Source organism: Arthrobacter sp. ES3-54 (assembly GCF_029504395.1).
Lineage (GTDB): Bacteria > Actinomycetota > Actinomycetes > Actinomycetales > Micrococcaceae > Arthrobacter.
The window spans coordinates 56818-172160 of sequence record NZ_JAQFIF010000004.1 but is presented as its reverse complement, the minus strand read 5'-3'; the positions used below and the strand labels follow the sequence as shown (position 1 = coordinate 172160).

Below are 115343 nucleotides of genomic sequence, written 5' to 3'. Positions count from 1 at the left end.
GGAATCAGCGCGACACCGGTCATGGCATTTCTAGATAAACGCAGAAACAAGGCCGCCGCAGAGCCTACCGGCGACGAGGGCAACGCACCCACGATCGCGGTCTAAACCTAGCCCTCTTCCCGGTCTTCTGAACAGAGCCGCGGCTACTCACGAACTAGACGAAGGCATCACCATCCTGCTCACAGGACTCGCCGCCCGACTCTCACCTCAGGCGTGACCAGCAACCCACTTTGAAAGGCACACCCCAAGCTCCTCCTCTTCGGCCTCAAAACTGCTCTGAAAAACCTGACCGGGCGGGCGGCAACCTGCCAGTACTGCGGCCAGCTCGTCCATCACCACCTGCAGGAACGCGCCACAAAGTTCACGCTGTTCTTCATCCCGGTGTTCACCACATCCAGGACCTACCGCATCACCTGCTCGAACTGCGGCCAGACCTCGTCCATCAAACCGCGGCAGGCAAAGACCCTGGCCTGGTGAGCAGCAAGAGAACAGAGCCAGCGAGAAGCAGGAGCATGCTTACTAGAAGTAGCCCATTGGTTGTGGTTTCCTGCGGCTTCCTCCGGCACTAATGTGTGGCTATGGCTACTCCGAACCCCCGGCCAACCGACGCTCAAATGCAGCCCACACGGCTTGCGGGCATCCTCTACGGGCTGGGCCTGGGCGGCTTCTTCGATGGAATCGTCCTGCACCAGATCCTCCAGTGGCACCACATGCTCAGCCACACCCCGGAGCACCCCGTCACCACAGTGGCCGGCCTTGAAGTGAACACACTCGCGGACGGGTTCTTCCACCTGGCGATGTGGTTAGTGCTACTGGCCGCGTCGATAACCACGATTGCCGCGTGGCGACGGGGGCGCCTGGCACCGAACTGGAGCTTCCACTTCGGTCTCGTTCTCGTGGGCTGGGGAATATTCAATGTCATCGAAGGCCTGATCGACCACCACCTTCTCCAGGTGCACCATGTCAGGGATGACCTCGGAGGACCTCTTTCCTGGGACATCGGCTTTTTGATCGCCAGCGCACTGCTCATCGCCGCAGGCTGGCTTCTCCACCAACACGGCGTACGCACCCTCGAGCGGCAAACGGCGCCCCAACGTTCGCCGGCCCCCTGACCTCCGCCGGCACCCCAGCGCGTTCGACCGGAAACCGACAGACCGCCTGCGAAACCCCGGCCGCCAAAAGCCGATACCGGCGCATCCTCCTCGTCGCCCGAGGACTGTTTGGACAGGCGATGGGCGCCCCGAAAGGCGCCGCAGGCGGCTCAGAGATGCTTTACTGGGTGCGTCAAGTAACTGGCGCCCGACCCGCGAAGGACGTCGCATGAAAGCATCTGTCAGCGGTACAGCCGGCCTGGCATTCGCCGCGGTGTTTAAAGCCCTCAAAGTCGTGCGCCCCGACCGACCCATACACCCCGCCGGCGTGGCTCTCACCGGAGTGATTGAACGACGACCCGGCAGCACCCGGAGCGGGATCTCGTGGATCGATTCCCCCGGCAGCGACCCGGTAAGCGCCCGGTTCTCCCGATCTCTCGGCCTGCCCCCAGGCTGGCCCGACATCCTCGGCCTGGCACTTCGCATACCGACAGAAACAGGTCCCGCCGACGTCCTGCTGGCGTCCACCGCCGTGTCACGGCCCGGCCGACTGATACTCACCGCCCACCGCTACGCCAGCAACGGAAAGCTGACCTCGCTCATGCCCTACAAGGGATCCAAGGGCCCCGTACTGCTGGCAGCAGTCCCCCAAGCCACCGGCCAGGGCCTGCCCGCCACACCTGACGCTTTCCGCCAAGCATTGGCCACCGCCACCTGGACCCTGGGCCTCTACCACGCCCGCCTTACCGGACCCTGGAACCGTTTCGGCACCCTCGTACTGACCCTCGACCCCGGAAACGCGGACGTCCGAACCAGGTTCGACCCGCTCAGCAATCCGCTGCCCGGGGCAGGCACCTACGAGTGGACGCGCAGACTACGCCGCCCCTCCTACCAAGCCGCCCGCCAACGGTCCCCCTAACCGCCGACACTCGCCTCGACCCCTCCCCCAATCCACTTGCCCGGTTCCGGGAAGCCCCCGTACAAAATCCCCTTGATCAAGTTTCATCCGTACCCGCAGGCCTCGACGACGAGGTACCTCCTTCTGTCGCCGGGCACTGATACGGCCTGCCCATGGCTGAACTAGTGCAAGCCCAGCTCACAGTGAATGCCGACGATCTTTCCGACCGCCCCGGGTTCGATGAACAGTTCCTGGGTGCCCGGGTTGGCATTCCGGCCCTCGAGGGCATCGAGTCGGTCCTGCTCCCCTACACCCACTTTTCCGTCCTCATGCGGCTGGACAAGCGTCTGGCCGCGGTCACTGCGCTCGGAATGGACGGCACCAAGTTGATCGATCTGGACCAGTCGGGGATCCAGTGGAGACTGGATCCGCGGCTGCGCGGGGACCAGCAGACGGGCGAGGCGGTCTACGCCCGCAACGACATCGACCGCGGCCACCTCGTCCGCCGGGCATCAGCAGTCTGCGGCGACACCCGGGCGGAAGCCGCCCGGGCCAACGCGGATACCTTCCACTACACGAACGCTGCCCCGCAGGCGGCGAAGTTTAACCAGGGAATGGACCTCTGGCTCGGTCTGGAGTCTTACCTGCAGGACAACGCAGCCGACAAAGGCCGGCGGCTCGTCGTTTTCACGGGTCCGATCTTCAGTGACACCGACCCCGTCTACCGCGGCGTGCAGATTCCGCTGAAGTTTTTCAAAGTTGCCGCATTCATGCACCAGGGCTCCCTCGCCGCCACCGGATACGTCGTGGACCAGACACCCCAGCTGGCGGACCTCCCGGATGTACCCCGCCCGGGAGCACTCGACGAGGCTCCCCCGTTGGGTCCGTTCCGAACATTCCAGGTACCCATCAGAGACATCGCGGCGCTGACCGGGCTCGACCTGAAACAACTGACCGCCGTGGACCGGATGCCCATTGCATCAACCCTGCCCACCGCCCGGGTCACTTCAACCTGGCGGCGACTGAGAACACCCCAGGATCTCGATCTCGACTTCGATCTAAACGACTGAGAACAGAACCCGTAGCCCGCTTGCCTCACCTGCGTTTGCGCGGCAAATGGGCTGGTCACTTCATCCGCGGAAATCGGGGCCGAGGTTCGACAACCAGGAATTGTCATTCCATCTGAGTGAAAATTGAACGTCCACAGGGTTTCCGGACGGGTCCGTGGTGCTTACTCGCACGCCCGGTCCAGAACCCGGCCGCCGGCTCGCGGTCTGGGCCGGCGGCCGCCGGCCGGTGCCGGGTGCCTGGCCGGCTACTTCACCGCGCTCCTGCTGCTGGGCTGACGTGACCAGGCAGCAGCTGCTCGTGAAGGAACTCTTCGGCCGTCCAGTAGACGAGCTCCGGCGCCTTCGCCGGTTTGCCGTCTTGGCTCCAGATCCCGCCGTACGAAGGGTCCATTATCGGCTCTTTCACGGTGCTGGGGTGATCTGTCCGTGATCGATCCGGCAGCCCCGAGGGCGCGCTAGTCCAGCAATCCCACGATGTAACCGACAAAGTACAGCATCGACAACAGGACCACTGCTGCGATGCCGGCCATCCAAAGAATCTGGGTGCCCATATTCGTGCCGTTTTCATCGTGACCCTGCGGTCCGCCCGTCGAGGCTTCGGCAGGAGGGGTCTCGCCTGGCGGCACTCCGCCTCCCGGCTCCAAGCCGGTGATCTTGTCCTCATACGGGTCGGGATTGCTTCCTGACACGTTCACTCCCTGGGTCGCAGTGCTGATACTTTGATCCGTATTTCACCATGCACTCACCGAGTGCGTTGGAAAGAATGCCACGTTCCCCGCGTGCTGATTCCGAGACGAGGGTGCCAGCTGCATTCTCTGGTTCGACAATGTCTGACGGATGGAACTGGACCAGCTCCGGATCGCGGACGCGGCGGCTCGTCGCAGTCGTCCCTCTCGCATCGATATTCTGCGGAGTAGGGAGCAGGGCGGCTTTCGACGTCTCCTCGAAGCAGACACGGCTTTGTCGACTACTGCTGTTGCAACCACTCCTCGAAGCGGTTGTTGTAGATGGTCGCTTCATCACGGGGGAGCAATTCGCGTTCCTCCAGCAGCACGTCGAAGTAGCGTGCGGTGGGATCGGCGACCACCTCGCGGGGGTCTCCCTTGAAGCTGAGTCCCTTGCGGATGAGATCGTCGAGCCGGAACTGTTCGGGACCGGCGATCTCGACGGTGGCGTTCAGCGGAGTACCCACAGCGGTGCGGCCGACTGCGGTGGCTACGTCCTCAGCGGCTATCGGTTGGATCAGGGCGGGTGGCAGACGAACCGTGTTTCCCTGGGTCGCAGCCTGAGCGATGCTCGTGACGAACTCGAAAAATTGCGTCGCATGAACAATCGAGTACGGCAGGCCTGATTCTTTGATGAGCTTCTCCTGCTCCATCTTCGCTCGAAAGTAGCCGCTTTCGGCCAGACGCTCAGTCCCGACCACTGACAGGGCAACGTGGTGGCCGACGGCCGCTCCCTGCTCCGCCGCGAGCAGGTTGCGGGTGGAGGTACTAAAGAAGTCCATCACCGCCGCGCCTTCGAACGAGGGCGAATTCGACACGTCGACAACAACGTCTGCTCCTTGGAGTACATCCGCGAGGCCTTGGCCGGTAATCGTGTTCACCCCCGATTTGGGGGAAGCGGCAACCGCTTCGTGGCCGTGTTCGCCGAGCTTGCTGACGAGTTTTGAACCGACGAGTCCGGTTCCGCCGATAGTTACGATCTTCATACATCAACCGGAAACAGAACGAGACCTACGTCACTCATCTGCAACGTCAACTATATGACCCGCCGAACGACCGGAGCAAGGTACAAATACCTCAATGAATGCGTGACGAATGATCTGGTGACGCATTTTCAACAGGCGACCGGCATGGTCATTCAGAACATGACAGGGCGGCGTTCGGTGTGGCCTTCCGCGTGCGACGCCCCGCGAGTAGCATTCAGTAATCCTCGTATGCGCTGATGCCGCCACGAGGCTTGTCTCGTCATCCGATGACGTTCGTCAGCATCCCGGATGGTTCACGGAAGTCTGGGATTGCTGTGGTCGACGGCACATGAGAGCTGGTCAACGCCTCGACCTCCCTCACATCATCCGATACCGCAGGGGAAACATCCGATGATCAAACGAGCCGTCGACCCGGCCGACGTCGCTGCTGGTGACGATCAATCTCACGACCAGTACGGCAAGTGGCGGAATGTTCGAGACCGGTGGCGGCAACAACTCGTCGAATACGGGCCGTGGCGCCCGTGAACAGTGCCACGCTGCGAGGCGACGGAGCAAGTTCGGCGCGTGTGAATGCGACCGCGCCTGGGAGAAGAGAGAAGAGACGAGGAGACCATGACCGACACGACAAGTAGTCCGACCGATCAGAGCTCGATCCGACCCTTCCGCAGTGACTTCCCACAGGAGGCATTGGAGGACATGCGTCGCCGAATCGCCGCGACGCGCTGGCCGGAGCGTGAGACGGTGACGGACGACTCGCAGGGCGTGCCACTCGCGACGATGCAAGCCCTCGCCCGCCACTGGGCCACCGATTACGAATGGCGCGCATGCGAGGCGACCCTCAACGCGCTCCCGAACTTCACCACCGAGATCGACGGGTTGGACATTCACTTCATCCACGTCCGCTCTCAGCATGATGATGCGCTGCCGCTCATCATCACGCATGGGTGGCCGGGCTCGATCATCGAACAGCTGAAGATCATCGAGCCACTCACGAACCCGACAGCATATGGTGCGAGTGCGGACGACGCGTTCGATCTAGTGATCCCGTCATTGCCCGGCCACGGGTTTTCCGCCAAACCGACCAACACCGGGTGGGATCCGTCCCGCATCGCCCGCGCCTGGGTCGTACTGATGAAACGGCTCGGTTACGACCGGTTCGTGGCGCAGGGCGGCGACTGGGGGGCAGCAGTCACGCAGCAGATGGGCCAGCAAGCCGCCCCGGAACTGCTCGGAATCCACTCGAACATGCCTGGCACCGCCCCGGCAGACCTCGACGGCTACTTGCGCGGCGAGCCGGCGCCCGCCGGCCTCTCGGACGAGGAGCAACGTGCCTACGATCAGTTGAGCGCGTTCTACGCCAAGCATGTCGCGTACGCCCTCATCATGGGCACGCGCCCGCAGACGCTGTACGGGTTCGCGGACTCTCCGATCGACCTTGCGGCGTTCGCGATCGACCACGGCGACGGAACCGGCCAGCCTGGATTGATTGGGGAGATCCTGGACGGGCGCTTGGCCGGAGACCTGACGCGGGACGACATTCTCGACAACATCACGCTCTACTGGCTGACGAACACTGGCGTCTCGGCCGCCCGGCTGTACTGGGAGAACACGGCGTCGTTCTTCGACGCGAAGCCCATTACGATCCCATTCGCCATCAGCGTGTTCCCCGACGAGCTCTACCAAGCCCCAAGGAGCTGGGCCGAGCGCGCCTACCCGGACAACCTCATCTACTACAACCGGGTCGACCGAGGCGGCCACTTCGCCGCATGGGAACAACCGCAATTGTTCTCATCCGAGCTTCGCGCAGCGTTCAGATCCCTGCGGTGAGGGCCCAAAGTGTTTCGGCACCGCAACGATCTGCCAGTCGAAGGGTTACTGCCCCCGTTCGACGGAGCCACCACATGGCTCAACTCACAGCCCCTGGCGCCGGCGGACCTCCGCGGCCAAGTCGTTCTCATTAGCTTCGGCACCTACACCTGCATCAACTGGATTCGCTCGCTGCCCTGGATACGCGCATGGGCCGACGCCTACGCCGACCATGGGCTGACGGTCGTCGGTGTGCAGACGCCCGAGTTCGACTTCGAGGGCGACCTCGCCAACGTGGCCCGCGCCATCAATGAGATGGACGTCCGCTACCCGGTCGCGGTCGACAACGGCTACGCCCTCTGGCAGGCGTTCGACAACCACTACTGGCCGGCCCTGTACTTCGCTGACGCCAAGGGCCAGATCCGGCATCACCACTTCGGTGAAGGAGAATATGAACAATCCGAGATGGTCCTCCAGATGCTCCTGCGCGAGGCCGGCACCGAAATCGAACAGGGCTTGGTGACCGTTGAGCCCCAAGGCGTCGAGGCGGCGGCCGACTGGTCCAGCCTGGGGTCACCGGAAACGTATCTCGGCTACGGACGTGCAGTCGGACTCGCCTCGCCAGAACCGGTCGTCCCCGACGATCGTCAGCCCTACTCCGCGCCGGCCGCCTTGCGGCGCAATCACTGGTCGCTGTCAGGCGACTGGCGGATCGGCTCCGAAGCTGTCCGGCTCACCCAGCCCGATGGTTCGATCTCATATAGGTTCTTCGCCCGCGACCTCAACCTCGTGATGGGCCCGCCGGCGACAGACAAACCAGTGCCCTTCACCGTCCTCCTCGACGGCGAGCCGCCGGGGCCCGCCCACGGGGTCGACATCGACGGTCACGGCAAAGGTACCGCCGAGTATCAGCGGATGTACCAACTGATACGTCAGCCCGGGCCGATCCGCGACCGGAAATTCACGATCACCTTCCCCGACCCCGGGGTCGAAGCCTTCGTATTCACATTCGGATAGCCCAGGAGGAAAAACGATGTCCCAACCAGCAGCCACTCAACCGCTCACAGTTGTGCTCGTCCACGGCGCCTTCGCCGACAGTTCCAGCTGGAACGGGGTGATCGAGCTTCTTCAAGCCGACGGAATCCAAGTGTTCGCCGTCGCAGTCCCACTTCGCGGCATCTCTTTCGACAGCGCCTACCTCGCAAGCGTGTTCGCCCAGATCCCCGGGCCTGTCCTCGCAGTCGCCCACTCCTACGGCGGCGCAGTCATCAGCAACGCCGCGACGCAGAGCCAGAACGTCGCCGGCCTCGTCTTCGTGGCCGCCTTCGCCCCCGACGAAGGCGAGAAGCTGAGCGACATCACCGCCGCCTCCAAGGACAGCGTCCTCGGCGCGGCGTTAGTGCCACGCCAGTACCCGACAGGCAGCGGAACCGGAACCGAGTTCTTCATCGACCCGGCGATGGCCCGTCACGCATTCGCAGGAGACCTGACCGACGTGCAGGCCGCATTGATCGGCACCGTCCAACGGCCGGTCACCGACATCGCGTTCGGGGAACCGTCCGGTGCACCGGCGTGGAAGACCCTGCCCTCATGGGCGGTAGTGGCCACCGCCGATCGTGCCGCCGGGACAGACGTCACCAGAGCCCACGCCGAGCGCGCCGGCGCCGCCATCACCGAACTGGACGGCTCACACGTCATCATGATGTCCCAGCCCCAAGCCGTGGCCGACGTGATCCGATCGGCAATCGCAGAGGTCAGCTAAATGGACGCGCTCACGTTAGGGCCAGTCGACCAGATCGACGCCGGCGTGCTGAACGTCGGATTCGTGGACATCGGACCCGCCGACGGTCAACCCGTCGTTCTGCTGCACGGATGGCCCTACGACATCCATAGCTACGCCGACGTCGCACCGGCGCTCGGCGCTGCCGGCTACCGCGTGATCGTGCCGCACCTCCGCGGATTCGGCACAACCCGCTTCCTCTCCGACACCGCGACGCGCAACGGCCAGCAGTCCGCCTTGGCCGTCGACACGATCGAACTCATGGATGCACTCGGCATCGAGTCGGCAATCATCGCCGGATTCGACTGGGGCGCACGGTCCGCGAACGTCGTCGCAGCGCTCTGGCCCCTCCGATGCACGGCCCTGGTGTCCGTCAGTGGCTACCTGATCGGCAACCCGGCAGCGAACGCGCAACCGTTGCCACCATCGACAGAGCTTTCGTGGTGGTATCAGTTCTACTTCGCGACCGAACGGGGCAGGGCCGGCTACGACAAGTACCGCGACGACTTCGCAAAGCTGATCTGGCACACCGCCTCACCCAGATGGAACTTCGACGATGCGACGTTCGACCGCAGCGCGGCGTCCTTCGCCAACGCCGACCACGTCGACATCGTGATCCACAACTACCGGTGGCGACTCGGGCTGGCGCCAGGCGAACCCCGTTACGACGGCTTGGAACAACAACTCGCGACCAGTCCACCCATCACGGTGCCGACGATCACCCTCGAAGGTGATGCCAATGGCGCACCCCACCCGGACCCGAGCGCCTACACGACGAAGTTCACGGGACAGTACACGCACCGAACCCTCTCCGGAGGGGTCGGGCACAACCTGCCGCAAGAAGCGCCCGAAGCCTTCGTCGAGGCCATCATCGAAGCCGGACACGAGTGCCCTTGAAGGCGAATGGTGAATTGCGATGACCGAACTCCAGGCACTGGCCCCCGTACCGATGACAGCAGCACAAGCAAAAGTCATCGGGAGTCTGGCGGCGCAGCTGCGGGTGGATTCCATCCGGTGCAGCACGCAGGCCGGCTCCGGCCACCCCACCTCATCGTTGTCGGCCGCGGACCTCATGGCGGTCCTGCTCGAACGCCACCTCCACTATGACTGGGACGAGCCCTCGCTGGCGACCAATGACCACCTCATCTTCTCCAAGGGCCACGCCTCCCCGCTGCTGTACTCCATGTACCGGGCCGTCGGTGTGGTCGAGGAGGACGAACTGATCCACACTTACCGGCAGTTCGGGGCCCGGCTGCAGGGGCACCCGACCCCGGTCTTGCCTTGGGTTGACGTGGCGACAGGTTCATTGGGCCAGGGCCTGCCGGACGCGGTCGGGGTGGCACTGGCCGGACGATACCTGGACCGGCTGCCGTACCGGACCTGGGTTCTGTGCGGGGACAGCGAACTGGCCGAAGGCTCCATCTGGGAGGCCCTGGACAAGGCCGCCTACTACAAGCTGGGCAACCTGACCGCCATCGTGGACGTCAACCGCCTCGGCCAGGACGGACCCACCGAACTCGAATGGGATATGGACCGCTACGCCCGGCGCGTCGAGGCGTTCGGCGCCCACCCTCTCGTCATCGACGGCCATAACATTGCCGCGATCGACGACGCCTTCACCCGTGCGAGATCCGATCCCGACCAGCCAACCGTCATTCTCGCCAAAACCATCAAAGGCAAAGGCGTTCCCGAGATCGAGGACCAGGACGGCTGGCACGGTAAAGCACTTCCAAAAGACATGGCCGAGCGCGCCGCCGCGGCCCTGGGTGGGCCCGGCAACCTGCGGATCACCACCGCCCTCCCCGGTCCCGGCAGGCCAGCGATCACGCGCAACCCGCAGGCAGCTGTCAGCCTGCCCCGTTGGGAGGTGGGTGAGGAGGTCGCAACACGGGCCGCCTTTGGCGCCGCCGTGTCCGCTCTGGCTGCCCGCCCGGAAATCGTCGTGCTGGACGGCGAAGTGGGGAACTCGACCCATGCCGGCGAATTCAAAGACGCCGCCCCGGAACGCTACTTCCAAATGTTCATCGCTGAACAGCAACTCATCGCCTCCGCGGTCGGGATCTCGGTCCGCGGCTACATCGCGTTCGCCGCGAGCTTCGCCGCTTTCCTGGTCTCCCGGCCCTTCGACTTCATCCGGATGGCAGGCGTCTCCCAAGCCAGCATCCGGCTCGTTGGCACGCACGCCGGAGTCGAAATCGGCCAGGACGGCCCGTCGCAAATGGCTCTAGAGGACATTGCCGCCATGCGGGCCGTGCACACCTCGAGCGTGCTCTACCCGGCAGATGCCCCCTCCACCGCCCAACTCGTCCAGACCATGGCCGACACGCCCGGCATCTCCTACCTTCGCGCCACCCGCGGCGCCTACCCGGTCATCTACGGGCCGGACGAAAAATTCCCGCTCGGCGGCTGCAAAGTCCACCACGCCGGCCCCAATGACGCCGTGACACTCATCGGTGCAGGGGTGACCCTGCACGAATGCCTCACCGCCGCCGGTCGGCTCGCCGAAGACGGGATCAACGCCCGCGTCATCGACCTCTACTCCATCAAACCCATCGACGCGGACACCCTGCGCAGGACCTGCCAGGCGACCCGGGGCAGGATCGTCGTTGCCGAAGACCACTACCCCGAAGGCGGCATCGGCTCAGCCGTCCTCGAAGCCCTCGCCGGCACGGACACCCACGAACTCCACGCCGTCCTCCTCGCCGTCAACGCACTGCCCACCTCCGGCAAACCCCAGGAACTGCTCGACGCCGCCGGCATCTCCGCCCGCCACATCACCGCGGCCGCCCGCAGGCTCCTGGACACCGCATGACTGCCGCTCCGATCACAGCCGGTCCAGGGCTGAGGAATGCTGTGAGGCGGCACGGAGAAGCAGCCTCGGCCGATACCTGAAATGTGTCAAGCTGGGTGACGGAATATCCGTTATCGGTAGTTAGCTATCACTTATGGACGACAACGCCAGCCCCGAGCCATCGGGTTTCGGGCGCGGGAAGTCGCCCACAAACGTGTGGAGAGCAACTAACTCACCCTCGTCGGCGTGCGTGCCCACAACATGCTGGAACCCGACGGCGGTGCGCCAGATCGATCCGTTGTTCGGGTTGATGCGAATGCCAATGCGCTTGTTGACGAGCCTACGGAATGCCGATTCGGTGATCAGCTTGCTGGGATCCAAGCCTTGCTTCTTGAGGTCCTCCTCTAAGTTCGTTTGGAATCTCCTCGGGTTTGAGAGGATGCCCTCACGCCGGACACGCACCGCATGGAGCACGGTGGGGTCCACATCGTCGGATGTGAACAGGTGATACCCGTATGTCGGGGCGTTCTCGAGTTCCGAAGCGTCTACCCAGGCAACGTAGCAGTCGTACGAGGGTGCGGGCGCGTCGTTTGAGATACCTCCCGACAGCTGAATCTGGGTCGCTCCCATCAGCTGCGTCACCATGCGCCCGACCGCGATGTCCCCGGAAATCTCGCTGACTACGTTCAGCCCAAGTGCTTTGAGACGGTTGGGTAACGCATCGCGGCATTCTGGATCGAATTCCGTGCGGTCGACAACAATCGTTTTCACCCCCTCGGGGCAGTAACTCATCAATTCCACGGACACACGGTCCTCCGGCGGCAGTGAGTAGCCCACGAAGGTCACTCGTGTGGCGACGGACATTGCATCCCGGGCGGTTTTCCACAGCGTCGGTACCACATACGCGCCGTAGTGCTGTGACTTTTCTGAGACGGGCGGGATGATGAAGCGGTCCATGTGCGCGATGAACTCCGGATTTCCTCGCGGCAGATTGGCAGTCTCGCCGTTGAACTTCCCGTAGTCGAAAGTCTGGAACAGCGTAGACCCGAACCCATCCCCGTCCGCCCGATACCAGTTCAACGATCCGTGGAGCTTTACGAGAGTCATCGATTCGAACGCCAAATTCGAGTTCCCGTCGCCCCAATAGACGGTCTCTTGACGAGGCGGCGCGGGGCTCACTACATCCATACCTCGGAGCACCTCTGCTGACTCTCGTGAGTATCCGACTGGGATGAGGGCGGTGTTGATGGCGCGCTCGACGAGGCAGTCGTAGTTGAACGTGATGACGACTGCACGCTCGGCGTGCCACAGGCGGACCAGCTGAAGCAGCCAATCCGGCGCGGGATCGGCGATGGCCTTGGCCTGGGCCTCGTCCAGGATGTCCGCGATCGTCTGGGTCACCAGTGCAGCGGCTGACCTGCGGGCCAGCACTTCAGCTTGGCTGAGGAACGGCATCGGGTCTAGCATCGCCGTCAGCCAATTCTCGAACGTCTGCCGGGCGCGCAGGTCGATGGTCACTTGGCCCGCCAATCGTCGCTGGAGCTCGACACCCAGCGCGTTGGTAATAGGCATGGCTTTGTGGACGGCCTTGGAGAACCCTGCACCGAGGATGTAGACGGGTCGGGGGGTGCGGGGTGAAGCGGGCATGGAGGGCCTTCCGTCAGGGCAAGAGGGGGCTACTGGCCGACGGACGGGTCGACACGTCGCAGCAGATTGGCGACAATGATGGAGGAGTCCGGCCGCGAGTCCAGCCGTACCCCAGTCGCAGTCCTGCCGATGCTTGACCTTGTGGCCGAATGCGATGGCCCCGCGTGTAAGCGAGCGTAGTTCAGCCTCGGCCGGGCCGACGAGAGACGTTGCAATGTAGGCGTCGAGTCGCGCCTTGGACTTGTCGACGGACGATTCGGGGCTGCCTGGCCTGCCGTGAACGTCGCGGTCGTAGAGGTGCCCAGATAGGTTCGCCAGCTATTCGGCGAACCGCCTGTCCTCATGGTTGCCAGGTAGTTGGCCACCTGCCTGAAACAGCTGGCCAACTACCCTGGAACAGGGCCATCTAAGTTGGAAAATGACCATGTACCGTGGAACCTCACAATAGCTTGTCCATCTACAGGAGATGTGAGACCCGAGGGTACTTGGCGAAAAGCGCCAGATGCGGACCACCGCGACTCCGCGGTTTTGGTGGACTACTGCCCATGTCGGCTGACTGACCTAGATGGCGAAACTGATAGGCAATGTGAAGTATCACGCTGTCAATAGCTGAAAGCTACACATCTTCGTGGCCACCTCATATAAGCGAGGAGGCTTGTACCGACGCGCCTTGCTTCACGAACTCGCCCAGTCTTCAGCGGGTATTCACTGTAGCTTTCGAGCCGGTTGGTCAGAAGGTCAGGGTTGGGCGTCGATCCTCTTGTTGCGTGCACGGATGAAATCCCTGCTGCGTTGTAAATACTCAAGGTATTCGTCGGGGTTCTTTGGAAGTGCCGGTGTCCTGAAGTTGTCGAACGGATGGAAGAACCGGATGGTGCAATCCTCAGTGATGAGGTCTTGCAGTACGAAGAATTCAACGTACCCATCAAAGTCCTTGAACAGGGCGAAGTAGTCTGAATACCTGTCCAGGACTTCTCCGAATTTGTTCGACGGCTCGCCCGAATAATGGCGGCGGATACATTCCAATGCCCCGCGGCAACGTCGAAGGCGACGGGCAGCATGGTGAGCTTCATCGACACTCTGTCGTTGGCGCCCCGGATTGTGTAGGCTCCTGCCATGGCTCGGCGCAGTTTTCTTCAGTGGCCGGTCGTCCGGCAGTTCAGTACGGGCGACCTGCTGGGCCGCGGCCCTGCGGTAACCTCCCCGCGGACGAGGGAGATCACGCCGCGGACGGCCACCGCAGACCGAGTCGTGCAGAGCGTGTGCCCGTATTGTGCCGTGGGCTGTGGACAGCGGGTCTACGTCAAGGACGAAAAGGTCGTTCAGATCGAAGGCGATCCCGATTCGCCTATTTCCCGTGGCCGGTTGTGCCCCAAGGGCTCTGCGAGCGAGCAGTTGGTCAACTCGCCGGGCCGGCAGACCGAAGTGCTCTACCGTGCGCCACGCTCCACCCAGTGGCAGCATTTGGATCTCGAAACTGCCATCGACATGGTGGCGGACCGCTTCATCGAAACCCGCCGCAGGACGTGGCAGCAGGAAGACGAAGAAGGCCGGCTGCTTCGCCGCACGATGGGCATAGCCTCACTGGGCGGGGCAACCCTGGACAACGAAGAGAACTACCTGATCAAGAAACTCTTCACGGCTGCCGGAGCAGTGCAGATCGAGAACCAAGCACGTATTTGACACTCTTCCACGGTTCCCAGTTTGGGAGCCTCGTTTGGACGCGGTGGTGCAACGCAATCACTGCAAGACATGGCCAACGCCGACTGCATCATTATTCAGGGTTCCAATATGGCCGAATGCCATCCTGTGGGATATCAGTGGGTTGCGGAGGCCAAGGCCCGCGGAGCGAAGGTCATCCACATCGATCCCAGGTTCACGCGCACCTCGGCCGTCGCGGACAAGCACATTCCCATCCGGGCCGGCTCTGACGTCGTCCTTTTGGGCGCGCTGATTAACTACGTCGTCACGCACGACCTGTGGTTCAAGGAGTACGTGAGCGCGTACACCAACGCGGCCACGCTGGTTCATGCCGATTACCGCGACGCCGAGGATCTGGGCGGACTGTTCTCCGGCTACGATCCGGAGACGGGAGCGTACGATACGGCGTCATGGTCGTACGCGGAACAGGGCGGAGGCACCATCGACGACGCTGGGGCTGGCATCGAGCACGGCTCCCATGCGTCGGATCGTGCCGCGGGAGACCAGTTCGGCAGCGGCGGTCCTGCCCTGGAACACGCCCAAGTGCAGCGTGACGATACCCTGCAGGACCCCCGGACCGTTTTCCAGATCTTGAAGCGGCACTACGCCCGTTACACCCCGGAGATGGTCCAGGACATGTGTGGCATCGACGTCGCGGACTTTGAGTATCTGGCCCACGCCATCACGGAAAACTCGGGGCGCGAACGGACAACGTGCTTTGCCTACGCTGTCGGCTGGACCCAGCACTCGCTCGGAGCGCAGTTCATCCGGGCCGCCGCCATCCTGCAACTTCTGCTCGGCAACGTGGGCCGCCCGGGCAGCGGAATCATGGCCCTGCGCGGGCATGCAAGCATCCAAGGTTCCACGGACATTCCGACCTTGTTCAACCTGCTGCCCGGGTACCTGCCAATGCCCAGCGCCGGGCGCCATGACACCTTCAGCGAATACCTGGATGCGATCGCGTCGAAGAAGCAGAAGGGCTTCTGGGCGGACGCCGACTCCTACACCATCAGCCTGCTGAAGGCCTGGTGGGGCGAGGCCGCGACCGCGGAGAACGACTGGGCCTACGATTACCTTCCCAGGCTGACCGGAGCGCACGGCACGTACCAGACGGTGATGGACATGCTCGAGGACAAGGTGGAGGGCTACTTCCTGCTCGGACAGAACCCCGCCGTGGGCTCGTCTAACGGCCGCATGCAACGCCTGGGCATGTCGCACTTGAAGTGGCTGGTGGTGCGCGACTTGAATCTCATCGAGTCGGCGACCTGGTGGAAGGACGGCCCGGAGATCGAATCGGGGGAACTGCGCACCGAAGACATCGAGACCGAAGTGTTCTTCCTGCCTGCAGCAACCCACGTGGAAAAGGCTGGTTCGTTCACGCAGACCCAACGGCTGCTGCAGTGGCGGCACCAGGCGGTGGCACCGCCTGGTGAGTGCCAAAGTGAATTGCAGTTCTTCTTCGAACTGGGCCAGCGGATCCGCGAAAAACTGGCGGGTTCGGAGGACGAACGCGACCGTCCGCTGCTCGACCTCACCTGGGATTACCCCACCGACGAGCACGGCGAGCCCGACGGCGAGGCGGTGCTAGCCGAAATCAACGGCCGCCACCTCAGTGGCCCGGACGCGGGCAAACCGCTCTCCGCGTATACGGAGCTGCGCCCCGACGGTTCCACGTCGGCGGGCTGCTGGATCTACACCGGCGTCTACGCCGACGGTATCAACCATGCCGCCAACCGGAAACCGGGCCAGGAGCAAGGACCTACCGCCTCGGAATGGGGCTGGGCGTGGCCGGCCAACCGCCGGATCCTCTACAACCGGGCGTCGGCCGACCCGGCCGGTAAACCGTGGAGCGAGCGGAAGAAATACATCTGGTGGGACCAGGAAGAGGGACGGTGGGTCGGAGACGACGTGCCCGACTTCCCGGTTGACCGTGCTCCGGGCAGCCAGCCCGACCCCGATCTCGGTGGTCCGGCCGCCTTGACCGGAGATGACCCCTTCATCATGCAGGCAGACGGCAAGGGCTGGTTGTTCGCGCCGACGGGCGTCGTCGACGGTCCTCTTCCCACCCACTACGAACCGCAGGAATCGCCGGTGGCCAACGCGCTTTACCCGCAGCAGCAAAATCCGGCCCGGCTGGTGTACCCCCGCGCGGACAACCTCAGTGCACCAAGCGCCGGTACCAGTGGCGCGGACGTCTATCCCTACGTCTTCACCACGTACCGGCTCACCGAACACCACACTGCCGGCGGAATGAGCCGCTGGTTGCCGTACCTCTCGGAGCTGCAGCCGGAAATGTTCTGCGAGGTCTCTCCCGAGCTGGCCGCTGAGCGCGGACTCGAGCCCTACGGGTGGGCCACGATCATTTCGGCCCGCTCCGCCATCGAGGCGAAGGTGCTCGTCACCCAGCGGATGAAACCCCTGGCCGTTGGCGGCCACACCGTCCATCAGATCGGGTTGCCCTACCACTGGGGCGTCGGAGCGGATGCTGTCGTCAGCGGTGACGCAGCCAATGACCTGTTGGGCGTGACGCTGGACCCCAACGTTCAGATCCAGGAATCCAAGGCCGCCACCTGTGACATCCGCCCGGGCCGCCGTCCGCGCGGGGCGGAGCTGCTTGCCCTGGTTGCTGAGTACCAGGCCCGGGCCGGAGCGACGACCGAGACCGGGAACCGACTCGTTACCCATCCGGGCGCGGAAAGCCTTGACCCGGGCCGCCGAGAGGACGGCCGCACCGACGGCCGGCCAGGATGATGGGCATCTTCACCGCCGGTCCGGCGGGGCCACACCATGCACCGCCTGCTCCGCCTGCACAACCGGTGCGCTCTGGTAGCGTTCCGGATACCGACTCGACGTTGGAGGATTAGATGGGCCAGCTGTCCGGACCGACCGACCCCGCCGCCGATGCCCGGTGGGAGGATCAGCAGCCCCGCAAGGGGTTCTTCACAGACACCTCCATCTGCATCGGCTGCAAGGCGTGCGAAGTGGCCTGCAAGGAGTGGAACCATAACCCCCAAGACGGGAACCTGGAGCTGCTGGAATCCTCCTATGACAACACCGGAGGGCTCGGCGCCAGCACCTGGCGGCATGTCGCCTTCGTTGAACAGGGCCAGGAACGCATTACCGAGGCGCGGGAGTCCGGGCGCGCGCTGGTCAATCTGGGCATGCCCCGCATCGGCCCTCCCCCGACGGCAGCGTCCGCCGGTCCGGACCTGGCGAACGTGGATACGACGCCCCCGGACACGGCAGACTTCCGTTGGTTGATGTCCTCTGATGTCTGCAAGCACTGCACGCACGCCGGGTGCCTGGATGTCTGCCCGACCGGAGCGCTTTTCCGCACGGAGTTCGGCACTGTGGTGGTCCAGGACGACGTGTGCAACGGCTGCGGAACCTGCGTCGCCGGGTGTCCGTTCGGCGTGATTGAGCGCCGCAGCGACGGCATGGTGGCGGTGGCAGCCCAGCGGGAGGAGCAGCACGCCAAGCATCCCGCCGTCCCCAACGTCGGCGTCGCCCAGAAGTGCACGCTGTGCTACGACCGCCTGGTCAACGATGAGACGCCCGCTTGCGCTAAAGCCTGTCCGACGACATCCATCAAATTCGGCAACCACGACGACATGGTGGAGACGGCCCGGGAACGGGTGGTCTCGCTGCACCAGCAGGGACTCACGGAAGCCAGGCTCTATGGTGCGAACGAACTCGACGGCGTCGGCGGAACCGGAGCGGTCTTCCTCCTGCTCGACGAACCGGAAGTGTATGGACTTCCGCCGGATCCGAGAGTGCCCACAGCCGATCTGCCGCAGATGTACCGGCGGGCCGGTATGGCCGTCGCCGGCATGGTCGCCGCTGCGGCGCTGGCTTTCCTGGGAGGGCGCGCGTGACCCACTCTGAGTTCGACAGCTTTCGGCCGCCCGAGCCTGCCCGCCGTCGTCGGGCTGGCGGCAAGCGCGGCACCGGACGCCGCGACGTCGGTGACGGTTCCCGTGAAATGCCTATGGTCCCGGAGCCGGAATTCACCTCGTACTACGGCCGTCCGGTGGTCAAGCCGGCACCCTGGACCGAAGATGTGGCCGCCTACCTGTTCCTTGGCGGTGTCGCAGCCGGTTCCGCGCTGCTTGGTCTCGGCGGGCAGCTGACCGGGCGGCCGACGCTGCGCCGGAATGCCCGGCTGAGTGCCTTGACGGCGGTGAGCTTCGGTGCTGTTGCCCTGGTGAAGGATCTCGGCAGGCCGGAGCGCTTCCTGAACATGCTGCGGACCATCAAGCTGACCTCACCGATGAGTGTGGGCTCGTGGATCCTGAGCGCGTTCAGCGTCGGCACGGCCGTCTCGGCGGCAGCGGAAGTCGATCGGATGACCGGGGCGCGGTTGCCGCTGGGTCCGTTGCGGAACTTGCTGCAAGCGGTCGAGGGACCGGCGGGCTTCGAGGCCGCGCTTTTCGCCGGACCGCTGGCGGCGTACACGGCGGTCCTGCTCGGTGACACGGCCACACCCACCTGGAACGCGGCGCACGAGGAATTGCCATTCGTTTTCGTGAGTTCCGCGGCCCTCGCTTCTGCCGGGCTCGCGATGATCACGACTCCGGTCCAAGAGGCGGGTCCGGCCCGAAAACTTGCTGTGCTGGGCGTGATGGGTGACGTGGTTGCTATGCGGGTGATGGGGCACCGGATGGACCCGGTGGTGGCCGAGCCCCTGCACCAGGGCAAGGCAGGTGTCATGCTGAAATGGAGCGAGCGGTTGGCGGCTGCCGGCGGACTGGGGACACTGCTGGGCGGACGCAACCGGGCGGTGGCCGCGGCTTCGGGACTGGCATTGCTGGCCGCCTCGGCGCTGACGCGGTTCGGCGTGTTCGAGGCCGGCCTTTCCTCGGCCAGGGACCCGCGTTACACGATCGAACCGCAGAAGAACCGTCTCGCCGCCCGCCGCGCCGCCGGCATCACCGGCGATTCGATCACTACTGCCGGCTGACGGGTCTGCCGTGGTTTAGGTGATCTTGGCTTCAGCGGATCTCGATGCCCTGGCCGACGACGGTATGCCCGATCACTGGATAGCCGGGCACCTCGCCGACGACGAGCAGGCCGCCGGAGGTCTGTGCATCGGCCAGCAGCAGCAGATCGTCTTCGGTGACGCCCGCGGCGGGCCGTAGGTGCGGTCGAACCCAATCGAGGTTGCGCCGCGTCCCGCCGGAGACAAAGCCCTCCCGCAACGCCTCCCGGGCGCCCTCGACGAGTGGCACCGCCGTCCGGTCGATCACTGCCCCCACTCCGGAGGCGCGGCACATCTTGTACAAATGTCCAAGCAGGCCGAAGCCCGTCACGTCCGTGGCCGCACGCACGCCGGCCGCCACCGCGGACTCGGCGGCGTCGCGGTTGAGACGCGACATCGTCGCTACCGCTTCCGCGAACACTTCACCGGTCTGCTTGTGCCGGTTATTGAGCAGTCCGACGCCGATCGGCTTGGTGAGCGTGAGCGGCAGCCCGGGCTGGGCGGCGTCGTTGCGCAGCAACCGGTCGGGATGGGCGACGCCCGTGACCGCCATGCCGTACTTCGGCTCCGGATCGTCAATCGAATGCCCGCCAATCACCGGGCACGCCGCCTCGGAGGCGACGCTCAGGCCGCCGCGGAGTACTTCAGTCATCAACTCCAGCGGTAGCACGCCGCGGGGCCAGCCGACGAGATTGATCGCCATGATCGGGCGGCCGCCCATCGCGTAAATGTCCGAGAGCGCGTTGGCGGCAGCGATCCGGCCCCAGTCAAAGGCATCGTCGACCACAGGAGTGAAGAAATCGGCGGTGGACAGTACCGCCAGGTCGCCGCGCACCAGGACGGCTGCTGCGTCGTCGCCGCTGTCAAGACCGACCAGCACGTCCGCGCCTGGCTGGCCGGTAAGGCCGCGCACCGCTTCTTCGAGCTCGCCGGGCGGAATCTTGCACGCGCACCCACCACCGTGGGCATAGCCGGTGAGCCGGACTGCGCCGACGCCGTCGTTGTTAAGTTGCGGAATAGACATCTCGGTCTCTTTCACTCCCCTAGGTTACCCCCGTGGGCGATCTGCTAGATTGATCCCGGAGGCGTCCGGGTCCTGGTGGGCCCCCCGGTCTTCAAAACCGGTGAGGCTGAGTATCTCGGCCTGGCGGGTTCGATTCCCGTCCGCCTCCGCCAACCACCGGCATGCAATGCCGCGGAAGGAAGAGGGACTGTGGACCAGGTCGATCCCCGCCGCCTGATTCCGCGCACCGACGATCTGCTGGCACTGCCGGCCGTCCGCGCGGCCCGGAAACGCCTGAGTGCACGGCTCATCCGCGAACTCGTCCGGCAAACCCAGGAGCAGGCGCGGCGCGGTGAACTCGATCCCGGCCAGGTGGAACCGGCCCTGCTGGCCGCCGTCGCTGCCCGCACGGCGACCACCCTGCGCCCGGTGCTCAACGCAACCGGCGTAGTCGTCCACACCAACCTCGGCCGCGCCCCGCTGTCTGCGGCCGCGGTTGAAGCACTTGTCGCAGCCAGCGGCTACGTCGACGTGGAGCTCGACCTGGCAACCGGCAGCCGTGCCCGCCGCGGCGCCGGTGCCCGGGCTGCATTGCTCGCCGCCTGTCCCGCTGCCGAGGACGCGCTGGTGGTCAACAACGGGGCTGCGGCGCTGGTGCTGGCCACCACGGCCCTCGCCGCCGGCCGGGAGGTGGTGGTGAGCCGCGGCGAACTGGTTGAGATCGGTGCCGGCTTCCGGTTGCCGGACCTGATCGAATCAACGGGCGCGACGCTGCGCGAGGTGGGCATGACCAACCGGACGCACCTGCGGGACTACGCCGACGCCCTCGGACCGGCCACCGGCTGCGTACTCAAGGTCCACCCGAGCAACTTCCGGGTGGACGGATTCACCTCCGCTGTTCCATTGGACGAACTGAGCCCGCTGGCAGCCGCGCACGGGGTTGCCCTCGTGGCCGATCTCGGCAGTGGACTGCTGGCGCCCGATCCGCACCTTCCCGAAGAACCGGACGCTGCCACCGCGCTGGCCAGCGGGGCCGACGTCGTCATCGCCAGCGGCGACAAACTGCTGGGCGGACCCCAGGCCGGTTTGCTGCTCGGCCGGACGGAGATCATCTCCCGGCTGGCACGCCACCCGCTCGCCCGAGCGGTACGTGCCGACAAACTTGCCCTCGCGGCGCTGGAGGCGACGGTCGCGGGCGAAGCACCGCCGGTTGTCCGGGCCCTGCACGCGGACCCGGAGTGGTTGCGGAACCGTACCGACCGGCTCGCCGCGGCCCTCGGGGTACCGGTCGTCGCCCACGACGGCCGGGTCGGCGGCGGCGGAGCACCCGGTGTCGCCCTGCAGGGGTGGGCGCTCCGGCTCCCCGAAGCGCTCGCGGGCCACTTGCGTACCGGCGACCCGGCCGTGCTCCCGCGCGTCCACGACGGCTCCTGCCTCCTCGATCTGCGCTGCGTGCCCGAAGAGGACGATGACCGGATACTCGACGCGGTGCGCCAGGCGCTGGCGACCCTCACGGGTTCGGATGCAGGCAGGGCGGGCTGAACCGTGCATGTCGTTGCCACCGCCGGACACGTCGATTGCGGCAAAAGCACGCTCGTGCGCGCGCTTACCGGCATGGAGCCGGACCGCTGGGAGGAAGAGCGGCGCCGTGGGCTGACCATTGACCTGGGCTACGCCTGGACCACGTTGCCTTCCGGGCAGGATGTTGCCTTCGTGGACGTACCGGGCCACGAACGATTCCTCGGGAACATGCTCGCCGGAATCGGACCCGCTCCCGTCGTCTGCTTCGTCGTCGCTGCCGATGAAGGCTGGCAGGCGCAGTCAAGCGACCACCGGGACGCCGTCGCGGCGCTGGGCATCGAGTACGGCGTCATAGTCGTAAGCCGGACCGACCGGGCGCCCGGGCAGATTGGTGAAGTGCTCGCCCGGACCCGCAGAGAGCTGGCCGGGACAGGCCTGGCGAATGCGCCCGCAGTGGCTGTGTCTGCCGTCGAGGGCACCGGCCTGGCCGAACTGCGTGCCACGCTCGACGGCGTTCTGGCCGGGGTGCCCGCCCCCGCCACCACAGGGCGGCTCCGGCTGTGGGTGGACCGCTCGTTTACCATCAAGGGTGCCGGAACCGTCGTGACCGGAACATTGGCAGCGGGAACGCTCGCTCAAGGTGACCGGCTGCAGCTGCTCGGCCACGATGGTTCGCGGTCCGTGGTGGTCCGCGGCCTGCAAAGCCGCGACACGTCATACTCTTCGCTGGGGCCGGTCAACCGGGTGGCGCTGAACCTGCGCGATGTTTCCGCCGCCGACGTCCGCCGGGGAGACGCGCTGCTGACTCCCGACGCGTGGCCCGTCACGGGCGTCCTGGGCATCCAGCGCACTACCGGCGTGGCCTATACGGACGTACCGGAGCAGCTCGTGGTGCATGCCGGCACTGCTGCCGTGCCGGCCCGGCTGCGCCCCTTCGGTGCCGACCACGCCCGGCTTGTCCTGGACCGGCGCCTGCCGCTCGTTCTCGGAGACCGTCTGGTGCTGCGGGACCCCGGGACCCGCACGGTGCTGGGCGGCGCGCAGGTGCTCGACGCCGATCCGCCGGCCTTGCGGCGGCGCGGGGACGGCGTCCACTGGGCTGAGCGGCTCGCAGGCATGGACGCCGCCGGAGACGTGCTTGGGGAAGTGGCAGGCCGCGGGGCGGTGCAGGAAGAGCACCTGCGTCGGCTCGGGCTGCTGTCTGCGCACGAGGCGGCGCCCCCCGGCGTCCGGGTTCTCGGCGACTGGTGGGTGCACTCTCCCCTCTTCGAGGCATGGCAGCATCGGCTGCGCACGGCCCTCGGGGAACTGCATGAGCGCGATCCCCTCGCCCCGGGCCTTTCCCGGGGCGCGGCCCGGGACCTCCTCACCCTGCCCGATGAGCGGCTTCTTGACCCGGTCATCCGCGAAGCGGGTCTCGACCAGGAGGGCGGCCACGTCCGGCTTCCAGGCACCAAAGGCAACCTTGGCGCCGTCGGGCCGGCGGTCGCCGAGCTGGAGCGCAGGCTGACTGCAGACGCCTTCCACGCCCCGGAAGCCGATGAGCTGGCCGCGCTGGGCCTGGGCGCCCGGGAGCTCGCTGCCGCCGAGCGCACCGGGCGGCTGTTGCGGTTGCGCGATGGGGTGGTGCTGCTGCCTACGGCACCGGCCTTTGCGATGCGCGAACTGGCCCGCTTGGAGCAGCCCTTCACCACAAGCCAGGCACGCCAAGCCCTCGGCACAACTCGACGGGTCGCGGTTCCGTTGCTTGAATATCTGGACTCACGCGGCTGGACCCGGCGCCTGGATGCCGGTCACCGCACCGTGGTGCGGTGACCCGGGGCGCTTAGCCTCTCGCCCCGAAAGGCGGCCCAGCGGATCGAGGTGCTGCTCGATGGTGGGCAGGATCTGGAGTGGGCCCTGGACATTGAGGGTGTGGTGTGGGTGCTGCAGGCCCGTCCCATCACCCGCCGCGCGGCCAGCACACCCGAACCGGCTCCAGTCGACGGTGTCCGGACTCTGGCTGCGGGGACCCCGGCCAGTCCAGGTATCGCGCGAGGGCGGGTGCGGATACTGTCCGGACTGGACGACTTCGCCGGATTCAGGACTGGCGAGGTGCTGGTTTGCCGTGCCACTTCCCCGGCGTGGACGCCGGTGCTGGCCCGCGCGGCCGCAGCGGTCACCGAGACCGGGGGCATCCTCGCGCATGCAGCAATTGTGGCCCGTGAACTGGGTATTCCCGCCGTTACCGACGTACATGGAGCCACCAGCCTGCCCAATGGCGCCCTGGTCCTGGTCGACGGGTCCCGAGGCACCGTCACTCTGTTGGAGGACGAATGAGCGAGACCAGCACTCCTGACCTTTTGGTGCTCCACGCCGTGCGCGTGTTCGGGTATGCCAGCACCGAGCGCGTCATCGCCCGCGCGGAGCTCGAAGAGGGCCCGGTCCGAACGCTGCTACTGCACGCACAGGCGGCCGGGCACGTCACCTGGACCCGTTTCGCAGACCACAGCGGCTGGTCGCTGACGGAAGCCGGCAAGGCTCACGGCGAGCACCTGCTGGCCGCCGAACTCGACACCACCGGAACACGTACCCTGGTGCAGGAGGTACTGGACGGGTTCGGCCCCCTGAACAACCTGGTTGCCGGCGCATGCACCCGTTGGCAGCTGACCGAGATGGGCCTGGCCTAGCCCCCGGCCGACCTTGAACACGTGCTGGCCGACCTTGCCCGCGCCGCTGACGGACTGGCTAGCCTCGAGGCCCGCCTGAGCGCGGGCCTGTCCCGCTTCGACGGTTACCACGCCCGCTTCACAGCTGCCGTGGAGCACGCCCGTCAGGACACGGCCTGGATCAGCGATACCAACCGGGACTCGGCTCACCAGGTCTGGTTCGAGCTGCACGAAGACCTGTTGGCCACCCTCGGCAGGCCACGCTGACGCGCAGGAACCTGACCCACGAGCAGTGGAGAATCGAAGACAGGCGCCCGGAACATGGCTATAAGCTGACGCTCTTTCGGGCGCTGAAGGCTTGCTGGTGGCGGTAGAGGGTTGCGCGGCTCCAGCCCACGAGCCGGGCGGCGTCTTCGGCGGTGCGTCCCTTTGCGCGGGCGTCCTTGGCGACCGCCAGCTTGTCCGCGATGACGGCCGGGTCCGCTAAGGGCCGCCCGAAGCGGGCCCCGTTCCGCCTCGCGGCGGCGATACCGGCATTGACCCGCTCGACGATCAGCTCGCGCTCATACTCAGCCAAGGTAGCGAGCATATTCAGCATCATGCACCCGGTCGAGGTCGTCGGGTCAATCCCATCGGCGATCGAGCGCACATGGACACCCCGGTCGCGCAGCAGCGTTACTGTGTTGAGCACGTCGATCAGCGACCTGCCCAACCGGTCAACCCGCCACACCACGACGGTGTCGCCCTCCTCGGCGTACTCGAGGAGCCTTTTCATCCCGGGTCGTTCGATTGCCGTCTTGCTTCCAGAGGTCACGTCGGCGAAGACGTCGCGTTTCTGCACGCCGGCGGAGACCAGGGCGTCGAGTTGGAGCTGGGCGTCCTGGCTAGAAGTGCTCACGCGCGTATATCCCAGTTGTCTCACTAAGCCATTCTGACTCGGAAAGCCCTCGGAGCGCCCCCGATGAGACGATTTATGGTGAGATTTTAGCGAGACATCGGCGAGCTCGACTTTCTCAGCCGTTCGGCCGGCTCATCCGGCCCTGGGTCGGTGTCTTGTTGATTACCGAGACATCATCTTGCCCCGCAGCGGTACGGGTGCCGGTGATCCGGGCCGTCCTAACGGAACATGCGAAGAGCGCCCAACGGATGTACAGCCCTGCCATGATCACCCGAAAAGTTGCAGGTTCCGGTTGCCGCAAAGGAGTTGACCTGGTGGAGAAATTCGGGGAGATCGTGTCATGGGTGTATTGACGGCCGTTCCTGGGCGCCGACTAGTGCAGCCCGCCGGCGCCGCCGGGCATGCCGGCCTTGATCAGCTCCATGACTGAGGAGTCCGCCAGGGTGGTGACATCCCCGATCGGCCTGTCCTGCGCCACGTCTTTGAGGAGCCGTCGCATGATCTTGCCGGACCGGGTTTTAGGCAGCTCGGCTACGACCATGATTTGCCGCGGCCGGGCGATTTTGCCGATTTCCTTGGCCACATGGTCGCGCAGCTCCTGCACGACCTCCGGTCCGCCGTGGCCCGCATCACCGCGGAGGATGACGAAGGCGACGATGGCCTGCCCGGTGGTGTCGTCAAGGGCGCCGACGACGGCCGCTTCGGCCACCTTCGGATGGGCGACGAGCGCGGATTCGATCTCCGTGGTCGAAAGCCGGTGCCCGGCCACGTTCATCACGTCGTCCACCCGGCCGAGAAGCCAAATATCCCCATCCTCGTCTTTCTTCGCGCCGTCCCCCGCGAAGTAGAGCCCCGGGAACCGTGACCAATACGTCTCCACGTACCGGTCGTTGTCACCCCAGATGGTGCGCAGCATGGATGGCCAGGGTTCCCTGAGTACCAGATAGCCGCCGGAGCCGTTGGCAACCGGTGCGCCCGCGTCATTGACGACGTCCGCTACGACTCCGGGCAGTGCCCTCATGGCGGCGCCCGGTTTGCCTGCCGTGACTCCCGGGAGCGGGCTGATCATGATGGCGCCGGTCTCGGTCTGCCACCAGGTGTCCACAACGGGCGTTTGGTTGTGCCCGATGTTCTCGCGGTACCAGATGTATGCGGCCGGGTTGATCGGTTCGCCTACGGTGCCGATCACGCGCAAACTCCTGAGCCCGTACTTGGCCGGTATCTCGGGACCCCATTTCATGAAGGTGCGGATGGCGGTCGGGGCGCAGTAGAGAATGGAGACTTTGTGCTTGTCGATGATTTCCCACCAGCGGCCCTGGTGCGGGGTGTCCGGCGTGCCCTCGTACAGCACGGAGGTAGCACCGTTCGCCAGGGGGCCGTACACGATGTAGCTATGCCCGGTAACCCAGCCGATGTCCGCGGCCGTCCAGAAAATATCGGATTCAGCCTTGAGGTCAAAGACCGCCCAGTGGGTGTAGGCGCATGCCGTGAGGTAGCCGCCGGTGGTGTGCAGGATGCCCTTGGGCTTGCCCGTTGTGCCCGAGGTGTACATCACGTATAGGGGATGTTCGGCGTCGAAGGTCTCGGCGTCATGATAGGCGGAAGCCAGATCAACCGATTCGTGCCACCACATATCGCGGCCCGGTGTCCAGTCGACCTCCTGGCCTGTGCGGCGGACCACCAGGACGTTACGAACGTCCGGGCAGTCCAGCAGGGCCTCGTCGACCGCGGGCTTCAACCCACTGGCCTTGCCGCGGCGGTAGGCGCCGTCGGAGGTTATGACGATCCGCGCGTCGCAGTCGTGGATTCGCGTCCGGAGCGCGTCCGCAGAAAACCCGCCGAACACGACTGTGTGCGGTGCCCCAATTCGTGCGCAGGCCAGCATCGCCACGACGGTTTCCGGAATCATGGGCATGTAAATGGCCACCCGGTCTCCGGGCCTGACGCCCAGATCGCTCAGCGTGTTCGCTGCCTGGCAGACCATGTGGGTGAGCTGGGCATAGGTGATCGTACGGGTATCCCCACCTTCACCTTCAAAGTAGTACGCGACTTTGTCTCCGCGGCCGGCAGCCACATGCCGGTCAAGGCAGTTGTAGGCGGCATTGAGCCTGCCCCCGACAAACCACTTGGCGAATGGCGGATTTGACCAGTCCAGAACCTCACTCCATTTCTGAGACCAGTCCAGCCGCTCCGCCTGCCGCGCCCAAAACGCCAACCTGTCGGCCGCGGCCTCGTCATAGTCCGACGACGTGGCGTTGGCCTGAGCGGCAAAGCCCTCGTCCGGAGGAAAGCGCCGCTGTTCGTGCATGAGGTTTGCCAGGGTCTCATCCGATTCTGTTGGTCCTGTAGCCATGGCCTGTCACCGTCGTCCCACCGGAAGCACAGTCCGTTTGTAGGTGGAGTTCGCGACCACCGCCAGGGAGCAGTACCAGGCAATCAGCGCCGTCACGATCCCCAGCCAGCCGCCCAGCATCGTCAGCCCGGTTGCCCCGGAGAGAGCGCCCAGAAACAGAGCAATGAAGGTCAGGGTCAAGAAGACGAAAACGGCAAAGACGCCCATGCTGACGCGCCAAGCGGAAATCGTCATGTAAGCGGTAAAGATTGCCCAGCCCAGAAGGTAGAGCCCAACAGCTTTGCCGGCGTCCGCAGCCGGAAGGCTTCCCGCGCTGAACTGGCTCAAGAACCAGAAGGACAGCCAGAAGGCCCCGTATGAGCAGAAAGCCGTCGCACCGAAAACGTTGCGGTTCGCAAATTCCCAGATCCCTGCGGCGAACTGCGCCATGCCGCCATAGAACAGAGCAAGTCCCAGTACTACCGGTTCGACCGCTTTGGGGATCAAGCCGGCATTGATGACGCTGAGGACAAACGTCGTCATTGCGAAAGCGCCCAGACCTAAAGCTGCCGGATCGGCAAAGGGCGGGCTCCCCTGGGGAGCCACAACCGCATCTTGGACTGGTACGGGATTTTCAGCCCTGCGACCACTTCCCGCCGGGGCGGTCCCCGCCGCGGAGCTTGATTCGACACTCATGGCACGACTCCTTGGTCAGCACCAGCATCATCGCTGGTGACGTGCACGGATGGTTACTGATTAGTGCTGTGTTTGTGTCCCGGGATCGGCGTCGGGTTTGCGGGCGGGATCCACCATGCCGCCCTCGCCGTAGTTGCCCTCCGGGTACCGCCCGATTTCGGAGGCAGCGATGCGGCCCGGTGTCGATCCGGCATCGCCGTAGTCGGCCTTGACATAGCGTCCCGACTCCCGGGCCTTGCTTCCGAGCGGTTCGGGCAGTCCGCCTTCGCTGCCGGCCGCGCCGTAATCCCCTTCGATGTATTGGCCTTCCTCGTCGTCCGTATGGCGGCCGCGCTGCACGCCTGCCTTGCCATAGTTTCCTTCGACGTACCGACCGCGCAGGTCTGGTTCTTCCGGCTTGTTTTCCGGTTCTGTCTCATCCGGGGTGTTTTCGAAGCCGCTGTTGTCGGTCATGTTCGTGCCTTTCCCGAAACGAACTCTGCGCCTTCCGTGGCGCAATTTATGTCTAGCGAGGACCCCCGCTCCTCGACAGAATCCGCCTCCGCGCCTGCTCGGCCGCCGGGACGGGGCGGCAGGGGCCGGTCCGGAGGTGCCGTCCACAGGTCTTTAGACTGTTGCCTAGGGTCACTATCGGCGTAGCATAAATGTACCGAAATTGTCAACCCGTACAAATGAAGCAGATGACTCGAGGAGGCACTCGCGATGAGCGATATCAGTCCACTCAGGAATACGGTCCGTAACGGCAGCGGCCTCAAGCAGCTGGGCGGCACCTGGGGTGAACTTCTTGCGGAGTTTCTCGGCACGTTTGTGCTGATCTCCTTCGGCGACGGCGTCGTGGCCATGGCGGTCGCCGCGTTGCCCGGGTCCGGCCGGGCAGCAACATCGACGACGATCTTCATGGCCGCCGGAGACTGGCTGCTGATTACCTGGGGATGGGCCCTGGCGGTGACGATGGCAATTTACGTCGCCGGCGGCGTCAGCGGCGCCCACATCAACCCGGCGGTGACCGTCGCCTTCGCACTCCGGCGTAAATTCCCCTGGAAAAAGGTGGGCCCGTATATCGTGGCCCAGGTCCTGGGCGCCTTCGCCGGCGCGGCGATGGTGTACCTGCTGTATCACGACGCCATCGACGCCTACAACAAGGCCGTCGGCACCGGACGCGCGGATCCGAAGGGGCTGGCCAGCTACTCCATCTTCGCCACCTTCCCGGCACCCTACTTCAACGGCAACGCCGCGGGCCCGCTCGTGGACCAGATTGTCGGCACGGCGTTCCTCCTCATGTTCGTGGTGGCAATTATCGACATGCGCAATACGGCCGTTCAGGCGAACCTGGGCCCGTTCATGATCGGGCTGGCCGTGGCAGCCATCGGCATGTCGATTGGCGCGAACGCCGGCTACGCCATCAACCCGGCCCGCGACTTCGGACCGAGGTTGTTTGCCTGGCTGGCCGGATGGGGGCAGACGGCGCTGCCGGGCACCGTCGACGGGGCCTTCAGCTGGTACTTCTGGGTGCCGATCGTCGGGCCCTTCATCGGCGCAGCGATCGGTGTGCTGATCTACGACTGGTTCATCGGCGACATCCTGCATGCACGCGCCAGGTTGCAGGAATCCACGCCTCCAGGCCGGGCAGGCCGAGAGACGCCGCCAGCCACCGAATCCAAACGTCCGGCGGAAAAATAGAGGCCCCCTAATTCCAACCGGCCTCGACACGGACAGACAGACTCTCCGCGCAGCTGCAAATTTCCAGCCTGACTACTCGCCTCTTCCCGGAGCTCCGGTTCCGGGAAGCCCGTGCTCGCCGAGTGGGCGAGGCTGGATTTGCCGGTCAGGGCCGAGTTCATGCGGCCAGGTCCGACGATGTGCGGGCCCCGCCCCCAGCAACGACTTAGTCCACCGGCTACTGGTCCCTCCTCATCTGGCCGTTGCCTCGCAGGCACCCACAGCTCAGTTGCCGGGACAGTGGACGTTCGATCCTCCGGCCGTGGGTTTCCGCCGGGTGCACCGCAATGTCCCCGGGTGAAGGGGCGGCCCGGGCGCGTTCCAACGCCACACCCGGGGCCAACCACCACCGCGCCACCCACCCGTTCGCGGGCGAACTCGCCGCGGCATATCAATACCTACGTCCGGGAAAAGAGCAAGGGCAAGAGTCCTATGGCCCACCAGACGACGAATGCCCGTTGCCAACTTCCCGTTGGGACGCCGAACAGGAGTGTTTAGCCGCTCACGTATTTCGACATCAGCTTTTCGGCGACCGCGACACCCAGGGATTTGGCGACCTCCAGGGCTTGGTTAACGTGGCGCGCGAAGCTCACGCCGGGGACCTTCTGGGCGCCTGCCGCCAGTGGGGATTAGGATGTCGCGAGCCGCGCCTCGGGAATCGTCGGCTCGAACAGTTCGATCGGATTGCCCGAGGGGTCTTCGATCAGTACCTGATTTCCGCCCACGCCCGTCACGATGTCATTTCGAAACTGCACACCTGCGCCGCGGAGGGTCCGCACGGTTGCCGCGAGGTCGGAGACCTCCAGCGCGAACCGGTTCCACCCGCCGGGCGCGGGCCTGGTGCCGTCGGGCATGCTCTTGCCTCCTCCGCCCTGGCCGCTCGGAGCGCTGAGCAGCAGCCGCAAATCACCGCGGTCGAGCATGGCAAAGGGCGGGGCGGGATGCATGACGAGCGTGAATGCCAGATGTTCGCGGTAGAAGTTGATGGCGGCGTCGACATCATCGACGATGTAGCGCACGCTTACGGTGGCCATAAGGAGACCTCCTTGCTCTGCACTCAGGAATACGCGCCACGTCCCTGCCTGTCAACGCGCCGGGCATCAGACACACCCACGACCGCTGGAGGCAGGACATAAAGGCAGTGGTTGTCGGGGCGGGCATAGCGGGCCTCGTCGCGGCCCGCCAGCTCGGCTTGGCCGGCTGGGACGTCGAGCTCCTCGAGAAATCGGGCGCTCCGCGCCCCGACGGCTACATGATGGACTTCTTTGGTCCGGGAGTGGAGGCGGCGGAGCGGATCGGCCTCTACCCGCGGCTCGCAGCGGTGGCCTACCATGTCGAGGCAGCCGAGTATGTCGATCCGGCAGGACGCCCCACGTCCAGCCTCGACTACGACCAATTCGCCCGGCTTGCCGGCGGGAAGGTCCTGAGCCTGCTGCGCCCCGACATGGAGCGAGCCGCCCTCGCTGCGCTCGAGGACGTGACCCCCCCCCCCCCGCCGGGTGCACGTCCGCTACGGGGCGCCGGTCTCCCAAGTATGGAGTGATGACAACGGCGTGCGGGTCGCCGTCGATGACCTGCCGGACGTGACGTTCGCCGCGGACGTCCTCATCGGCGCTGATGGCATCCATTCCGGAGTACGAGCCCGGGTCTTCGGCCCCGAAGAGGAGTACCTGCGCCCCCTGGGCATGCGTGCCGCAGCATTCATCGTGACCGAACCGGCACTGAATGCCCGCTTCCGGAACCGGTTCCTCCTCACCGACAGTATCAACCGAATGGCCGGGCTCTACAGCCTCCGCTCGGACGAGGTGGCGGCATTCATGGTCTACCGGGATGCCACAGACCCGACAGGGCACCAGCGGTCCGGGAACCCGCGGGAGCGGCTTCGCCGCGAATTCGCCGGACTCGGCCACACGGTCGACCGGCTCCTCGAACTGTGCCCAGCGCATCCGTATGACGATGTCGTCGCGCAGATTGTCATGCCCGGCTGGCAGAGGGCGCGGACCGTTCTCGTGGGGGACGCCTGCGGGGCCGTGTCGCTCCTCGCCGGACAAGGCGGCTCGCTCGCCATCGCCGGCGCCGCGCTACTGGGAGACGTCCTCGGACCCGTCGCCTCACCCGAGGGGATCGGCTCAGCCCTCGCCGAATTCGAACGACGCTGGCGACCCGTGGTCGAGGGCGCGCAGGCCGCCGGCAGGCGAACCGCGTCCTCGTTCCTCCCCGCAAGCCGGACCCAGCGTCTCCTGCGCCGGTGGATCATACGGGCAACCCATCTGCCTGGAATCGACCGGCTGGTGGCCCGCCAGATCGTGGGCAGAATCGCCAAGTAGGCCGGGCCGAAACTGGTCGCCGTGGAAGCAGCCGCCCAGCGGGCGAGGACCACGCCATTGTTCAAAGTGAGGGCCGACCCGGTAATGAGCCGGGCCAGTCATATCGACTGGCGGTAGCCGAAGAATTCGTGGTCTTCGTTGTACCCTCCGAAGCCGCCGCCGAGGTGGTCGAAAGTGTCGACGAATTCTATTCCTTTGATCCATTTGACCATTTTGAAACCGAGTTGGTTTTCGTTGCGGAGCCGCAGCGGGGCTCCATGTCCGAACGAGAGGGGTTCTCCGTTCATGTCGTAGGCGAGCATAGTCAGTTCATAACTCATCTGTTCGAGCGGGTGCGCGTCGTAGTAGATGCCCTTCTCGGGCCCGTCGCCGAGGGAATAGAACACCACCCATTTCGCCCCGGGTTTGGGCTGGACGAGATCGAGGATGGCCTGCATCGAGACTCCACCCCATTTCGCTACCCCTGACCATCCCTGGATGCAGAAGTGTTGGGTGATCTGCTCGTGGTAGGGCATGGCACGCAGCTGCAGCAGGTCCAGCTCGACGGGGTTCTCCACGAGGCCGTCGATTTTCAGCCGGTAGCCGGCGAAGTTTCCGTCGAAGAGCGCCTTGTACTCTTCGGAGTCCGGGTATTGGCCGTTGTGCCAGAGGTAGGGGGAAATGTCGTCCTCGGTGTATTGCCCCGGTTTGGCGTCGATGTGTTCGAACAAGCGCTGCGCCGGTCCGATCAACGCAGACCCGGCACGCTGGATCATGCGCGGATGGCGGATGGTCAGGGGCGTCGCGGCTACCCAGCCGATGACGACCACCGCCATGGACAGTACGAAGATCCAAAAACCCGCCCAGGAGCCGTCGTTGCGGCTGGCAAAGATGTGGTTGAGGTTGTTCCGGGCCCCGGTGGTGAAGACAAAGGTCACGTGGATGATGATGAACAGCAGGAACCAGACCAGCACAAGGAAGTGGATCGATCGGGCGGCCTGGATGCTGAGCACCGTGCTGATCCGCCGGAACCGCGTTGAGAGTGCCGGGGACATGCCGAGTCCGGTGACCAGGGCCAGTGGGGCGGCGATGAAGACGGTAACGAAGTAGGTGAGCAGTTGCAGGCTGTTGTAGTTGGACCATCCGCTCTCGGCCGGCCAGTCCAGCGACAGGTACTGGATCGCCACCGACAACGCATTAGGGAACACGTCCCAGTGCAGGGGCACCAGGCGCATCCACTGCCCGGTGGTGAATAAGAGAATGTAGAAGACAATCCCGTTCGCCAGCCAAAGGGTGTCGACTCCCAGGTGCCACCAGCGGGCAAGCCCGATCGAGTGCCGAAGTCCGGGCAGACCGACCTGGCCCGGGAGACTGATGGAGTCTTTCTTCGCCGTCCACAACGGGTCAGCGGGAACGGGCTTTTGCACCCGGAACCAGTCCCGGCCCGGAGTGCTGTGACGGGTCCAGTACAGACGGGGGTGGTCAGTGAGAATCTGCGCCCCGGAACGAATGATGAAAATCATGAAGAACAGGTTCAGAAAATGCTGCCACCCCAGCCAGGCCGGGAACCCCGACGGCGCGTCGGCGGGGAGTTCTGACATCCCCGGGAACTGACGCATGAACGACTGAACCTCCGGCAGCTCACGCAGCCCCTTCGCCACCGCGACGCCAGCAATCAGGAGCACGAATCCGATCGGGAGCAACCATAGCAGGTTGAACCATTTGCTCCCCACCCGCACCCGTGGAGCTATACCGCGGTCCTGCGGGATGGTCCCCGCGAAGGTGGCCGGATCGATGACGTCAGCGCCCTCGACCAGCTCGTCCCGGAAGCTGTGCACAAGCCCCGGGGTCACCGCCGACGGGGCAGGTGCGGGGAGATCCGACGGCACCGGAGGATTAGGACTCATGGTGCAGGCTAACAGAGAAGCAGCCCCTCACCCGCCGGGTCTGGTCAGGGTGGAGGATGACAAGAGAACCGAGCACCTGGCACGAAAAGCATAAACCTTCCCTCACCCGCGGGCAGCGGGCCGCGGACGCGGCCAGGCATCCGCGGGACCCACACTGGCACAGCGCGTCGACTCCTTCAAGCCGGGTGTGCCCGATGTCGCCGGCCCCGCCGTCGATGCCGTGGTAGACGGAGCCGTTGATGACCAGGCCCGTGCCGATGCCCGTTGACACCTTGACCAGGCAGTGGGCTTCGCAGGAAGGAGCGGCGGCGGAATATTCACCGAAAGCCATGGCATCGGCGTCGTTTTCCACGAACACCGGGACGGGCAGGGAGTCCTGGAGGTGTTCGATGACGGGGTAGGCGTCCCATCCCGGCATGATCGGGGGCTGGCTCAGCCGCCCGCTGTGCGGATCCACGGGCCCAGGGACGGAAAGACCGACTCCGGAGAGCTGATCGCGGGAATTCCCCGTGCCTTCCAGGAGGCGGTCGAAGGCGGCGGCGAGGCTCTTGAGCACCCGTTCGGGTCCGTCGGTGATGGTCACGTCAAGGCTCTCCTCGGCCAGGACTGCGCCCGCAAGATCAGTTACCGCGACCCGGGAATGGGTGATGTCCACGGTTGCGACGGCCAGCACTGAGTGGTCGGTGTCTTGGGCATAATCGCTATCCTTCACAAAAAAGGAAGCGGCATCAAACCCGGTACGGTTCAATTAGCCGTTCCCGGGGTCTCTTAATCCCACACAAATCGTTGCTGTGAGACTGCCTGTGGTTGGACGACATTTCGAGACAGCGGCGGTCCTTGTCGCGCAGGGAACTCCTGTAGCCCAGGGCGAGCCCGCCCGCCTGTCTTATTAATGGATCGTAATTGAGATGTCAGCTCCTTGACCGGCGCAGGCTTCGTCAGTGAACCGTGGTGCATGACAGTTCGAAGCATCGCCGTCGCGGCGGCCGCCTTGGCGGTGCTGAGCGGACGCGCCCCGCCGGCAGCGCCGACAAGCAACCCCTCGGCAACTCCGGCAACCACCGCGGGCTCAAGCATCATTCAAAGCCCGGGCTCATGCCGTGTGCATCAGCCCGGACTCGTCGGGGAACGCTTGAAAGGCAACCCGCGGCGGCCGCGGCGCCCGGCCTTTGGCCAACTGAGTGAATCAGTTGGCCAACCACCGTGGAACCTGGCCACGTAGCGTGAAACCTCAAAGCTGGTTCAACTAGAACGGGACGCTTGTTCATGTAAATCGGAACAGATTCAAATAGCGTGGAATCTCATAGATACTGCGAAATTGCTCAGTTAGGTCGGGATCTCACACTGAAGAACTAGAAGTCCCAGTCGTCATCCTCAGTATTAACAGCCTTGCCAATCACGTAAGACGAACCCGAGCCCGAGAAGAAGTCGTGGTTCTCGTCCGCGTTCGGTGACAGGGCCGACAGGATGGCCGGGTTTACGTCGGTGACGGAGGCCGGGAACATGGCCTCGTAGCCCAGGTTCATCAGCGCCTTGTTGGCGTTGTAGTGCAGGAACTTCTTGACGTCCTCGGCCAGGCCGACGGAGTCGTAGAGGTCGTGCGTGTACTGGACCTCGTTCTCGTACAGCTCGAAGAGCAGCTCGAACGTGTAGTCCTTGATCTCCTGCTTGCGCTCCTCGGACAGGCCCTCGAGGCCCTTCTGGAACTTGTAGCCGATGTAGTAGCCGTGGACGGCTTCATCGCGGATGATCAGGCGGATCAGGTCGGCCGTGTTCGTCAGCTTGGCCCGCGAGGACCAGTACATCGGCAGGTAGAAGCCTGAGTAGAACAGGAAGCTCTCCAGCAGAGTGGAGGCCACCTTGCGCTTCAGCGGATCGTCGCCCTGGTAGTAGTCCATGACGATCTGGGCCTTCTTCTGAAGGTTCGCGTTCTCCGTGGACCAGCGGAATGCCTCGTCGATCTCCTTGGTGGATGCCAGTGTGGAGAAGATGGAGGAGTAGCTCTTCGCGTGCACCGACTCCATGAAGGCGATGTTCGTGTAGACGGCCTCTTCATGCGGGGTGATCGCGTCCGGAATCAGCGAGACAGCTCCGACGGTGCCCTGGATGGTGTCCAGCAGCGTCAGGCCGGTGAACACGCGCATAGTGAGCTGCTGCTCGTCCGGGGTCAGCGTCGCCCACGACTGCACGTCGTTGGACAGCGGGATCTTCTCCGGGAGCCAGAAGTTGTTGACCAGGCGGTTCCAGACATCCACGTCCTTGTCATCCTGGATGCGGTTCCAGTTGATCGCCTCGACGTGGCTAAGCAGCTTGACCTTCTCGGTCATGTCATCCCCTAAAAGTTGGGTTAGTTCTTAGTTAAAGCGTACGACGGCGGGCGGGCGCCCGCCGTCGTACTCTCACGATTTAGTTGAAGCTACAGCATGCAGCTGACGCAACCGTCCACCTCGGTCCCTTCCAGCGCGAGCTGGCGGAGACGGATGTAGTAGATGGTCTTGATGCCCTTCTTCCAGGCGTAGATCTGGGCCTTGTTGATGTCGCGCGTGGTGGCGGTGTCCTTGAAGAACAGCGTCAGGGACAGGCCCTGGTCCACGTGCTGCGTGGCTGCGGCGTAGGTGTCGATGACCTTCTCGTAGCCGATCTCGTACGCGTCCTGGTAGTACTCCAGGTTGTCGTTCGTCAGGTACGGCGCCGGGTAGTACACGCGGCCCAGCTTGCCTTCCTTGCGGATCTCGATCTTGGACGCCACCGGGTGGATCGAGGAGGTGGAGTTGTTGATGTAGGAGATCGAGCCGGTGGGCGGCACAGCCTGCAGGTTCTGGTTGTAGATGCCGTGCTCCATGACGGAGGCCTTCAGCTCGCGCCAGTCATCCTGCGTGGGGATGTGGATGTTCTTGAACAGCTCCGCGACCTTCTCGGTCTGCGGGACCCATTCCTGCTCGGTGTACTTGTCGAAGAACTCCCCGGAGGCGTACTTGGACTTCTCGAAGCCGCCAAAGGTCTGGCCGGTCTGGATGGCCAGCCGGTTGGAGGCGCGGACCGCGTGGTACACCACCGAGTAGAAGTAGATGTTGGTGAAGTCCAGGCCCTCTTCGGAGCCGTAGTGGACCCGCTCGCGGGCCAGGTAGCCGTGCAGGTTCATCTGGCCGAGGCCGATCGCGTGGCTCTGGTCGTTGCCGCGGGCAATCGAGGGCACCGAGGTGATGTTGGACATGTCCGAGACGGCCGAGAGGGACCGGATGGCCGTCTCAATGGTCAGGCCGAAGTCCGGCGAGTCCATGGTCTTGGCAATGTTCAGCGAACCCAGATTGCAGGAGATGTCCTTGCCGGTCTGGTCGTAGGACAGGTCATCGTGGTACGTCGTGGGCTGGGAGACCTGGAGGATCTCGGAGCACAGGTTGGACATGATGATCTTGCCGTCGATCGGGTTTTCCCGGTTCACGGTGTCCTCGAACATGATGTACGGGTAGCCGGATTCGAACTGGATCTCGGCGAGGGTCTGGAAGAACTCGCGCGCCTTGATCTTGGTCTTCTTGATCCGGGAATCGTCCACCATCTCGTAGTACTTCTCGGTGACCGAGACGTCGGAGAACGGCATGCCGTAGACCTTTTCGACGTCGTACGGGGAGAACAGGTACATGTCCTCGTCCCGCTTGGCCAGCTCGAAGGTGATGTCCGGGATGACGACGCCGAGCGAGAGGGTCTTGATGCGGATCTTCTCGTCCGCGTTCTCGCGCTTGGTGTCCAGGAAGCGGTAGATGTCCGGGTGGTGCGCGTGCAGGTACACCGCGCCGGCACCTTGGCGGGCACCGAGCTGGTTGGCGTAGGAGAAGCTGTCCTCGAGGAGCTTCATCACGGGGATGACGCCGGAGGACTGGTTCTCGATCTGCTTGATCGGCGCGCCGACCTCGCGGATGTTGGTCAGCGCGAAGGCCACGCCGCCGCCGCGCTTGGAGAGCTGCAGCGCCGAGTTGATGGACCGGCCGATCGACTCCATGTTGTCTTCGATGCGGAGCAGGAAGCAGGAGACCAGCTCGCCGCGCTGCTTCTTGCCGGCGTTCAGGAACGTCGGGGTGGCCGGCTGGAAGCGGCCCTCGATGATCTCGTCCACCATCTGGGTGGCGAGCTTCTCGTCGCCGCGGGCCAGGTGCAGGGCCACCATGCAGACGCGGTCCTCGTAGCGCTCCAGGAAGCGCTTTCCGTCGAACGTCTTCAGCGTGTAGGAGGTGTAGAACTTGAACGCGCCGAGGAAGGTCTCGAAGCGGAACTTCTTCTTGTACGCGCGGTTGTAGAGCTCGCGGATGAAGTTCATCGTGTACTGGTCGAGGGTTTCGCGCTCGTAGTACTCGTTCTTGACGAGGTAGTCGAGCTTTTCCTCGAGGTCGTGGAAGAACACGGTGTTGTTGTTCACGTGCTGCAGGAAGTACTGGTGCGCGGCCTCGCGGTCGGCCTCGAACTGGATCTCTCCGTTGGGGCCGTAGAGGTTCAGCATGGCGTTGAGCTCGTGATAGCCCAGGCCCTTGTAAGCGGCCGGCATCTCGTGCTTTTCCTGCTTCTCGGCGGTGCCGGTGCCGGTGCCCGTGTGCAGGCCTGCGCCCTCAGTTACTGCTGTGTCTGCGACAGTCGTGTCCAAAACTCTTCCAATCCTTGTTGTACGCGGTTGACGTCTTCCGGCGTCCCCATGAGTTCGAAGCGATATAGGTGCGGGACCTTGCACTTGGCGGCGATGATGTCTCCGGCCATGCAGTAGTTGTCCCCGAAATTCGTGTTCCCTGCGCCGATCACTCCGCGGATCAGCTTCCGGTTGCCCGGGTCGTTCAAAAACCTGATGACCTGCTTTGGAACAGATCCCTCTCCCCCGGTGCCGCCGTAGGTCGGCAACACCAGCACGTAGGGCTCCCGGGCCACCAGCGGAGCATCCCTCGGGTAGAGGGGGATCCTGGCGGCGTCGACGCCCAGCTTCGCAATGAAGCGTGCCGTATTTTCGGAGGTGGAGGAAAAGTAGATGAGGCGGCAGTGCGTTAGTTCGGGAGCCGCTGTGCTGACTGCTTCCCCGCTGTCAGCCGCGGCAGCCACCCGATCATCAGTTGTTACAACCACGGTGGTCACCTCATCTACCGTGAATTCTTGCCTGGTAGCGGCGCCCCGGACGTTCCGTCTGCTGGGCGTTTCAGGCTACAGCGACGGCGGCAGCCTGCGCCAGTTCTTCGATCTTGTCCGGGCGGAAACCGGACCAGTGATCCTGGTCGGTAACGACAACGGGGGCCTGCATGTAGCCCAGGGACTTCAGGCGCTCAAGGGCCTCCGCATCCTGGGAGATATCGACGCTCTGGTAGGCGATGCCCTTCTTGTCCAGCGCGCGGTAGGTCGCGTTGCACTGAACGCAGGCCGGCTTCGTGTAAACCGTAACGGTCATGGTCCTGTCCCCTTTGTTGAAGTCTTCTGTGGAGCGCTATCCCGGCTCCGGCTGTCCCGCCCTGTTGCTCTGCTGGAACTGTATGTCGATACTACATGTAGTGCAAGAGCCTCACGCGGACCCCAAGATGATGTATTACAAGTATGTCATTTAACCCACCTTTAATCCACAGGAGGGGGCCCTCCAAATGTCCGGATTTCAGCCATTTTGGCGGACGAAATCCACACCCTGTGCAGTAGTTACCCACATTAATCACCCCCGCGTGTCGCACCGCAGACGGCGTGTCGCGCCCCTCCGCTGGTAAGCGCCACGGTGGCGCCGGCCACTACATCTGGTGTCCGGGCACACGAAAGAGGCGGGCACCGTGGTGCCCGCCTCTTAGGGTCGTGATTGTTCTAACACCCCGCGGTCAAATAGCGCCCTTGGTGGTGGCACTCTTCGAAAAAGCGTGGTCGAGCACGATCTGTTGCACGTCGAGGTAGCCCGTTTCAAACCCGGCCCGGCAGTAGCACAGGTAGAACAGCCACATCCGCTGGAAGACGGCGTCGAAGCCCATGGCCCCTACCTCGTCCGCGCGGGCCATGAACCTCTCCTCCCAGAGCCGCAGGGTCTGGGCATAGTGTTCGCCCATCGCCAGGCGTTCGCGCACGCGCAGTCCGGTCTGCTTCTCGGTGATGTCTTCGATGGCGCGGACGGACGGAATGACCCCGCCGGGGAAGATGTACTTGTGCACCCAGGTGTAGCTGGTGCGGGTGGCCATGAGCCGGTCGTGAGCGATGGTGATGGCCTGGATGGCCACTTTGCCGCCGGGGGCCAGGACCCGCTCGATGGTCTGGAAGTACGTGGCCCAGTATTCGAAGCCGACGGCCTCGATCATTTCGACCGAGACGACGGCGTCGTACTCGCCCTCCACGGCACGGTAGTCCTTGAGCTCGATCGTGACGGCGTCTGCGTAGCCGGCCTCGGCCACGCGCTGGCGGGCCAGTTCCTGCTGTTCGCTGGACAGGGTGACTGAGTACACCGTGGCGCCGCGGGCGGCGGCGCGCAGCGCCAGCTCGCCCCAGCCGGTGCCGATTTCCAGGACGCGGGTACCTTCCGTCACGCCAGCCTTGTCCAGCAGGCGGTCGATCTTGGCCTGCTGCGCGGCCGCCAGCCCGTCCCACGGCACGCTCCGCAGGGCGTCGCCGCTTTCCGGGAAGAGAGCGCTGGAGTACGTCATAGTGCTGTCCAGGAACGAGGCGAAGAGCTCGTTGGAGAGGTCGTAGTGCCGCGAGATGTTGGAGCGGGTGTTCTTCTCCGTGTTCCGTTCCCTGCGCGGCTGGTGCGGCAGGTAGAGGCCGCGCAGCTTCTGCAGCGGCTCCGGCACCAGCGTGCCGACGCGGGAGGCGAACACCTCCATGACGGCGGTGAGGTCATCGGCGTCCCAGTCACCGGCCATGAAGGACTCGCCGAGGCCGATCAGGCCGCCGTCGCCGAGCCGGGTGGCGAAGGCCTCCGGCCGGTTGATGGTCATGACGGGGTAGGCGGCGGGAGTCTGGTCCGAGGCAGCCTCGCCTGAGGCGGCCTGTTCCCGAGCGGAACTGCCCAATACTGCGTTGCCGAACGCTGCCTTCCCCAATACTGTGCCGTCCGGGTACCGGACTTCCAGCGGCAGCCGGCGCACGGCCGCCTTGAAGATGGCGTCCGCAGCGCGTCCGGCCACACGGGCCTTGAGGCTCGAGGGCACGGCCGCGATGCTGGGCCAGATGGCGGCGTCGATGGTGACGGGCGGCTGGGGAACTGTGTAGGGCACCCTACTGTTTACGGCGCCGCCGTTTACGGTCGTGCTGTATGCGGCGCTACTGCGCGTGGTGCCCGGTGCCCGTCCCGTACCGGATCCGGTCGCTTCGGTCATTGTCACTGAACTGCCTCCTGTGAACGGTGATGTGGTTTCTTGATGATGGGCAGGCGGCGCGCCCACAGCCTGATGCCTTGCCAGCGGATCTGTGCCGCGACACGCAGCGGCGCAAGGGGGACCGCGAGCGCCGCGGACGCGATGTTCCGCAGGGTGGCTTCGCGGCGGACGCCGTCCATGGTGGCGATGAAGGGCTGCTGGCCCTCCCGTTCCAGGACGATCGAAACGGCGAGCCGTTCGCCGGGTTCGGGGAGCTTCATGCGGTACTCGCCGTCGACGTCGTTGAACGGCGAGACGTAAAAGGCTTTCGGGACGCTCGCCCGGCCTGCGCCGTCCGTTTCGAGGAGGTAGCAGTGCCGCTCCCCGTAGGTGTTGTGAACCTCGACGACGACGCAACGCAACTCACCGGCGGCGTCATGGCACCAGAACACGCTCAGCGGGTTGAAGACGTGCCCGAGCACCCGGGCGCTGGCGAGCATGGTGATGCGTCCGCCGTCGAGCCCGTTACCCTGCGCGGGCCCGATCCCCTGGGTGGCAAGGTAGCGTTCCACGTTGCCGCGCAGCGTGCCGTCCGGATCGCCGAGGTGGTCCTCCACCCGGAACCCGGCCAGCGGCCGGAGCAGGCGCGGGAGCTGCGGGAGGTGGTCGACGTCGACATACCAGCTGTAGCTGCGGTAGGTGAAGGCGTTGCGCAGCGGGGTGCGCCGCACGTGCGAGATGACTGTGCGGTAGACGGCTGCGCGGTCAATGGCGGTGCTGTGGGTGGCGGCCCGGCGGATGGAGTCCTGCGCGCTCATGGCGCCTCCACTGTGGCCGGTTGAACTGTGGCTGGCTGAACAGTGGCCGGCTGAACAGTGGCCGGCTGAACAGCGGCCGGCTGAACAGCGGCCGGCTGAACTGCGGCCGGCTGGAGGTCCGGGTCCACGGCCGCCGAGCCGCTATTGACAGTGCCAATGTTGACACTGCCGATGTTGGCAGTGCCGATGTTGACCTGGTCCCAGTCGCGGCCCAGCCGGGCGGCGGCCTTGAGGCCGGACAGGGCGCCGTCCTCGTGGAATCCCCAGCCGTGGTAGGCGCCGGCAAAGGCCAGACGCTCGTCGCCGAGCCCGAGAATCCGCTGCTGCGCCGCCAGCGACTCCGGGGTGTACTGCGGGTGCTCGTAGACCATCCGGTCCAGGACCGTGGCGTCCTCGATCAGCTCGGATTCGCCGAGGCTGACGATGTACCGGCCGCCGTCCGCGGGCTCCAGGCGCTGCAGCCGGGTCATGTCGTAGCTGACCAGGACCTTGTCCGGCCGGGCGTCGCAGGACGGCAGCCGGTAGTTCCAGGAGGCCTGGGCGTTGGGGCTGGCCGGCAGCACGGTTGGGTCGCGGTGGAAGACGGTCTGGTTCACCGAGTACGGCATGCCGCCAAGGGCGGCCCGCTCGGCGGCCGAGGGATCGGTCAGCATCCGCAGGGCCTGTGCCGGGTGGGTGGCGATGACGACGGCGTCAAAGGTCTCCCGCACGGTCCCGGCACCCAGCGCGGACGTGACGTCCACGCCGTCGGGGTGCCGGTGCACCGTGGTGACGGGGCTGGCGAGCCGGATGTCCGGCAGGTTCTTGGCCACCTTGTCGACGTAGCTGCGCGAGCCGCCGGTGACCGTCCGCCACTGCGGCGAGCCCTTGACGCCGAGCAGGCCGTGATGGCCCAGGAAGGTGAACAGGTAGCGGGCCGGGTAGGCCAGCGCGGTGGTGGGGTCACAGGACCAGACGGCGCTGACCACCGGGGTCATGAAGTGCGAGATGAAGTAGCTGCTGAATTTCTCCCGGGCCAGGAACTCGCCCAAGGTGAGTTCTTCTCCCGCTCCGGTGCCGGTGCCTGTTTCTATGCCGGTGGAGGGTTCTGCCAGCAGGGCGCGGGCCCGGCGGTGGAACCGGGTGACTTCCAGCAGCATCCGCAGGTAGCGGCCGCGCAGCAGGGTGGACGGCCGGGGAATGATGCCGCGCCCCTTGGGCCGTGCGCCGGCATATTCCAGGCCGCAGCCGTCGCAGCGGACGGACATGCTCATTTCCGAGGCCTGGGTTTGGACGCCGAGCTCAGCAAACAGGCGCAGAAGCGTGGGGTAGGTCCGCTCGTTGTGGACAATGAAGCCGGTGTCCACGCCCAGGGTGGGCCCGTTCTGCTGCGGCACATCGTGGGTGTGGGCGTGGCCCCCGAGCCGCGAGTCCGCCTCGAAAAGGGTTACCCGGTCCTGCCCGTTCAGCACGTAGGCGGCGGTCAGCCCCGCCACTCCGCTGCCGATGACGGCGACGCGCCGGCCTGCCGGAATCCCTGCTGCTTGCGACACTGGTCTGCTCCTGTTGTTTAGCCCGAAATGTTCTCTAACCCGAAGTCTCTTGTGGGCAATTCGTTGCCGCCGGGCGGCCGGATGAGTATGAATTCCGCATTTTTCCGTTCGGCAGTTAGGTCGGCTTTCAGTCCGGCGCCTGTGGCGCCGGACTTCGAAGCCTGGGTGCGGCCCGGGGTCGGCCGGATATGCCACAATGAAGCGGGAATTCCGGTCCCATCTCCGTGGACCCGCTACCAGGCGAAGGGCAGCCCTTGATCAACCCCGTCCACCTGCGGACCCTTGTGGAAGTGATCCGGCTTGGATCGTTTGCGGCCGCCGCGGCCCGGCTCGGATACACGGCCTCGGCCGTCTCCCAGCAGATGTCGGCGCTGGAACGCGACACCGGCGTCACCTTGTTCCAGCGGGCGGCCCGCAGCATCCAGCCCACGGAAGCCGCCGTCGTCATGACGCGGCACGCGGCCAAGGTGCTGACGGACATCGAGACGCTCATGGCCGCCGCCTCCCGGGCGCAGGAGAGCCCCAGCCAGGAGCTGCGGCTGGGCATCTTCCCGAGCCTCGCCACCTATGTGCTGCCGCCGATCCTGCAGAACCCGGCCTGGAAGAAGCTCGGCATCGACCTGCGGGTCTCGGTCGCGGAACCGGCCCAGACCATCCAGGGGCTGCGGACCGGCGGCGAACTGGACGTGGCCCTGGTGTACCAGGTGGGACAGTCCGGCCTCGCCTGGCCGCACACCGTGGACCGGCAGTGGATCGGCGACGACGACTTCCGGGTGGTGCTGCCGGCGGCCTGGGGCATCGGCACGGATTCCAAGGTGGCCGCGCCGCATCTCTCGGACATGCCCTGGATCATGCACCACCCCGGCACGTCCGACGCCACGGTGATCGAACGCCTCTTCGCGAGCTGCAACCTGCACCCCCGCGTGGTGGCCTACAGCGATGACTTCCACGCCAGCCTGGAGATGGCGGCCGCCGGGCTCGGCGCCGCGCTGGTCCCCGAACTCGCCCTGCGGCACCGGCCGGCCGGCGTGGTGGTCCTCGATGTCCCGGAGATCCGACTGGCCCGGAATGTTTTCGCCTTGCTGCTCAACGAGAAGCGGACCGCCCAGGTCCAGTTGTTCGTGGAACTGCTGGCCGAGACGATGCACCGGCTCGGCACCGCACGACAGGACTGAGCTGGTCGGGCTCTACCTAAGGGCCTGCGCCGAAGGTCCCATAGAGGGTTTCCCTGCCGAGCCCGATCGAGAAGGATGGGTCCATGAACAAAAGCTATTCAGCCTCCCGGCCTGTCGCCTCCGACAACCCCGAAGTAATCGCCGCGGCCGTGCGCGCGGCCACCGAGGAACTCCGGGACACCCTGAAGCGCCATGGCATCGAGGTGAGCTTCGAGGACATAGCCCTGCTCGGGCACTCGGAGTCCTGGGACGACGAGGGGACGCGCTGGGTCGAGGTCGAGTGGGACGGCGTAGAAGCCGGTTAGGACCTGATCCGCTTTCCGACCGGTGCCACCAGCGCGTCGATGATCCGGTGCCTGGTCCGGGTGTACGGCGGGTAGATGAGTTCCAGCGTGTCCGGCCACAGCGGCTTGTCCAGAGTGGGGCGCTCGTGCGAGAACGTCCGCACCGAATGTTCCCCGTGGTAGGCCCCCATGCCGCTGCCGCCGACCCCGCCGAAGGGAAGCCCGGGGACGGACAGGTGGGCCGCCGGAACGTCGAAGCACAGCGCCCCGGACGAGGTCCGCTCGGCGAAGGCGCGGCGCGTGGCCGAATCCTTGCTGAAGACGTAAAGGGCCAGCGGTTTGGCCCGGCCGTTGACCTCCTCGATAGCCTCGTCGAGCCCGCGCACGGGCACCAGCGGCAGAAGCGGTCCGAAGATTTCTTCCGCCATGACGGCGTCGCCGGGCGCCGGGCGCAGCAGGGTGGGTGCAAAGTAGCGGCTGGCGGCGTCGCGCTGTCCGCCGTGCACCACCGTGCTCGCGTCGGCGAGGGCAGCGAGCCGTGCGAAGTGGCGGTCATCGACAATCCGGCCGTAGGACGGGCTCGCCGCCGGGTCCGTACCGAAGAGCGCCGCGACGGCCTTGATCAGCTCGGCCTGCAGCGGCTCCAGGACCTCCTCCCGGGCCAGAACGTAGTCCGGGGCGACGCACGTCTGCCCGGCGTTCATGAACCGGCCCCAGGCGATCCGCTTGGCCGCCGTGGCCAGGCCAGTGGACGCATCGACATAGGCCGGGGACTTGCCGCCGAGCTCCAGGGTCACGGGAGTCAGGTGCTCGGCCGCCGCGCGCATCACCACCTTGGCCGCGGCCTCTCCCCCGGTGAAGAAGATGTGGTCGAAGCGTTCGGCCAGCAGCGCCGTGGTCTCCGGGATGCCTCCCTCAACCACCTCGACGGCGCCGGCCAGGTATTCGGGCATCCACCGGGCCAGCGCGGCCGAGCTGGCCGGGGCGTGTTCGCTCGGCTTGAGCACCACGGTGTTCCCCGCGGCCAGCGCACCGGCCAGCGGGCCGAGCAACAATTGCAGTGGATAATTCCACGGTCCGATCACCAGCACCACCCCCAGCGGCGTGAGTTCGGTCCAGGCGCGGGCCGGCTGTACTGCGAGCGGCACCGGCACTCGGCGGGGCCGCAGCCAGCCTTCGAGGTGCCGTTCCAGATGTGCCGCTTCGGCGTCAACAAACCCGATCTCCGCCAGCTGCGCCTCGGTGCGGTGCTTGCCCACGTCCTTGGCTAGGGCCTCGGCGAAGTCCGACTGCCGCTCCGCCAGCAGGCGCCGCAGCCTGCGCAGCTGCTCCAGCCGCCAGGTGAGCGGACGGGTGATCCCGGCCTCGAACACGGCCCGGGCACGGACGACGGGTGAGAGTACATGCTGCATCCGATCAATGTACAGTCACACGGACGTCCGCCGGTCCGGTACCGGATAAAACCCTTCCAACGCTGGAATGGTCCGGTTTTCAGGACTATGTTGAACATATGAACAAGGTAGCGAGCAAGCACTTCGGCGAGGTCGAGCTCAACCACGGAAGGGACCATAATCTCACCGCCACGCATGAGCTGGCGGGCCAGACCGTGGAGCTTGACCTGAATGTCAACGCGCATGACCATTTCGATGAAGCGGCCATGCATAAAGTTGACTACCGCTTGCGCTTCCTACCCGAACTCGTGGACCAGGTCCGCGAAATGATCGCCGAGGAACTGGACCAGGAAGGCACCAGCCCGCAGGAGTACCGCCACTTCCATTGCAACGCGATCAAGGAAGAACACCTCAAGAAGGTCTTCGGCGTCGAGGACAAGAGCCAACTGACCGACGAGGTCTTCCTCAAGGCGCTCAAGCTCGGCCACGTGGGCATCTACCCCGGCCAGCCGGAACGCTACTTCGTCCTGGACTTCACGCTGGGCCAGCACTTCACCGACGAGGTCCTCGTCGCCTCCGCGGATGAGGACGGCGTCGTCGACGACGAAATCCTCTGGGAATCCTGACTCGGGAATCTTGAAACGGGAATCTTGAATCGAGTGCTCCGCAGGTGCCGTTTTGAGCGCTCAAAAGGGCAGTTGCTCAGCAATCGATGACTAAGAACGTACGACGCCGGCCGGCCACCTTGTGAGGTGACCGGCCGGCGTCGTTTGTGGGTGGAGCGGGCTCCTGGGCGGCTGCTTGTGTGGCGGCTGCTTGTTCGGCGGCCTGTTACTTGGCGGCTTGAAGCAGTTCGGCGCGGACCGTCTTGGTGGCCGTGACGAGGTTGCGCAGGGACTCTTCGGTCTCGGCGTAGCCGCGGGTCTTCAGGCCGCAGTCCGGGTTGACCCAGAGCTGGCGGGAGGGGACGTGCTTGACCGCGGTGCTCAGCAGCTCGGTGACTTCCTGCGCGCCCGGGACGCGGGGCGAGTGGATGTCGTAGACGCCCGGGCCCACGCCGCGGCCGAAGCCGTGGGACTCGAGGTCGTGCACAACCTCCATGCGGGAGCGGGCCGCCTCGATCGAGGTGACGTCGGCGTCGAGGCCGTCGATCGCGTCGATGATGGCGCCGAACTCGGAGTAGCACAGGTGCGTGTGGACCTGGGTAGCGTCCGCGGCGCCGGCGGTGGACAGGCGGAAGGACTTCACGGACCAGTCCAGGTACGCGGCCTGGTCGGCCTTGCGCAGCGGCAGGAGCTCGCGCAGGGCGGGCTCGTCCACCTGGATGACCTTGATGCCGGCGGCTTCGAGGTCGGCGATCTCGTCGCGGAGGGCCAACGCCACCTGGTTGGCTGTCTCGCCAAGCGGCTGGTCGTCGCGGACGAAGGACCAGGCCAGGATGGTGACCGGACCGGTGAGCATGCCCTTCATCGGCTTGTTGGTCAGGGACTGCGCGTACTTGGCCCATTCCACCGTGATCGGGGCGCTGCGGGTGACATCGCCCCACAGGATGGACGGGCGGGTGCAACGCGAGCCGTAGGACTGGACCCAGCCGTGCACCGTAACGTCGAAGCCTTCGAGGTTCTCGGCGAAGTACTGGACCATGTCGTTGCGCTCAGGCTCGCCGTGGACCAGGACGTCGAAGCCAAGCTCTTCCTGCAGCTCGACGACGCGCTTGATCTCTTCCTTCATGAGCTGCTCGTACTGCTCCGTGGTGAGGTCGCCGCGGTTGGCGCGGGCCCGGGCGGTGCGGATTTCCGCGGTCTGCGGGAAGGAGCCGATGGTGGTGGTGGGCAGCGGCGGCAGGTGCAACGCCTTCTCCTGGGCAGCCTCGCGGACGGCGTAGGCGGAGCGGTTGAAGTCGGCGTCGGTCAGGGCGGTGGTGCGGGCCCGGACGTCGCCGCGGCGGACGCCCTCGGCCTCTGCGCGGGAGGCGATGACGCGGGTGGCCTCGCCGATGGCGGGCTGGACGGCAGCCTCGTCGGTCAGCAGACCGGCCAGGGTGACAACTTCGACGGCCTTCTGGTCGGCGAAAGCCAGCCAGCTGCGCAGCTGCTCGGACAGCTGGACTTCCTCGTCGACGTCGTGCGGGACGTGCTGGGTGGAAGTGGACGTGCTGATGGCCAGCTTGGCCACCGACTTCTTCAGTTCGGCGATCTTCTTCGCGGAAGCGGCAAGATCGTTGCGCCAGATGTTGTGGCCGTCCACGACGCCGGCGACGAGGGTCTTGTTGCCCAGCGCGGCGAGGGCCGCGGCGGACGGGACCTCGCCCTTGAAGACGTCCAAGTGCAGGGCGTCGATGCCGGTGGCGGCGAGTGTGCCCAGCTGGCCGTTGAGCGCGCCGTACGGGGTGGAGACGAACAGCTGCGGGCGCTGGGCCGTGGCGGCGAGGGCCTCGTAGGAGCGGGCGACGGCGGCCTGGATTTCCACGGCAGGGGTGTCCTGGTCCACCACGAGGGCGGGCTCGTCGAGCTGGACCCAGCTGGCGCCAGCGGCCGCGAGCTTCTGAAGCAGTGCGGTGTAGACGGGGAGGACGTCCTCGAGGCGGGACAGCGGGCTGAAGCCGGCCGGGGCGTCGTCGGAGGCCTTGCTCAGCAGGAGGAACGTGACCGGGCCGACGATGTACGGGCGGGTTTCCACCCCTTTGGCGAGGGCGTACTCGAATTCCTCGACGAGCCGGTTGGAGGTCAGCGCGAAGTTGGTCTCCGGGCCGATTTCCGGCACGAGGTAGTGGTAGTTCGTGTCGAACCACTTGGTCATTTCCAGCGGCTGCTGTTCCTTGTTGCCGCGGGCCAGGGTGAAGTAGCCGTCGATGTCGAGCTGTCCCTCAGCGTTGAGGAGGTTCCCGAAGCGGGCCGGCACGGCGCCGAGGTGGGCGGCGGCGTCGAGCACCTGGTCGTAGTAGGAGAAGGTGCCGGGGACGGCCGCGGCTTCGGTCAGGCCCAGGCCCTGGAGGCGTTTGGCGGTGCCGAGCTGGATTTCCTTGGCGGCGGTGTCCAGGGCTGCGGCGTCGATCTTGCCGGCCCAGTAGGCCTCGACGGCCTTCTTGAGTTCGCGGCGGCGGCCGATGCGCGGGTAGCCGAGGATCGAGGCGGACGGGAAGGGCGTGATGGGAAGTTCAGTCATGGGAAGTCCTTGAAGTTGTCGTTGACAGATGACGAAGGTGGGTGCTCAGCTGGCGAGCTGGCCGCTGGCGGCACGCCGGGAGGCGTTGGCGCGGCCGGCGCGGCCGGCGCCGTGCCCGTTCCCGGGGTGCGGGCGGGGCAAGGCGAGTTTGTCCAGCACGTCCAGGGCGGCTGCGTGCTCATTGAACGTGTACAGGTGGATGCCGGGGGCCCCAGCGGCCAGGGCTGCGTTGGCGAGATCAACCGTCGCGCTGACGCCGATCCGGGTCCGTTCGGCATCGGTATCGGCGGCCGCGAGGCGTTCGATGAGTTCCGGGGCCGGTTCCACGCCGGTCAGTTCGCCCAGCCGGGCGAGCCGCCGGAGGCTGGTCAGCGGCATGACCCCGGGAATGATCGGGATGGTCACCCCGGCCCGGCGTGCCCGGGTCAGGAGGTCGGCGTACTGCTCGGTGTGGAAGAAGACCTGGGTGATGGCAAAGTCTGCGCCGGAGCGCTGCTTGGCCAGCAGGACCTCGACGTCGTGCGCCTCACTCGGGGATTCCGGGTGACGGGTCGGGTAGGCGGCGACGCCGACCGCGACCTTGCCGGCGCACAGCAGCGCCGAGCGGCGCTGCTCCACCCGGCGGATGAGTTCGATCAGGTCCTGGGCGTACCGGAGCGATCCCGGCGGCGGGGTGGCGCCGTCCTTGGGCCGGTCACCGCGCAGGGCGAGGATGCCGCGGACGCCGACGTCGAGCAGGTCGCCGATGATCTCAGCCAGATCCTGCGGGGAGTTACCGACGCAGGTCAGGTGGGCCAGGGGCCGCAGCGTCGTTTCCTGCACGAGCCGGTTGATCAGGTCCAGGGCCGTGCCGTGGTTGGAGCCGTTGGACCCGTAGGTCACTGACACGTAGTCCGGGTCCGTGGCTTCCAGTTCGCCGATGGTGGTCCAGAGGGATTCCGCGGCCGCGGGCGACCGCGGCGGGAACAGTTCGTAGGACAGCGCAACAGGGGCCGCGCCGGCAAGATTGGGATGGGTATCGATAAGGCTTGGTGGTGACATTTGCGTCCTTGGCTGTGAACACTGCCGACAGAAGACCGGTAACCCGGATGACCGGAAACGGAACCGCCGTCAGTGAATTGAGTTTGGGGAACACGGAGGGAACTTCAGCAGGGCGCAGCCGCGACTGGTACGCCTGAAACGAAGTTGTCCGTGAGCAAATGTCAGGCCCACATGGGGGCACCCACACCCTCCTGGACCGCCCTGGGACGGCCTTCAGCGGAGGATCGCTGACACGTTACTGAGGTAACTTGTATAGAACTCTAGGCCCGGTTGCGGGACCCTTCAAGTCAGTGTCCGAATTAAGACGCACCTTTACGGCCGTTTGCGGGGCCCGGCAGAATAATGTTCGCCGCCAACGCCCTTTTCGGCAGGGCCCGCTCTCCCCATCGCAGGTAGTCAGGACTATCCTGTTGCCATGATTCAGCTTCCAGCCAGCTACAAGGAGTACCTCGCCGGCAAGAGCGAGAGCTTCATCAACACGGTCCGTCCCGTCCTCATGCAGTCGGCCGCAGAGCGCTCCCACGGCGTCCGGGTTCTCGTGCTTCCGCATGGCCATCAGGCGCATCTGGACGACACGATCCCCTATGGGACGGTGATTGAGGACATCGACTGACGCCCGGTCAGCCCACCAGCGACGTCTATCCCTCCAGCGACGTCTATCCCTCCAGCTACGCCTATCCTTCGAGCCCGTCTATCCCTCGAGGAGGAGCCGCTGGGAGCGCGGCGCCAGCGTGTGTTCCAGCACCAGGCAGGCGGCACCGACGGCACCGACGTCATCGCCTACTCCCGTGCCCACCACTTCGATGCCGTGGATCTTCCGGGTGGCGCTGTTCGCGTCAACCAGGGCAGGGATTTGCTCCAAGTAAGCCGCAGACAGGCACGTCCAGAACGGGCCCCCAAACACCACGCGGTCCACGTCCAGGGCGTTGGTGAGCGCCGAGACGGCACGGGCCACGAGTACGGCGGACCGACGAATGATGTCTTTGGCCTCTTCGTTGCCGGCGTCGGCCATCGCGCACAATTCCGCGAAGCGTTCCTGGACCGCCGGCGCGCTCCTGTCGTGGAGCGAACCATCCAGGACCCCGGCCGCCTCGGCCTGCGCCACGAGCACTTGCGGAATGGCGGAGGACTTCACGCAGCCGTGCTGTCCGCAGTCGCAGAGGGCGCCGCCGGGATCCACGATGATGTGACCGATTTCTCCGGCGTTGCCCGAGGTCCCGCGGACCACTTCGTCGTTGAGGACGATCCCGCAGCCGATCCCGGTCCCCATGTACATGAAGAGAAAGCTGCCCTCGCCGCTGGGGCCGCCGGCCCAGGTTTCGGCCACGGCTGCGGCGGTCACATCCTTGTCCATCAGCGTGGACAGGCCCGTGGCCTCGGCCAGGGCATCCCGCAGCCCCACATGGTCCCAGCCCGGCAGCAGCGGCGGGTCAACGACGGCGCCCTCGTTGAGGTCGATGGGGCCCGGCGAGGCAACCCCCAGCCCGGCGATCCGTTCCGGGTCCACCCCGGAGTCCAGGATGAGCCGCTTGATTTCGTCCGAGATGGTGTCGATGACGGCCCGGGGGTCGGTGCCGGGCGGGGTGCTGATCCGTGAGTGCCTGACGACGGCGCCGAGCAGGTCCAGCACGACGAACGTGAGTACGGCCGGGTCCAGGTGGACGCCTACCGCATACATTCCGGCGGGATTGAGGCGGAGCATTGTCCTGGGCTTGCCCGGCCCGGTGCCTTCCTTGCCTGCCTCGACGATCAGGTGCTGGTCCAGCAGGCGGCGGGAAATATTGGAGATAGTCTGCGGCGAGAGTCCGACGATCTGGGCGAGCTCCACCCGGCTCATGCCGCCCGGCGCGCGGCGGATGGCGTCCAGAATGACCGTGAGGTTGAAGTCACCCATCTTCGGCAGGTTGGTCCCTCGCCTCGGAGAGGGTTGCCGGAACTCCGTCACTGTTACCTCTAAACGTCTTTGGCCACGCACAGCAGTTGTCAGAATCGTACGTTACGTGCAGGCGTGCGCCCACACTTGCGCTTTTCAGACACAATGTTTCTCCCGCTACGGCCGCCGGGTGCTTGCCGTGACGGTGAACTTCGGATTCCTGCCGACCTCGCGGGTGGGCCCGATCAGGCGTTCGAGTGCCGGCCGGTAATGCAGGTGGCTGTTGAACACGGTCCAGAGTTCCCCGCCCGGCGCGAGCACCCTGCCGGCGGCTTCGATCAGCTTGATCCCTGCGCCGGAGTGGACGGCCGCTTCCAGATGGAAGGGCGGGTTGAGCAGGACGAGGTCGGCGCTGGCGTCCGGGAGGGAGCTCATGGCGTCGTCCTGGAGCACTTCGATCCGGCCGTCCAGGCCGTTCGCGCGGGCGGTAGCGAGGGCAGAGTCGACGGCGGCCGCGGACCGGTCGGTGGCGGTGACGCGGGCGCCGGGGTTGGCGCGGGCGTACATCGCCGCGAGAATTCCGGTGCCGCAGCCCAGGTCGACGGCGTGGGTGGCGTGCGGCATCCGGGGCAGGAAGTCCAGCAGGAACCTCGTCCCGATATCCAGGCCGGTGCCGGCAAAGACGGCGCCGCGCGCGCAGACGGTGAGGCCCAGTTCGTCATTTGTCTCAGTGACCGGGAAGGGCAGCGCGGCCGGGACCGGCTTGGGGCCCCGGGCCAGCAGCAGCCGTGATTTCTGCCGGGCCAGTTGGGGCTGGACGTCGTCGAAGCAGCGCGCCAGCACGGCATTCATGCTCAGGCTCATGTGCTTGACGCGGCCGCCCGCCAACAGCACGACGTCGGGCGCCGCGTAGCGGGCCACGGCGTCGGCGATTTCCTCAAGTTCCGCCAGGGACCGGGGCAATTGGAGCAATACGAGGGAGGCGCCCTCCAGCAGGCCGGCGCCCAACGGGAGGTGCTTGAAGCCGACGTCGATCGCCAGGGCCTCGGCGTTCGCCCGCAGCGCCCGTTCACCGGTGATGAGGTCCTGGTGGACCCGGACGGCGTCCGCCCCGAGCGTCAACGCCCCCAGCGTCAGGGCACCGTACCGGTCCCCCACCACCGCGAGCCGGGTTCCGGGTTTCAGCATTCCGGCCGCGTGCATTTCAAGGGCAGTGTCCAGCAGAAGTCTGTCCGTGGCGTCCCAGGCCTGCAGGTTGGCGGCCTCGACGTCAGGGAATCTTCTCAGCCGGGCAAAGAGGGATTCGAAGCTGTTGTCCGCCACGCGCGTTAGGCCGCCGTTTCTTCTCGGGCTTGGGTCATTGGGCTGGGTGTGAGGCCAGGGCGTCCACCCTCTGGTGCTGAGGGCCTAACATTTCACGCTTTACGTTATACCGGTCCGGGTCAGCAGTCTGACGATTCCCGCCACGGCGGCCCGGCCGGCACGATTGGCGCCGATGGTGGACGAGGACGGCCCATAACCGACGAGATGGACCCGGGGCTCGTCCGCGACCTGGGTGCCGTCCATCGCGATGCCGCCGCCGGGTCCGCGAAGGTGCAACGGGGCGAGGTGTTCGAGTTCGGCCCGGAATCCCGTGGCCCACAGGATGACCCCGGCGGCCAGGAAGCTGCCGTCTGCCAACCGGACGCCGTCGGGCTCGATCGCGGTGAACATGGGGTGCCGGTCCAGGACGCCGCGCGCTGCCGCGGCGCGCAGCGCCGGGGTCCAGATCAGGCCCGTCACGGAGACGACGCTCTGCGGCGGAAGGCCCTGGCGCACCCGCTCCTCAACGAGGGCGACGGCGTCGTGGCCCGCCTGCCGGTCGAAGGCGGCCCCGCGCCAGAGAGGTACCCGGCGCGTGAACCACGTGGTGCTGGTGACCTTTGAGATCTCATCGAGCAGCCCGACGGCCGAGATCCCGCCGCCGACCACAATGACATGTTGGCCGCGGAATTCGTCGGCGGAGACGTAGTCGGCAACGTGCAATTGCCGGCCGCGGAAGCTGGCCTTGCCCGGATAGATGGGCCAGAACGGCCGGGTCCAGGTGCCGGTCGCGTTGATCACGGCGCGGGCAGAGAATCCGCCGTGGGAGGTGGTGATGTTCAACCGTCCGGCGGGATCATCGTCTTCCCGGGTCACCGACTGCACCTTCACGGGCCGTTCGATCGCGAGGCCGAGGTCGTGTTCGTACCCGCCGAAATAGCGGGTGAGGAAGCTGGAGCTGGCCTCGGCGGGATCCACGTCGGGCTGCGGGATTCCCGGGAGGTCGCTGATGCCGTTCACCGTGGCCATGAGCAGGCTCTTCCAGCGGTGCCGCCAGGCCCCGCCTGGCCCGTCCTCGGCGTCGAGCACGATGTACGTCCCCGCAGGCCGGCCCTCCCCTGCTGTCGGTCCTTCTGCTGCGGCCCCTCCGGTGCCGGCCGCGACGGGGCCGGCCGCGACGGGGCCGGCCGGGACGGCCGCGACGAAGCCGCGGCGCTGAAGGTGGTAGGCCGCCGACAGCCCCGCCTGCCCGGCGCCGACCACGACGACGTCGGCCAGTCGCGCCGTCTCCACAGTCAAGATCCGGCCCCCGCTCAGATCTTTTTGACGACGCTGGACTTGAGCTGCATGGGGCCCACGCCGTCCACCTTGCAGTCGATATCGTGGTCGCCAACACCGTTGACCAGGCGGATGCCGCGGACCTTGGTCCCGACCTTGATGACCGTGGAGCTGCCCTTGATTTTCAGGTCCTTGACCACCGTGACCGTGTCGCCGTCGGCGAGGACGTTGCCCACCGCGTCCTTGACGACGGGGGCTGCGTCTGTATCGCTGTCTGAGCCGGCGTCTGTATTAGTCTCCGCGGACGCGGACCATTCGTGCGCGCACTCCGGGCAGACCAGGAGCGCCCCCATTTCATAGGTGTATTCGCTGGAGCATTCGGGGCACGGGGGCAGGGAATCGTTCACCCGTCCAAGTTTAGTCGCCGCTGTTGCTTGCCGGTCGCCGCTGGCGGGGCGCCTCAGAACGGGTTCAGCAGACGGTCCACGAACTGCCGCGTGCGTTCTTCCCGCGGGTCCCGCAGCACGGTGTCGGGGTGGCCACGTTCGACCACCACACCGCCGTCCATGAAGATGACTTCGTCGGCCACCTGGCGGGCGAACGCGAGCTCGTGCGTGACCACCACCATGGTCCAGCCTTCGTCCGCGAGTTCCTTGATCACGGTCAGGACCTCGCCCACGAGTTCTGGGTCCAGCGCCGAGGTCGGCTCGTCGAAGAGCAGCAGTTGCGGGCGCAGGGCGAGGGCACGCACAATGCCGACACGCTGTTGCTGGCCGCCGGAGAGCTCAAAGGGATAGCTGTCCTCCTTGCCGGCCAGTCCCACGCGGGCCAGCAACTCCCGGGCCGACTGGATCGCCTCAGCCTTGGGCCGCTTCTGCACCTGGACCGGGCCTTCGATCACGTTCTCCAGGACGGTCTTGTGCGGGAAGAGGTTGTAGTGCTGGAACACCATGGCGCTGCGGTCCCGCAGGGCGAGCACCTGCTTCTTCGCCACCGGAGTGGAGAAGTCGACGGTCAGTTGCCCAGCGAACTCAGCGACGCCGGCGTCGGGCATTTCGAGGCCGTTCAGGCACCGGAGGACCGTCGTCTTGCCTGATCCGGACGGCCCGATCAACGTGACCACTTCGCCGCGGCGGACCTCAAGGTCGATGGATTTCAGCACTTCATGCTGGCCGAACGCCTTGCGCAGACCCGTGACGGTCAGCAGGGCGGCCTCCGGGACGGGGGCTTCCGGGACCGGAACCCCAAGGGGCGGAGGCTCAAGGGGGTCGGAAGGATGCCGTTCAGGGGGCGGGAGTTCAGTGGGCGACATAGCGGTCCAATCTCTTCTCCAGGGCGGACTGTCCGCTGGCGAGAACGAGGCAGATGATCCAGTAGATCACGGCCGCCTCCAGATACAGCAGCATGAATTCCTGGCTGAAGGCTGCCACCTGCTGCGCCACGCGGAACAGTTCGGTGACCAGGATCAGCGACGCCAGCGAGGTGTCTTTGACCAGGCTGATGAAGGTGTTGGACAGCGGCGGGACCGAGACCCGCGCGGCCTGCGGCAGGATGATCCGCACCAGGGTCTGGTGGCGCGACATCCCGATGGTGTGGCCGGCCTCCCACTGCCCCTTGGGGACGGACAGTATGGCCGCGCGGATGACCTCCGCGGCATACCCGCCCACGTTCAGGGAGAACGCGATGATGGCGCTGGGCCAAGGGCTGATGGTGATTCCGACGGACGGCAGTCCGTAGAAGATGACGAACAGCTGGACCAGGAGCGGGGTTCCGCGGATGACGGAGATGTAGGTCCGTGCCACCGCGGAGACCGCGCGATTGCGGCTCAGCCGCATGAGGGCGACCACCAGGGCCAGCAGCAGGCCCAGGCTGAACGAGGCCAGCGCCAAGGGAATAGTGCCGGTGATTGCCCCCATCAGGAGGGGGCCCAGCGATGACCACACGAGTTCCCAGTTGATGTTCATGCCCGGACGCGGCGTTTCTCGGCGGCTTTCACAGGCCTACTTTGAGACGTCGGCGTCGAAGTACTTCTGCGAGATCTTCGTCAGGGTGCCGTCGGCCGCCAGCTCGCCGAGGGCCTTGTTGATGGCGTCGGTCAGGCTGGTCGATCCCTTGCGCAGGGCGAAGGCGCTCAGCGACTTGTCAGTGGTTTCGGCGGCAATCTTGATAGCGGTGTCGTGGTCGGTCTTCTGGTAGTCCAGGTAGGTCAGCTTGTCGTTGATGGTTGCATCGACCCGGCCCTGCTTGAGCAGCGTGATGGCCTGCGCCCATCCCTCCACTGCCTCGACGTTCGCGCCGCTCTGCTGCGCCAGTTTGTACCAGTTGCTCGTCAGGGACTGTGCCGTGGTCTTGCCCTTCAGGCTGTCGAAGGAGGTGATGTTGTTGTCGTCAGCCTTGGTTACGATAACGCCGGTGCTCACCGTGTAGGGGGTCGAGAAATCGTACTTCGCCTTGCGTTCGTCCGTGATGGAAACCTGGTTGGCGACGACGTCGAACCGCTTGGCGTCCAGGCCGGCGAAGATGGCGTCGAACTGCGTCTCCTGGAAGGCCGGCTTGACGCCCAGCTTCGCGGCGACGGCGTTGATGATCTCCACGTCGTAGCCGGTAAGTTCACCGCTGCCGTTGGCGTGGAACGTGAACGGCTTGTAGGTGCCTTCCGTGCCGACTTTGAGCACGCCGGCGCTCTTGACGTCGCTCAGGGACGTGTCCGCACCGGCTGCCGGTGCCGAGCTGGCCGGAGTGGTAGACGCGGAGCCGCAGCCTGCCAGGGCGAGTCCTGCTGCTGCAATGAGGCCGATAACGGAAAGTCGTGTGCGCTTCATGATGGTCCTTAGTCGTCGAGCCGGAAATGGCCTTCCAGCTGAGCCGCGTGGCGGCCTGTCTCCTAGCGACGATAGCAAGGTCCAGCTCAGGGTGGAGAGCTTAAATGACAGTTTGTGACGCCTGGCCATGAGACCGTCTTGACGGATGCACGTTTTGACGTGCCGGACACCTGCGGAGGGTACGAAAAAGGGAACCACCGTTTGACGGTGATTCCCTTTCTGGTGGAGCTGAGGGGACTCGAACCCCTGACCCCCTGCATGCCATGCAGGTGCGCTACCAGCTGCGCCACAGCCCCGAATTTCCTGGGGACGAATCAACGTCCCGCAAGCAACCTGATTAGCTTAAACCACAAATCGCGTTCGCGCTAATCGGCTCGCCGACCGGTGAATCTGGCCGCCCGGCACGCCCCTCGCACCCTGGATTCGGGCAGAAAAAAATCCGCCGGAATCTTTCGATTCCGGCGGATCATCCGGTGGAGCTGAGGGGACTCGAACCCCTGACCCCCTGCATGCCATGCAGGTGCGCTACCAGCTGCGCCACAGCCCCGAATTTTCGCTGCTCCGAGCATGTCTACTGACCTGCAAAGTTCCGGTTCTTTGTCCGGATCTCTCCGAAGCAACTCAAATATCTTAGACCAGCTCTTCGGAAAATTCCAAATCGGGCATATTCGCCCCAATGGGAGTGGCCGGTGCGCGGATTGCTACTCCGTGTCGGTACCGGCGGAGGCTTTGGCGGAGGCGTCGTCGCCCAGCTGCAGATCGACGACGGGGCAGTCCTTCCACAGGCGTTCGAGGGCGTAGAAGATGCGGTCTTCCTCGTGCTGGACGTGGATGACGACGTTGGAGTAGTCCAGCAGGACCCAGCGACCGCCGGAGCGGCCCTCGCGGCGGACCGGCTTCTGGTCAAACTTGGCGAGCTCGTCCTCGATGCCGTCCACGATCGCATTGACCTGGCGTTCGCTCGGGGCCGATGCGATCAGGAAGACGTCAGCCAGGGCAAGCCGTTCGCTGACATCCAGGGCCACGATGTCCTCGGCAAGCTTCTCCGAGGCAGCGCGGGCTGCGTGGCGGGCGGTAGTGATGGATGAATCGGTTGCAGTCACGGGACTCCTTGTAGTGATGAAAATCTATGGTGATGAAAAATTCTTAGAACGAAACTGTGGGGCGAACGCTGCGGTGAAATAGGGCCGAATCGCCGCGGTGCGTTCCTTAATGACGTGGACGGCCGCCGGCCTAGCGGGCCAGCCCGGTGACGATCAGCGTGATGCCGGCGATGAGGGCCACGATCCCCAAGGCCAGGACGCCGAGCTGGAGTAGGCGCAGGCGCCGCGCCCGGCCCAACCCGGCGGTAGCGGCATCCAGGGGTTCCAGTCCGTAGGCCGAATTCGCGGCCACGGGCTCCCCGCCCACCAAGCGCTCGTCGTTCTCCCCCGCGGAATTCGCCGCGGCGCTTGCCGGCCGTGCCGTTCCGGCCTTGGCGGCTGCTTCTGCCCGGGCCAGGACGCCTGCCCTGCCAGCGGCAGAACCCGTAGCCGGAGCTGCGGCCCGCTGGCGGGACAAGCCTGGCCGCCGCAGGCCGAGTTTCCGAGGCGTATCCAGCCGGGGACCCGGGTTGGTGACCACCGGAACATACGACGTGGCAGGGCGCTTCATGACGGGCCGCTCCACGCCGGGAACCTTCTCAAATTCCAAAGGTGTGACCATGGCCAGGTTGTTGGCCGTGGTCGGATCGTTGCGGGGCACCGCCGGCTGGCTGTTTTGTTCTGCGAGCTTCTGCTTGGCGGCGGCACGGCGATTCAGCACCGCCGCGCGCTCAGCCAAGGCGATCTGCTCGGCCAGGACAGCCGGATCGACGGCGTCGGGATCCGTGGCCGCGATGTGCTCCATCTTGGCCACTTGGTTCTTTGCCTGCTCTGCGAGGAGTTCGCGGGCGGCCAGCGCCTGCTCCACGGTCATGCCCTCTGGCGTCTTCCCGCCGGGCCCTGTGCCGTCGGCCGCGGGAGCCTTGGGCGGCGGGGCGGCTGACACAGCCGGGGCGGCGCCCTTCGGAGCAGGGTCCTGCGGGGCGGCATCCTGTGGAGCAGCGTCCTTCTGACCAGCGTCCTTCTGAGCCGGGGAAACCACCGGGGTGGCGCGGGTCCGCGGCGACACCGGCACGATCGTGTTGGCCTGGGTGGCGGGGGCCGTTTCGGTGGCCAGCTCCAGGAGCCGCAGCTGGCGGCGGGTGGGCGGCCCTCCCCCGGCCAGCTGGCCTTCCTTCTCGGCGAGTTCCTTGATGGTGCGCAGCGCGGCACGGTCCCGGGCCCGGATCTGGGAGGACCGCTCGGCAGCGCCACGCACAGAGTCCACCGGAGCGTCGACGACGCGACGCCGGCCGGTGATTTCGGCCTCGGTCGGCTCACCGGGTCCCGGAGTGTCCAGACGTTCATCTCTGGCCTGCCGCAATTCGCGGCGGCTGCGGATGGGAGGCTGTTCCTGACTCATGGCAAACTCATTCAGTGCTGGCTGGTTGGGTTATCTCGAAGGTGGGATCGTGCTGTGCGGGGTCAACCCCAGAGGCGCCGTTTCCGGTGTTGGCGGCCTCGGCGTGTTCGGTACCGAGGCGGACCGTGTCGGTGCTGGTGTGGTACAGGCCGTACTTGGCGATGTACTGGACCACCCCATCCGGAACGAGATACCAGACAGGGTTGCCTTCGGCCACCCTCGTCCGGCAGTCCGTGGAGGAGATGGCCATGGCCGGGACCTCCAGGAGGCTGACGTCTTTGCGGCCCATGCCGTCCAGGACGTGGCCTGGCCGGGTTACGCCCACGAAGTGCGCCAGGGACCACAGTTCATCGATGTCTTTCCAGGACAAAATCTGGGCCAGGGCGTCGGCGCCGGTGATGAAGAACAGATCGGCGTCCGGTCGCAGGGTATGCAGGTCGCGCAGGGTGTCGATCGTGTAGGTCGGTCCCGGACGGTCCACGTCCACCCGGCTCACGGTGAAGCGGGGGTTCGAGGCCGTGGCGATGACCGTCATGAGATACCGGTGCTCGGCTTCGCTGACCTTCTTGGCCATCTTCTGCCAGGGCTCGCCGGTGGGCACAAACACAACTTCGTCGAGGTCGAACTTGGCCGCGACCTCACTGGCCGCGACAAGGTGGCCGTGATGGATGGGATCGAACGTGCCGCCCATCACACCCAGACGCAGGCGGCGCTGGGCGCCGCGCTGCTTCATGGTGGCGGAAATATTAGTGACCTTGACCGTGATCGTGCTTGTTCGGGTGCTGGCGGTGCGGATCCGAGTGCTCCTCGACGGCCACGTGGCGCCTGCCCAGGTTGGAGTAGGACAGCGTGATCAGCAGCAGGACTACCAGAATCGCGAACATGGAGCCGCCAATGACAAACGGCGGTGCAATGAGCGGTGCGAGTTCCTCGTGGCCCGATTCGCCGACGGCGGCGACGAAAGTGGCGATCTGCTGCGACAGCATGTTCTCCCCTAGTGAGTTTAAAATTTGACGACGGCGGAGGTGCCCGCCGTTCCGGTCTTCCGTTCCATGTTACAGCGTTGCTAGCCCCGGATCTGGCCCTCGCCCTGCACGATCCACTTCGTGGTGGTCAGCTCCGTCAGTCCCATGGGGCCGCGGGCATGCAGTTTTTGGGTGGATATCCCCACCTCGGCGCCGAGGCCGAGCTCGCCGCCGTCGGTGAAGCGGGTGGAGGCGTTCACGATCACGGCGGCCGAATCGACCTCGGCGATGAAGCGCTCGGCGTTGGCGAGGTCGTTGGTCAGGATCGCTTCGGTGTGGCCGGTGGTCCACTTCCGGATGTGGCTGACGGCCTCGTCCAGGCTGTCCACCATCGCCACCGCCAAGTCCAGGTCCATGTATTCAGTGGCCCAGTCTTCCTCCGTGGCCGGCACGGTCTGGATCGACGCCGGCAGTGCGGCGCGGATGCGCTGGTCCACATGCAGGGTGACCCCGGCTGTCCGCAGGGCCGCGGCGACGGCGGGCAGGACGGTGGATTTGGAGTGCACCAGGAGCGTTTCAACGGTGTTGCAGACGCTGGGCCGCTGGGTCTTGGCATTCAGGAGGATGTCTACGGCCATTTCCTCGCCGGCGGAGGCGTCCAGGTAGATGTGCACGTTGCCCTCGCCGGTCTCGATGACCGGCACCGAAGAGTTCGTCACAACGGCCTGGATCAGCTCGCGCCCGCCGCGGGGAATGAGGACGTCCACGCGGCCGCGCGCCCGCATGAGGGCGTCGGCGCCGTCGCGGCCGTACTGGTCCACGGTCTGGACGGCGTCGGCGGGCAGGCCCACCGATTCCAAGGCATCCCTCAGGATGGTGATCAGGGCGGCGTTGGTGGCAGCGGCAGCGGATCCGCCGCGCAGGATGACGGCGTTGCCGCTCTTGAGGGCCAGTCCGGCAATGTCGACCGTGACGTTCGGGCGCGCCTCGTAGATCGCGGCCACCACGCCCATGGGCACGTTGATCTGGCGCAGGCGCAGCCCGTTGGGGAGGGTCTGGCCCCGCACCACGTTTCCTACGGGATCGGGCAAGGTGGCGAGGTTTTCCAGTGCCGCGGCGAGGGCCGTGATGCGTGACTCGGTCAGCGTCAGGCGGTCCAGCAGGGCGGCGCTGGTGCCGGCGGCCCGGCCGGCCGCGACGTCCTTGGCGTTGGCGGCCAGGACCTGGTGCTTGTGTTCGACCAGCGCCTTGCCGATGGCGCGCAGGCCGCGGTCCTTCCAGGCCCGGTTGGCGTGTGCCATCTTGCGGGCAGCGTGGCGCGAGCGGTCAGCGATCGCGTGGACGGCAGCCTCGATGTCCGTTGCCGTGGCCGGCGTCCCTGCCGGATCCGGCGCCGCGGCGTAGCCCTGGGCGGGAACGGGAGTGCCAGAGGTGGCAGCATCAGTGGAGACGGCGTTGGCGGGCACGGCGGCGGAAGTCAGGGCCTCAGTCATGCTTCCAGTTTAGGCGTCCAGTGGACCTAGACCAGCACCAGGTCGTCAACATGAACAACTTCGCGGTCATATCCGCGGCCCAGCGCCTCGCCCAGCTCCCGCGTGGAGCGGCCCAACATTTGGGGCAGCTCGGCGGCGGAATAGTTGACCAGCCCGCGGGCGATCACGGTGTTGTCTACGGACACCATCTCTACGGCGTCGCCGGCCTCGAAGTGGCCCTTCACCGCGGCGATCCCGGCCGGCAGCAGCGAGGTGCGGCGGTCGCGGACGGCCTTGACCGCGCCGTCGTCGAGCACCAAGGTGCCCTGCACGGACGCCAGGTGGGCCAGCCACAGGAGCCGGATCGGCTTGCGCGCGCCATTGACGGAGAACCAGGTGCCCACGTCCTCGCCGGCCAGTGCGGCAGCCGCATTGGGTGTGGACGTGACCAGGGCGTGGATGCCGGAACCGGCGGCCATGCTGGCGGCTTCGACCTTGGTGGCCATGCCGCCCGTGCCCACGCCGGCCTTGCCGGTGCTGCCGATCGAGACGCCGTCGAGGTCGTGCGGGCCGGAGACGTGCGCAATCCGTTTGGCGCCGTGCGACGGCGGGCCGTCGTACAGGGAGTCGACGTCGGACAGCAGCAGGAGTGCGTCGGCGCGGACCAGGTGGGCCACCAGGGCCGCGAGCCGGTCGTTGTCGCCGAAGCGGATTTCGTGGGTGGCCACGGTGTCGTTTTCGTTGACCACCGGGACGACGCCGAGGTTCAGGAGCCGGTTCAGCGCGCGGAACGCGTTGGTGTGCTGGCTGCGGCGCACGAGGTCTTCCGCGGTCAGCAGCACCTGGCTGACGGTGACCCCGTGTGCCCCGAAGGCGTGGGTGTACCGGGCCATCAGCAGGCCCTGGCCTACACTGGCGGCCGCCTGCTGGGTGGCGAGGTCCCGGGGGCGCTTCTCGAGTCCCAGCGGGGCGAGGCCGGCGGCGATCGCGCCGGAGGACACCAGGATGATCTCGGTGCCGGCGTTGCGCTTGTGCGCCAGGGCGTCGGCGAGGCCGGTCAGGGCCTCTTCGGAGATCCCGCCCTTGATGGACGTCAGTGAGGACGAGCCGACCTTGACGACAATCCGGCGCGCCCCGGACAGCGCGGTGCGGTCCGGGGCGTTGAGGGTGTGGGCCTTGAGGGGCTGCGACCGGTGCTCGATGACGGTCTTACTCGTCATCTGTTGCGCCCAGTCCACTCTCCTTGAGCGGCTGCCGTGCCCGGCGTCCACTGACGGACTCGGTCCAGATGCCGGCCTTGCGTTCTGCTTCGAGCTCGGCGCGGGCGGCGGCCTTGGCGTCGCGGCGTTCCTGCTGCTCGTCGCGCTTCTGGCCACGCGTCGGGCGGTCGCCGATGTCGGCGAAGCGCACGTCGGTGCCGCGCGGTGAGGCGAGCAGCTCGGCGCCGGCCATCATGGTCGGCTCCCAGTCGAAGACGACGCCGTCGTCCTCGCCGATGACCACCGTGTCGCCCGGCACGGCACCCTGCTTGAACAGTTCGTTTTCCACGCCGAGCTTGGCCAGGCGGTCGGCGAGGTAGCCGATGGCTTCCTCGTTGGTGAAGTCGGTCTGCTTGACCCAGCGCACGGGCTTGTCGCCGAGGACGCGGAAGAGCGGCTCGAGGTTCTTCTCTTCGCGGCGGATCGTGAAGCCGGTCTCGTTGACGGCGCGGGGGCGCAGCACGGGGGCTGGCACCTTCGGCGGGGTCGCGGCGACGGCGTCGCGGGCGGCCTGGACGATTTCGGCCATGGCGAAGCCGAGCTGGCGGAGGCCTTCGTGGCTTGTCGCGGAGATTTCGAAGACCTTGTAGCCGCGGGATTCCAGTTCGGGGCGGACGAACTCGGCCATATCCTTGCCGTCGGGAAGGTCCACCTTGTTCAGGGCCACCAGGCGGGGGCGGTGGTTCAGCGGAACCACTTCGCCGTCGGATCCGCTGTAGCTCATGTCCACGGCGTACTTCTCCAGCTCGGCCTCGATGATGGCGAGGTCGGAGAGCGGATCGCGGTCCGATTCGAGCGTGCCGCAGTCCAGCACGTGGACCAGGGCGGCGCAGCGCTCGACGTGGCGCAGGAAGTGGTGGCCGAGGCCCTTGCCTTCACTGGCGCCCTCGATCAGGCCGGGGACGTCGGCAATGGTGAAGCGGACCTCACCGGCCTGGACGACGCCCAGGTTCGGGATGAGCGTGGTGAAGGGATAGTCGGCGATCTTGGGCCGGGCGGCCGACATGGCGGCGATCAGGCTGGATTTGCCGGCGGAGGGGAAGCCGACCAGGGCGATGTCCGCGATGGACTTCAGTTCCAGGACGACGTCGCTGGATTCACCCTCGATGCCGAGCAGCGCGAAGCCGGGAGCGCGGCGTTTCTGCGAGGACAGGGACGCGTTGCCGAGGCCCCCGATGCCGCCGGCGGCGGCGATGTATTCGTCGCCTTCGGCCACGAGGTCGGCGATGACTTCGCCGGACTTGGACTTCACCACGGTGCCCACGGGCACCGGAAGGATCAGGGTTTCGCCGTTCTTGCCGCCGCGCCAGTCGCCCATGCCGGGGCCGCCGTTGGTGGCGTGCCGGTGGGGCGCGTGGTGGTAGTCGAGCAAGGTGGTGGTCTGGGGGTCGACGCGCAGGATGACGTCGCCGCCGTTGCCGCCGTTACCGCCGTCGGGACCGCCGAGGGGCTTGAACTTCTCGCGGTGAACGGAGACACAGCCGTGGCCGCCGGTACCGCCGGATACGTGCAGTACTACCCGGTCTACAAAGCTCGCCACGTGGATCTCCTCAGTGCTGTTCCCCGGACCCACAAAGGGGCCCAAGATGATTGTAATGCGGTTAAAACACCGGTGGAGCGGACCTAATGGCCCGCCCCACCGATTTAGAACTTATTGCTACTCTGCAGCTGCAGCAGCCACGATGTTCACAACGCGGCGACCACGGCGGGTGCCGAACTCGACAGCACCGGGGGCCAGGGCGAACAGGGTGTCGTCCCCGCCGCGGCCGACGCCGGCGCCCGGGTGGAAGTGGGTGCCGCGCTGGCGGACGATGATCTCGCCTGCGGAAACTACCTGGCCACCGAAGCGCTTGACGCCGAGGTACTGGGCGTTGGAGTCACGACCGTTGCGAGTGGAACTCGCGCCTTTTTTATGTGCCATTTGGAATGCCTGCCTTCAAAAATTCTGGGGAATCTGCTGGAACCTGAACGGTAACGAAGAGTTACTTGATACCGGTGATCTTGACCTTGGTCAATTCCTGACGGTGACCCTGGCGCTTCTTGTAACCGGTCTTGTTCTTGAACTTCTGGATGACGATCTTCGGACCACGAAGGTCTTCGAGGATCTCAGCCGTAACCGTTACCTTGGCCAGGTCCGCAGCAGCAGACGTGACTTTGTCACCGTCCACCAGGAGCAGTGCGGGCAACTCAAAGGTGCTGCCGGCTCCACCGGGGACGCGGTTCAGGGTAACGAAGTCTCCAACGGAAACCTTCTCTTGGCGGCCGCCTGCGCGGACAATCGCGTACACCACTGGGGAACTCACTTCTCTCGACGTTTATTACTAGATTTGCGTGCGGAACCTGGAACCAAATTGTATGGACCGGCTCACGCTGTGCCTCAACGCCGGTGGATTCCCCGGGGGAACCCATGAGCTACCCCCGGAACAAATCCACTTGGAATTCCAAGCAGGCTGTTCACAGGGTCATAACCCAAGTGTTGGCGTAAGCACCGAAGATCTAGAATACGCTAATTTTGCCTTCGGCCGCAAATGAGGCTGGTTCCGGCGGATAGTCCGTGATAGGCGCCACAACGTCTTGAAGCAAAGATCATGTCAATGTTCTTGACCGTGATCTCGACCGTCTAGATGCTGTGCTGCCGCAACGACTTCCGGAACCGTGCCCCACCATCGTACCGGCTGTGAGGGGCAGGTTGTGTCAGGCGTACAGCCGCGGCGCGTCGAAGAAGGCCACTTCGTAGCCCGACGACTGCCGGAAAGCCAGTGCCATGGCCTCCCGTTCGCTCCCGGATGCCCGTCTTGCCGCAGTGTCTGTGTACGCGATGGCCTGCCGGGTCGCGGCGGCGAAGTCCTCATCCGCGTACGTCCGCAGCCAGTCGGAGTACGGGTGTCCCACGGGGGCGCCGCCGGCAAGGAACTCCCGGTGCAGGGTGGAACCGACCTCGGCGTAAAGCCAGAAGCACGGCAGCGCTGCCGCCACGAGGACCCCGTAGCTGCCGGACACCGAGGCGGCCAGCAGGTGGTCCACGTAGGACTTCGTCACCGGGCCCAGGGTGGGGGCCGTGGGGCGGGTGCTGAGCCAGGACCGGTGCAGCTCGGACTCGACCTCCAGGCATGTCTGCGCCGAACGGGCCCAGAACAGCTGCTCGGCTTCGGTGGGGGCGATCGCGGCGGCACGGGCCAGGACCCGGGAGTAGCCGTTGAGGTAGATGGCGTCCTGGGCGAGGTAGTAGGCGAACTCGTGCTCGGGCAAAGTCCCGTCGGCCAGTCTGCGGACGAAGTCCAGGGCGTAGATGGCGTCAAGATCGCCCGAAGCACTTGCGCGCAGGGCTGCGGCGAACTCGCCCTCGGCAGGACCGTGGCCGGCGGGGCTGTGCTGGCCGTGCTCGCCGTCCGTGAGTTGCTGCATGTGGTGGAAGTGGTGGAAGTGGTGGACCGGGCCGTTGCCGGAGCCGACGTCCAGGACGGCGGCTTCCCGGAGCGCACCCAGCAGCCACGGCTTCACCTCCCGCAACGCCGCTTCCCAGTTCCCCACCCGGGCCTGCACGGTGGCCATGGCCGAGGACAGGGAGCAGCCGGTGCCGTGGCTGTTGCGTGTGGCGATCCACTCCCCCGGCACCACCACCGTTTCCCGGCCGAGCAGGCCACCGGTGTTGACCAGCGCATCCGGGCAGCCGGCGTCGGCGCCGTGCCCGCCCTCCGCGGCATCGCTGTCGTCGGCATGGACGGGCCCGTCCCCGGGTTGTCCGCCCTGGAGGTGTCCGCCCTTAACCAGCACGGTGGTGCCGGTCAGCGCTGCCAGCCGCTTGCCTTGAGCCAGGGCCTCAGCCCAGTCGGCCGCGGCGGGCTCTTTGAGCAGGATGGCGAGTTCGGCGAGGTTCGGCGTGATGAGGTCCGCCAGGGGCAGGAGGGCCTGCAGGGCGGCCTCGGCCGATTCCTGCAGCAGGCGGTCGCCGCTGGTGGCGACCATCACCGGGTCCAGGACGACGACGGCGGGGCGCACCTTTTCCAGCCAGCTGCGGACGGCGTCGATCACCGCGGCGTCGCCGAGCATGCCGATCTTGACGGCGTCGATGCCGATGTCGTCGCTGATGGCGTCCAGCTGGGCTGTGAGGAACGCGGCCGGGGGCACATGGACGGCGCGCACGCCCTGGGTATTTTGCGCTGTCAGGGCCGTGATGGCGGCCATGCCGTAGCCGCCGTTCGCTGCGATGCTCTTCAGGTCGGCCTGGATCCCGGCCCCGCCGGACGGGTCGGAGCCGGCGATGGCCAGCACGCGGGGAATGCGCACAGCCGCGGCCGGGGACGGGCGGGACGGCCTGGAGGGCAGAAAGTCGCTGGGCAGAAACTCGGACGGGTTCGATCTCGCGGACAAGTCAGACATCCCTTCGCCGGTGCTAACCGGACAGGTTCAACGGGTCTGGATCTCAGCCGGCCCGATGCGCGGCACCCCGTGTCAGTGTTCCAGCCTAGCCGTTGCCACCAGGCTGGCCCGTTAACGCAGCAGCGGGCCCGGGCCGGAGCGGACGTATTGTTACGCCCGCTCGGGCCGGACCCGCGGTCCGACCAGTCGAAGTGACCGGTCGGGGAAGCGATGAGTCGCGGAGGGCTACAACTCGGACGCCGGTACGCCGACGCCGAGGATGATCGGCTCGTTGCCGGCCGGGCTGGTGGCCGGCCTGGCGGCGGTGGGTGCCTTGGCCTCGTGAACCGATCCGGCCGCGGCCGGCCGTGTTGCCTCGCGGTGCTCCACGGAGGTCTCGTTCGCAGCGCCCTGGGCGCGGCTGGCGCTCCGGTTGCGGCGCCCGCGGCGGCCACGGGTGGTGGTGTCCGCTGCCAGTGAAGCCGGAGCCTCCGCGGCGCGCACGGCTGCGGGCGCCTCGGGTGCTTCGGTGGCCGGGGCCCGCAGCTCGCCCTGCCTATCGGCTTGCTTGCCGGCCTCGGCGTCGCCCAGGTTGGCGAAGGCCTCGGTCAGCAGGTCCAGGGTCAGGGCCGGTTCCGGCGTGTCCTCGGCGTGCTCGACGAAGGGCAGGGCCACCCGCTCGCCGCCAAACGTCAGCACGGTCGCGGGACGTCCGGCTGCCTCTTCCGCGGCCGCGAGCTGTGTGACGGCGTCGACGGCGGCCTGGCGGGCTCCGGCGTCGCTGGCAGCGGCTGCTTCCCCGTCGTGCAGGTGCGCGGCGTGCGCCGCGGCGGCGATGTTCGCAAGCGCGGCACGGGTGGCTTCAGCCTTGGCGTGGCGTTCGGCCTCGGTAGGCTCGGCGTGGACGGCTGCGGGTGTGACCGGCGCCGTCTCCGGGCCCTGGCCTCCCCTGCCGCGGCGACGGCTCTTGCGCTCCGTACGGGCAGCCGGCTGGGCCTCGGTGCGCGGCACGTAGTGCTCCGCGGCAACCGTGTTGGCGCGGCGGTGTTCCACGGGCTCGTCGTGTGTGACGATGCCGCGGCCCGCGCAGGTTTCGCACTGTTCGCCAAAGACTTCCAGCAGCCCGGTGCCCATCCGCTTGCGGGTCATCTGTACGAGGCCCAGCGAGGTCACCTCGGCCACCTGGTGCTTGGTCCGGTCCCGGCCCAGGCACTCCACCATCCGGCGCAGCACGAGGTCGCGGTTGGATTCGAGCACCATGTCGATGAAGTCGATCACGATGATGCCGCCAATGTCGCGCAGGCGCAGCTGCCGGACGACTTCCTCGGCCGCTTCCAGGTTGTTCTTGGTGACGGTTTCCTCGAGGTTGCCGCCGGAGCCGGTGAACTTGCCGGTGTTGACGTCCACCACGGTCATGGCTTCGGTGCGGTCGATCACGAGGGAACCGCCGGAGGGCAGGAAGACCTTCCGGTCCAGGGCCTTGTGGATCTGCTCGTCGATGCGCCAGGCAGCGAAGATGTCCGTGTCCTTGGTCCACTTCTCGAGCCGGCCCACGAGGTCCGGCGCCACGTAAGTGACGTAGGCCTCGATGGTGTCCCAGGCTTCCTCGCCGGAGACGATCAGCTTGGAGAAGTCCTCGTTGAAGACGTCGCGGACCACCTTGATGGTCAGGTCAGGTTCGCCGTAGAGCAGCTCGGGGGCGAGGATCTTGGTGGACGTCGACTGGCTCTCGATGCCCTCCCACTGTGCGCGGAGGCGGTTGATGTCGTGCGTCAGCTCTTCCTCGGAGGCACCCTCGGCCGCGGTGCGGACAATGACGCCCGCGTCCTCGGGCAGGCGGTCCTTGAGGATGCGCTTGAGGCGGTTGCGTTCGACGTCGGGCAGCTTGCGGGAGATGCCCGTCATGGAACCGCCGGGCACGTACACGAGGTAGCGGCCGGGGAGCGAGATCTGGCTGGTGAGGCGGGCGCCCTTGTGGCCGACCGGGTCCTTGGTGACCTGGACCAGCACGGAGTCGCCGGACTTCAGCGCGTTCTCGATCCGGCGCTGCTTGCCTTCGAGGTTGACGGACTCCCAGTTCACTTCGCCGGCGTAGAGCACGGCGTTGCGGCCGCGGCCGATGTCCACGAATGCGGCTTCCATGGAGGGCAGCACGTTCTGGACCTTGCCCAGGTAGACGTTGCCGATCAGGGAATCCTGCTGGGTCTTGGACACGAAGTGCTCGGCCAGGACGCCGTCTTCGAGGACACCGATCTGAATTCTGTCGTCGCGCTGGCGGACGATCATCTGGCGGTCCACGGATTCGCGGCGGGCCAGGAACTCGGCCTCGGTGATGACGGTGCGGCGGCGGCCGGTGTCGCGGGATTCGCGGCGGCGCTGCTTCTTGGCTTCCAGGCGGGTGGAGCCCTTGACGGAGGTGACGCGGTTGTTGACCGGCGCCTCGGCCATGGCCCGGGGCGCACGGACGCGGGTCACCGTGTTGGGCGGATCGTCGCCTTCCCCGCCGGTCAGCTCCAGGTCCTGGTCACCGCGGCGACGGCGGCGGCGGCGGCGCGAGGTCACGCCGTCCTCGAGGGTGCCCTCGGAGCCTTCGTCGCCCTCTTCGTCAGAGCCTTCGGTAATGCCTTCGGACTCGGTGTCGGACTCGGCGGACGTGCGCGTACGCCCGCGCCGGCCGCGGCTGCGGCGTCGACGGCGGCTTCCAGCGTCCTCGTCCTCGTCGCCTTCTTCCTCCTCGGACTCCGCTGCTGCTGCTGCGGCAACGGGGACCGGACGCACCACAGTGCTGAGGTCGGGGGCCTGGAAGATCACGGAAGTGAGGGCACCCGGTTCCATGAACAGCGACGCCGCCGGGCTTTCCTCGGGCCGGGCTTCCGGCTCTTCGGGCTGGGCTTCCGCGGGCTGGGCTTCCGCAGCGGGCGCTTCCACGGGCTGGGCCGCAGCGGTTTCCACCGGTTCGGCTTCTTCGGCCGGAACCGCTACCGCGGGTACGTCTTCGGCTTTCGGAGCGGCCTTGGCGCGGCTGGCGCGGCGCCGGACCGGCTTCTCCGTGACTTTCTCTGCGACTTTCTCGGCGGCATTCTCTGCGATGGCGGCTTCGTCGGAACCAGCGGCTGCCTCGGGAGCCTCTGCCGCGGCGGGCGCGTTGGCTTCGGCCTCTGCGGCGAAGGCAGGGAGCGGTTCCGGCGCGGCAACAGCCTTGCGGGCACGGGTGCGCCGTGCGGGCGCCTTTGCCGCAGTTTCGGGGGCCGCTGTTTCGGGTCCAGCGGCTTCGGTGGCGGTTTCGACGCCGGCTGCTTTGCGGCGGCCGGCGACGGGCTCATCCGAGCCGGACGCTTCGGCCAGGGCCGCGGCTTCAGCCACGGCTTCCGCGGCGGCCGCGGCGTTGACCTTTGCGACGGGCGCCTTCCGGCGGGTCCGGACGGCCCGCTTCGGTGCTACCGGGGCCTCTGCTTCCGCAGTTCCTGCTTCCCCGGCGACTAGTTCTTCGTTACCGGCTACAACCTGGTCATTATCCATATGTGGCGACACTCCTGCCCCTGATGCGCCGCCACATTCGGCGCCCGTTGGGGCAAATATGCGTCAACACCCGCAGGCATTGACAGAAGTCAATTGGATACCCTCAGGTTCGCACCGGCAGTGGGGTGCGGCAGCCCTGGAGGGCCGGCGAGATTGTTTTGGAACCCGTTGACCTACACGCCACAACCAGGTGCCGTCCAATGGCATTGCGGGACAGCTGGAATCAGAGGATCCGCAGCTCCCTGCTCATCATTGGCGGTCTTGAAACAAAATCGCCGGACCGGAATCCGGATGTGGATCGGGTTCCAGCCACGATCATTGTCTCACAGGAGCCGCCAAAGCTGGCGTAGGCGGGGCCCGGAGCGCACCAGGTGCGGCAGGGCCGGCGCTGCAGAGCCGGGGGCAGAGCCGTTCTGCGGCGCCGCCCAGCCGGCGGCGTTACAATCGGGGCCAGAAGAACACGACTAAAAGGACTCATATTCCATGCCCAGCATCTCCAGCACTGCCGGCGACGCGACCGTACACCAACCGGGGTCCGGCCCGGCTCCCGCGGACCGGTCCCTTCCCACGATGACCCGCGACCGCCCGTTCGCCTGGCTCCTGCTGATCACCGGCGCCATTGGCTGGCTCGCTTCCGGGGCCCTGGTGCTGGAGAAGCTGGAGGTCCTCAAGGACCCGAACCACGTCACGGTCTGCGATGTGAACCCGTGGATCTCCTGCGGCCAGGTCATGCAGACGCCGCAGAGTTCCGTGTTCGGCTTCCCCAACATGTTCATCGGGATCGTGGCCTTCGCCGTGATCATCACCACAGCCATGGGCATACTTGCGGGCGCGAGATTCGCCCGGTGGTACTGGCTGGGGCTTCAGGCAGGTGTGACGCTGGGCTTCGCGTTCGTGGTCTGGCTCTGGTCCCAGGCCCTGTACGCCATCCACATCCTTTGCCCGTTCTGCATGATCGTCTGGGCTGTGATGATCCCGTTGTTCGTCTGGGTGAGCGTCCGCAATATCTCGCACGGCGTGATCGCGCTGCCCGCGGGTCCCACCAAGGTCATCGGCGACTCCGGCTGGATCATCACGGCACTGCTGTACGTCGCCGTCATCGCGACGATCTTCTTCGCCTTCATCCAGGTCTTCATCGGGACTTCCGGCTACTAGGCGCCCCTAAACGCCGCGAGACGACAGATAAGGCCAATGTTCGCACTGAACATTGGCCTTATCTGTCATCTCGGCGTCTCTCGCCATGGTGAGGACCGCGGTGGTGAAGCCCCTAGAACCAGATCTTGATCTCGCGCTCGGCGGATTCCACCGAATCCGAACCGTGGACCAGGTTCTGCTGCACCTTCAGGCCCCAGTCGCGGCCGAAGTCGCCGCGGATGGTGCCGGGCGCCGCCGTCGTCGGGTCCGTGGTGCCGGCGAGGATACGGAAGCCCTCAATCACGCGGTGCCCCTCGAAGATCGCGGCGACCACCGGGCCGCTGAGCATGAACTCAACCAGCGGCTCGTAGAACGGCTTGCCGACGTGCTCCTCGTAGTGCTGCTCCAGCAGCTCGCGGTTGGCATCGACCTTCTTGAGCTCTGCCAGGGTGTAGCCCTTGGCTTCGATCCGGCTCAGGATGGCGCCGGACAGGTTGCGGGCGACGCCGTCGGGCTTGATCAGGACGAGGGTGCGCTCAATGCTCACAGCTGCTCCAATGTGTTGGGGTGGGGTTCGGGTCAAGTCTACGGGGTGCGGGCTATGCGCCCGGGCTCCAGGTTCAGGCGCCGTTGCCGGGCGCGGGCCCCTGGGGGTGGGCCGCCTCCCAGTCGGCCTGCTCGCGCTCCCGCTGCGCGGCTTCGCGGTCAATCCTGATGCCGGTGCGGATCCCGTACCACCAGGCCACGGCGAAGAGCGCGCCGACGAGGTACATGGCAGGTTCCACGAGACCGCCCAGGATCAGGACGAGCTGCAGGATCCAGCCCAAGGCCACTCCCCACGGCTTCGAGAGGACCGCGCAGGTGAGCACGTAGACCAGGCACAGGCCGATCCCCACGGAGAAGACCAGTCCCGCAGGATATTCGTTCCGGTGCAGGCCAAAGACGGCCAGCGTGCCAAAGAGCACCACGAAGGCCTCCAGCAACAGGACCGTGGAGGCGAACATGACCTTCGTGGAACGCCGCTTCTTGGGCATGCCCGGGCGCCATTCGCGCTGGGCTTTGGTGAGTTTCGCCATTGCTTACGCGTCCGCCTTTCCGAGCAGGATCCGGGCGTCCGCGACCAGCGTGATGGAGCCGGTCACCAGGACCCCGCCGGCGAGCTCGTCATCGGCTTCGGCGCGTTCCACGGCCCATTCAAGGGCGTCGTCCAGCTTCGCGGCGACATGGATGTTGTCCTCACCGAAGCCGAGGTCAAGGGCAGTCTCGGCCAGGTCCTCGGCCGGGACGGCGCGGGGCGAGTTGGACTCAGTGAAGCAATACTCGGTGGCCAGGCCCCCCAGGGATTCCTTGAGCTGGCGCAGGATCTCCTCGGCGTCCTTTTCCCGCAGCACGCCCACCACCACTACCAGCTTGGTGAAGTTGAAGGCCTCGTGGATCGCCTCGGCGGAGACCCGGATGCCCTCGGGGTTATGGGCCGCGTCCACGATGATGGTCGGCGCGGTGCGGACCACCTCGAGCCGCCCCGGGGAGGTCACGGAGGCGAAGGCCTCCTGCAGGATTTCGGCGTCGATCGCCTTTTCCCCACCGAAGAAGGCTTCCAGCGCGGCAATCGCGACGGCGGCGTTCTCGGCCTGGTGCGCGCCGTGCAGCGGCACCAGCAGGTCCTCGTAGCGGCCGGCGATGCCCTGGATGGTGACCATCTGCCCGCCCACCGCGACGGTGCGGGATTCAACGCCGAACTCGACGCCTTCGAAGCGGAACGGCACGCCTATGTCCTTGGCCTTCTCCAGCAGGACCTGGGCCGCGTCGACGGGCTGCGCCGCGCTGATGAGGAAGCCGCCGGGCTTGATGATGCCGGCCTTTTCGTAGGCGATGTCCCCGGTGGTGTCGCCCAGCAATTCGGTGTGGTCCAGGGAGATCGGGGTGATCACGGCCACCTGGCCGTCGCCGACGTTCGTGGCGTCGGTGATCCCTCCCAGGCCCACTTCCATGACAGCGACATTGACCGGCTGGTCGGCGAAGACCGCGAAGCCCAGGATGGTCAGGCACTCGAAGTAGGTCAGCCGGGGCTGGCCCGCTTCTTCGAGTTCGCTATCCACGATCTGCAGGTAGGGCCGGATCTCGTCCCAGATCCGGACGAAGGTCTCATCCGGCACCGGGGCGCCGTCGATGCTGATCCGTTCGGTGACCTTGGACAGGTGCGGGCTGGTGTACCGGCCAGTGCTCAGGCCGTGGGCGCGCAGTCCCGCCTCGATCATCCGGGCCGTGGACGTCTTGCCGTTGGTGCCGGTGACGTGGATGATCGGGAAGGCCTTGTTCGGCTCCCCCAGGATTTCCATGGCACGGTGCAGCGGGGCAAGCCGCGGCTCCATCTTGTTTTCCGGCGCCCGGCCCAACAGCTCGGCGTAGACGCTTTCTACGGAGAATTCGTCCGTCATGGTTTAGGCTCCAACTTTCTTGGCAACACTGACCTGTGGTTCCTTGACGTCGGCCGCCAGGGTTTCCAACTCGATGGTCAGGGTTTCGGTCTTGACCAGCTCCGCGTTGGCCAGCAGGGCTTCGACGACGTCCGGCTTGGCCGTGACGGAGGTGCTGATCCGGTCGCTGACATTGAGTCCGGCGTCCTTGCGGGCCTGCTGGATGGCGCGGACCATGTCGCGCGCCATTCCCTCGGCCTCCAGTTCGGGGGTGACCTCGGTGTTGAGGACCACGAACCCGCCGCCGGGCAGGACGGCCGCGGCGCGGGATCCCTCACCTTCGGCGGCTTCGGCCACGACGGTTTCCAGGGTGTATTCCTGCAGCTCGAGTTCGAGGCCGCCGGCGGTGACCACTCCGGCGTCGCTGACCGACCAGTCGCCGGACTTGGAGCCCTTGATGGCCTGCTGGACGTTCTTGCCCAGCCGGGGGCCGGCGGCCCGGGCGTTGACCACGAGCTTCTGCTCGATGCCGAACTCCTCCGGGGAGGCGGCCTCGGCGTCGAGCAGGCGGACCGAGCGCAGGTTCAGTTCATCGGCGACGACGGCGGCGAAGCCTCCCAGCGCGTCCGCGCCGGGTGCCACGACCGTGAGTTCCTGCAGCGGCAGGCGCACGCGCAGGTTCGCGGCCTTGCGCAGCGATGAGCCGGTGGAGCAGATCTGCTGCACGCGGTCCATGGCCTCGACCAGTCCGGGGTTGGCCGGGAAGAGTCCGGCGTCCGGCCAGTCGGCCAGGTGCACGGAGCGCCCGCCGGTGAGGCCGCGCCAGATCTCCTCGGAGACCAGCGGCAAAAGGGACGCGGCCACACGGGTGACGGTTTCCAGCGCGGTGTAGAGCGCGTCGAAGGCATCGACACTCTCGTCGAAGAAGCGCTGGCGGCTGCGGCGGACGTACCAGTTGGTGAGCATGTCCAGGTAGCTGCGGAGCTCGTCGCAGGCGCCGGAGATGTCGTAGCTGTCCAGCTGGGCGGTCATGTTCCGGACGAGGTCCCCGGTGTTGGCCATCAGGTACTGGTCCAGGGTGTCTGCGTAGCCGTCGTAGCGAAGCTTCGCGTCATACCCGTTCCCGCCGGCAGCGGCGTTCGTGTAGAGCGTGAAGAAGCTGTACACGTTCCACAGCGGCAGGATGACCTGGCGGACGCCGTCGCGGATTCCCTGTTCGGTGACCACGAGGTTGCCACCGCGCAGGATGGGGCTGGACATCAGGAACCACCGCATGGCGTCGGAGCCGTCACGGTCCAGGACCTCGGAGACGTCCGGGTAGTTCTGCAGGCTCTTGGACATTTTCTGCCCGTCCGAGCCCAGCACGATGCCGTGGCTGATGACGTTGCGGAAGGCTGGGCGGTCGAATAGCGCCGTGGAGAGGATGTGCAGCATGTAGAACCAGCCGCGGGTCTGGCCGATGTACTCGACGATGAAGTCCGCCGGGTTGTGGGTGTCGAACCATTCCTCGTTTTGGAAGGGGTAGTGCACCTGGCCGTAGGGCATGGAGCCGGAATCGAACCAGACGTCCAGGACGTCCTCGACGCGGCGCATGACGGACTGGCCCTCTTCCGGTGTCCGGGGGTCATCCGGGTTCGGGCGCGTGAGCTCGTCGATGAATGGCCGGTGCAGGTCCACCTGGCCGTCGTTGTTCAGCGGCAGGCGGCCGAAGTCGGCCTCGATCTCGGCCAGGGAGCCGTAGACGTCGGTGCGCGGGTAGTCGGGGTCCGTGGACTGCCAGACCGGGATGGGGCTGCCCCAGTAGCGGTTCCGGCTGATGGACCAGTCGCGGGCGTTGGCGAGCCACTTGCCGAACTGGCCGTCCTTGACGTTGCCCGGGATCCAGTTGATGTCCTGGTTGAGCTCGGACATGCGGTCCTTGAACTTGGTGACCTCGACGTACCAGGAGGACACGGCGCGGTAGATCAGCGGGTTGCGGCAGCGCCAGCAGTGCGGGTAGCTGTGCTCGTAGCTGGCTTGGCGGACCAGACGGCCCTGGGCGCGGAGCACCTGGGTGATGGGCTTGTTGGCCTCGAACACTTGCAGTCGGGCGATTTCGGCCAGCGGGCCGTGGCTGAACAACGGCAGGAATTTGGCGCCCTCGTCCACGGAGAGGACCACGGGGATGCCGGCCTCTTCACAGATTTTCTGGTCGTCCTCACCGTAGGCGGGCGACTGGTGGACGATGCCGGTGCCGTCGGTAGTGGTGACGTAGTCGGCCTCGAGGAAGCGCCAGGCGTTCTGGTTGCCGTACTTCTCGTTGTCGTGGAAGTAGTCCCAGAGCGGCTCGTAGGCCAGGCCGTCGAGCTCGGCGCCGGTGTGGCGGGAGGTGATGGCGGCTTCCGCGGCGGCGACGCCCTCGGCGCCATCGCCGTAGCCGAGGTCCTTGGCGTAGGCGCCCAGAAGGTCCGCGGCGAGCAGGAAGCTGCCCGTGACCGGGGCCTCTGCAGCGGCGGCCTTGATCCCGTGCGGTCCGGCGGGCAGGACCACGTAGGTGATGGAAGGCCCGACGGCGAGCGCCGCGTTGGTGGGCAGCGTCCAGGGCGTGGTGGTCCAGGCGAGCGCCTGCACCCCGGCGAGCTGCTGGGACAGCTCCGACTCCCCCGATGTAATCGGGAACGTCACCGTGACGGTCTGGTCCTGGCGGTTCTTGTAGACGTCGTCGTCCATGCGCAGCTCATGGTTGGACAGCGGCGTCTCGTCCTTCCAGCAGTAGGGCAGTACGCGGTAGCCGTTGTAGGTCAGGCCCTTTTCGTGCAGCTGCTTGAAGGCCCACAGCACGGACTCCATGTACTCGACGTTGAGCGTCTTGTAGTCGTTCTCGAAGTCCACCCAGCGCGCCTGGCGGGTGACATAGCTCTTCCACTCGTCGGCGTACTTCATGACGGAGGCACGGCAGGCGTCGTTGAACTTGTCGATGCCCATGGCCTCGATCTGGGTCTTGTCCGTCATGCCCAGCTGCTTCATGGCTTCCAGCTCGGCGGGGAGGCCGTGCGTGTCCCAGCCGAAGCGGCGCTCCACCCGGCGCCCGCGCTGGGTCTGGTAGCGGCCCACGAGGTCTTTGGCGTAGCCGGTCAGGAGGTGGCCGTAGTGCGGCAGGCCGTTGGCGAAGGGCGGGCCGTCGTAGAAGACGAATTCGTTGCTGCCGTCTTTGCCGGCATCGCGCTGGTCGATGCTGGCCTGGAAAGTGCCGTCCTGGTCCCAGTACTTGAGGATGCGCTCTTCGATCTCCGGGAACTTCACGGAGGCGGACACGCCTGCGGTGTTGGAAGCAGAGGTGTTGGAGGCAGCGGTGGTGGAACCGGCGCCTGCGGGTGCGGCGGAGGCCTTGGGGTAGTAAGTCATCTCGACATCCTGGGTTGAGCGGCGAACACATGTATTCATTCAGGATGCGAGGACGGCCCCTGCACTGTCTTTCGACAACACCGGCACCGCGGTACCACCTCACTTACCGTCACCGGTTCCCGCCCTTCCGAGAAAGGGCCCGCACCGGCGTCGGCCGCTCATTACTGCTGTGACGGGCTTACCCGTCCGGTTCTACTGGCCCGGGCACGCCCGGTGGCGACGTAGTCGCCACCGCATGCGGGGGTGTTCTTCCGGAAGCTCACCGGTGATGGCCGGGTCAAAGCTGCTAAGTCGATGGTACCGGAGAACTTACGGCGTTTCACAGCGCAGCAAACTCCGCCAACAGGGGCGACGCCGGCGGCCCGACTGCATAGACTGCTGCCATGTCCGTCCCCCGGCTGCTTAGGGCCGACCCGTGAAGAGCGGCAGCTCAAGCCGCCGCTGGCACTTGTCTTCTGCCCTCTGCGCCCTGCCCGTGGTGGTGGTGTCCGTATTCCGGGCGGTCCCTGCGCCGTGGCCTGCCCCGGTAGTCCAGCTTGTGGCCTTCACCCCCTGGTTCGTGCTCCCCGCAGGCGCGGCCCTGGTGCTGGCGCTGCCGGCACGGCGGCCCTGGGTGGCCCTCCCGGCCGGTGCCCTGCTTGCCCTTCAGCTGCTGTGGCTCTTTCCGCCGGACCGGGTGGCGGACCGGTTCCTGGCCCGGCCAGCGGATCCCTCGCAGGGGCAGGAACAGGGCACCCGACAGGGCACGGCACAGGGCACGGCACAGGGCACCGGACAGGACACAGGACAGCGGCCGGCGGCGGAACTGAAGGTCATGACCCTCAACGCCTGGAAGGGCCAGGCTGATGCCGCGGATGTGGTCCGGCTGGTGCGCGAAAACGGCGTCGGCCTCCTTGCCGTCCAGGAACTCTCACCGGCCCTGGAAAGACGGCTGGACGCGGAGGGGCTGGGCGGGCTGCTTCCGCACCGGATCAGCCGCTCGAGGGACGGCGCGGGCGGCGGAGCCGTGTACTCCTCCCGCCCGCTCATTCCGTTGGACTCCGTGGACGGTTCCGCCTTCCACATGCCCACGGTGCAGGTGGAGCTCGACGCCGGCGGCCGGCAGGCCTCCCTCACCGTGACCAACGTGCACACCAAGGCACCGGTGTGGGGCCGGGCCGGGCAGTGGCGGAGCGAACTGGCCGCCTTGGGCCGCCTTGCCGCCCGTCCCGGCAACGTGCTCATGCTGGGTGACTTCAACGCCACCCTCGACCACGCCGAGTTCCGCCAGATGCTGGAGAGGTCCGCCGGGGCAGGGACAGGCGGAACCGGATCCGCCGGCGCCCTGGTCGACGTCGGGGCCGCGGCACTGGCCCGCCTGGTTCCGACCTGGCCCATGGCGGGCCCGCCGCTGCCGGGCGTGGTGATCGACCACATCGTGACCGGCCCGCAGGTGCCCAGCCGCGGCTATTCCGTGCTGCCGGTGGCCGGGTCGGACCATGCGGCGGTTCTGGCCACGCTGTCCGTGCCGGCGGAGGACTAGCTGCGCGGCAGTTTCATGCCGGATTCGGCCATCACATCCCGGAGCCGGTCCGGGTAATCCGTGATCAGTCCATCCACTCCGGCACCGATGAGGGCGCGCATGGTGGGCTTGTCATCAACGGTCCACGGAATGACCTGCATGCCTGCCGCGTGGGCACGGCGGACCATGTCGGCGGTGACGTAGGGAACATAGTCCGGATCCGTCACGGCGCCGTTCTGCGGCGTCCCGTGCACCGGAGAGATGGCGTCGAAGCCAAGGGAGGAGGCTGCGCCGACGAGGTCACCGCCGAAGTCATCGGCGTCGATTCCGCCCAGCCACGGCGACTTGCCGGGCTGGCCTGTCTGGAGGAAGTCCTTGTTGGTCAGAGCCACGGTGCGGATCTGGGGATCGCGCTGTTGGACCAGGCGCAACGAACCCCAATCGAAGCTCTCAATCGCGACTCGGCTCTGCATGTGGGCGGCCTTGATCTCGCGGAGTGCGACGTCGACGAACTGCTCGCGCGGCGCGGTTTCCTGCGGCGCGCCTGCCTCCACCTTGGTTTCTATGTTGAACTTCACCTGGCTCGCGCGGTGAGAGTCCGCCAACGCGAAGACCTCGGCCAGCGTGGGCATCTTTGCGCCCGGCGAGGCCATCTGGCCCGGGAATTGGGGCAGCGTGAGGCTGCCGCAGTCCAGGCTGCGGACCTGCGCGAACTTCAGGTCCTTGACGTACTTGCCGACGTACGGGAACTCGGGGTCGTTCGGCGTGACCGGAGCTGTGTCCAGGCACTTCTGGCCGCTGATCTTCCGGTCGTGGGTGATGACCTCGTGGCCGTCCTTGGTGATCTGGAGGTCAAGTTCGAGGGTGGAGACGCCGGTCTCGATCCCCCTGGCGAAGGACGCCAGCGTTGACTCGACGGTCAAGCCGATGCCGCCGCGGTGGGCCTGGAGATCGAAGTGGTTGGCCTGGCCGTTGACTCGGGTGTCGTCCGGGTGGGGCTCGGCCGCGTGGGCCTGGGCCGCGTTTGCCTGGGCTGACGTGGCGAGGAGCAGGGCTGCGCTGAGTACGGCAGCGCCGAGCTTCGTCGGGGTTCGCATGGGAAAGTTCTCCACTCTGGTGGTGTGCAGTTGCACGGGCCACCTTGCCCCGCCGCGGCCAACGCCGGACCAGCGCAGCCTGACCAGCGCGCCACGCCACGGTGAACGTCCGGTGTCGCCGCCGGACGCCCCGCCCCATGCGTGGCCCTGGACATGGCCTGGACCTGAGCCCAGAGCCCTTAGCCCAGGTCCGGGCCCTACTGGCTCTTGCGGATCAGCTTGTAGTTGGCCGCCTGCGCTACCGGGCGGATCACGATCTGGTCTAGGTTGATGTGATGCGGCGCCACGACGGCGTAGCGGACCACATCGGCGACGTCGGCGGCCGTCAGCGGCTTCTCGACACCCGCGTAGACCTTGGCCGCCGCGTCCTGGTCACCGAGGCGGTTCAGGGCGAACTCCTCGGTCTGCACCAGGCCGGGGGCCACCTCGATCACGCGGAGGTTGTGCTCGGCCTCCTCGAGCCGCAGGGCGCCGGTCAGGGCGTGCTGAGCGAACTTGGCCGCGTTGTAGCCGCCGCCGCCCTCGTAGGCCGAGAGCCCGGCGGTGGAGGTCAGGTTCAGCACGGTGCCCTCGCCGCAGGCACGCAGCATGGGCAGGAACGCGCGGATCAGCTTCATGCTGCCCAGCACGTTGACCTGGAACATCCATTCCCAGTCCTCGGTCTTGGCCCCGGCAACCTTGTCGGCGCCGCGGGCGCCGCCGGCGATGTTGATCAGCGTGTCGATGCCGCCGGCCCGGGTCACCTCGTCGAGCAGCCGGGCCACATCGGCGTCGTCGGTCACGTCAGCGGGAAGGGCGACGGCGCCGGTTTCGGCGGCGAGCGCCTCGAGCCGGTCGGCACGGCGGGCGACGGCGAACACGGTCCAGCCTTCTTTGCGGAGCGCACGCACCGTGGCCTCGCCGATTCCGGTGCTGGCCCCGGTGACTACTGCTGCTTTGGCTGTTTTTGATTCGGCTGCTGCCGCTGTATTTGCAGTTCCTGCGTTGTGGATTCCCTCAGTCATGGCACCACCCTAACGGCAAGGCCGGGGAACCCGCGCCGGGCGACCGCTGGATGAACGCGCGTGAATCAGCCCTCCAGGAACTCCTTCAGCACCTGTGCGTGGTTGGTCTCCGGATCCTTGGCGCCGAACAGCAGCGTCACTTTCCCGTGCTCCGCCGCGAGTGTATACAGCGTCTGCACGGCGGGGTTGGTTTCGAGCTCGGCCTCGTAGGCCGCCCGGAAGTCCGCGAACCGTTCCTGCATGTGCCCGAATTCCTTGCGCAGCGGCGCGGACGGCGCCACGTCCTTGAGCCAAAGCTCCAGCTGGGCCCGTTCCTTGCTGACTCCCCGCGGCCAGAGCCGGTCCACCAGGACCCGGCAGCCGTCGTCGTCGGACGGGTCGTCGTAGATGCGCTTGATCGCGAAGATCCCGGCCGAACTTCCCTGAGAATTCTCCATCTGCGCATGCTACCTTCACGTTGCTTCCGCTGCTTCTACACCCGGAGAACCCGCCCCCGTTCATAAGCGCATGGCAGTTAGTGGAAGAATTGGCCCATGGCTGAAGACACGCAGGGTACAGACACGCCCACCACCGCCCCCATCAATGTTCCGGACAAGCCCGCCCTGGAGGGGCTGGAAGAAGCGCTCACGCAGCGCTGGCTTGACGAAGGGACCTACAAGTTCAACCAGGACACCACCCGGGAGCAGGTCTACTCGATCGACACTCCCCCGCCCACGGCGTCGGGATCCCTCCACGTCGGGCACATGTTCTCCTACACGCAGACCGACGTCCTGGCGCGCTACCAGCGCATGACCGGCAAGAACGTCTTCTACCCCATGGGCTGGGACGACAACGGCCTGCCCACCGAGCGCCGCGTGCAGAACTACTACGGCGTGCGCTGCGACCCCACCACCACGTACGACGCCGGCTACCGCCCCCCGGCCGAGCCGGCCAAGAACCAGCGCGACTTCGACGTCATTTCCCGCCGGAACTTCATTGAGCTGTGCGAAGAGCTCGCGGTCGAGGACGAAAAGGTCTTCGAGCACCTCTTCCGGACCCTGGGCCTGTCCGTGGACTGGGACCTGACCTACCGGACCATCGATGACAAGTCCCGCGCCATCTCGCAGCGCGCCTTCCTGGCCAACCTGGCTGCGGGCGACGCCTACATGGCCGAGGCGCCCACCCTGTGGGATGTCACGTTCCGCACCGCGGTGGCCCAGGCCGAGCTTGAGGACCGGGAAGTCGCGGGCGCCTACTACCGCTACCCGTTCTTCACCGAGGACGGCGAGAAGATTTACATCGAGACCACCCGCCCCGAGCTGCTGGCCGCCTGCGCCGCGCTGGTGGCGAACCCCGACGACGAGCGCTACAAGCCGCTCTTCGGCAAGAAGGTCACCTCTCCCCTGTTCGGTGTCGAGGTAGAGGTCAGGGCCCACCCGCTCGCCAAGGCGGACAAGGGCTCCGGCGCCGCCATGGTCTGCACCTTCGGCGACCTCACCGACGTCACCTGGTGGCGCGAATTGCAGCTGCCCACCCGAGCAATCGTGGGCCGCGACGGCCGCATCCTCGGCGAGACCCCGGACTGGATCACCACCGATGAAGGCCGCGCCAACTTCGCGGCCATCGCCGGCAAGACCGTGTTCAGCGCCAAGGAAGGCGTGGTTGAGCTCCTGGCTGCCGCGGACCTGCTCGACGGCGAGCCCAAGAAGATCATGCACCCGGTGAACTTCTTCGAGAAGGGCGACAAGCCCCTCGAGGTCGTCACCTCCCGCCAGTGGTACATCCGCAACGGCGGCCGCGACGAGGACCGCCGCGAACGCCTGATCGGCCGCGGCAACGAGATCGAGTTCCACCCCGCCTTCATGCGCTCCCGCTACGAGAACTGGATCTCGGGGCTCAACGGCGACTGGCTCGTGTCCCGCCAGCGCTTCTTCGGCGTTCCGGTACCGGTCTGGTACCCCCTCGACGCCGACGGCAACCCCGAATACGACGCACCGATCGTCCCATCCGACGCCCAGCTCCCCGTGGACCCCGCGGCGGATGCCGCCCCCGGCTACGAGGAAGCCCAGCGCGATGTGCCCGGCGGCTTCACCGGCGACGCGGACGTCCTCGACACCTGGGCCACGTCCTCGCTGACCCCGCAGATTGTGGGCGGCTGGAGCACCGACGAGGCACTATTCGCCAAGGTCTACCCGTTCGACGTCCGCCCGCAGGGGCACGACATCATCCGAACCTGGCTCTTCTCCTCCGCTGTCCGCGCCGACGCGCTGCAGAAGACCGCCCCGTGGAAGCACGCGGCCATCTCCGGCTGGATCCTGGACCCGGACCGGAAGAAGATGTCCAAGTCCAAGGGCAACGTCATTGTGCCCACGGATGTCCTCGAGGACTACGGCTCGGACGCTGTGCGCTACTGGGCGGCCTCGGCCAAACTCGGTGCGGACACCGCCTACGAGATCGCGCAGATGAAGATTGGCCGCCGCCTGGCCATCAAACTGCTCAACGCCTCCAAGTTTGTCCTGAACCTGGGCGCCACCGAAGACTCGGTGGTTTCCGGCGACCTGTCCGTGCTGAGCAACCCGCTGGACCGGGCTGTCCTGGCCCAGCTCGCCGACGTTGTCCAGCAGGCCACCAAGGCGTTCGAGGGCTACGACTACGCCCGGGCCCTGCAGATCACCGAGAGCTTCTTCTGGAACTTCACGGACGACTACGTGGAGCTCATCAAGGACCGTGCCTATGGCGCGGCCGGCGAGGAGCAGCAGGCGTCCGTACTGGCCGCCCTCGCGACCAGCCTGGACACGCTCCTGCGGCTCTTCGCGCCGTTCCTGCCGTTCGCCACGGAGGAAGTCTGGAGCTGGTGGCGCACCGGTTCCGTGCACCGCGCCCAGTGGCCGTCCGCCGTCGCGGTCGACGGCGACACGACTCTCCTGGCGACGGTCGGCACCGCGCTCAGCGGCATCCGCAAGGCCAAGTCCGAGGCGAAGGTCAAGCAGCGCACCGAGGTGCTGTCCGCCACGATCACGGCCTCGGAGTCCCTCACCACGCAGCTGAAGGCTGGCCTCGCCGACCTCAAGGCCGCGGCCAACGCCCGTGAGCTGGCGCTTGTCGCCGGCGAGGGCGAACTGACCGTGAGCGAGGTCGTACTGGCTCCGGCCGAGCCGGCCGCCCAGGCGTAAGGCCTGCGGCCAAGCCGGAAACTGATTTCCGGAACCTGACGAGGGCGCCGTGCCAGGGAAACCTGGCCGGCGCCCTCGCCCGTTGGCGGGTCAGTGCCCGGCGGCCCGGTCCTCGGCCTGGCTGATCGCCCAGGCGGCGTTGACGAGGCCGATGTGGCTGAACGCCTGCGGGAAGTTGCCCAGGAGCTCGCTGCTGTCCGGCGCGACTTCCTCCGCCATCAGACCCAGGTCCGTGGCGAACGCGGCCGCCCGCTCGAAGACGGCCCGGGCGCGTTCGGTGCGTCCGGCCAGGGCAAGGGCGTGCGCCAGCCAGAAGGTGCACAGAAGGAAGGTGCCCTCCTCCCCTGCCATGCCGTCGTCGGCCAGGTAGCGGTACACGAGGCCGCGAGAATCCGTGAGCCGGTCCTCGATCGCCTCAATTGTCGCGATCATGCCGGGATCGTCCGCCGGCAGGAATCCCACGATGGCGAGCATCAGGGCCGACGCATCGAGGTCCTCGGAGCCGTACGCCTGGGTGTAGGAGTTCGCCGTCCCGCTCCACCCCTCGGTCCGGATGGATGCCGCAATCGCGTCCCGTGCCTGCGTCCAATGCGGGACCTTTTCGGTTGCCTGCAGGATCCCGGCGAGGGAGATGGCGCGGTCCACGGCCACCCAGCACATGAGTTTGGAGTGCAGGTAGTGGCGCCGCTCCCCGCGGACTTCCCAGATGCCGTGATCGGTTGACCGCCAGCGTGCGGCAGCGGTGTCCGCGGAGTCGGCGAGGAACTTCCGGGTCTCCGGTGCCAGCTCCGCGAGGTACTCCGGCAAGGTGGCGGCGGCGTCCAGAAGCTCGCCGTAGACGTCCAACTGGCGCTGGTTCCAGGCGCCGTTGCCCACCCGGACCGGGGCGCTGGCGCGCCAGCCCGGCAGGTGGTCGAGCTCGCGTTCGGTGAGTTCCCGTTCCCCGCCGATGCCGAACATGATCTGCAGTTCCTCGCCGGCGGCCAGCTGGCTGGCGGCCGCGGTGGCCAGGAACTGGAAGAACTTCCCGGCCTCGTCCGGGCAGGCCGCCACCCAGAGGGCCTGCAAGGTCATGCTGGCGTCCCGGATCCAGCTGAAGCGGTAGTCCCAGTTGCGCGTGCCGCCGGCCACCTCCGGCAGCGACGTGGTCGGGGCGGCCACGATCGCGCCGCTCGGGTAGTAGCTCAGCGCCTGCAAGATCCTTCCGCTGCAGGCCACAAGCTCCTGCCACGGGCCGCGGTAGTTCTGGTGTATCGCGGACCAGCTGGTCCAGCCCTGCAGGGTGTCCTCGAGCCTATGGGCGATCTCCGTCTGGCTCCAGAACACCGGGGCGTCGCTCCCGCCAGCGTCTCCGGAGCCGGAGTGGAGGGCAAAGCCGGCAACGTCTCCGGCGCGGAGGCTCAGGCGTGCGTGCACGGTGTCGGCGCCAGCGCCGGCTCCGGTTTCCGTGCCGGTGTCGGCGCTCAGCCGGAACGCCGCCGGCGTCGAAATCGACAGAACCCCATCTCCCGCGCCGATCAGGATGCCGCCGTCGGCGCCACGGAGCAAGGGCCAGCTGAGAAGGGGCCTGGCGAGGCCGTAGTCGGGCCGGGCACTGAGGATGAAGTCAACGTCGACGGTGCCCTGCGTGCAGGACACCTGGCGCAAAAGGGTGCCCGGGGAGTCCGCCCCCAGCTCGTGGCCGCGCCGGCCCTCCCCGAGGGCGAGGGCATCCGTGACCGTCACACGCCCTTCGGCGGTGGTGTGGGTGGTTTCCAGCACCATCGCGGGTCCGAGGTAGCGCCGGGTCGAGGAGTGGGAGGCGGCGGGCCGGATCGACCAGAATCCCGCCTCAGGGCCGAGGAGCCGGCCCTACACCGAGGGGCTGTCGAAACGCGGGAAGCAGAGCCAGTCCACGGAGCCGGCCGCACTGACCAGCGCAGCGGAGCAGCAGTCGGACAGAAGGGCGTAGTCCGCAATGGGTTCACTGCCCTGGGCACGGTTCTGGACACTACTCATGGGGCACACTCTGACCAGTTTTTGGGCAAAGGGGAAGCCCCATCAGCGTTTAGCCGTTGGTGGGGCTTCGACTTTTCGATTGTCACGTGACGTCTTAGACAATCTGGCGGGATCCTTAGACTTTCAGGTCTTCCTACCTCGTCACTGGTAGCCATCATCTGACTTTGCCGAAGGCTGCGTCGGATGAGTGTCACTGAATCTTTGGTTCCTGCGTCCCTCTTCTTTCGAAGTGGGTAAGTTCCATTGTTGTCCCTCGGATGGGCATGCACAAGAGCCCCGGTAGAACTACATCGGAGTAGTTCTACCGGGGCTCTTGGCAGGCCGGGCGGGATGCCGGGCACGGTGTTGTCAGGCCTAGTTGAAGTCCGGGCTTTCGGTACGGCTGCGCTTGATTTCGAAGAAGAAGGGGAAGGATGCCAGGGTCACCGTGGCGTCCCAGATCCGTCCGGCTTCCTCGCCACGCGGGATGCGGGTCAGGACCGGGCCGAAGAAGGCTGTGCCGTTGAAGGCGACGACGGGTGTGCCCACGTCCTGGCCGACCAGGGAGATGCCTGCCTCGTGGCTGGTGCGGAGCTGCGCATCGAATTCGTCGCTCTGGCCGGCGGCCGCAAGCTCGGCCGGCAGTCCCGCCTCGGCCAGCGACTTGGCGATGACCTCGTCGATATCCTTGTTGCCCTCGTTGTGGATCTTGGTGCCCATGGAGTCGTAGAGCGGCTTGATGTACTGCGCACCGTGCTTTTCAGCGGCGGCAGTGATGACGCGGACAGGAGCCCACGCCTTCTTCATGAACTCCCGGTACTGCTCGGGCAGCTCTTCGCGCCCCTCGTTGAGCACCGCGAGGCTCATTACATGCCACTCGGTCTTGATGTCGCGGACTTCTTCCACTTCGCCGATCCAGCGGGAGGTGACCCAGGCGAACGGGCACATGGGGTCGAACCAGAAGTCGGCTTTATTGGTCATGGTTTCAGGCACAGGTGTTCTCCTTAAGGAAGTCTGCGGGGAGCGCGCTGCGGCGGATCACAGACACGGCACGCTAAAGGGTACAGCGACCGGTACGGCTGATTTATTCCGAACGAGCCAGGCTGTTAGGCGGACTTGCGGCGCTTGACGTCGTGGGCGATCATCGTGGGCGCTGCCTTCTTGGTCACGACCTCTTCCGTGATCACGACGCTCGCGACGTCATCGCGGCTGGGCAGGTCGAACATGACCGGGAGCAGGACTTCCTCCATGATGGCGCGGAGCCCTCGGGCGCCGGTGCCACGCTCCAGCGCCTGGTCGGCAATGGTGTTCAGTGCCTCGTCCTCGAAGATGAGCTCGACGCCGTCGAGCTGGAACATCTTCTGGTACTGCTTGACGAGGGCGTTCTTCGGCGTCGACAGGATCTGGATGAGCGCGGCGCGGTCCAGGTTCGAGACGGTCGTGATGACGGGCAGCCGGCCGATGAATTCCGGGATCAGCCCGAACTTGAGGAGGTCTTCCGGCATGACCTCGCCGTAGGAATCCGTGGTGTTCTTGACCTCGTTGAGCGGGGCGCCGAAGCCGATGCCCTTGCGTCCGGAACGCGAACCGATGATGTCCTCGAGCCCCGCGAAAGCGCCGGCCACGATGAACAGCACGTTGGTGGTGTCGATCTGGATGAATTCCTGGTGCGGGTGTTTCCGTCCGCCCTGCGGCGGGACCGAGGCCACAGTGCCTTCGAGAATTTTCAGGAGCGCCTGCTGCACACCCTCGCCGGAGACATCCCGGGTGATGGAGGGGTTTTCACTCTTGCGTGAGATCTTGTCGATCTCATCGATGTAGATGATGCCCTGCTCGGCCTTCTTGACGTCATAGTCGGCGGCCTGGATGAGCTTGAGGAGGATGTTCTCGACGTCCTCGCCGACGTAGCCGGCCTCCGTCAGGGCCGTAGCGTCGGCCACGGCGAACGGGACGTTGAGGCGGCGGGCCAGGGTTTGGGCCAGATAGGTCTTGCCGCAGCCGGTGGGGCCGATCAGGAGGATGTTGGACTTGGCGATCTCGACGTCGTCGTGGTGCACGCCGTCGGCGAGGCTGCCGCTCTTGGGCGCGTGGCCAGCCTGAATCCGCTTGTAGTGGTTGTAGACCGCGACGGCGAGCGACCGCTTGGCCGGTTCCTGGCCAATCACGTACTCCTGCAGGAAATCAAAGATTTCGCGGGGCTTGGGCAGCTCGAAACTGCCCAGGTCAGCTACTTCCGCGAGTTCCTCTTCGATGATCTCGTTGCAGAGTTCGATGCACTCGTCGCAGATGTAGACGCCGGGCCCGGCAATGAGCTTGCGAACCTGCTTCTGGCTCTTTCCGCAGAAAGAACACTTCAGCAGATCAGTGCTCTCGCCAATCCGAGCCATGTGTGAACCCCTTTAGTAGCTTGCTGCTGCCTGTGACATGTTCCACTCTAGGTCACTTTGTGCCCGTTGGGTGGAAAGCGGACGCCGGTGCGGCCAAGTAAAAGTGCCGCACCGGCGTCGCGTATTGCTGATTAGCGCGAGATTGCCTGGGGCTTGATCTTGCGGGAATCGAGGACCTGGTCAATGAGGCCGTACTGCATGGCCTCGGCGGCCGTGAGGATCTTGTCCCGCTCGATGTCGTTGTTGACCTGTTCCGGCGTTCGGCCGGAGTGCTTGGCCAGCGTGTCCTCGAGCCAGGACCGCATGCGCATGACCTCGGCGGCCTGGATCTCCAGGTCCGAGGCCTGCCCGCCCTGCCCACCGGACAGTGAGGGCTGGTGGATGAGCACGCGCGCGTTCGGCAGCGCGAGGCGCTTGCCCGGCGTGCCGGCCGCGAGCAGCACGGCGGCGGCGCTGGCCGCCTGGCCGAGGCAGACGGTCTGGATCTCCGGGCGGATGTACGTCATGGTGTCGTAGATCGCCGTCATGGCGGTGAAGGAGCCGCCCGGGGAGTTGATGTAGAGCGTGATGTCGCGGTCCGGGTCCGTGGACTCGAGCACCAGTAGCTGGGCCATCACGTCGTCCGCCGAGGCGTCGTCAACCTGTACGCCGAGGAAGATGATGCGGTCCTCGAACAGCTTGGTGTACGGGTCCTGGCGCTTGAAGCCGTAGGGGGTGCGCTCTTCGAACTGCGGCAGCACGTAGCGGCTGCTCGGCAGGTTACCGGCAGTCGAACCGAAGTTGTAGTTCATGTTCATTGCTCCTGAATTCATTGCTGTCTACCTGCCGGTCAGTTCTCGGAGGCTGTCGCAGCGCCGCCGCTATTGCCAGAGCCATTGGCGTTGGTTCCGCCGCCGCCGGCCACGGATCCGGCGTGCGCCGCGATCTTGTCGAAGAAGCCGTATTCGAGGGCTTCCGGGGCCGTGAACCACTTGTCGCGGTCGTTGTCCTTGAGGATGGTCTCCACGGCCTGGCCGGTCTGGTCAGCGGTCAGCTCGGCCATGACCTTCTTCATGTGCAGGATCAGCTCGGCCTGGATCTTGATGTCCGACGCCGTGCCGCCGATGCCGCCGGAGGGCTGGTGCATAAGGATGCGGGCGTTGGGGGTGGCGTAGCGCTTGCCCTTGGTACCGGAGGAGAGCAGGAACTGGCCCATGGACGCGGCGAGGCCGGTGGCAACCGTAACAACATCGTTCGGGATGAACTGCATGGTGTCGTAGATGGCCATGCCGGCGGTGACGGAGCCGCCGGGTGAGTTGATGTAAAGGTAGATGTCCCTTTCAGGATTCTCCGCCGAGAGCAGCAGCAGCTGGGAGCAGATCGCGTTGGCGTTATCGTCGCGGACCTCGGAGCCGAGCCAGATGATGCGCTCTTTCAGCAGGCGGTTGTAAATGTAGTTATCCTGGGCTGCCGGATCGACAGTAGCCATCCGGGGTGCCCCTGCTTGCTGTGACATATGTACTTACCTCTCGCTGGCGACGGTGACGCCACTGGACGACATCACTGAACTTTCCTACAGCGACACTAACCGTTTTCACGCCCGCTTTGTTCGCTGGCGCGGGGCTGTTCGCTGACGGCGCACGATTGCCGGGACCGCGCAAGCGGGGTCCCTGATGCGCGGCCTTCGCGGCTTTCATCCGACCGCGGCAACAGGGTCCAGCCGGCAGCCTCGGGCTTAAAACGAACGGCCCCCGGATCGGTGATCCGGGGGCCGTCAGCGCTAATGCTAGAACTTCACTGCTGCGGGGTCATCGCTGGGCGTGGCCTCGGTGGCTGCGTCTTCTGCGGTGGCTTCTTCCTCAACGGACTCGGCGGCCGGGGCTGCCTCGTCGCCGGGGCGGACGAAGTCGCTCAGGTCAACCTTGTTGCCCTCGGAGTCGGTAACCTCGGCCTGGCCCAGGACGACGGCCAGTGCCTTGCGGCGGCGGACCTCGGAAACCATCATGGGAACCTGGCCGCTCTGGTCGATGATCTGGGCGAACTGGTTCGGGTCCATGCCGTACTGGCTGGCGGTGGTGACGATGTAGTCGATCAGCTCGTTCTGGCTGACGTTGACTTCTTCCTTCTCGGCGATTGCGTCAAGGATGATCTCGTTCTGGAAGGCGCGCTCTGTGTTGGCCTTGACCTCGGCGCGGTGCTCCTCGGTGTCGTGCTCGCCTTCACCGTGGGCGTTTTCGGCGTTGAAGTGCTGCTCAAGCTGCTCTTCGACGATCGATGCAGGGACGGGAACCTCGACGAGCTCAACGAGCTTGTCCAGGACCTTGTCGCGGGCCTCGACACCCTGTTCAACAACCTTGGACTCGGCGGCCTGCTTGGCGAGGTCCTCACGGAGTTCGGCCAGGGTGTCGAATTCGCTGGCGAGCTGGGCGAAGTCGTCGTCGGCGACGGGGAGCTCGCGCTCCTTGACGGCCTTGACGGTGACCTTGACCTGAGCGGCCTCGCCGGCGTGCTCGCCGCCAACCAGCGTGGTGTCGAAGATGGCGTCTTCGTCGGCGCTGAGGCCGGTGACGGCCTCGTCGAGGCCTTCGAGCATGGTGCCGGCGCCAACCTGGTAGGACAGGCCGGAGGCGGAGTCAACGTCGGCGCCGTCGATCGAGGCTGCGATGTCGATCGTGAGGAAGTCGCCATCGGCGGCCGGACGGTCCACTGACTTCAGCGTGCCGAAGCGGCCGCGGAGCTCGTCCAAGGCCTTGTCGACGTCGGCGTCCGAGGACTCGGCGGCGGCGACTTCAACCTTGATGCCGGCGTAGTCCGGCAGTTCGACCTCGGGGCGGATGTCAACCTCGGCGTGGAACTTGAGTTCGCCGTCAGTGGCGGACGGGTCCGGCACCTCGGTGATCTCGACCTCGGGACGGCTCAGGGGGCGAATGCCGGTTTCCTGCACTGCGGCCTGGTACCAGCCGTTGAGGCCTTCGTTGATGGCCGTCTCCAGGACGTAGCCGCGGCCAACGCGCTGGTCAATGAGCTTGGACGGGACCTTGCCCTTGCGGAAACCGGGGACCTGGATCTGCGAAGCAACAGTCTTGTATGCCTCTGCGATGCTGGGCTTCAATTCCTCAAAGGGGACCTCAACATTGAGCTTGACCCGCGTGGGGGTGAGGTTCTCGACAGCGCTCTTCACAGTCTAAGTACTCCTGGTGTGGGGGGTATGGGGTTCTGCATTGCCACGTGCTGGCAGTGCTTGCAGAGTCGGGGTGACAGGATTTGAACCTGCGACTTCCTGCTCCCAAAGCAGGCGCTCTAGCCAAGCTGAGCTACACCCCGTAAGTGCACAGAACAGTCTACGGTCATACTGTGTCGATTTGCACATTTGACACCGGGGCCCTGAATTGGGTTTAGTTGTATCCGGCTTGAACAGCCGACCGGAAGTTATGCTGGAGTTCCAGCAATATCCCGGGGACGTAGCTTAATGGTAAAGCCTCAGTCTTCCAAACTGATTACGCGGGTTCGATTCCCGTCGTCCCCTCGGAAATATGACGAAAAAAGCCCCTCTGCGGAGGGGCTTTTTTGTGTCTGTTTCATGCAGCTTGCATGCCTGCCGGCATATGTTCCGGATCAGGCCTGCTGGCACCGCGGACACCAGTACAGTTTCCGCGCAGCCAACTCCGTGAGCGCCACGGGCGTGCCGCAGTCACGGCAGTCCAGCCCGTGCCGCCGGTAGACGAAGTGCGCGTGGTCCGGGTCCGGCAGCACGAGGCGGGACGCGCCAGCCCCGGTCCCGTTCCAGTACCGCGGCGGCGTCGTAATTATCCGGCCGTCCCGGACGCCGTCGGCCATCATTGCCACGGTGTCGTCCCAGAGCCGGCGGGCCGCGCCCGGTGACAGTTCGGCCCCGGGCAGCCAGGGGTTCAGGCGCTGCCGGAACAGCAGTTCGGCCCGGTAGACGTTCCCGACGCCGGCAATCACCTTTTGGTCCATGAGCAGGCCCGCCAGCGGTGTGCGTTTGGCCGCCACCGTGGCGGCGAATGCGTCCCGGTCGCCGGGCCGGTTGCGCAGCGGGTCCGGGCCGAGCCGCGCCAGCACAGCCGCCGCCTCCGCCTCCGTGATCGCCTCGCACGTGGTCGCGCCGCGCAGATCCGCCCAGCCGTGCCCGCTTACCAGCCGGACGCGGACGGCGCCCACCGGTTCCGGCGGCCCTGCGTATGCGGCCACAACGTCGGCCGGTTCAGCCGCGCCGCCGTCGTCGTAGAACTCCCGCTCCCCCACCTTCCGGGGCGCGCCGATGCTGGAGGCGCCGCGGAAGCTGGCGTCGCCGCCGAAATCCCAGGCGCCATAGAGGCCCAGGTGGACATGCAGGAGAAGCCCGTGCTCGAACTCGAGGAAGAGATGCTTTCCGTGCGCGGTCGCCGAGGTCATGACGTGGCCGTCCAGCAGGGCGGCGCCCGGGGCAAACCGCCCCTGCGGGCTCGAAACTGTCAGCTTCTCGCCCGCGAAAACGTCACCGAACTGGCGCGCCAGCCGGTGAACGGAGTGCCCTTCCGGCACTAGTCGATGACCTCGCCAGTGCGCTCGTACGTGGCGATCTTGCCGATCCGGCGGACGTGGCGCTCGTCGTTGCTGAACGGCTCCGTCAGGAAGGCCTCGATGATGTCAGTGGCTTCATCAACGCTGTGCTGGCGGCCGCCGACGGCGACGACGTTGGCGTCGTTGTGTTCCCGGGCGAGCTGCGCCGTGGACAGGTTCCATGCCAGCGCGGCACGGACGCCCTTGACCTTGTTGGCGGCGATCTGTTCGCCGTTGCCCGAGCCGCCGAGGACGATGCCCAGGGCGTGGGTTCCGGCTTCCTGGTCCGCGACGACCGCGAGGGCGGCGTTGATGCAGAACGACGGGTAGTCATCCAGGGCGTCGTAGACCTTGGGTCCATGGTCCACCACCTCGTAGCCCTTGGCGCTGAGGTGGCTGACAAGATGGGCGCTGAGCTCCATGCCGGCGTGGTCGGTGGCAATGTGCACGCGGGGGAAGTCAGAAATGGTCACGGCTGTTCCGTTCAGTTGCGGCGCCAGACGGCGGCGGGGGCGGGTTGGGGTCTGGTCCAAGCGTACTAGGCGGAGCCTTCCGGGACGGTGCTCCGGTTGGCCGGAGGCCTTCACGGAACTGTCGTGTTACACGGCGGGCGTCTCGCCATTGCGCCGGGCCCGGTCCGCCACCCGGGACAGCGTTTGGGCAATGTTGTCCGCCGCTGTGGCGCTTCCGCCACTCACGGCCAGCCGGCGCCCGTCCGAGCGGTCGATGACCACCGCGGGGCCGCTGCTGACCAGCATCGCCGTGGTGTTGCCATGGCTTCGGTATCCCCACCCGCCATAGTCCGCCGCGATGACGTCCCTGGGCGTGGCAGCGTCGATGGCCGCGGCCGGAACATCCATGACCCGGACGAATCCTGCTGCGAAGACGCGCAGGCCGCTGCGGTCGACCCGGATCCGGGCCACCAGGAATGCCGCCGCCACCAGGGCCGCGGCCACCAGGAGGACAGACAGCCACGGCACGGCAACGGTGAGGAGGGCGGCAGGCAGCAGCGTCGCGATGCCCAGCATGACGAAAATCGAGCTGCGGGCGTGGACCCAGAGGCTGACCCGGTCTCTGGCCAATTCCGGATCCTGTTCGCGTTCGAGGGCCTGCCGGACGGCGAGGTCGTCATCGACAGACCAGCGTTCGTCGGCCTTGAACACGAAACCCATGACGACGCCCAGGGCGAGGGCCGCGCCGCTACCGAGGGCCAGGACTGAGGCGTCCACATGGGATCCCCGCGCATCGGGCAATCCCAGCTGGCCCACGAGCACGGCGGCGAGGACGGTGGTGACGAAGAGGCTCATGGACAGGCCGGCGCCCATCATGATGCGGCGCATCATCACGGGGCGGGACAGCGGCACTGCCTGCAGCAGCACGGCCCAGCCGATCACCACGATCAGCGAGGCACCGGCTCCCGTGACTGCGGTGAACGGGGCGAAGTCGGCGGCACCGGCGCCGGTCCAGCGGATGGCCAGCGGCTCGGGCAGCTCCGGGCGGACCAGAAGCGCGCACACCACGAATCCGACCGCCAGCATCAGCGGGAAACCGATGGCAAAGCGCAGCGCCCTGGCATCGACTGAGTCACGGATCTTTCCCATACCCCCAACGCTACCCCGGCCGCACGTGCCGCGATTGGGAAGCCGTGCCGCGCGTATCCGGCGCGGCTTCGCGCCGCATCCGGCGCTCCATCTTGCCATCGGGCCACGGCGGTGAGTGAAATTGTGATCGGGCTAACTTGCCACGGGCCGCTGACGTGAAAGAATAATTTCACAGTATCGCCGGCGGCTGCGGCCGGCCGGCAGTATCCATCTTCTTCTGGAGGCCCCTTTGCCCGGTATGAACCTGACCCGCGCCGAAGCCCGCGAGCGCGCCGCCCTGATCGACGTCGACTCCTACGACGTCAGCCTTGACCTGACGCGCGGCGAGAAAGTGTTCGGCTCCACCACTGCCGTGAAGTTCAGGGCCACGCCGGGGTCTTCGACCTTCATCGACGCCGTGACCCACGCCGTGCACAGCGTGAGCCTCAATGGCCGCGAACTGGACCCGGCCGAGGTCTCCGACGGCGTCCGGATCCAGCTCCCGGACCTGGCGGCCGAGAACCACCTGCTCGTGGTGGCTGACGCGCCCTACATGAACACCGGCGAAGGCCTGCACCGCTTCGTAGATCCGGTGGACAACGAGGTCTACCTGTACACCCAGTTCGAGGTCCCGGACTCGCGGCGAATGTTCGCCGTCTTCGAACAGCCCGACCTCAAGGCCAGCTTCACGTTCACCGTCACCGCCCCCTCGCACTGGGACCTCGTCTCCAACTCCCCCACCCCGGTGCCGGTGGAGACCCTCCCCGGCGAGGACGGGGGCGCCCGCTCCGTCTGGGAGTTCACGCCCACTCCGCGGCTCTCCTCCTATGTCACCGCCCTGATCGCCGGGCCGTACCAGTCGGTCCGCAGCGAAGTCACCTCGGCGGAGGGCCGGGTCACTCCCCTGGGCATCTTCGCCCGCAAGTCGCTCATGCAGTACCTCGATGCCGACAACATCTTCGCGCTCACCCGGCAGGGTTTCGAGTTCTTCGAGGCCCAGTTCGGCTGCCCGTACCCGTTCGAGAAGTACGATCAGCTCTTCGTGCCGGAGTTCAACGCCGGTGCCATGGAAAACGCCGGCGCGGTCACCATCCTGGAAGGCTACGTGTTCCGCGGCAAGGTCACCGACGCCCAGGTGGAACGCCGCGCCATCACCGTGCTGCACGAGCTCGCGCACATGTGGTTCGGTGACCTCGTGACGATGCGGTGGTGGAACGACCTCTGGCTCAACGAGTCCTTCGCCGAATACATGTCCCACCTCGCCGCCGTGGAGAACACCGAGTTCGACCACGCCTGGACCACGTTCGCCTCCGTGGAGAAGTCCTGGGCGTACCGGCAGGACCAGCTGCCCACCACGCACCCGATTTTCGCCGAGATCAACGACCTCCAGGACGTCGAGGTGAACTTCGACGGCATCACGTACGCCAAGGGCGCCTCGGTGCTGCGCCAGCTCGTCGCCTGGGTGGGCCCGGAGGAGTTCATGTCCGGGGTGCGCGAGTACTTCAGCAAGCACGCCTGGCAGAATACCGAGCTGAGCGACCTCATGGCCGAACTCGAGAAGGCCAGCGGCCGTGACCTCGAAAAGTGGGGGCAGCTCTGGCTGGAGACCGCCGGCGTCAACACCCTGACGCCGGAGATCTCGGCGGACGCGGACGGCACCATCGGCTCCTTCGCCGTTGTGCAGTCGGCGATCGAGAGCGAGCCGACGCTGCGGCCGCACCGCCTCGCCGTCGGCTTCTACAACCTCAACGGCGCTGGCAAGCTGGAGCGCGTGCACCGGGTGGAGCTCGACGTCGACGGCGAGCGCACCGACGTTCCGGCCCTGGCCGGTCTGGCCCAGCCGGACCTGATCCTGCTCAACGACGACGACCTCGCCTATGCCAAGGTCCGCCTGGATCCGAAATCGCTTGCCACCGCGACGGCCCACCTGAAGGACTTCAGCCAGAGCCTCCCCCGCACCCTCGTGTGGGGCTCGGCCTGGGACGCGGCGCGCGACGGCGAATCCCCGGCCCGCGGATACGTGGACCTGATCCTGGCCAACATTGCCGAGGAATCCGATTCCTCCGTGATCCTGGTCCAGCTCCGGCAGCTGGCCACCACACTGACCTTCTACGTGGCCGAGGAACACAAGGAAGCCACCACGGTGGCCGCGACCGATCGGCTCTGGGATCTCGCCTCGGCTGTGCCGGCCGGTTCGGACGCCCAGCTGCAGTTCGTGAAGTCCTACGCCCTGCTGGCCCGCAGCGCCGGGCAGCTGGACACGGTGTCCGGGCTGTTGGACGGCTCGCTCACCCTCGACGGGCTGAGCGTGGACCAGGACCTGCGCTGGGAGCTGCTGGCGTCCCTCGTGGCCGGCGGCCGCGCCGGGCAGGAGCGGATCGACGAGGAACTGGCGCACGACAACACCTCCAACGGCCAGAACGCGGCGGCCCTGGCCAAGGCCGCCATCCCCACTCCGGAGGCCAAGGCCGAAGCCTGGGAATCGATTGTGGTCAAGGGCGATCTGTCCAACGCCCTGCAGGGCTCCGCGGTGGCCGGTTTCACCCGGGTCCTGGACACGACCCTGCTGGAGCCGTACGCCGAGAAGTACTTCGAGGCCGTCCCGGGCATCATGGCCAACCGAACCCACGCACTGGCCTCGCAGATCGTCGTCGGGCTCTACCCGGCCCAGCTGACCACGCAGGCCACCGTGGACCGCACGGATGAGTTCCTGGCCTCGCTGCCGGCGGACAGCTCGGCGCTGCGCCGGATGATGCTGGAGAACCGCGACGGCGTGGAACGCTCCCTGCGGGCCCGCCAGGCCGACGTCGGCTAGGAAAGTCACCCCTGCCCCCCGGCAATCCTGGAACCCCGGCGGCGCCTCCGTGCGGCGCCGGGGTTCCGTCGTTCTAGGCTGGAGTCATGAGCCTTGACGAACACCGCTACGCACTGACTATCCGCTGGACCGGGAACCTCGGGGCCGGGACGTCCACGTACCGCGGTTACTCACGCGACCACGACGTCGAGATCGCCGGGCTGCCGGTGTTGCGCGGCTCGGCCGATCCGACCTTCCACGGGGACCGGGAGCGCTACAACCCCGAACAGCTGCTCCTGGCCGCGCTCTCGCAGTGCCACATGCTCTCCTTCCTGCACGTGGCCGTGAAGCACGGCGTGGTGGTGACGGCCTATGAGGACCGCGCCGAAGGCCTGATGCGGACCAACCGGGACGGCAGCGGGCAGTTCGAATCCGTCATGCTGAAGCCCAGGGTGACCGTGGCGGGATCGGCGGCCCCGGATCTCCTGGAGGAGCTCCACGTCGAGGCCAACAAGGTCTGTTTCATCGCCCGCAGCGTCAACTTCCCGGTACTGCACCAACCCACGGCCGTGGTGGAGGGCCAGCCGGACTGAACACCTTCCGCCGGCACCGTCATTCGGGCCCGTCAGCCGGCACCGTCAGCCGGGCACGGCTGAGGCCTCTGCCCTGTACTCGGCCACGATCCGGCGTTCCGTCTCCGGGCTCATCCCGGCTTTGCGTTCACGGCCGAGCCCGCGGCGGCGTTCGTCCTCCAGCGTGTCCCGCAGGGTGTCCATCCAGGGCCGGATGCGGAGTCCGGCCGCCCTGGCAGCGTCATTGCTGCGGGCCGTGAAGCCCTCGTGGCCTGGCGGCAGCCACAGCGGCAGCGAGTCCGGACCGGCCCAGTAGTTCGCACCGTGGGACGCCAGCCAGTCCCCAAGGGCGACAACCGCCTCCGAGTCGGCGTCGGCGAGTTGACGCGATTCCTCCAGATAGGCGGCAAAGGGGGCCGGCTCGCCGACGGCGTTCAACGCCCCGGTGGTCCCGATTTCAGCGGCGGTGAGGATCCAGGCCGCGAGGTCGCGGACGTCGATGATCTGGGTGGCGTCGGCGGGGATGTCCGGGACCAGAACGGGATCGTCGTCCCGGGCAAAACGGGCCGGCCAGTACCCGTAACGGTCCGAGCCGTCCCCCGGTCCGCCGATCAGGCCGGCGCGGCAGAGGTGCGCCTTGTCCCCTGCCAGTTCCCGGGTCCACTGTTCGATCGCGGACTTGGCTTCCCCGTAGTTGTCCATCGTCAGTTCCGTGCCCGGAGCGAGCGGTGGGAGCAGCTGAGCGTCTTCGGCGGCGCCGGCCACGGAATGGTCCGCGTAGACCGAGCAGCTGGAGATGAAGGTCCAGTGCCGGGCCGGGCCGGCCAGCGCCTCGAGCGCCTCCCGCGCCTGGTCAGGGTCCCGCGAAACGTCGACGACGGCGTCCCACGCGCCGCTGCCGGCGGCCCCCTCGTAGGCTGCCTTCCCCTGCGAGCGGTCCGCGCGCAGCCAGGTGGCGCCGTCGGGCGGCGCGGAGGCCGTGCCGCGGGCCAGACAGGTGACGTCGTGGCCGGCGACCAGGGCCTGCCGGGCTATTTCCGCTGACAGGAAGACGGTGCCGCCGAGAACCAGGATGCGCATGGGGCCACGCTACGGCGCTAATGTTGAAGTAGACCAGAGTGTTATGCGCCCGGCGAACGCCATGCGCCTTTCCGGACGTCCAGCCCTGCTGCCGGCCGGCAGCAGGGACGCAGTAAACAAGGAGTTTTCCCTCACCGATGATCAGCCTGACCACCATCGAACCAATCACCGCACCGGACATCTCGGCTGTCAACCTGCCGGGTGGCCTCATCAGCTTGGGCATCGGCGTCGCCGTGTGGCTGGTGGCATCCTTCGTGATCACCGGAATCACCAAACGAGTTGCGGCGGGCAGCACACTCTTCAAGAAGTCGCACTTCCGCTGGGTGGCTCCGGCCTTCCGCGCCCTGGACCATGAACGACGCGTGCAGCGGGCAGAGACAATCGGCGCACTGCTCCGCAGCGTGGTCGGCGTCCTGATCGCCGTGCTCACCATCGTGTACGTGCTCAAGTACCTGGATGTAGACGTTGCGCCGATCCTGACGAGCGTCGGAATCCTCGGTGTGGCCATCGGCTTCGGTGCCCAGCAGTTGATCCGCGACTTCCTGGCCGGCATCTTCATTACCTTCGAGGACCAGTACGGCATTGGCGACATCATCGAGACCTCCGAGGTGGTGGGCACGGTGGAGGCCATGAACCTGCGGATCACCCGAGTCCGGGCCGACGACGGCACCATCTGGTACCTGCGCAACGGCGAAATCCTGCGCGTGGGCAACCGCTCCCAGGGCACCTACATCCCGCCCGAGACGCCCGCGGCGGACGAGGCCGGCGCCGCACCCCAGCAGAAGGCCGGAGAATAGAGAAATGACGATTCCCAGCGCCGGCGACACCAGCCAGCCCCGGCAACTGCTGCAAAACGATCCGTTCAGCCAGCCCGGCTACACGGACAACTTCTATGACGCGGTGGGCGGCCACGAGACTTTTGTGAAGCTGATCGACGTCTTCTACGACGGCGTCGCGACCGATCCGCTGCTGCGCGCCATGTACCCGGAAGAGGACCTCGGCCCGGCCAAGCGACGCTTCCTGATGTTCCTGGAACAGTACTGGGGCGGCCCCACGACGTACGGCGAGGAGCGCGGGCACCCGCGGCTTCGGATGCGCCACATGCCGTTCCGGGTGACGCCGGAGGCCAAGGAGCGCTGGCTGTTCCACATGCGCGCCGCGGTGGATGCCCTGGAGCTGCCGCCGCTGTACGAGGGAACGCTCTGGGACTACATGGACCGGGCAGCCCTTTCCATGGTGAACAGCCCGTCGGAGGCCTGAGCGCGAACGGTGCCTGAAGCCTCCTTGAAGCTTCCTAGAGCCCGGTGCCGGTCCGAACCAGCACGTGGCCGCGGGTGCCGCTGAGCCGGAACCAGCGCCCGGCCCGGTAAAGCCGTTGTTCGCCGTCTGCCAGGAAGCCCAAGGTCAGCGCGGCGAACGCGGCGCCTGCGGGCAGGCCGCCGGTGTCGGGCAGTTCCCGGCCCCAGACCGTGGCCCGGGCGTTGTTGACGATCAGCGCCCCCGGCTTGTCCGGGATGATCGCGGCGATCTCCCTGATGCCGGCCTCGGCGGCGGCCCGCAGTTTGCTGTCCTTGACGGTGCCGAGCAGTTCCCAGCCGGCCCGCGGGGCCCCGATCCCGGCCCACGACTCGCTGACGGTCACCGGCGGGACGGGAAGTTCGACGTCGTGCTCCCCGGCCCGTGCCAAACGGTCCAGCACGGCGGACAGCGGCACTGTGACGTCAGTGTCCGCCGGCTGTGCCAGCGCCATGGTCCGCAGACCCAGGATGGTGGGCGTGGCTTCGCCCAGGAGCCGGGGCCGCAGGACGCAGACGTAGGCGGCCAGGACCGGGCCCGCGGCTTGGAGCCGGATGGCGCCGTCGTCAATGGACTTGGCACGCGTGGCGAAGGTGCGCAGGTCATCGAGATCGCGGGGATCGGAGAACTGCAGGGGCTGGGTTAGGACATCAGACACACTACCGACTCTACCGGCTGCGCTTCTTTGGAGCGCCGCCGCCTGCCGTCTAGAGTCAGACCATGACTGAAGCCGAAGCCGGACTGCTGGGGCTCCCGACCCAGGACCCCACCTCCTCGCTCATCCAGCTCCTCAACCTCGGCGAGCTCGAGGGCGCGCGGACGGACGAGGACATCTTCATGGGTCCCTCCCAGCAGCAGCCCAGGCAGCGCGTTTTCGGCGGCCAGGTGCTGGCGCAGTCCCTGATCGCCGGCAGCCGCACCGTCGACCCGGACCGCAGTGTCCACTCCATGCACGGCTACTTCCTCCGCCCGGGAGACGCCAACAAGCCGATCACCTTCGGGGTGCAGCGCCTGCGCGACGGCCGGTCCTTCTCGGCCCGCCGCGTCCACGCGTACCAGGAGGGCATGCCCATCCTGTCGATGATCGCGTCCTTCCAGGCCGAGGACGAGGGGATCGAGCACCAGTCCGAGATGCCCGCCGGGATCCCGGACCCCGAATCGCTGCCCAGCACCGCGGATCTGCTGGGCAAGTTCGATCACCCCGTGGCCCGGCACTGGGCCTACGAGCGGCCGTTCGATATCCGCCACGTCGATCCGGCGCTGTATGTCTCGGCCAAGGGGCCCAAGGAAGCACGCAACGCCGTCTGGATGAAGACCTTCGGTCCCATGCCCGACGACGCCGGCCTGCACCGGGCCGCCCTGGCCTACGCGAGCGACTACACCCTGCTGGAATCCATCCTCCGCAGGCACGGGATGAGCTGGATTACGCCCGGGATGTCCGTGGCGAGCCTGGACCACGCGATGTGGTGGCACCGGCCGGTCAGGGTGGACGAATGGCTCCTGTATGTCCAGGAATCGCCCAGCGCCCAGGGCGCGCGGGGTCTCGCCACCGGCAAGATCTTCAGCCGGGACGGCCGGCATGTGGCGACGGTGGCCCAGGAAGGCATGGTCCGCGTGCCGAACGACTTCAAGAACACAGTGAAGGGCGCCGTGCAGGCCGCCGTCTAGTCGAGAGTGCTGCAGCACCAGATGCGCAAGGCCGAGCGCAGCTAGCCCGCCCGTCCGCTGGCTAGTCCCAAGGCACGAAAAAGCCGGCTCCCCGCGCGGGGAGCCGGCTTTTTCGTGGCGCTGAATTTTTTCGTGGCGCTGTAAGCCTTGCGGGCTTAGTCGCGGGTGAGGCGGCGGTGCGTGACGCGGTGCGGCTTGGCCGCGTCCGGGCCGAGGCGCTCCACCTTGTTCTCCTCGTAGGACTCGAAGTTGCCCTCGAACCAGTACCACTTGGACGGGTTCTCCTCGTCGCCTTCGTAGGCCAGGATGTGGGTGGCCACCCGGTCCAGAAACCAACGGTCGTGCGAGACGACGACGGCGCAACCCGGGAATTCGAGCAGGGCGTTTTCGAGGCTGCTGAGGGTTTCGACGTCGAGGTCGTTAGTCGGTTCATCGAGCAGCAGCAGGTTGCCACCCTGCTTGAGGGTCAGCGCCAGGTTGAGGCGGTTGCGCTCACCACCGGAGAGCACCCCGGCCTTCTTCTGCTGGTCCGGGCCCTTGAAGCCGAAGGCGGCCACGTAGGCGCGGGAAGGCATTTCGACGTGGCCGACCTGGATGTAGTCGAGCCCGTCGGACACGACTTCCCAGAGGGTCTTGTTCGGGTCGATGCCGCCGCGGCTCTGGTCGGCGTAGGAGATCTTGACGGAATCGCCGATCTTCAGTTCGCCGCCATCGAGCGGTTCCAGGCCCACGATGGTCTTGAAGAGCGTGGACTTGCCGACACCGTTGGGGCCGATGACGCCGACGATGCCGTTGCGGGGCAGCGTGAAGGACAGGCCGTCGATCAAGGTACGGTCATCGAAGCCCTTCTGGAGATCCTTGGCCTCCAGCACGAGTCCGCCAAGGCGCGGTCCCGGCGGGATCTGGATCTCTTCGAAGTCGAGCTTGCGGGTGCGGTCCGCCTCGGCGGCCATTTCCTCGTAGCGGGCCAGACGGGCCTTGGACTTGGTCTGGCGTCCCTTGGCGTTGGATCGGACCCATTCGAGTTCCTCGGTCAGGCGCTTGGCCTGCTTGGCGTCCTTCTTGCCCTGGACTTCCAGGCGGGCACGCTTCTTCTCCAGGTACGTGGAGTAGTTGCCCTCGTACGGGTAGAGGTGGCCGCGGTCCACTTCGGCGATCCACTCGGCCACGTGGTCAAGGAAGTACCGGTCGTGGGTCACGGCCAGGACGGCGCCGGAGTAGTTGGAGAGGTGCTGTTCGAGCCACAGCACGCTCTCCGCGTCGAGGTGGTTGGTGGGCTCGTCGAGCAGGAGCAGGTCCGGCTTCTGCAGCAGGAGCTTGCACAGTGCCACGCGGCGGCGCTCACCACCGGAGAGCAGGGTGACATCGGCATCGGCGGGCGGGCAGCGCAGTGCGTCCATGGCCTGTTCCAGCTGGGAATCGATATCCCAGGCGTCAGCCGCGTCGATCGCTTCCTGCAGCTGTCCCATTTCCTCGAGGAGGGCATCGTAGTCAGCGTCCGGGCTGGCCATTTCCTCGGAGATCTCGTTGAAGCGCAGGATCTTGCCGTAGATTTCACCGACGCCTTCCTGGACGTTGCCCAGGACGGTCTTGTCTTCGTTCAGCGGCGGCTCCTGCAGCAGGATGCCTACCGTGTAGCCGGGGCTGAGCCGGGCCTCACCGTTAGAGGGAGTGTCCAAGCCTGCCATGATCTTCAGAATGGTGGACTTACCGGCACCATTCGGGCCGACAACGCCAATCTTGGCCCCCGGGAAGAAGGACATGCTTACGTCATCAAGGATGAGTTTTTCGCCGACAGCCTTACGGGCCTTGGTCATTGTGTAGATAAATTCCGCCATGCCTACAAATCTAGTGGTTCGGCCGGGATAACTCACATTCCGTAAGCCGCGATGCGCCCCCGGGACGGCCCGGCTGCCGCAGCCATTGCTTTTGCAGTTGCCTCATTGTCCCCTGTTGCACCCGCGGCCGTGCCCGGCCCTGGACGGATCGGTTCAGTCCTGGACGCCCACGAGGCAGCCGCCCGAGGCCAAGACCGGCAGCACGCCGACAGTGACGCTGCCGTTCCGGATCTGGGCAACGATGCAGCTGCGGCCGTCGCGCACGCCGGCCTCGACGGCGCCGGCAGCCAGGCCGGTGGGCGTCCGGCCTGCGGTGACTTCCACCTCGCCTGCCGGAATCCCGGCGCTGACCAAAGACTCGCGGATGCGCGCTGTCTGGGGCTGGCCCCCGCCGCGGACGGCGGCGTCCAAGACCGACTCGACCTTGGATTTCATGTCGGAACCTGGTGTCCCGGTCCCGCCGGTGCGCGTCGGCCCAGACGGGGCCGGGGACGCAGCGGACGTCGCGCCTTCAGAATGCCCGGCTCCAGAGCCCCCGACTCCGCTGCCGCCGGCCGGCGTCGCACAAGCGGAGGTATTGGGCAGCAGCACGAGCAGGAGCAGGAGCACCACGGTTGCGGCCCCCGGAACGGCCCGGCCGCGGCGGCTGGCCCCGCCCGCGGCGGTAGTCACCGTCCTCGGTCCCGCAGCGGCGGCCGCCGCGGGTCCTGCGGCGATCCTGGCGTGTTGCATCCGGCAATTCTGCCACGCTGTGGTGCCCCGATCCGGCGTCCTCGGCATGGCCCGCCGCCCCCGGGATTCAGGCTGCGGCCCCTGTCAGTTCGCCGGTTTCCTGGTCCACCGCCTCTTCCTCGCCGCTCGCGTCATTGATGAAGGTCGCATGGCGGTCGGCGTCGTCGTCCCCGCCAGCATCACCGCCTGTATCCCCTGGTTGGGTCTGGGGTCCGGCGTCGTCGCCGTCCCCACTACCGGGTGCACCAGGGGCACCGGCGCCGGAGCCGGCCTGGATTCCGGTTCCGGATGAGCGGATGAAGTTGGCAGTTCCCCACATGAGGTCGTGGCCGACTGACTCCGCATTGATCTCGGCGTCGTGGTAGACCCTGCCGTCCTTTTCCCAGCTGCGCATCTTCAGCCGGCCAACCACGATGACCCGCTGTCCTTTCTTGATGCTGCAGCCCATGTTGCCGGCCAGTTGCCGGTATCCCTGGACGGTGAACCAGTTGGTGTTGCCGTCCACCCAGGTGCTGGAACCGCGGTCGTAGCGGCGCTCGGTGGCGCCGAACCGAAAGGACGCCGTGGCCACGCCACCCGGGGTGGTCGCACTTCTGATCTCCGAGGCGACGAAGCCACGGACGGTAATGTTGTCGCTCATTCTCATGTCCTGTCTCGAATTGTCGTGCCCAGCCGGGCAGTTCCAGCTTCCCGCCGCGGGCCGCCGCTGGGGAGGGGCCGGCTGTGCCATGTGGAAAACTTCCTGCAGTGGCCATGGGGGCCGTGTCGGGGATGGTCCCCGCCGCAGGGCCGGCCACCGTCCAGGGTTGACCCCCACCGGCCGTCCGACACTGTAAACTTTTTGAGGCTTCCCCCGGCAGCGGCCGGTGGGTACCACAGTGCCCCAGTAGCTCAGGGGATAGAGCAGCGGCCTTCTAATCCGCCGGTCGGGGGTTCGATTCCCTCCTGGGGCACAAGAGAGCGGCCCTGACCTGCGACAACGCAAGGTCAGGGCCGCTTCCTATTTCATCTCCTATTTCAACCAGAACGTCAGATCCACTTGTTGTGTTTGAACGTCAGGAACAAGATCCCACCCATGCCGATCATGAGCGCGAGTGCCATCGGATAGCCGAAGATCCAGTCGAGCTCGGGCATGTCGCGGAAGTTCATGCCGTAGATCGACGCGATCAACGTCGGCGCGAACAGGATGGCAGCCCACGACGAGATCCGCTTGACCTGCTCGTTTTGGGCGAAGCTCGACTCCGTCAGGAGCCGCATTTCGTCGTTCTGCCGCTGGGCAACGAGGGCTGCGTTGACGGCCAGCGCGTTTTGCAGCAGCGCCCGGAAGCCAGACACCCGCTCCCCCAGCCGGATGGCGTGGTCCAGGACGTCGCGGAAATGGTCCTGCAGTTCGGGGTCCGGCACCCCGTCCGGGCCGGTGCCCATAAGGCTCTGCAGGATTCCGGCAAGCGGGGCCGTGGCACGCTGGAACGTGATGACCTGGCGGGACAGCTCATAGATCCTGCGCGATACACCGGGATCGGCGGCGAACAGGTCATCTTCGATTTCATCGATGTCGTTTTCCAGCCCCGCGGCCACCGGCTCGTACTCGTCCACCACCTGGTCCAGAATCGCATACAACACCGCATCCGGACCGAGCGCCAGGAACTCCGGCTCGGACTCCATGCGCCGGCGCACCCGGGCCAGATCGGGAGACTCTGCCCGGCGGACCGTCACCACAAAATCCGGGCCGGCGAACACATGGATCTCGCCGAACTCGACCTTCTCCACTTCGTCCAGGTACCGGGCGGGCCGCAGCACCAGGAACAATGTCTCGCCATAGTGCTCCAGCTTGGCCCGCTGGTGGCCGGCGAGCGCGTCCTCCACGGCCAGGTGGCTGAGGTCGAATTCCTCGGCCACCGAGCGCAGCTCTTCAGGGTCCGGCCGGTAGAGCCCGATCCAGGCCATGCCCTCGCGCTGCCGCAGGAGAAAATACGTCTCCTCGAGGCCTTCCGGGTCGGCGGTCCGGTGACCGTCCACATAGACGGCGTTGTCAATAATGGTCACGGCCGCGCCTCCTCTTCAAGGCAATCCCTTGGCTGTGACGTTATACCGTGGCCGGGCCGGTGCCAACAGCCCGTCCTGGCCCATGACAGCCGGCGGGTTTGCCGGGAAGAAGGCCCCCAGACGACGCTCTCCCGGGCCTCGGCAGGCAACGTCACCGGCATGGCGGTTCGCCCGAACCGCGCGCCCAACTGCCCGGACACCCCACCAGCCATCAGCACGCTTAGTATTGAGTGGACCGGCAGGCCACCAGAGAAAGTCTGTGTGCCCTGCCCGCAATCGAAAGGCACGGCCGCTATGACCGAGACACCCCGCAGCTTCGACCCCAACCATCCCGACGATGTCCGGACCACCCAGCCCCCGGGCGCCGCCGACGCCGGGTCCGGGACCGGGACCTCCGAGGTTGAAACGTCCCGCCCAGAGGCACCCGCGGCGCCGGCGCCCGAGCCGGCCCGCGCCCCGGAAGCCCGCCAGGTCACCCGCGCGGGAATGGTCTGGGCCGCGGTTGCCTGCGCGCTGGTGGTGCTGATCGTGCTCATCGCCTTCATCCTGCAGAACCAGGAATATGTGCAGGTGAAGTTCTTTGGCCTCGAAGGGTCGGTCCCGCTCGGCATGGCATTGTTCATTGCGGCCGTCGGTGGCGGCGTGCTTGTCGCCATCGCCGGAGCCGCCCGCATCATCCAACTGCGCCTCGCCGCGCATCGTGTCCGCCGACAGGCCAGCGGCACGCGCACGCGCTAGGCACCAGGCGCTACCCTCTTTCCATGCGCGAAGCAGAACCCCGGAGCCAGGCCGCCATTACCACCGCCGCGGCGGACTGGGCCGACGTCGGGCGCCTCTTCGGCGTCCGCGGCGAACCCTCACGGTGCTGGTGCCGGTTCTTCGCCTTGACCGGCAGCGAGTGGTCCGCGTCGACCCCGGAGGAGCGCAAGAGCCAGTTGCGGGACAAGTTCGACGCCGGCCAGCCGGCGCCCGGGGTCCTGGCCTTCCGCGACGGGAATCCAGTGGGCTGGTGCGCCGTCGAGCCCCGCGGATGTTATCCGAGGATCCTGCGCTCGAAGGTTCTGGCGTCCGCCCCTGACGTGGTCCGGGACCTCGGCGGGAACCAGGTGTGGTCGGTGAGTTGCTTTGTCGTCTCCGCCGGCCAGCGCCGGACCGGTGTGGCGGGGGCGCTGCTTGCAGCCGCCGTCGAGCACGCCTTCGCCCACGGCGCCACGGTGGTGGAGGGTTATCCGGTCGATCCCGCCCAACGGCCCAAGGCGGGCCCGGCAGACCTCTATCACGGCACGGTGGGGCTCTTCCTGGCCGCCGGTTTCACGGTGGTCAGCGACGCGGTGCCGGGGCGCGCCGTCGTCCGCCTGACATCAGCGCCCCCGGCCGGCGCCCACCGCGGGCCTTAAGGCAGCGTCAGGATCACGGGCCCGTCCGCGGTGATGGCCACGGTGTGCTCGCTGTGCGCGGCGCGGCGACCGTTCGCGGAACGGAGGGTCCATTCGTCGTCGTCATGGTAGTAATCGTCCTTGCGGCCGAGAATCAGCATCGGCTCGATGGCGATGACCAGGCCCTCGGTCAGTTTGATGCCGCGGCCGGGGCGTCCGTCGTTGGGCACGGGCGGCTCGGCGTGCATGGTCCGGCCGATCCCGTGGCCGCCGTGGTCGGCAAGCAGCCCGTACCCTGCCCGGCGCGCCGCCCCGCCGATCGCGTAGGCGAGATCCCCCATCTTGTTCCCGATCCTTGCCGCGTCGATCCCCCGAAACAGGGCGGCGTCGGTGGCCTCGATGAGGGCCTGGTCCACCGGGTCCGGGGTCCCCACGATAAAGCTGACGGCGGCATCGCCGCACCAGCCCTCCAGGAACGCGCCGCAGTCCACACTCAGCAGGTCCCCGTCCTGCAGCCGGTACTCATTGGGGATGCCGTGGACGACGGCGTCGTTGACGGACGTGCAGATGACCCCGGGAAACGGCACTGCCGCCCACCGCGGCCGGTAGTTCAGGAACGCCGGCGTGGCGCCGGCGCCAGCGATGGACGCTGCGGCGACGTCGTCCAGTTCCTTGAGCGAGACGCCCACGGCGGCGGCGTCCCGGACCCTCCCCAGCGTGTTGGCGACCACCCGGCCCGCCTCGCGCATCAGGGCGATCTCTTCAGGACTCTTGATCATGGACATGGGTTTCCTTCCGACGCGGAGCCGCGGCTTGCTGGGTTCAACTCTAAAGCCCGCCGCAGGATGTCTACAGTGGCCTCATGGTCACCTCTGAACTGATTGACGCGATCCGCGGCCCGCTGCGGGCGGCAGCCGATCCAGGCCGCGCCGCGGGGGCGCAGGCCTATATGAAGTCGCAGATGCCCTCCCTGGGCGTGCGGGTTCCCGAGGTCCGCGGGATCGTCAAGGCAGCGGCCGCGGCCCACCCGCCGGGCAGCCTGGCGGAACTGCAGTCAACGGTGCTCGCGCTGTGGCGGAGCGCCAGTTGCCGTGAGGAGCGCTATGCCGCGATCGAGCTGACGGGGCTCAAGCTCGCCGCCGGGGAGCTCAGCATGCTGGCACTCTACGAGGAAATCATCCGCACCGGAGCCTGGTGGGACCTGGTGGACGGGGTGGCGCACCGGCTGGGCACCCTCTTGCGGGCACACCGGGCAGAACTGACGCCGGTGCTGGGGCGCTGGAGCAGGGACGACGACTTCTGGGTCCGGCGGGCCGCCATCACGGCGCAACTGGGGGCGAAGGCCGCCACTGACACGGCCCTCCTGGCCGCCGTGATCGAGGCCAACCTCAATAATCCGGAGTTCTTCATCCGCAAGGCGATCGGGTGGGCGCTGCGCCAATACGCCAGGACGGATCCGGCCTGGGTGCAGGCGTTCGTGCAGCGGCACTGGGACGAACTCAGCCCGCTCTCCCGCAAGGAGGCGCTCAGGAACCTGCCGGCCTAGATGATCGGCCGCGTGGTGACCGGCTCGTCCGACTTGCTGAACAGCAGCTTGGTCTTCGGGTCCAGGAAGATCAGGTACAGGGCAAACAGCAGGGCGATGATCGCCGCGGCGTTGCGGGCCAGCGCCAGGGCCAGGCCCAGGTCAGCGGTCTGCAGGTACGGGAAGACGTCCAGCTGGTCCGAGATCGCGTACACCATGAAGAAGGACACGATGAAGTAGAGCGCCTTGACCTGCCAGTCGTCGCGGATGCCGGTGACGGCAAAGAGCGGGATGAGCCAGACGATGTACCAGGACTGGATCATCGGGGACAGGAGCACGACGGCGGCGAACGCCAGGGTGAGCCGGCGCATCAGGCGGTCGTAGTCACCGCGGAAGATCTGCCAGGCGACGATCCCGACGGCGAGCAGCTTGCCGGCGTCGAACGCCCACTTGGCCAGTCCCCAGCCGTCGAGCCCGAAGGTGTTGGCGATAGATGCCACGATCAGGCCCATCAGGCCAACGGGCGCGTACCAGATCCAGATGCTGCCCGGGGCGGACAGCCCGTTGATCCAGCCGAAGCCGAAGCCATTGACCCGGCTCATGAGATACAGCAGGGCCAGGCTGATGCCGGCCGTGAGGGCCCAGAAGACGAACTTGCGCGGCCAGCTGGCGCCTTTGCCCGCCCAGAGCAGGCCGATGAACGGCAGGAAGACAACCGTGATCGGCTTGACCGAGATGGACAGCGTGACCAGCACGATCCCGAGGATCACCCGGCGGGTGGCGCAGTAATAAAGGCCGGCCAGGGCAAGGCCGATCATGAGGGAGTCGTTGTGGACGCTGGCGATGAAGTTCGTAAGGAACAGCGGGTTGGCTGCCGTCAGCCACAGGGCCCGGTTCGGGTTCACGCCGTGCAGCTCGGCCAGTTTCGGCACGTAGATCACGCACAGGACGACGCCCACCAGTGCGGCCACCCGGAACAGCATGATGCTGCCTTCGGGGTGCACGTTGGTGGCCCAGACCACGAACTGTTCGATCCACAGGAACAGCTGGCCGTAAGGGACGGGCGCCTCGGTCCACATCCTGTCGGCGCCCAGCTGGAAGTAGTTGGACAACGCCGAAATGCCGTTTTCGTAGGGGTTGAAGCCCTCCACCATGAGCCGGCCCTGGCCGATGTAGGCGTAGACGTCGCGGCTGAACAGCGGCACGGAAAACATCAGCGGCAGGCCCCAGGCCGCCGTCGCCTGGAGCGTGGCCTTGCGGGCGCCTGCTCCCCAGACCCTGACGCGCTGGCCGAGCCGCAGCCAGGCGCGGACCAGCAGCATGCCGCCGAAGGCCAGCAGGACAATGGACAGGGCGACGCCCCAGGGCTCGGTGCGCATCCAGATGAACAGCGGAACACGGCGAAGCTCGGACGCGGGGGCCAGCCAGCCGACGCCCATCGAACCGATCGTCATGAACAGCGATCCCAGGAACCCGGCAAGGATCGGGGACCGGGGGTTGTCGACGTCGCCAACGGCAGCGTCCCCCAACGGGGTGAGCTCAGCCGGGCTGAGCGCAGACCGGCCGGACGCAGAGGAGCGGGCGGTGGACGTGCGGGACGTACCGGCAGCCGTTTCCCCCGCCGCAGGCACAGGCGCCGTCATGTCAGGATCGTCCTATCTGTTGGGGCCATAATTCCGCCCACAGCCGGCCGCATTGTCCGGCCCGGGGCTCCGCGTTGACGAAATAAGTTGACGAAATAATTCGACGGCCGCGTATCCGAAATCCTAGCACCGGACGGCTCCGTGGCGTCGGAACGGTTAGGCTGGGCGGGTGCCTATTACTAACGAACGCATCGTCTGGATCGACTGCGAAATGACCGGCCTGGACACCAAGAATGACGCCCTCATCGAGGTGGCCGCCCTGGTGACCGATTCGGAGCTCAACATCCTCGGTGACGGCGTCGACGTCGTGATCAAACCCGACGACGCCGCGCTGGCCCAGATGAGCGACTTTGTCCGCGACATGCACACTCGGTCCGGCCTCCTTGAAGAGCTCCCGCACGGCAAGACCATGGCCGAGGCGCAGACAGCGGTGCTCGACTACATCAAGAAATGGGTGCCGGACCCCAGGAAGGCCCCGCTCGGCGGAAACTCCGTGGGCACCGACCGCGTGTTCCTTGTCCGCGACATGCCCGAAGTGGTGGAGCACCTGCACTACCGGGTCATCGATGTGAGCACCATCAAGGAGCTCTCCCGCCGCTGGTTTGCCCGGGCCTACTTCCAGTCCCCCGCCAAGCTGGGCGGACACCGCGCCCTCGGCGACATCAAAGACTCGATCGACGAACTCCGGTACTACCGCGAGGCCGTGTTTGTCCCCGCGCCCGGACCGGACAGTGCCACGGCGCAGCGGATCGCCAAGCGCGTCATGGGCGGCGAAGCGGCCGCGCCCGCCCCGGCGGAGTAGCGGCACGCCGCAGGGACCCGCCGGCGACTCCCGCCGCAAGGACCTGGCGCAAGAAAGTAATCTGCGCCACGTTTTGCGGAAATTTTGGTGAAAATCGCAAAAGTGGCAAAACCATCCCCAAACAACAGGTAAGCTATTTGTCGTTGCCTTTCCAGCCAGCCGGTTCGCCGGAGGACCTGGTACGGCACATGGTGGGCGTAGCTCAGTTGGCAGAGCGCCTGGTTGTGGTCCAGGAGGTCGCGGGTTCAACCCCCGTCGCTCACCCTCATGAAGGACGGCAGTGATTGTCCGACCTTTTCCAAAGGCCGCACCGGATATCCGGTGCGGCCTTTGTTGTCTGTACCGAGTTTTTTGTCTGTGTCTGTGTCCGTTTCCATGTCCGTTTCTGTGCTGGTGCTGGATCGCCGCTGTACGGGCCGGCCGTGGATGGCTCGGAGTACGGCGCAGTTGTCCCGGGATCTGTCATTGGAAGGAAACGCAGTGAAGCGCACGCTCTTTGAAGAAGACCACGAGATGTTCCGTGAGATGGCGGCCGAGTTCAACGTGCGCGCCATTGCCCCGCACTACGCCCAGTGGGACGAAGAGCACATGATGTCCCGGGAACTGTGGTCGGCGGCCGGCGAACAGGGCCTGCTTGGTCTCGCCGTGCCGGAAGAGTTCGGCGGCATGGGAATGTCCGACTACCGCTTCCGGGCAGTGCTCGACGAGGAATTCGCCAAGAGCAACCACCTCGCGGTCGGCCTCGCCTTCCACCTGCACGACGACATGGTCCTCCCCCACCTGCTTGCGTACGGTTCCGATGACCTCAAGGCCCGCTGGCTGCCGGGCATGGTCTCCGGCGACAAGGTCACCTCGGTTGCCTGGACCGAACCGGGTGCCGGCTCCGACCTGCGCGGCATCCGCACCAAGGCCATGCGCGACGGCGACCACTGGCTGATCAGTGGCCAGAAGACGTTTATCGGCAACGGCATCTCCGGCGACGCCTCCCTGGTCCTGGCCCGCACCGACGGCGGCACCGGACGCGGAAACCACGACTCGTTCTCGCTCTTCATGGTCCAGAAGGGCGAGGGCTACAACACCGGCAAGCAGCTGGACAAGATGGGCCTCAAAGCTTCGGACACGGCCGAATTGTTCTTCGACAACGTCCGCGTCCCGCACGCGGATCTCGTGGGTGAGGAAGGCAAGGGCCTGCAGTACGCGGCCGAACAGCTCCCCCAGGGCCGCCTAGCGATCGCCGTGGCCAGCTCCGCCGTCGTGCGCGCCAC

General features: G+C 66.5%; 102 protein-coding genes, 7 tRNA genes, 2 pseudogenes and 1 riboswitch (2 of these 112 only partly in view). Of the genes and pseudogenes, 42 read left to right on the top strand and 69 right to left on the bottom strand.

Going from position 1 to position 115343, the window contains the following annotated elements; translation table 11 throughout:
* From M2428_RS09310 to M2428_RS09290, 5 genes and pseudogenes are all read left to right on the top strand, one after another.
* A pseudogene (locus M2428_RS09310) lies at positions 1-105 on the top strand (cation:proton antiporter); it begins 1189 nt to the left of the window's first position.
* Between the two features lie 171 nt (positions 106-276).
* Positions 277-477 carry a zinc-ribbon domain-containing protein gene (locus tag M2428_RS09305; RefSeq protein ID WP_346780738.1) on the top strand — a complete coding sequence of 67 codons (201 nt, stop codon included), beginning with the start codon at positions 277-279 and terminating at the stop codon, positions 475-477.
* Positions 478-578: 101 nt separating this feature from the next.
* Positions 579-1112: a DUF2243 domain-containing protein gene (locus tag M2428_RS09300; RefSeq protein ID WP_277525670.1), complete on the top strand. Its 534-nt coding sequence runs from the start codon at positions 579-581 to the stop codon at positions 1110-1112.
* A 208-nt stretch (positions 1113-1320) separates the two neighbouring features.
* Positions 1321-2010: a hypothetical protein gene (locus tag M2428_RS09295; RefSeq protein WP_277525669.1), complete on the top strand. Its 690-nt coding sequence runs from the start codon at positions 1321-1323 to the stop codon at positions 2008-2010.
* A gap of 152 nt (positions 2011-2162) precedes the next feature.
* On the top strand, positions 2163-3059 hold the full coding sequence (locus tag M2428_RS09290) for a DNA/RNA non-specific endonuclease (protein WP_277525668.1): 897 nt from the start codon (positions 2163-2165) through the stop codon (positions 3057-3059).
* 250 nt (positions 3060-3309) lie between these two features.
* On the opposite strand, the gene M2428_RS09285 is transcribed toward M2428_RS09290, so the two are convergent.
* From M2428_RS09285 to M2428_RS09270, 4 genes and pseudogenes are all read right to left on the bottom strand, one after another.
* Entirely contained in the window at positions 3310-3450 is a 141-nt protein-coding gene (locus M2428_RS09285) for a hypothetical protein (protein WP_277525667.1), read from the bottom strand.
* A 64-nt stretch (positions 3451-3514) separates the two neighbouring features.
* Positions 3515-3748, bottom strand: coding sequence for a DUF6480 family protein (locus M2428_RS09280; protein WP_277525666.1), 234 nt, complete (start codon positions 3746-3748; stop codon positions 3515-3517).
* A gap of 52 nt (positions 3749-3800) precedes the next feature.
* A pseudogene (locus M2428_RS09275) lies at positions 3801-3929 on the bottom strand (FAD-binding protein); the annotation flags it as partial.
* A gap of 97 nt (positions 3930-4026) precedes the next feature.
* Positions 4027-4770, bottom strand: a complete 744-nt coding sequence (locus M2428_RS09270; protein ID WP_277525665.1) for an SDR family oxidoreductase — start codon at positions 4768-4770, stop codon at positions 4027-4029.
* Between the two features lie 612 nt (positions 4771-5382).
* On the opposite strand from M2428_RS09270, the gene M2428_RS09265 reads away from it, so the two are divergent.
* Genes M2428_RS09265 through M2428_RS09245 form a run of 5 tightly spaced genes read left to right on the top strand, consistent with a single transcriptional unit; the run spans position 5383 to position 11168 of the window.
* Positions 5383-6597, top strand: a complete 1215-nt coding sequence (locus M2428_RS09265) for an epoxide hydrolase family protein (protein WP_277525664.1) — start codon at positions 5383-5385, stop codon at positions 6595-6597.
* 9 nt (positions 6598-6606) lie between these two features.
* Positions 6607-7593, top strand: coding sequence for a redoxin domain-containing protein (locus M2428_RS09260; RefSeq protein ID WP_277525663.1), 987 nt, complete (start codon positions 6607-6609; stop codon positions 7591-7593).
* 16 nt (positions 7594-7609) lie between these two features.
* Entirely contained in the window at positions 7610-8338 is a 729-nt protein-coding gene (locus M2428_RS09255) for an alpha/beta hydrolase (RefSeq protein ID WP_277525662.1), read from the top strand.
* Positions 8339-9253 (top strand): alpha/beta hydrolase, encoded by a 915-nt coding sequence (locus tag M2428_RS09250; protein ID WP_277525661.1) that lies wholly within the window; start codon positions 8339-8341, stop codon positions 9251-9253. It abuts the gene before it with no gap.
* Between the two features lie 19 nt (positions 9254-9272).
* On the top strand, positions 9273-11168 hold the full coding sequence (locus M2428_RS09245) for a transketolase (protein WP_277525660.1): 1896 nt from the start codon (positions 9273-9275) through the stop codon (positions 11166-11168).
* A gap of 120 nt (positions 11169-11288) precedes the next feature.
* On the opposite strand, the gene M2428_RS09240 is transcribed toward M2428_RS09245, so the two are convergent.
* Positions 11289-12665, bottom strand: a complete 1377-nt coding sequence (locus tag M2428_RS09240; RefSeq protein WP_277525659.1) for a hypothetical protein — start codon at positions 12663-12665, stop codon at positions 11289-11291.
* Between the two features lie 1245 nt (positions 12666-13910).
* Between M2428_RS09240 and fdh the strand changes: the two genes are divergently transcribed.
* The 3 genes from fdh (at position 13911) to nrfD (ending at position 19455) form a co-directional block, all read left to right on the top strand.
* Positions 13911-17246, top strand: coding sequence for a formate dehydrogenase (gene fdh / locus M2428_RS09235; protein WP_277525658.1), 3336 nt, complete (start codon positions 13911-13913; stop codon positions 17244-17246).
* Positions 17247-17359: 113 nt separating this feature from the next.
* Positions 17360-18370: a 4Fe-4S dicluster domain-containing protein gene (locus tag M2428_RS09230; RefSeq protein WP_277525657.1), complete on the top strand. Its 1011-nt coding sequence runs from the start codon at positions 17360-17362 to the stop codon at positions 18368-18370.
* Positions 18367-19455 (top strand): NrfD/PsrC family molybdoenzyme membrane anchor subunit, encoded by a 1089-nt coding sequence (gene nrfD / locus M2428_RS09225; protein ID WP_277525656.1) that lies wholly within the window; start codon positions 18367-18369, stop codon positions 19453-19455. The genes M2428_RS09230 and nrfD overlap by 4 nt, the downstream gene beginning before the upstream one ends.
* Before the next feature lie 31 nt (positions 19456-19486).
* Here the strand turns inward: nrfD and selD are convergent, their stop codons facing one another.
* Complete coding sequence (gene selD / locus M2428_RS09220; RefSeq protein WP_277525939.1) at positions 19487-20497, bottom strand: selenide, water dikinase SelD; 1011 nt, start codon at positions 20495-20497, stop codon at positions 19487-19489.
* 57 nt (positions 20498-20554) lie between these two features.
* On the opposite strand from selD, the gene M2428_RS09215 reads away from it, so the two are divergent.
* The 6 genes from M2428_RS09215 (at position 20555) to M2428_RS09185 (ending at position 24912) form a co-directional block, all read left to right on the top strand.
* Positions 20555-20649, top strand: a tRNA-Sec gene (locus tag M2428_RS09215).
* Between the two features lie 37 nt (positions 20650-20686).
* Entirely contained in the window at positions 20687-22018 is a 1332-nt protein-coding gene (selA, locus tag M2428_RS09210) for an L-seryl-tRNA(Sec) selenium transferase (protein WP_277525655.1), read from the top strand.
* Between the two features lie 3 nt (positions 22019-22021).
* Positions 22022-23812: a selenocysteine-specific translation elongation factor gene (gene selB, locus M2428_RS09205; protein ID WP_277525654.1), complete on the top strand. Its 1791-nt coding sequence runs from the start codon at positions 22022-22024 to the stop codon at positions 23810-23812.
* A gap of 48 nt (positions 23813-23860) precedes the next feature.
* Positions 23861-24316, top strand: a complete 456-nt coding sequence (locus tag M2428_RS22235) for a PEP-utilizing enzyme (protein ID WP_346780733.1) — start codon at positions 23861-23863, stop codon at positions 24314-24316.
* Positions 24313-24666 carry a hypothetical protein gene (locus M2428_RS09190; RefSeq protein WP_277525653.1) on the top strand — a complete coding sequence of 118 codons (354 nt, stop codon included), beginning with the start codon at positions 24313-24315 and terminating at the stop codon, positions 24664-24666. Before M2428_RS22235 ends, M2428_RS09190 begins: the two co-directional genes overlap by 4 nt.
* Before the next feature lie 21 nt (positions 24667-24687).
* A complete protein-coding gene (locus tag M2428_RS09185) occupies positions 24688-24912 on the top strand; it encodes a hypothetical protein (protein ID WP_277525652.1) in 225 nt (74 codons plus the stop codon).
* Positions 24913-24970: 58 nt separating this feature from the next.
* Here M2428_RS09185 and M2428_RS09180 read toward each other — a convergent pair whose 3' ends face one another.
* The 4 genes from M2428_RS09180 to M2428_RS09165 form a co-directional block, all read right to left on the bottom strand.
* A complete protein-coding gene (locus tag M2428_RS09180; RefSeq protein WP_277525651.1) occupies positions 24971-25567 on the bottom strand; it encodes a recombinase family protein in 597 nt (198 codons plus the stop codon).
* A 349-nt stretch (positions 25568-25916) separates the two neighbouring features.
* On the bottom strand, positions 25917-27896 hold the full coding sequence (gene acs / locus M2428_RS09175) for an acetate--CoA ligase (protein ID WP_277525650.1): 1980 nt from the start codon (positions 27894-27896) through the stop codon (positions 25917-25919).
* A 6-nt stretch (positions 27897-27902) separates the two neighbouring features.
* Positions 27903-28481, bottom strand: a complete 579-nt coding sequence (locus tag M2428_RS09170) for an acetate uptake transporter (RefSeq protein ID WP_277525649.1) — start codon at positions 28479-28481, stop codon at positions 27903-27905.
* A 150-nt stretch (positions 28482-28631) separates the two neighbouring features.
* The gene (locus tag M2428_RS09165) at positions 28632-29024 is read right to left on the bottom strand and encodes a hypothetical protein (RefSeq protein ID WP_277525648.1); all 393 of its coding nucleotides are present in this window, start codon (positions 29022-29024) and stop codon (positions 28632-28634) included.
* Between the two features lie 249 nt (positions 29025-29273).
* Here M2428_RS09165 and M2428_RS09160 point away from each other — a divergent pair, with 249 nt between their 5' ends.
* Positions 29274-30251: an MIP family channel protein gene (locus tag M2428_RS09160; RefSeq protein WP_277525647.1), complete on the top strand. Its 978-nt coding sequence runs from the start codon at positions 29274-29276 to the stop codon at positions 30249-30251.
* A 668-nt stretch (positions 30252-30919) separates the two neighbouring features.
* Here M2428_RS09160 and M2428_RS09155 read toward each other — a convergent pair.
* The gene (locus tag M2428_RS09155) at positions 30920-31324 is read right to left on the bottom strand and encodes a VOC family protein (RefSeq protein WP_277525646.1); all 405 of its coding nucleotides are present in this window, start codon (positions 31322-31324) and stop codon (positions 30920-30922) included.
* Positions 31325-31431: 107 nt separating this feature from the next.
* Here M2428_RS09155 and M2428_RS09150 point away from each other — a divergent pair, with 107 nt between their 5' ends.
* Both M2428_RS09150 and M2428_RS09145 read left to right on the top strand, forming a co-directional pair.
* The gene (locus M2428_RS09150; protein WP_277525645.1) at positions 31432-31833 is read left to right on the top strand and encodes an NAD(P)-binding protein; all 402 of its coding nucleotides are present in this window, start codon (positions 31432-31434) and stop codon (positions 31831-31833) included.
* Between the two features lie 10 nt (positions 31834-31843).
* Positions 31844-32617, top strand: a complete 774-nt coding sequence (locus tag M2428_RS09145; protein ID WP_277525644.1) for an FAD-dependent monooxygenase — start codon at positions 31844-31846, stop codon at positions 32615-32617.
* Between the two features lie 98 nt (positions 32618-32715).
* On the opposite strand, the gene M2428_RS09140 is transcribed toward M2428_RS09145, so the two are convergent.
* The 9 genes from M2428_RS09140 to M2428_RS09100 form a co-directional block, all read right to left on the bottom strand.
* Positions 32716-34503, bottom strand: coding sequence for a molybdopterin-dependent oxidoreductase (locus M2428_RS09140; RefSeq protein ID WP_277525643.1), 1788 nt, complete (start codon positions 34501-34503; stop codon positions 32716-32718).
* Positions 34493-35215 carry an ROK family protein gene (locus tag M2428_RS09135; RefSeq protein ID WP_277525642.1) on the bottom strand — a complete coding sequence of 241 codons (723 nt, stop codon included), beginning with the start codon at positions 35213-35215 and terminating at the stop codon, positions 34493-34495. The genes M2428_RS09140 and M2428_RS09135 overlap by 11 nt, the downstream gene beginning before the upstream one ends.
* 640 nt (positions 35216-35855) lie before the next feature.
* On the bottom strand, positions 35856-36830 hold the full coding sequence (gene nrdF / locus M2428_RS09130; RefSeq protein WP_264354130.1) for a class 1b ribonucleoside-diphosphate reductase subunit beta: 975 nt from the start codon (positions 36828-36830) through the stop codon (positions 35856-35858).
* Between the two features lie 89 nt (positions 36831-36919).
* Positions 36920-39040 carry a class 1b ribonucleoside-diphosphate reductase subunit alpha gene (gene nrdE / locus M2428_RS09125; protein ID WP_277525937.1) on the bottom strand — a complete coding sequence of 707 codons (2121 nt, stop codon included), beginning with the start codon at positions 39038-39040 and terminating at the stop codon, positions 36920-36922.
* A 65-nt stretch (positions 39041-39105) separates the two neighbouring features.
* Positions 39106-39510 (bottom strand): class Ib ribonucleoside-diphosphate reductase assembly flavoprotein NrdI, encoded by a 405-nt coding sequence (nrdI, locus tag M2428_RS09120; RefSeq protein ID WP_277525936.1) that lies wholly within the window; start codon positions 39508-39510, stop codon positions 39106-39108.
* Between the two features lie 163 nt (positions 39511-39673).
* Positions 39674-39919: a glutaredoxin-like protein NrdH gene (gene nrdH / locus M2428_RS09115; protein ID WP_018773329.1), complete on the bottom strand. Its 246-nt coding sequence runs from the start codon at positions 39917-39919 to the stop codon at positions 39674-39676.
* A 409-nt stretch (positions 39920-40328) separates the two neighbouring features.
* On the bottom strand, positions 40329-41813 hold the full coding sequence (locus tag M2428_RS09110) for a class I SAM-dependent methyltransferase (RefSeq protein WP_277525935.1): 1485 nt from the start codon (positions 41811-41813) through the stop codon (positions 40329-40331).
* 2 nt (positions 41814-41815) lie between these two features.
* On the bottom strand, positions 41816-42610 hold the full coding sequence (locus tag M2428_RS09105; RefSeq protein ID WP_277525641.1) for a DUF1365 domain-containing protein: 795 nt from the start codon (positions 42608-42610) through the stop codon (positions 41816-41818).
* On the bottom strand, positions 42607-44142 hold the full coding sequence (locus M2428_RS09100) for an FAD-dependent oxidoreductase (RefSeq protein ID WP_277525640.1): 1536 nt from the start codon (positions 44140-44142) through the stop codon (positions 42607-42609). The genes M2428_RS09105 and M2428_RS09100 overlap by 4 nt, the downstream gene beginning before the upstream one ends.
* A 254-nt stretch (positions 44143-44396) precedes the next feature.
* On the opposite strand from M2428_RS09100, the gene M2428_RS09095 reads away from it, so the two are divergent.
* Both M2428_RS09095 and M2428_RS09090 read left to right on the top strand, forming a co-directional pair.
* Positions 44397-45317 carry a LysR family transcriptional regulator gene (locus M2428_RS09095; protein WP_277525639.1) on the top strand — a complete coding sequence of 307 codons (921 nt, stop codon included), beginning with the start codon at positions 44397-44399 and terminating at the stop codon, positions 45315-45317.
* Positions 45318-45400: 83 nt separating this feature from the next.
* Positions 45401-45622, top strand: a complete 222-nt coding sequence (locus M2428_RS09090) for a hypothetical protein (RefSeq protein ID WP_277525638.1) — start codon at positions 45401-45403, stop codon at positions 45620-45622.
* Here M2428_RS09090 and M2428_RS09085 read toward each other — a convergent pair.
* The gene (locus M2428_RS09085; protein WP_277525637.1) at positions 45619-47013 is read right to left on the bottom strand and encodes an aldehyde dehydrogenase family protein; all 1395 of its coding nucleotides are present in this window, start codon (positions 47011-47013) and stop codon (positions 45619-45621) included. The two genes, M2428_RS09090 and M2428_RS09085, sit on opposite strands and share 4 nt — an antisense overlap.
* Positions 47014-47111: 98 nt before the next feature.
* On the opposite strand from M2428_RS09085, the gene M2428_RS09080 reads away from it, so the two are divergent.
* Positions 47112-47618, top strand: coding sequence for a DUF2004 domain-containing protein (locus M2428_RS09080; RefSeq protein WP_277525636.1), 507 nt, complete (start codon positions 47112-47114; stop codon positions 47616-47618).
* Between the two features lie 205 nt (positions 47619-47823).
* On the opposite strand, the gene metE is transcribed toward M2428_RS09080, so the two are convergent.
* A complete protein-coding gene (gene metE, locus M2428_RS09075; protein ID WP_277525635.1) occupies positions 47824-50157 on the bottom strand; it encodes a 5-methyltetrahydropteroyltriglutamate--homocysteine S-methyltransferase in 2334 nt (777 codons plus the stop codon).
* Positions 50158-50202: 45 nt separating this feature from the next.
* A complete protein-coding gene (locus tag M2428_RS09070; RefSeq protein WP_277525634.1) occupies positions 50203-51198 on the bottom strand; it encodes a methylenetetrahydrofolate reductase in 996 nt (331 codons plus the stop codon).
* Between the two features lie 415 nt (positions 51199-51613).
* Here M2428_RS09070 and M2428_RS09065 point away from each other — a divergent pair, with 415 nt between their 5' ends.
* Complete coding sequence (locus M2428_RS09065; RefSeq protein WP_277525633.1) at positions 51614-51811, top strand: hypothetical protein; 198 nt, start codon at positions 51614-51616, stop codon at positions 51809-51811.
* Between the two features lie 78 nt (positions 51812-51889).
* Here the strand turns inward: M2428_RS09065 and M2428_RS09060 are convergent, their stop codons facing one another.
* From M2428_RS09060 to M2428_RS08965, 20 genes are all read right to left on the bottom strand, one after another.
* The gene (locus M2428_RS09060; RefSeq protein WP_277525632.1) at positions 51890-53092 is read right to left on the bottom strand and encodes an ROK family transcriptional regulator; all 1203 of its coding nucleotides are present in this window, start codon (positions 53090-53092) and stop codon (positions 51890-51892) included.
* A 156-nt stretch (positions 53093-53248) separates the two neighbouring features.
* Positions 53249-54394, bottom strand: coding sequence for a class I SAM-dependent methyltransferase (locus tag M2428_RS09055; RefSeq protein ID WP_277525631.1), 1146 nt, complete (start codon positions 54392-54394; stop codon positions 53249-53251).
* A gap of 99 nt (positions 54395-54493) precedes the next feature.
* Complete coding sequence (locus M2428_RS09050) at positions 54494-55672, bottom strand: NAD(P)-binding domain-containing protein (RefSeq protein ID WP_277525630.1); 1179 nt, start codon at positions 55670-55672, stop codon at positions 54494-54496.
* Between the two features lie 14 nt (positions 55673-55686).
* A complete protein-coding gene (locus M2428_RS09045) occupies positions 55687-56058 on the bottom strand; it encodes a zinc ribbon domain-containing protein YjdM (protein WP_277525629.1) in 372 nt (123 codons plus the stop codon).
* A 53-nt stretch (positions 56059-56111) separates the two neighbouring features.
* The gene (locus M2428_RS09040; RefSeq protein ID WP_277525628.1) at positions 56112-56963 is read right to left on the bottom strand and encodes an amino acid ABC transporter ATP-binding protein; all 852 of its coding nucleotides are present in this window, start codon (positions 56961-56963) and stop codon (positions 56112-56114) included.
* Complete coding sequence (locus tag M2428_RS09035) at positions 56950-57615, bottom strand: amino acid ABC transporter permease (RefSeq protein WP_277525627.1); 666 nt, start codon at positions 57613-57615, stop codon at positions 56950-56952. Before M2428_RS09035 ends, M2428_RS09040 begins: the two co-directional genes overlap by 14 nt.
* A 36-nt stretch (positions 57616-57651) precedes the next feature.
* On the bottom strand, positions 57652-58473 hold the full coding sequence (locus M2428_RS09030) for an amino acid ABC transporter substrate-binding protein (protein ID WP_277525626.1): 822 nt from the start codon (positions 58471-58473) through the stop codon (positions 57652-57654).
* Positions 58474-58693: 220 nt separating this feature from the next.
* A tRNA-Ala gene (locus M2428_RS09025) sits at positions 58694-58769 on the bottom strand.
* A gap of 178 nt (positions 58770-58947) precedes the next feature.
* Positions 58948-59020, bottom strand: a tRNA-Ala gene (locus tag M2428_RS09020).
* A 154-nt stretch (positions 59021-59174) separates the two neighbouring features.
* Positions 59175-59576, bottom strand: a complete 402-nt coding sequence (gene rsfS, locus M2428_RS09015; protein ID WP_277525625.1) for a ribosome silencing factor — start codon at positions 59574-59576, stop codon at positions 59175-59177.
* A gap of 130 nt (positions 59577-59706) precedes the next feature.
* Positions 59707-60957 (bottom strand): hypothetical protein, encoded by a 1251-nt coding sequence (locus M2428_RS09010; RefSeq protein WP_277525624.1) that lies wholly within the window; start codon positions 60955-60957, stop codon positions 59707-59709.
* Between the two features lie 7 nt (positions 60958-60964).
* Positions 60965-61690 carry a nicotinate-nucleotide adenylyltransferase gene (nadD, locus tag M2428_RS09005; protein WP_277525623.1) on the bottom strand — a complete coding sequence of 242 codons (726 nt, stop codon included), beginning with the start codon at positions 61688-61690 and terminating at the stop codon, positions 60965-60967.
* Positions 61691-61703: 13 nt separating this feature from the next.
* The gene (locus M2428_RS09000; RefSeq protein WP_277525622.1) at positions 61704-61943 is read right to left on the bottom strand and encodes a hypothetical protein; all 240 of its coding nucleotides are present in this window, start codon (positions 61941-61943) and stop codon (positions 61704-61706) included.
* Between the two features lie 80 nt (positions 61944-62023).
* Positions 62024-63415 (bottom strand): glutamate-5-semialdehyde dehydrogenase, encoded by a 1392-nt coding sequence (locus M2428_RS08995; RefSeq protein ID WP_277525621.1) that lies wholly within the window; start codon positions 63413-63415, stop codon positions 62024-62026.
* A 26-nt stretch (positions 63416-63441) separates the two neighbouring features.
* Complete coding sequence (gene proB / locus M2428_RS08990) at positions 63442-64614, bottom strand: glutamate 5-kinase (protein WP_277525620.1); 1173 nt, start codon at positions 64612-64614, stop codon at positions 63442-63444.
* Positions 64604-66193, bottom strand: coding sequence for a GTPase ObgE (obgE, locus tag M2428_RS08985; protein ID WP_277525619.1), 1590 nt, complete (start codon positions 66191-66193; stop codon positions 64604-64606). Before obgE ends, proB begins: the two co-directional genes overlap by 11 nt.
* 117 nt (positions 66194-66310) lie before the next feature.
* Entirely contained in the window at positions 66311-66574 is a 264-nt protein-coding gene (gene rpmA, locus M2428_RS08980) for a 50S ribosomal protein L27 (protein WP_069952019.1), read from the bottom strand.
* A 61-nt stretch (positions 66575-66635) separates the two neighbouring features.
* Positions 66636-66944, bottom strand: coding sequence for a 50S ribosomal protein L21 (rplU, locus tag M2428_RS08975; RefSeq protein ID WP_018773353.1), 309 nt, complete (start codon positions 66942-66944; stop codon positions 66636-66638).
* Positions 66945-67347: 403 nt separating this feature from the next.
* Entirely contained in the window at positions 67348-68934 is a 1587-nt protein-coding gene (locus M2428_RS08970) for a bifunctional hydroxymethylpyrimidine kinase/phosphomethylpyrimidine kinase (protein WP_277525934.1), read from the bottom strand.
* 81 nt (positions 68935-69015) lie between these two features.
* A riboswitch (TPP riboswitch) is annotated at positions 69016-69113 on the bottom strand.
* A 145-nt stretch (positions 69114-69258) separates the two neighbouring features.
* Complete coding sequence (locus M2428_RS08965) at positions 69259-72531, bottom strand: Rne/Rng family ribonuclease (RefSeq protein WP_277525618.1); 3273 nt, start codon at positions 72529-72531, stop codon at positions 69259-69261.
* 483 nt (positions 72532-73014) lie between these two features.
* Here M2428_RS08965 and M2428_RS08960 point away from each other — a divergent pair, with 483 nt between their 5' ends.
* Positions 73015-73686: a vitamin K epoxide reductase family protein gene (locus tag M2428_RS08960; protein WP_277525617.1), complete on the top strand. Its 672-nt coding sequence runs from the start codon at positions 73015-73017 to the stop codon at positions 73684-73686.
* A 112-nt stretch (positions 73687-73798) separates the two neighbouring features.
* On the opposite strand, the gene ndk is transcribed toward M2428_RS08960, so the two are convergent.
* The 4 genes from ndk to ileS form a co-directional block, all read right to left on the bottom strand.
* On the bottom strand, positions 73799-74212 hold the full coding sequence (ndk, locus tag M2428_RS08955) for a nucleoside-diphosphate kinase (protein ID WP_090578496.1): 414 nt from the start codon (positions 74210-74212) through the stop codon (positions 73799-73801).
* A 73-nt stretch (positions 74213-74285) separates the two neighbouring features.
* Entirely contained in the window at positions 74286-74741 is a 456-nt protein-coding gene (locus M2428_RS08950) for a DUF4233 domain-containing protein (RefSeq protein WP_277525616.1), read from the bottom strand.
* 3 nt (positions 74742-74744) lie between these two features.
* Positions 74745-76103, bottom strand: coding sequence for a folylpolyglutamate synthase/dihydrofolate synthase family protein (locus tag M2428_RS08945; protein ID WP_277525615.1), 1359 nt, complete (start codon positions 76101-76103; stop codon positions 74745-74747).
* A 3-nt stretch (positions 76104-76106) separates the two neighbouring features.
* Positions 76107-79466: an isoleucine--tRNA ligase gene (gene ileS / locus M2428_RS08940; protein ID WP_277525614.1), complete on the bottom strand. Its 3360-nt coding sequence runs from the start codon at positions 79464-79466 to the stop codon at positions 76107-76109.
* 415 nt (positions 79467-79881) lie between these two features.
* Here ileS and M2428_RS08935 point away from each other — a divergent pair, with 415 nt between their 5' ends.
* A complete protein-coding gene (locus M2428_RS08935; RefSeq protein ID WP_277525613.1) occupies positions 79882-80988 on the top strand; it encodes an endonuclease/exonuclease/phosphatase family protein in 1107 nt (368 codons plus the stop codon).
* Here the strand turns inward: M2428_RS08935 and M2428_RS08930 are convergent.
* The 3 genes from M2428_RS08930 to M2428_RS08920 all read right to left on the bottom strand — a co-directional run bounded on the left by M2428_RS08930 (position 80985) and on the right by M2428_RS08920 (position 83505).
* Positions 80985-82064: a glycerophosphodiester phosphodiesterase family protein gene (locus M2428_RS08930; RefSeq protein WP_277525612.1), complete on the bottom strand. Its 1080-nt coding sequence runs from the start codon at positions 82062-82064 to the stop codon at positions 80985-80987. The two genes, M2428_RS08935 and M2428_RS08930, sit on opposite strands and share 4 nt — an antisense overlap.
* A 197-nt stretch (positions 82065-82261) precedes the next feature.
* Positions 82262-83068, bottom strand: a complete 807-nt coding sequence (locus M2428_RS08925) for an SDR family oxidoreductase (RefSeq protein ID WP_277525611.1) — start codon at positions 83066-83068, stop codon at positions 82262-82264.
* Between the two features lie 65 nt (positions 83069-83133).
* Positions 83134-83505, bottom strand: a complete 372-nt coding sequence (locus M2428_RS08920; protein WP_277525610.1) for a DUF488 family protein — start codon at positions 83503-83505, stop codon at positions 83134-83136.
* A gap of 96 nt (positions 83506-83601) precedes the next feature.
* Here M2428_RS08920 and valS point away from each other — a divergent pair, with 96 nt between their 5' ends.
* Positions 83602-86220 carry a valine--tRNA ligase gene (gene valS / locus M2428_RS08915; protein ID WP_277525609.1) on the top strand — a complete coding sequence of 873 codons (2619 nt, stop codon included), beginning with the start codon at positions 83602-83604 and terminating at the stop codon, positions 86218-86220.
* Positions 86221-86310: 90 nt separating this feature from the next.
* On the opposite strand, the gene M2428_RS08910 is transcribed toward valS, so the two are convergent.
* The 8 genes from M2428_RS08910 to M2428_RS08875 form a co-directional block, all read right to left on the bottom strand.
* A complete protein-coding gene (locus M2428_RS08910; protein WP_277525608.1) occupies positions 86311-87984 on the bottom strand; it encodes a glycoside hydrolase family 15 protein in 1674 nt (557 codons plus the stop codon).
* Positions 87985-88071: 87 nt separating this feature from the next.
* Positions 88072-88218 (bottom strand): trehalase-like domain-containing protein, encoded by a 147-nt coding sequence (locus M2428_RS08905; RefSeq protein WP_277525607.1) that lies wholly within the window; start codon positions 88216-88218, stop codon positions 88072-88074.
* 354 nt (positions 88219-88572) lie between these two features.
* The gene (locus M2428_RS08900; RefSeq protein WP_277525933.1) at positions 88573-89178 is read right to left on the bottom strand and encodes a DsbA family protein; all 606 of its coding nucleotides are present in this window, start codon (positions 89176-89178) and stop codon (positions 88573-88575) included.
* Positions 89179-89303: 125 nt separating this feature from the next.
* The gene (clpX, locus tag M2428_RS08895) at positions 89304-90584 is read right to left on the bottom strand and encodes an ATP-dependent Clp protease ATP-binding subunit ClpX (RefSeq protein ID WP_229993382.1); all 1281 of its coding nucleotides are present in this window, start codon (positions 90582-90584) and stop codon (positions 89304-89306) included.
* A gap of 131 nt (positions 90585-90715) precedes the next feature.
* Complete coding sequence (locus tag M2428_RS08890; protein WP_264357398.1) at positions 90716-91375, bottom strand: ATP-dependent Clp protease proteolytic subunit; 660 nt, start codon at positions 91373-91375, stop codon at positions 90716-90718.
* Between the two features lie 38 nt (positions 91376-91413).
* A complete protein-coding gene (locus tag M2428_RS08885) occupies positions 91414-92052 on the bottom strand; it encodes an ATP-dependent Clp protease proteolytic subunit (protein ID WP_277525606.1) in 639 nt (212 codons plus the stop codon).
* A gap of 297 nt (positions 92053-92349) precedes the next feature.
* A complete protein-coding gene (tig, locus tag M2428_RS08880) occupies positions 92350-93744 on the bottom strand; it encodes a trigger factor (RefSeq protein WP_277525605.1) in 1395 nt (464 codons plus the stop codon).
* Between the two features lie 68 nt (positions 93745-93812).
* Positions 93813-93887 (bottom strand) — tRNA-Pro (locus M2428_RS08875).
* Positions 93888-94018: 131 nt separating this feature from the next.
* Between M2428_RS08875 and M2428_RS08870 the strand changes: the two genes are divergently transcribed.
* Positions 94019-94089: transfer RNA gene (locus tag M2428_RS08870), tRNA-Gly, on the top strand.
* Positions 94090-94178: 89 nt separating this feature from the next.
* On the opposite strand, the gene M2428_RS08865 is transcribed toward M2428_RS08870, so the two are convergent.
* From M2428_RS08865 to M2428_RS08855, 3 genes are all read right to left on the bottom strand, one after another.
* The gene (locus M2428_RS08865; protein WP_277525604.1) at positions 94179-95108 is read right to left on the bottom strand and encodes a DNA glycosylase; all 930 of its coding nucleotides are present in this window, start codon (positions 95106-95108) and stop codon (positions 94179-94181) included.
* A complete protein-coding gene (locus M2428_RS08860; RefSeq protein ID WP_277525603.1) occupies positions 95108-95599 on the bottom strand; it encodes a ribose-5-phosphate isomerase in 492 nt (163 codons plus the stop codon). The genes M2428_RS08865 and M2428_RS08860 overlap by 1 nt, the downstream gene beginning before the upstream one ends.
* 126 nt (positions 95600-95725) lie before the next feature.
* Positions 95726-96727, bottom strand: a complete 1002-nt coding sequence (locus M2428_RS08855; RefSeq protein WP_277525602.1) for a hypothetical protein — start codon at positions 96725-96727, stop codon at positions 95726-95728.
* A 238-nt stretch (positions 96728-96965) separates the two neighbouring features.
* Here M2428_RS08855 and pepN point away from each other — a divergent pair, with 238 nt between their 5' ends.
* Positions 96966-99521, top strand: coding sequence for an aminopeptidase N (gene pepN, locus M2428_RS08850; protein ID WP_277525601.1), 2556 nt, complete (start codon positions 96966-96968; stop codon positions 99519-99521).
* 86 nt (positions 99522-99607) lie between these two features.
* The gene (locus M2428_RS08845; protein WP_277525600.1) at positions 99608-100093 is read left to right on the top strand and encodes an OsmC family protein; all 486 of its coding nucleotides are present in this window, start codon (positions 99608-99610) and stop codon (positions 100091-100093) included.
* A gap of 45 nt (positions 100094-100138) precedes the next feature.
* On the opposite strand, the gene M2428_RS08840 is transcribed toward M2428_RS08845, so the two are convergent.
* Positions 100139-101152, bottom strand: a complete 1014-nt coding sequence (locus tag M2428_RS08840; RefSeq protein WP_277525599.1) for an epimerase — start codon at positions 101150-101152, stop codon at positions 100139-100141.
* A 137-nt stretch (positions 101153-101289) separates the two neighbouring features.
* On the opposite strand from M2428_RS08840, the gene M2428_RS08835 reads away from it, so the two are divergent.
* Both M2428_RS08835 and M2428_RS08830 read left to right on the top strand, forming a co-directional pair.
* Positions 101290-101949 carry a mechanosensitive ion channel domain-containing protein gene (locus M2428_RS08835; protein WP_277525598.1) on the top strand — a complete coding sequence of 220 codons (660 nt, stop codon included), beginning with the start codon at positions 101290-101292 and terminating at the stop codon, positions 101947-101949.
* A 4-nt stretch (positions 101950-101953) separates the two neighbouring features.
* Positions 101954-102412, top strand: coding sequence for a globin (locus M2428_RS08830; protein WP_277525597.1), 459 nt, complete (start codon positions 101954-101956; stop codon positions 102410-102412).
* Positions 102413-102446: 34 nt separating this feature from the next.
* On the opposite strand, the gene M2428_RS08825 is transcribed toward M2428_RS08830, so the two are convergent.
* Entirely contained in the window at positions 102447-103106 is a 660-nt protein-coding gene (locus M2428_RS08825; RefSeq protein ID WP_277525596.1) for a hypothetical protein, read from the bottom strand.
* A 62-nt stretch (positions 103107-103168) separates the two neighbouring features.
* On the opposite strand from M2428_RS08825, the gene M2428_RS08820 reads away from it, so the two are divergent.
* Positions 103169-104116: an acyl-CoA thioesterase II gene (locus tag M2428_RS08820; RefSeq protein WP_277525595.1), complete on the top strand. Its 948-nt coding sequence runs from the start codon at positions 103169-103171 to the stop codon at positions 104114-104116.
* A gap of 155 nt (positions 104117-104271) precedes the next feature.
* On the opposite strand, the gene ettA is transcribed toward M2428_RS08820, so the two are convergent.
* From ettA to M2428_RS08805, 3 genes are all read right to left on the bottom strand, one after another.
* Positions 104272-105954 (bottom strand): energy-dependent translational throttle protein EttA, encoded by a 1683-nt coding sequence (gene ettA, locus M2428_RS08815; RefSeq protein WP_277525594.1) that lies wholly within the window; start codon positions 105952-105954, stop codon positions 104272-104274.
* A 153-nt stretch (positions 105955-106107) separates the two neighbouring features.
* A complete protein-coding gene (locus M2428_RS08810; RefSeq protein ID WP_277525593.1) occupies positions 106108-106686 on the bottom strand; it encodes a hypothetical protein in 579 nt (192 codons plus the stop codon).
* A gap of 67 nt (positions 106687-106753) precedes the next feature.
* A complete protein-coding gene (locus M2428_RS08805; RefSeq protein WP_277525592.1) occupies positions 106754-107326 on the bottom strand; it encodes a single-stranded DNA-binding protein in 573 nt (190 codons plus the stop codon).
* A gap of 240 nt (positions 107327-107566) precedes the next feature.
* Between M2428_RS08805 and M2428_RS08800 the strand changes: the two genes are divergently transcribed.
* Positions 107567-107639: transfer RNA gene (locus M2428_RS08800), tRNA-Arg, on the top strand.
* A 76-nt stretch (positions 107640-107715) separates the two neighbouring features.
* On the opposite strand, the gene M2428_RS08795 is transcribed toward M2428_RS08800, so the two are convergent.
* A complete protein-coding gene (locus M2428_RS08795; protein WP_277525591.1) occupies positions 107716-108732 on the bottom strand; it encodes a magnesium and cobalt transport protein CorA in 1017 nt (338 codons plus the stop codon).
* Between the two features lie 294 nt (positions 108733-109026).
* Between M2428_RS08795 and M2428_RS08790 the strand changes: the two genes are divergently transcribed.
* Both M2428_RS08790 and M2428_RS08785 read left to right on the top strand, forming a co-directional pair.
* Positions 109027-109470 (top strand): lipopolysaccharide assembly protein LapA domain-containing protein, encoded by a 444-nt coding sequence (locus M2428_RS08790; RefSeq protein ID WP_277525590.1) that lies wholly within the window; start codon positions 109027-109029, stop codon positions 109468-109470.
* Between the two features lie 23 nt (positions 109471-109493).
* Positions 109494-110129, top strand: a complete 636-nt coding sequence (locus M2428_RS08785; protein WP_277525589.1) for a GNAT family N-acetyltransferase — start codon at positions 109494-109496, stop codon at positions 110127-110129.
* Here M2428_RS08785 and map read toward each other — a convergent pair.
* Positions 110126-110893 carry a type I methionyl aminopeptidase gene (gene map, locus M2428_RS08780; RefSeq protein ID WP_277525588.1) on the bottom strand — a complete coding sequence of 256 codons (768 nt, stop codon included), beginning with the start codon at positions 110891-110893 and terminating at the stop codon, positions 110126-110128. The two genes, M2428_RS08785 and map, sit on opposite strands and share 4 nt — an antisense overlap.
* Before the next feature lie 77 nt (positions 110894-110970).
* Here map and M2428_RS08775 point away from each other — a divergent pair, with 77 nt between their 5' ends.
* The gene (locus M2428_RS08775; protein ID WP_277525587.1) at positions 110971-111654 is read left to right on the top strand and encodes a DNA alkylation repair protein; all 684 of its coding nucleotides are present in this window, start codon (positions 110971-110973) and stop codon (positions 111652-111654) included.
* Here M2428_RS08775 and mptB read toward each other — a convergent pair.
* Positions 111651-113276 carry a polyprenol phosphomannose-dependent alpha 1,6 mannosyltransferase MptB gene (gene mptB, locus M2428_RS08770; RefSeq protein WP_277525586.1) on the bottom strand — a complete coding sequence of 542 codons (1626 nt, stop codon included), beginning with the start codon at positions 113274-113276 and terminating at the stop codon, positions 111651-111653. The genes M2428_RS08775 and mptB overlap by 4 nt on opposite strands.
* Before the next feature lie 169 nt (positions 113277-113445).
* Between mptB and orn the strand changes: the two genes are divergently transcribed.
* The 3 genes from orn to M2428_RS08755 all read left to right on the top strand — a co-directional run.
* Complete coding sequence (gene orn, locus M2428_RS08765; protein ID WP_277525585.1) at positions 113446-114078, top strand: oligoribonuclease; 633 nt, start codon at positions 113446-113448, stop codon at positions 114076-114078.
* A gap of 191 nt (positions 114079-114269) precedes the next feature.
* Positions 114270-114342, top strand: a tRNA-His gene (locus M2428_RS08760).
* Positions 114343-114558: 216 nt separating this feature from the next.
* Positions 114559-115343 carry the 5' portion of an acyl-CoA dehydrogenase family protein gene (locus M2428_RS08755; RefSeq protein ID WP_277525584.1) on the top strand. 370 nt of this gene lie beyond the right edge of the window, so 785 of the gene's 1155 nt are visible here — the first part of the coding sequence; its start codon is at positions 114559-114561; its stop codon lies beyond the right edge, outside the window.

Bases quoted from the DNA above. Each gene is read 5' to 3' on its own strand.
- M2428_RS09190 (WP_277525653.1), top strand. From the start codon at position 24,313: ATGAGCGAGACCAGCACTCCTGACCTTTTGGTGCTCCACGCCGTGCGC.
- acs (WP_277525650.1), bottom strand. From the start codon at position 27,896: ATGGCTACAGGACCAACAGAATCGGATGAGACCCTGGCAAACCTCATG.
- M2428_RS08950 (WP_277525616.1), bottom strand. From the start codon at position 74,741: ATGGCGAAACTCACCAAAGCCCAGCGCGAATGGCGCCCGGGCATGCCC.
- nrdE (WP_277525937.1), bottom strand. From the start codon at position 39,040: ATGCCGGCCGCTTACAAGGGCCTGGGCTATCACGAGCTCAACGCCATG.
- M2428_RS09265 (WP_277525664.1), top strand. From the start codon at position 5,383: ATGACCGACACGACAAGTAGTCCGACCGATCAGAGCTCGATCCGACCC.
- metE (WP_277525635.1), bottom strand. From the start codon at position 50,157: ATGACTGAACTTCCCATCACGCCCTTCCCGTCCGCCTCGATCCTCGGC.
- valS (WP_277525609.1), top strand. From the start codon at position 83,602: ATGGCTGAAGACACGCAGGGTACAGACACGCCCACCACCGCCCCCATC.
- M2428_RS09105 (WP_277525641.1), bottom strand. From the start codon at position 42,610: ATGAGCGCGCAGGACTCCATCCGCCGGGCCGCCACCCACAGCACCGCC.
- M2428_RS09085 (WP_277525637.1), bottom strand. From the start codon at position 47,013: ATGCAGCATGTACTCTCACCCGTCGTCCGTGCCCGGGCCGTGTTCGAG.
- M2428_RS08840 (WP_277525599.1), bottom strand. From the start codon at position 101,152: ATGCGCATCCTGGTTCTCGGCGGCACCGTCTTCCTGTCAGCGGAAATA.
- nrdF (WP_264354130.1), bottom strand. From the start codon at position 36,830: ATGACCGAGAAGGTCAAGCTGCTTAGCCACGTCGAGGCGATCAACTGG.
- selD (WP_277525939.1), bottom strand. From the start codon at position 20,497: ATGTCTATTCCGCAACTTAACAACGACGGCGTCGGCGCAGTCCGGCTC.
- pepN (WP_277525601.1), top strand. From the start codon at position 96,966: ATGAACCTGACCCGCGCCGAAGCCCGCGAGCGCGCCGCCCTGATCGAC.
- M2428_RS09285 (WP_277525667.1), bottom strand. From the start codon at position 3,450: ATGGACCCTTCGTACGGCGGGATCTGGAGCCAAGACGGCAAACCGGCG.
- M2428_RS09090 (WP_277525638.1), top strand. From the start codon at position 45,401: ATGAACAAAAGCTATTCAGCCTCCCGGCCTGTCGCCTCCGACAACCCC.
- M2428_RS08945 (WP_277525615.1), bottom strand. From the start codon at position 76,103: ATGACGGACGAATTCTCCGTAGAAAGCGTCTACGCCGAGCTGTTGGGC.
- proB (WP_277525620.1), bottom strand. From the start codon at position 64,614: ATGACGAGTAAGACCGTCATCGAGCACCGGTCGCAGCCCCTCAAGGCC.
- M2428_RS08785 (WP_277525589.1), top strand. From the start codon at position 109,494: ATGCGCGAAGCAGAACCCCGGAGCCAGGCCGCCATTACCACCGCCGCG.
- clpX (WP_229993382.1), bottom strand. From the start codon at position 90,584: ATGGCTCGGATTGGCGAGAGCACTGATCTGCTGAAGTGTTCTTTCTGC.
- M2428_RS08905 (WP_277525607.1), bottom strand. From the start codon at position 88,218: ATGAGTAGTGTCCAGAACCGTGCCCAGGGCAGTGAACCCATTGCGGAC.
- M2428_RS08845 (WP_277525600.1), top strand. From the start codon at position 99,608: ATGAGCCTTGACGAACACCGCTACGCACTGACTATCCGCTGGACCGGG.
- M2428_RS08965 (WP_277525618.1), bottom strand. From the start codon at position 72,531: ATGGATAATGACCAGGTTGTAGCCGGTAACGAAGAACTAGTCGCCGGG.
- mptB (WP_277525586.1), bottom strand. From the start codon at position 113,276: ATGACGGCGCCTGTGCCTGCGGCGGGGGAAACGGCTGCCGGTACGTCC.
- ileS (WP_277525614.1), bottom strand. From the start codon at position 79,466: ATGACTTACTACCCCAAGGCCTCCGCCGCACCCGCAGGCGCCGGTTCC.
- M2428_RS09040 (WP_277525628.1), bottom strand. From the start codon at position 56,963: ATGTCGCCCACTGAACTCCCGCCCCCTGAACGGCATCCTTCCGACCCC.
- M2428_RS08920 (WP_277525610.1), bottom strand. From the start codon at position 83,505: ATGGAGAATTCTCAGGGAAGTTCGGCCGGGATCTTCGCGATCAAGCGC.
- M2428_RS09110 (WP_277525935.1), bottom strand. From the start codon at position 41,813: ATGACCGAAGCGACCGGATCCGGTACGGGACGGGCACCGGGCACCACG.
- M2428_RS08775 (WP_277525587.1), top strand. From the start codon at position 110,971: ATGGTCACCTCTGAACTGATTGACGCGATCCGCGGCCCGCTGCGGGCG.
- M2428_RS08820 (WP_277525595.1), top strand. From the start codon at position 103,169: ATGACTGAAGCCGAAGCCGGACTGCTGGGGCTCCCGACCCAGGACCCC.
- M2428_RS09035 (WP_277525627.1), bottom strand. From the start codon at position 57,615: ATGAACATCAACTGGGAACTCGTGTGGTCATCGCTGGGCCCCCTCCTG.
- M2428_RS08890 (WP_264357398.1), bottom strand. From the start codon at position 91,375: ATGAACTACAACTTCGGTTCGACTGCCGGTAACCTGCCGAGCAGCCGC.
- M2428_RS09080 (WP_277525636.1), top strand. From the start codon at position 47,112: ATGAACAAGGTAGCGAGCAAGCACTTCGGCGAGGTCGAGCTCAACCAC.
- M2428_RS09165 (WP_277525648.1), bottom strand. From the start codon at position 29,024: ATGACCGACAACAGCGGCTTCGAAAACACCCCGGATGAGACAGAACCG.
- M2428_RS09070 (WP_277525634.1), bottom strand. From the start codon at position 51,198: ATGTCACCACCAAGCCTTATCGATACCCATCCCAATCTTGCCGGCGCG.
- M2428_RS08830 (WP_277525597.1), top strand. From the start codon at position 101,954: ATGACGATTCCCAGCGCCGGCGACACCAGCCAGCCCCGGCAACTGCTG.
- M2428_RS09000 (WP_277525622.1), bottom strand. From the start codon at position 61,943: ATGCTGTCGCAGCAGATCGCCACTTTCGTCGCCGCCGTCGGCGAATCG.
- M2428_RS08900 (WP_277525933.1), bottom strand. From the start codon at position 89,178: ATGACCAATAAAGCCGACTTCTGGTTCGACCCCATGTGCCCGTTCGCC.
- M2428_RS08910 (WP_277525608.1), bottom strand. From the start codon at position 87,984: ATGGTGCTGGAAACCACCCACACCACCGCCGAAGGGCGTGTGACGGTC.
- M2428_RS09030 (WP_277525626.1), bottom strand. From the start codon at position 58,473: ATGAAGCGCACACGACTTTCCGTTATCGGCCTCATTGCAGCAGCAGGA.
- map (WP_277525588.1), bottom strand. From the start codon at position 110,893: ATGTCCATGATCAAGAGTCCTGAAGAGATCGCCCTGATGCGCGAGGCG.
- M2428_RS08925 (WP_277525611.1), bottom strand. From the start codon at position 83,068: ATGACTGAGGGAATCCACAACGCAGGAACTGCAAATACAGCGGCAGCA.
- M2428_RS08995 (WP_277525621.1), bottom strand. From the start codon at position 63,415: ATGACTGAGGCCCTGACTTCCGCCGCCGTGCCCGCCAACGCCGTCTCC.
- rpmA (WP_069952019.1), bottom strand. From the start codon at position 66,574: ATGGCACATAAAAAAGGCGCGAGTTCCACTCGCAACGGTCGTGACTCC.
- M2428_RS09155 (WP_277525646.1), bottom strand. From the start codon at position 31,324: ATGGCCACCGTAAGCGTGCGCTACATCGTCGATGATGTCGACGCCGCC.
- M2428_RS09290 (WP_277525668.1), top strand. From the start codon at position 2,163: ATGGCTGAACTAGTGCAAGCCCAGCTCACAGTGAATGCCGACGATCTT.
- M2428_RS09140 (WP_277525643.1), bottom strand. From the start codon at position 34,503: ATGAGTCCTAATCCTCCGGTGCCGTCGGATCTCCCCGCACCTGCCCCG.
- M2428_RS09065 (WP_277525633.1), top strand. From the start codon at position 51,614: ATGATTCAGCTTCCAGCCAGCTACAAGGAGTACCTCGCCGGCAAGAGC.
- M2428_RS08885 (WP_277525606.1), bottom strand. From the start codon at position 92,052: ATGGCTACTGTCGATCCGGCAGCCCAGGATAACTACATTTACAACCGC.
- M2428_RS09245 (WP_277525660.1), top strand. From the start codon at position 9,273: ATGACCGAACTCCAGGCACTGGCCCCCGTACCGATGACAGCAGCACAA.
- M2428_RS08805 (WP_277525592.1), bottom strand. From the start codon at position 107,326: ATGAGCGACAACATTACCGTCCGTGGCTTCGTCGCCTCGGAGATCAGA.
- nadD (WP_277525623.1), bottom strand. From the start codon at position 61,690: ATGAAGCAGCGCGGCGCCCAGCGCCGCCTGCGTCTGGGTGTGATGGGC.
- M2428_RS09300 (WP_277525670.1), top strand. From the start codon at position 579: ATGGCTACTCCGAACCCCCGGCCAACCGACGCTCAAATGCAGCCCACA.
- M2428_RS09010 (WP_277525624.1), bottom strand. From the start codon at position 60,957: ATGAGTCAGGAACAGCCTCCCATCCGCAGCCGCCGCGAATTGCGGCAG.
- M2428_RS08960 (WP_277525617.1), top strand. From the start codon at position 73,015: ATGCCCAGCATCTCCAGCACTGCCGGCGACGCGACCGTACACCAACCG.
- M2428_RS09060 (WP_277525632.1), bottom strand. From the start codon at position 53,092: ATGGGTGACTTCAACCTCACGGTCATTCTGGACGCCATCCGCCGCGCG.
- ettA (WP_277525594.1), bottom strand. From the start codon at position 105,954: ATGGCGGAATTTATCTACACAATGACCAAGGCCCGTAAGGCTGTCGGC.
- M2428_RS08930 (WP_277525612.1), bottom strand. From the start codon at position 82,064: ATGCGAACCCCGACGAAGCTCGGCGCTGCCGTACTCAGCGCAGCCCTG.
- M2428_RS09160 (WP_277525647.1), top strand. From the start codon at position 29,274: ATGAGCGATATCAGTCCACTCAGGAATACGGTCCGTAACGGCAGCGGC.
- M2428_RS08855 (WP_277525602.1), bottom strand. From the start codon at position 96,727: ATGGGAAAGATCCGTGACTCAGTCGATGCCAGGGCGCTGCGCTTTGCC.
- M2428_RS08835 (WP_277525598.1), top strand. From the start codon at position 101,290: ATGATCAGCCTGACCACCATCGAACCAATCACCGCACCGGACATCTCG.
- M2428_RS08810 (WP_277525593.1), bottom strand. From the start codon at position 106,686: ATGCAACACGCCAGGATCGCCGCAGGACCCGCGGCGGCCGCCGCTGCG.
- M2428_RS09255 (WP_277525662.1), top strand. From the start codon at position 7,610: ATGTCCCAACCAGCAGCCACTCAACCGCTCACAGTTGTGCTCGTCCAC.
- nrdH (WP_018773329.1), bottom strand. From the start codon at position 39,919: ATGACCGTTACGGTTTACACGAAGCCGGCCTGCGTTCAGTGCAACGCG.
- M2428_RS09230 (WP_277525657.1), top strand. From the start codon at position 17,360: ATGGGCCAGCTGTCCGGACCGACCGACCCCGCCGCCGATGCCCGGTGG.
- M2428_RS09295 (WP_277525669.1), top strand. From the start codon at position 1,321: ATGAAAGCATCTGTCAGCGGTACAGCCGGCCTGGCATTCGCCGCGGTG.
- M2428_RS09270 (WP_277525665.1), bottom strand. From the start codon at position 4,770: ATGAAGATCGTAACTATCGGCGGAACCGGACTCGTCGGTTCAAAACTC.
- M2428_RS09250 (WP_277525661.1), top strand. From the start codon at position 8,339: ATGGACGCGCTCACGTTAGGGCCAGTCGACCAGATCGACGCCGGCGTG.
- M2428_RS08790 (WP_277525590.1), top strand. From the start codon at position 109,027: ATGACCGAGACACCCCGCAGCTTCGACCCCAACCATCCCGACGATGTC.